102 protein-coding genes and 2 pseudogenes (1 of these 104 running past the window's edge) are annotated in these 113,816 nt (G+C 64.7%); 57 read left to right on the forward strand and 47 right to left on the reverse strand.

The genetic code is table 11. From position 1 onward, the window contains the following. The 3 genes from nadA to nadC form a co-directional block, all read left to right on the forward strand. Positions 1-223: quinolinate synthase NadA (nadA, locus tag IVB50_RS35090; protein WP_247299527.1), on the forward strand; the 223-nt coding region annotated here is incomplete at its 5' end. Positions 224-232: 9 nt separating this feature from the next. Next, a complete protein-coding gene (locus IVB50_RS35095) occupies positions 233-1,834 on the forward strand; it encodes an L-aspartate oxidase (protein WP_247299529.1) in 1,602 nt (533 codons plus the stop codon). Between the two features lie 11 nt (positions 1,835-1,845). Further along, positions 1,846-2,724, forward strand: a complete 879-nt coding sequence (gene nadC, locus IVB50_RS35100) for a carboxylating nicotinate-nucleotide diphosphorylase (RefSeq protein ID WP_247299531.1) — start codon at positions 1,846-1,848, stop codon at positions 2,722-2,724. Between the two features lie 4 nt (positions 2,725-2,728). Here nadC and IVB50_RS35105 read toward each other — a convergent pair whose 3' ends face one another. The 3 genes from IVB50_RS35105 to IVB50_RS35115 form a co-directional block, all read right to left on the reverse strand. Beyond that, positions 2,729-4,183 (reverse strand): cell wall hydrolase, encoded by a 1,455-nt coding sequence (locus IVB50_RS35105; protein ID WP_018454891.1) that lies wholly within the window; start codon positions 4,181-4,183, stop codon positions 2,729-2,731. Between the two features lie 479 nt (positions 4,184-4,662). Continuing rightward, positions 4,663-7,617 (reverse strand): pyruvate, phosphate dikinase, encoded by a 2,955-nt coding sequence (gene ppdK / locus IVB50_RS35110; RefSeq protein WP_247299533.1) that lies wholly within the window; start codon positions 7,615-7,617, stop codon positions 4,663-4,665. 96 nt (positions 7,618-7,713) lie between these two features. Then, positions 7,714-7,869: a DUF3096 domain-containing protein gene (locus IVB50_RS35115; protein ID WP_007594951.1), complete on the reverse strand. Its 156-nt coding sequence runs from the start codon at positions 7,867-7,869 to the stop codon at positions 7,714-7,716. Positions 7,870-8,089: 220 nt separating this feature from the next. Between IVB50_RS35115 and IVB50_RS35120 the strand changes: the two genes are divergently transcribed. Further along, on the forward strand, positions 8,090-8,443 hold the full coding sequence (locus tag IVB50_RS35120; RefSeq protein WP_247299535.1) for a DUF1236 domain-containing protein: 354 nt from the start codon (positions 8,090-8,092) through the stop codon (positions 8,441-8,443). A 268-nt stretch (positions 8,444-8,711) separates the two neighbouring features. Here IVB50_RS35120 and glyS read toward each other — a convergent pair whose 3' ends face one another. The 6 genes from glyS to IVB50_RS35150 form a co-directional block, all read right to left on the reverse strand. Then, positions 8,712-10,823: a glycine--tRNA ligase subunit beta gene (gene glyS, locus IVB50_RS35125; RefSeq protein WP_247299537.1), complete on the reverse strand. Its 2,112-nt coding sequence runs from the start codon at positions 10,821-10,823 to the stop codon at positions 8,712-8,714. After that, on the reverse strand, positions 10,823-11,758 hold the full coding sequence (locus IVB50_RS35130; RefSeq protein ID WP_085352612.1) for a glycine--tRNA ligase subunit alpha: 936 nt from the start codon (positions 11,756-11,758) through the stop codon (positions 10,823-10,825). Before IVB50_RS35130 ends, glyS begins: the two co-directional genes overlap by 1 nt. 195 nt (positions 11,759-11,953) lie before the next feature. Then, entirely contained in the window at positions 11,954-12,145 is a 192-nt protein-coding gene (locus IVB50_RS35135) for a hypothetical protein (RefSeq protein ID WP_085352613.1), read from the reverse strand. Positions 12,146-12,263: 118 nt separating this feature from the next. Next, complete coding sequence (locus IVB50_RS35140) at positions 12,264-13,172, reverse strand: S49 family peptidase (RefSeq protein WP_018454897.1); 909 nt, start codon at positions 13,170-13,172, stop codon at positions 12,264-12,266. Positions 13,173-13,383: 211 nt separating this feature from the next. Beyond that, complete coding sequence (locus IVB50_RS35145; RefSeq protein ID WP_247299538.1) at positions 13,384-14,154, reverse strand: methyltransferase; 771 nt, start codon at positions 14,152-14,154, stop codon at positions 13,384-13,386. Beyond that, positions 14,147-14,374 carry a DUF2007 domain-containing protein gene (locus tag IVB50_RS35150; protein ID WP_007607161.1) on the reverse strand — a complete coding sequence of 76 codons (228 nt, stop codon included), beginning with the start codon at positions 14,372-14,374 and terminating at the stop codon, positions 14,147-14,149. Before IVB50_RS35150 ends, IVB50_RS35145 begins: the two co-directional genes overlap by 8 nt. Before the next feature lie 131 nt (positions 14,375-14,505). On the opposite strand from IVB50_RS35150, the gene IVB50_RS35155 reads away from it, so the two are divergent. The 5 genes from IVB50_RS35155 (at position 14,506) to IVB50_RS35175 (ending at position 19,272) form a co-directional block, all read left to right on the forward strand. Beyond that, complete coding sequence (locus tag IVB50_RS35155) at positions 14,506-15,513, forward strand: polyprenyl synthetase family protein (RefSeq protein ID WP_007594965.1); 1,008 nt, start codon at positions 14,506-14,508, stop codon at positions 15,511-15,513. A gap of 411 nt (positions 15,514-15,924) precedes the next feature. After that, the gene (locus tag IVB50_RS35160; protein WP_018454901.1) at positions 15,925-16,440 is read left to right on the forward strand and encodes a helix-turn-helix domain-containing protein; all 516 of its coding nucleotides are present in this window, start codon (positions 15,925-15,927) and stop codon (positions 16,438-16,440) included. Between the two features lies 1 nt (position 16,441). Next, positions 16,442-17,698 (forward strand): beta-ketoacyl-ACP synthase II, encoded by a 1,257-nt coding sequence (fabF, locus tag IVB50_RS35165; RefSeq protein WP_247299540.1) that lies wholly within the window; start codon positions 16,442-16,444, stop codon positions 17,696-17,698. A gap of 58 nt (positions 17,699-17,756) precedes the next feature. Next, positions 17,757-18,389: a LysE family translocator gene (locus tag IVB50_RS35170; protein ID WP_018454903.1), complete on the forward strand. Its 633-nt coding sequence runs from the start codon at positions 17,757-17,759 to the stop codon at positions 18,387-18,389. 7 nt (positions 18,390-18,396) lie between these two features. Continuing rightward, positions 18,397-19,272 carry an alpha/beta hydrolase gene (locus IVB50_RS35175; RefSeq protein WP_247299542.1) on the forward strand — a complete coding sequence of 292 codons (876 nt, stop codon included), beginning with the start codon at positions 18,397-18,399 and terminating at the stop codon, positions 19,270-19,272. Between the two features lie 27 nt (positions 19,273-19,299). On the opposite strand, the gene IVB50_RS35180 is transcribed toward IVB50_RS35175, so the two are convergent. The 3 genes from IVB50_RS35180 to IVB50_RS35190 all read right to left on the reverse strand — a co-directional run bounded on the left by IVB50_RS35180 (position 19,300) and on the right by IVB50_RS35190 (position 24,008). Then, entirely contained in the window at positions 19,300-20,184 is an 885-nt protein-coding gene (locus IVB50_RS35180) for a 4-(cytidine 5'-diphospho)-2-C-methyl-D-erythritol kinase (RefSeq protein WP_018454905.1), read from the reverse strand. 28 nt (positions 20,185-20,212) lie between these two features. Then, positions 20,213-22,015 carry a tetratricopeptide repeat protein gene (locus tag IVB50_RS35185; protein WP_026232840.1) on the reverse strand — a complete coding sequence of 601 codons (1,803 nt, stop codon included), beginning with the start codon at positions 22,013-22,015 and terminating at the stop codon, positions 20,213-20,215. A gap of 331 nt (positions 22,016-22,346) precedes the next feature. Further along, positions 22,347-24,008 carry an electron transfer flavoprotein-ubiquinone oxidoreductase gene (locus IVB50_RS35190; protein WP_018454907.1) on the reverse strand — a complete coding sequence of 554 codons (1,662 nt, stop codon included), beginning with the start codon at positions 24,006-24,008 and terminating at the stop codon, positions 22,347-22,349. Positions 24,009-24,143: 135 nt separating this feature from the next. Between IVB50_RS35190 and IVB50_RS35195 the strand changes: the two genes are divergently transcribed. After that, the gene (locus tag IVB50_RS35195; protein WP_247299544.1) at positions 24,144-24,953 is read left to right on the forward strand and encodes a uracil-DNA glycosylase; all 810 of its coding nucleotides are present in this window, start codon (positions 24,144-24,146) and stop codon (positions 24,951-24,953) included. A gap of 124 nt (positions 24,954-25,077) precedes the next feature. On the opposite strand, the gene IVB50_RS35200 is transcribed toward IVB50_RS35195, so the two are convergent. The 4 genes from IVB50_RS35200 to IVB50_RS35215 all read right to left on the reverse strand — a co-directional run bounded on the left by IVB50_RS35200 (position 25,078) and on the right by IVB50_RS35215 (position 29,262). Continuing rightward, complete coding sequence (locus tag IVB50_RS35200) at positions 25,078-26,586, reverse strand: glycosyltransferase family 39 protein (protein ID WP_247299546.1); 1,509 nt, start codon at positions 26,584-26,586, stop codon at positions 25,078-25,080. A 98-nt stretch (positions 26,587-26,684) separates the two neighbouring features. Beyond that, a complete protein-coding gene (locus tag IVB50_RS35205) occupies positions 26,685-27,542 on the reverse strand; it encodes a ribonuclease HII (RefSeq protein ID WP_247299547.1) in 858 nt (285 codons plus the stop codon). A 77-nt stretch (positions 27,543-27,619) separates the two neighbouring features. After that, positions 27,620-28,075, reverse strand: coding sequence for a VOC family protein (locus IVB50_RS35210; protein WP_247299548.1), 456 nt, complete (start codon positions 28,073-28,075; stop codon positions 27,620-27,622). A gap of 23 nt (positions 28,076-28,098) precedes the next feature. Beyond that, complete coding sequence (locus tag IVB50_RS35215; RefSeq protein WP_018454912.1) at positions 28,099-29,262, reverse strand: PA0069 family radical SAM protein; 1,164 nt, start codon at positions 29,260-29,262, stop codon at positions 28,099-28,101. A gap of 211 nt (positions 29,263-29,473) precedes the next feature. On the opposite strand from IVB50_RS35215, the gene IVB50_RS35220 reads away from it, so the two are divergent. The 4 genes from IVB50_RS35220 to IVB50_RS35235 all read left to right on the forward strand — a co-directional run bounded on the left by IVB50_RS35220 (position 29,474) and on the right by IVB50_RS35235 (position 34,985). Further along, positions 29,474-31,888, forward strand: coding sequence for a phosphoketolase family protein (locus IVB50_RS35220; RefSeq protein ID WP_247299660.1), 2,415 nt, complete (start codon positions 29,474-29,476; stop codon positions 31,886-31,888). An 8-nt stretch (positions 31,889-31,896) separates the two neighbouring features. After that, positions 31,897-33,081 (forward strand): acetate/propionate family kinase, encoded by a 1,185-nt coding sequence (locus IVB50_RS35225; RefSeq protein ID WP_018454914.1) that lies wholly within the window; start codon positions 31,897-31,899, stop codon positions 33,079-33,081. Positions 33,082-33,419: 338 nt separating this feature from the next. Continuing rightward, positions 33,420-33,995 carry a glycosyl transferase gene (locus tag IVB50_RS35230; RefSeq protein WP_018454915.1) on the forward strand — a complete coding sequence of 192 codons (576 nt, stop codon included), beginning with the start codon at positions 33,420-33,422 and terminating at the stop codon, positions 33,993-33,995. Between the two features lie 63 nt (positions 33,996-34,058). Further along, positions 34,059-34,985 (forward strand): helix-turn-helix domain-containing GNAT family N-acetyltransferase, encoded by a 927-nt coding sequence (locus IVB50_RS35235; RefSeq protein ID WP_018454916.1) that lies wholly within the window; start codon positions 34,059-34,061, stop codon positions 34,983-34,985. A 244-nt stretch (positions 34,986-35,229) separates the two neighbouring features. Here IVB50_RS35235 and moaB read toward each other — a convergent pair whose 3' ends face one another. Both moaB and IVB50_RS35245 read right to left on the reverse strand, forming a co-directional pair. Continuing rightward, positions 35,230-35,793, reverse strand: coding sequence for a molybdenum cofactor biosynthesis protein B (gene moaB / locus IVB50_RS35240; RefSeq protein WP_018454917.1), 564 nt, complete (start codon positions 35,791-35,793; stop codon positions 35,230-35,232). Between the two features lie 134 nt (positions 35,794-35,927). Beyond that, the gene (locus IVB50_RS35245) at positions 35,928-36,863 is read right to left on the reverse strand and encodes a neutral zinc metallopeptidase (RefSeq protein ID WP_018454918.1); all 936 of its coding nucleotides are present in this window, start codon (positions 36,861-36,863) and stop codon (positions 35,928-35,930) included. 392 nt (positions 36,864-37,255) lie between these two features. Here IVB50_RS35245 and IVB50_RS35250 point away from each other — a divergent pair, with 392 nt between their 5' ends. The 3 genes from IVB50_RS35250 (at position 37,256) to IVB50_RS35260 (ending at position 39,653) form a co-directional block, all read left to right on the forward strand. Next, positions 37,256-38,386 (forward strand): site-specific DNA-methyltransferase, encoded by a 1,131-nt coding sequence (locus IVB50_RS35250; RefSeq protein ID WP_085352624.1) that lies wholly within the window; start codon positions 37,256-37,258, stop codon positions 38,384-38,386. 121 nt (positions 38,387-38,507) lie between these two features. Further along, positions 38,508-38,834, forward strand: a complete 327-nt coding sequence (locus tag IVB50_RS35255; RefSeq protein ID WP_018454920.1) for a hypothetical protein — start codon at positions 38,508-38,510, stop codon at positions 38,832-38,834. A 132-nt stretch (positions 38,835-38,966) separates the two neighbouring features. Beyond that, entirely contained in the window at positions 38,967-39,653 is a 687-nt protein-coding gene (locus tag IVB50_RS35260) for a glutathione S-transferase family protein (protein ID WP_247299549.1), read from the forward strand. Positions 39,654-39,712: 59 nt separating this feature from the next. Here the strand turns inward: IVB50_RS35260 and IVB50_RS35265 are convergent, their stop codons facing one another. Both IVB50_RS35265 and IVB50_RS35270 read right to left on the reverse strand, forming a co-directional pair. Then, positions 39,713-41,722: a methyl-accepting chemotaxis protein gene (locus IVB50_RS35265; protein WP_247299550.1), complete on the reverse strand. Its 2,010-nt coding sequence runs from the start codon at positions 41,720-41,722 to the stop codon at positions 39,713-39,715. Positions 41,723-42,062: 340 nt separating this feature from the next. Continuing rightward, positions 42,063-42,506, reverse strand: coding sequence for a nuclear transport factor 2 family protein (locus tag IVB50_RS35270; protein ID WP_018454923.1), 444 nt, complete (start codon positions 42,504-42,506; stop codon positions 42,063-42,065). A 90-nt stretch (positions 42,507-42,596) separates the two neighbouring features. Here IVB50_RS35270 and IVB50_RS35275 point away from each other — a divergent pair, with 90 nt between their 5' ends. Continuing rightward, entirely contained in the window at positions 42,597-43,517 is a 921-nt protein-coding gene (locus tag IVB50_RS35275) for a LysR family transcriptional regulator (protein WP_204513844.1), read from the forward strand. A 199-nt stretch (positions 43,518-43,716) separates the two neighbouring features. Here the strand turns inward: IVB50_RS35275 and IVB50_RS35280 are convergent, their stop codons facing one another. Next, entirely contained in the window at positions 43,717-44,337 is a 621-nt protein-coding gene (locus tag IVB50_RS35280; RefSeq protein WP_085352629.1) for a glutathione S-transferase family protein, read from the reverse strand. A 128-nt stretch (positions 44,338-44,465) separates the two neighbouring features. On the opposite strand from IVB50_RS35280, the gene IVB50_RS35285 reads away from it, so the two are divergent. Next, on the forward strand, positions 44,466-45,743 hold the full coding sequence (locus IVB50_RS35285; protein WP_204513843.1) for a flavin-dependent oxidoreductase: 1,278 nt from the start codon (positions 44,466-44,468) through the stop codon (positions 45,741-45,743). 206 nt (positions 45,744-45,949) lie between these two features. On the opposite strand, the pseudogene IVB50_RS35290 reads toward IVB50_RS35285, so the two are convergent. Together IVB50_RS35290 and mutY are read right to left on the reverse strand one after the other, a co-directional pair. Then, a pseudogene (locus IVB50_RS35290) lies at positions 45,950-46,373 on the reverse strand (PaaI family thioesterase). 52 nt (positions 46,374-46,425) lie between these two features. Then, positions 46,426-47,541, reverse strand: a complete 1,116-nt coding sequence (mutY, locus tag IVB50_RS35295) for an A/G-specific adenine glycosylase (protein WP_018454928.1) — start codon at positions 47,539-47,541, stop codon at positions 46,426-46,428. A 122-nt stretch (positions 47,542-47,663) separates the two neighbouring features. On the opposite strand from mutY, the gene IVB50_RS35300 reads away from it, so the two are divergent. The 9 genes from IVB50_RS35300 (at position 47,664) to IVB50_RS35340 (ending at position 57,767) form a co-directional block, all read left to right on the forward strand. Next, complete coding sequence (locus tag IVB50_RS35300) at positions 47,664-48,158, forward strand: DciA family protein (RefSeq protein WP_018454929.1); 495 nt, start codon at positions 47,664-47,666, stop codon at positions 48,156-48,158. Between the two features lie 126 nt (positions 48,159-48,284). Continuing rightward, positions 48,285-48,959 carry a DsbA family protein gene (locus IVB50_RS35305; protein ID WP_018454930.1) on the forward strand — a complete coding sequence of 225 codons (675 nt, stop codon included), beginning with the start codon at positions 48,285-48,287 and terminating at the stop codon, positions 48,957-48,959. A gap of 217 nt (positions 48,960-49,176) precedes the next feature. Beyond that, positions 49,177-52,641, forward strand: coding sequence for a chromosome segregation protein SMC (gene smc, locus IVB50_RS35310; protein ID WP_247299551.1), 3,465 nt, complete (start codon positions 49,177-49,179; stop codon positions 52,639-52,641). Positions 52,642-52,701: 60 nt separating this feature from the next. After that, complete coding sequence (locus tag IVB50_RS35315) at positions 52,702-53,682, forward strand: small ribosomal subunit Rsm22 family protein (protein ID WP_018454932.1); 981 nt, start codon at positions 52,702-52,704, stop codon at positions 53,680-53,682. A 138-nt stretch (positions 53,683-53,820) separates the two neighbouring features. Continuing rightward, positions 53,821-54,381 (forward strand): LemA family protein, encoded by a 561-nt coding sequence (locus IVB50_RS35320; RefSeq protein WP_085352637.1) that lies wholly within the window; start codon positions 53,821-53,823, stop codon positions 54,379-54,381. A gap of 32 nt (positions 54,382-54,413) precedes the next feature. Beyond that, complete coding sequence (locus tag IVB50_RS35325; RefSeq protein ID WP_247299552.1) at positions 54,414-55,610, forward strand: M48 family metallopeptidase; 1,197 nt, start codon at positions 54,414-54,416, stop codon at positions 55,608-55,610. A 253-nt stretch (positions 55,611-55,863) separates the two neighbouring features. Further along, entirely contained in the window at positions 55,864-56,619 is a 756-nt protein-coding gene (locus IVB50_RS35330; protein WP_018454934.1) for a hypothetical protein, read from the forward strand. Positions 56,620-56,679: 60 nt separating this feature from the next. After that, entirely contained in the window at positions 56,680-57,348 is a 669-nt protein-coding gene (locus tag IVB50_RS35335) for a hypothetical protein (protein ID WP_204513838.1), read from the forward strand. A gap of 86 nt (positions 57,349-57,434) precedes the next feature. After that, the gene (locus IVB50_RS35340) at positions 57,435-57,767 is read left to right on the forward strand and encodes a GIY-YIG nuclease family protein (RefSeq protein WP_018454936.1); all 333 of its coding nucleotides are present in this window, start codon (positions 57,435-57,437) and stop codon (positions 57,765-57,767) included. 23 nt (positions 57,768-57,790) lie between these two features. Here the strand turns inward: IVB50_RS35340 and IVB50_RS35345 are convergent, their stop codons facing one another. From IVB50_RS35345 to petA, 5 genes are all read right to left on the reverse strand, one after another. Further along, positions 57,791-58,330: an adenine phosphoribosyltransferase gene (locus IVB50_RS35345; RefSeq protein WP_007595035.1), complete on the reverse strand. Its 540-nt coding sequence runs from the start codon at positions 58,328-58,330 to the stop codon at positions 57,791-57,793. Positions 58,331-58,342: 12 nt separating this feature from the next. Then, positions 58,343-60,505: an anthranilate synthase component I gene (locus IVB50_RS35350; RefSeq protein ID WP_204513836.1), complete on the reverse strand. Its 2,163-nt coding sequence runs from the start codon at positions 60,503-60,505 to the stop codon at positions 58,343-58,345. 314 nt (positions 60,506-60,819) lie between these two features. Beyond that, positions 60,820-61,494 carry a dienelactone hydrolase family protein gene (locus IVB50_RS35355; RefSeq protein WP_231188791.1) on the reverse strand — a complete coding sequence of 225 codons (675 nt, stop codon included), beginning with the start codon at positions 61,492-61,494 and terminating at the stop codon, positions 60,820-60,822. 144 nt (positions 61,495-61,638) lie between these two features. Further along, a complete protein-coding gene (fbcH, locus tag IVB50_RS35360) occupies positions 61,639-63,711 on the reverse strand; it encodes a cytochrome b/c1 (protein WP_247299554.1) in 2,073 nt (690 codons plus the stop codon). Between the two features lie 62 nt (positions 63,712-63,773). Beyond that, a complete protein-coding gene (gene petA, locus IVB50_RS35365) occupies positions 63,774-64,304 on the reverse strand; it encodes a ubiquinol-cytochrome c reductase iron-sulfur subunit (protein ID WP_026232845.1) in 531 nt (176 codons plus the stop codon). 278 nt (positions 64,305-64,582) lie between these two features. Between petA and IVB50_RS35370 the strand changes: the two genes are divergently transcribed. From IVB50_RS35370 to IVB50_RS35430, 13 genes and pseudogenes are all read left to right on the forward strand, one after another. Then, positions 64,583-65,041, forward strand: coding sequence for a tRNA (cytidine(34)-2'-O)-methyltransferase (locus IVB50_RS35370; RefSeq protein ID WP_018454940.1), 459 nt, complete (start codon positions 64,583-64,585; stop codon positions 65,039-65,041). Positions 65,042-65,059: 18 nt separating this feature from the next. Next, positions 65,060-65,692 carry a 7-carboxy-7-deazaguanine synthase gene (queE, locus tag IVB50_RS35375; protein WP_247299557.1) on the forward strand — a complete coding sequence of 211 codons (633 nt, stop codon included), beginning with the start codon at positions 65,060-65,062 and terminating at the stop codon, positions 65,690-65,692. 17 nt (positions 65,693-65,709) lie between these two features. Beyond that, on the forward strand, positions 65,710-66,075 hold the full coding sequence (locus IVB50_RS35380; protein ID WP_085352700.1) for a 6-carboxytetrahydropterin synthase: 366 nt from the start codon (positions 65,710-65,712) through the stop codon (positions 66,073-66,075). A gap of 4 nt (positions 66,076-66,079) precedes the next feature. Further along, on the forward strand, positions 66,080-66,979 hold the full coding sequence (gene hemF, locus IVB50_RS35385) for an oxygen-dependent coproporphyrinogen oxidase (RefSeq protein WP_247299558.1): 900 nt from the start codon (positions 66,080-66,082) through the stop codon (positions 66,977-66,979). Next, the gene (locus IVB50_RS35390; RefSeq protein ID WP_247299560.1) at positions 66,976-67,722 is read left to right on the forward strand and encodes an HAD family hydrolase; all 747 of its coding nucleotides are present in this window, start codon (positions 66,976-66,978) and stop codon (positions 67,720-67,722) included. The genes hemF and IVB50_RS35390 overlap by 4 nt, the downstream gene beginning before the upstream one ends. A 371-nt stretch (positions 67,723-68,093) precedes the next feature. Beyond that, positions 68,094-68,297: a DUF2158 domain-containing protein gene (locus tag IVB50_RS35395; protein WP_247299562.1), complete on the forward strand. Its 204-nt coding sequence runs from the start codon at positions 68,094-68,096 to the stop codon at positions 68,295-68,297. 601 nt (positions 68,298-68,898) lie between these two features. Beyond that, positions 68,899-69,867, forward strand: coding sequence for a formylglycine-generating enzyme family protein (locus tag IVB50_RS35400; RefSeq protein ID WP_247299564.1), 969 nt, complete (start codon positions 68,899-68,901; stop codon positions 69,865-69,867). A gap of 153 nt (positions 69,868-70,020) precedes the next feature. Further along, entirely contained in the window at positions 70,021-71,625 is a 1,605-nt protein-coding gene (locus tag IVB50_RS35405) for an arylsulfatase (protein WP_247299663.1), read from the forward strand. Between the two features lie 126 nt (positions 71,626-71,751). Further along, positions 71,752-72,710: pseudogene (locus IVB50_RS35410) on the forward strand (HAD family hydrolase). A gap of 60 nt (positions 72,711-72,770) precedes the next feature. Next, positions 72,771-73,088: a hypothetical protein gene (locus IVB50_RS35415; protein WP_247299566.1), complete on the forward strand. Its 318-nt coding sequence runs from the start codon at positions 72,771-72,773 to the stop codon at positions 73,086-73,088. 39 nt (positions 73,089-73,127) lie between these two features. Continuing rightward, entirely contained in the window at positions 73,128-74,000 is an 873-nt protein-coding gene (locus IVB50_RS35420; RefSeq protein WP_247299666.1) for a dienelactone hydrolase, read from the forward strand. Further along, positions 73,997-74,617, forward strand: a complete 621-nt coding sequence (locus IVB50_RS35425) for an invasion associated locus B family protein (protein WP_247299568.1) — start codon at positions 73,997-73,999, stop codon at positions 74,615-74,617. The genes IVB50_RS35420 and IVB50_RS35425 overlap by 4 nt, the downstream gene beginning before the upstream one ends. A gap of 88 nt (positions 74,618-74,705) precedes the next feature. Further along, a complete protein-coding gene (locus IVB50_RS35430) occupies positions 74,706-75,167 on the forward strand; it encodes a biotin/lipoyl-binding protein (RefSeq protein WP_247299570.1) in 462 nt (153 codons plus the stop codon). Positions 75,168-75,349: 182 nt separating this feature from the next. Here the strand turns inward: IVB50_RS35430 and IVB50_RS35435 are convergent, their stop codons facing one another. Further along, positions 75,350-76,423, reverse strand: coding sequence for a TauD/TfdA family dioxygenase (locus IVB50_RS35435; protein ID WP_085352643.1), 1,074 nt, complete (start codon positions 76,421-76,423; stop codon positions 75,350-75,352). Positions 76,424-76,814: 391 nt separating this feature from the next. On the opposite strand from IVB50_RS35435, the gene IVB50_RS35440 reads away from it, so the two are divergent. Continuing rightward, positions 76,815-77,030 (forward strand): hypothetical protein, encoded by a 216-nt coding sequence (locus IVB50_RS35440; protein ID WP_247299572.1) that lies wholly within the window; start codon positions 76,815-76,817, stop codon positions 77,028-77,030. Positions 77,031-77,129: 99 nt separating this feature from the next. Here the strand turns inward: IVB50_RS35440 and IVB50_RS35445 are convergent, their stop codons facing one another. After that, positions 77,130-80,879: a LuxR C-terminal-related transcriptional regulator gene (locus tag IVB50_RS35445; protein ID WP_247299574.1), complete on the reverse strand. Its 3,750-nt coding sequence runs from the start codon at positions 80,877-80,879 to the stop codon at positions 77,130-77,132. A gap of 41 nt (positions 80,880-80,920) precedes the next feature. Here IVB50_RS35445 and IVB50_RS35450 point away from each other — a divergent pair, with 41 nt between their 5' ends. Beyond that, positions 80,921-81,340, forward strand: a complete 420-nt coding sequence (locus tag IVB50_RS35450) for a nuclear transport factor 2 family protein (protein ID WP_240543334.1) — start codon at positions 80,921-80,923, stop codon at positions 81,338-81,340. Between the two features lie 50 nt (positions 81,341-81,390). Here the strand turns inward: IVB50_RS35450 and IVB50_RS35455 are convergent, their stop codons facing one another. Genes IVB50_RS35455 through IVB50_RS35475 form a run of 5 tightly spaced genes read right to left on the reverse strand, consistent with a single transcriptional unit; the run spans position 81,391 to position 84,960 of the window. Next, positions 81,391-82,158, reverse strand: coding sequence for a sulfite exporter TauE/SafE family protein (locus IVB50_RS35455; RefSeq protein ID WP_247299576.1), 768 nt, complete (start codon positions 82,156-82,158; stop codon positions 81,391-81,393). Beyond that, positions 82,155-83,411, reverse strand: coding sequence for a CCA tRNA nucleotidyltransferase (locus IVB50_RS35460; RefSeq protein ID WP_085352647.1), 1,257 nt, complete (start codon positions 83,409-83,411; stop codon positions 82,155-82,157). The genes IVB50_RS35455 and IVB50_RS35460 overlap by 4 nt, the downstream gene beginning before the upstream one ends. 9 nt (positions 83,412-83,420) lie before the next feature. Next, entirely contained in the window at positions 83,421-83,684 is a 264-nt protein-coding gene (locus IVB50_RS35465; RefSeq protein WP_018454951.1) for a DUF6111 family protein, read from the reverse strand. Beyond that, on the reverse strand, positions 83,681-84,352 hold the full coding sequence (locus tag IVB50_RS35470; protein ID WP_027568565.1) for a CoA pyrophosphatase: 672 nt from the start codon (positions 84,350-84,352) through the stop codon (positions 83,681-83,683). Before IVB50_RS35470 ends, IVB50_RS35465 begins: the two co-directional genes overlap by 4 nt. Beyond that, a complete protein-coding gene (locus tag IVB50_RS35475) occupies positions 84,349-84,960 on the reverse strand; it encodes a DUF1285 domain-containing protein (RefSeq protein ID WP_018454953.1) in 612 nt (203 codons plus the stop codon). Before IVB50_RS35475 ends, IVB50_RS35470 begins: the two co-directional genes overlap by 4 nt. A gap of 280 nt (positions 84,961-85,240) precedes the next feature. Between IVB50_RS35475 and IVB50_RS35480 the strand changes: the two genes are divergently transcribed. The 7 genes from IVB50_RS35480 to IVB50_RS35510 all read left to right on the forward strand — a co-directional run bounded on the left by IVB50_RS35480 (position 85,241) and on the right by IVB50_RS35510 (position 96,473). Next, the gene (locus IVB50_RS35480; RefSeq protein WP_018454954.1) at positions 85,241-86,239 is read left to right on the forward strand and encodes a MoxR family ATPase; all 999 of its coding nucleotides are present in this window, start codon (positions 85,241-85,243) and stop codon (positions 86,237-86,239) included. Beyond that, positions 86,239-87,183, forward strand: a complete 945-nt coding sequence (locus IVB50_RS35485) for a DUF58 domain-containing protein (RefSeq protein ID WP_085361320.1) — start codon at positions 86,239-86,241, stop codon at positions 87,181-87,183. Before IVB50_RS35480 ends, IVB50_RS35485 begins: the two co-directional genes overlap by 1 nt. Continuing rightward, positions 87,180-89,993 (forward strand): DUF4159 domain-containing protein, encoded by a 2,814-nt coding sequence (locus IVB50_RS35490; RefSeq protein WP_247299578.1) that lies wholly within the window; start codon positions 87,180-87,182, stop codon positions 89,991-89,993. Before IVB50_RS35485 ends, IVB50_RS35490 begins: the two co-directional genes overlap by 4 nt. Before the next feature lie 7 nt (positions 89,994-90,000). Next, the gene (locus tag IVB50_RS35495; RefSeq protein WP_247299580.1) at positions 90,001-92,064 is read left to right on the forward strand and encodes a hypothetical protein; all 2,064 of its coding nucleotides are present in this window, start codon (positions 90,001-90,003) and stop codon (positions 92,062-92,064) included. Positions 92,065-92,325: 261 nt separating this feature from the next. Continuing rightward, on the forward strand, positions 92,326-93,339 hold the full coding sequence (locus IVB50_RS35500; protein ID WP_026232849.1) for an alpha/beta hydrolase: 1,014 nt from the start codon (positions 92,326-92,328) through the stop codon (positions 93,337-93,339). 221 nt (positions 93,340-93,560) lie between these two features. Continuing rightward, the gene (locus IVB50_RS35505; RefSeq protein ID WP_018454959.1) at positions 93,561-93,965 is read left to right on the forward strand and encodes a DUF2946 family protein; all 405 of its coding nucleotides are present in this window, start codon (positions 93,561-93,563) and stop codon (positions 93,963-93,965) included. Between the two features lie 147 nt (positions 93,966-94,112). Then, positions 94,113-96,473 (forward strand): TonB-dependent receptor, encoded by a 2,361-nt coding sequence (locus IVB50_RS35510; RefSeq protein WP_247299582.1) that lies wholly within the window; start codon positions 94,113-94,115, stop codon positions 96,471-96,473. 22 nt (positions 96,474-96,495) lie between these two features. Here IVB50_RS35510 and IVB50_RS35515 read toward each other — a convergent pair whose 3' ends face one another. The 5 genes from IVB50_RS35515 to IVB50_RS35535 form a co-directional block, all read right to left on the reverse strand. After that, complete coding sequence (locus tag IVB50_RS35515; protein ID WP_240543335.1) at positions 96,496-97,653, reverse strand: hypothetical protein; 1,158 nt, start codon at positions 97,651-97,653, stop codon at positions 96,496-96,498. Positions 97,654-97,684: 31 nt separating this feature from the next. Beyond that, a complete protein-coding gene (locus IVB50_RS35520; RefSeq protein ID WP_247299584.1) occupies positions 97,685-98,386 on the reverse strand; it encodes a methyltransferase domain-containing protein in 702 nt (233 codons plus the stop codon). Between the two features lie 37 nt (positions 98,387-98,423). Next, positions 98,424-98,939, reverse strand: coding sequence for an N-acetyltransferase (locus IVB50_RS35525; protein WP_018454963.1), 516 nt, complete (start codon positions 98,937-98,939; stop codon positions 98,424-98,426). Positions 98,940-99,006: 67 nt separating this feature from the next. Beyond that, the gene (locus IVB50_RS35530; RefSeq protein ID WP_247299586.1) at positions 99,007-99,954 is read right to left on the reverse strand and encodes a glycosyltransferase family 2 protein; all 948 of its coding nucleotides are present in this window, start codon (positions 99,952-99,954) and stop codon (positions 99,007-99,009) included. A 62-nt stretch (positions 99,955-100,016) separates the two neighbouring features. Continuing rightward, the gene (locus IVB50_RS35535; RefSeq protein ID WP_085352656.1) at positions 100,017-100,508 is read right to left on the reverse strand and encodes an NUDIX domain-containing protein; all 492 of its coding nucleotides are present in this window, start codon (positions 100,506-100,508) and stop codon (positions 100,017-100,019) included. Positions 100,509-100,588: 80 nt separating this feature from the next. Here IVB50_RS35535 and IVB50_RS35540 point away from each other — a divergent pair, with 80 nt between their 5' ends. Next, positions 100,589-101,470, forward strand: coding sequence for a metallophosphoesterase (locus tag IVB50_RS35540; protein ID WP_085361315.1), 882 nt, complete (start codon positions 100,589-100,591; stop codon positions 101,468-101,470). Positions 101,471-101,509: 39 nt separating this feature from the next. Here the strand turns inward: IVB50_RS35540 and IVB50_RS35545 are convergent, their stop codons facing one another. From IVB50_RS35545 to IVB50_RS35555, 3 genes are all read right to left on the reverse strand, one after another. Continuing rightward, entirely contained in the window at positions 101,510-102,064 is a 555-nt protein-coding gene (locus tag IVB50_RS35545) for a hypothetical protein (protein ID WP_018454967.1), read from the reverse strand. 199 nt (positions 102,065-102,263) lie between these two features. After that, positions 102,264-102,470, reverse strand: a complete 207-nt coding sequence (locus tag IVB50_RS35550; RefSeq protein ID WP_007595122.1) for a hypothetical protein — start codon at positions 102,468-102,470, stop codon at positions 102,264-102,266. A gap of 29 nt (positions 102,471-102,499) precedes the next feature. Next, a complete protein-coding gene (locus IVB50_RS35555) occupies positions 102,500-104,131 on the reverse strand; it encodes an isocitrate lyase (RefSeq protein ID WP_018454968.1) in 1,632 nt (543 codons plus the stop codon). 221 nt (positions 104,132-104,352) lie between these two features. Between IVB50_RS35555 and IVB50_RS35560 the strand changes: the two genes are divergently transcribed. Further along, positions 104,353-105,798 (forward strand): short-chain fatty acyl-CoA regulator family protein, encoded by a 1,446-nt coding sequence (locus IVB50_RS35560; RefSeq protein WP_018454969.1) that lies wholly within the window; start codon positions 104,353-104,355, stop codon positions 105,796-105,798. 137 nt (positions 105,799-105,935) lie between these two features. On the opposite strand, the gene IVB50_RS35565 is transcribed toward IVB50_RS35560, so the two are convergent. Further along, positions 105,936-106,229: an antibiotic biosynthesis monooxygenase gene (locus IVB50_RS35565; RefSeq protein ID WP_007607017.1), complete on the reverse strand. Its 294-nt coding sequence runs from the start codon at positions 106,227-106,229 to the stop codon at positions 105,936-105,938. Between the two features lie 229 nt (positions 106,230-106,458). Between IVB50_RS35565 and IVB50_RS35570 the strand changes: the two genes are divergently transcribed. Both IVB50_RS35570 and IVB50_RS35575 read left to right on the forward strand, forming a co-directional pair. After that, complete coding sequence (locus tag IVB50_RS35570; RefSeq protein WP_018454970.1) at positions 106,459-107,265, forward strand: hypothetical protein; 807 nt, start codon at positions 106,459-106,461, stop codon at positions 107,263-107,265. Between the two features lie 164 nt (positions 107,266-107,429). Then, positions 107,430-107,771, forward strand: coding sequence for a hypothetical protein (locus IVB50_RS35575; RefSeq protein ID WP_204513821.1), 342 nt, complete (start codon positions 107,430-107,432; stop codon positions 107,769-107,771). A gap of 194 nt (positions 107,772-107,965) precedes the next feature. Here IVB50_RS35575 and IVB50_RS35580 read toward each other — a convergent pair whose 3' ends face one another. Continuing rightward, the gene (locus IVB50_RS35580; RefSeq protein ID WP_247299588.1) at positions 107,966-108,607 is read right to left on the reverse strand and encodes a tetratricopeptide repeat protein; all 642 of its coding nucleotides are present in this window, start codon (positions 108,605-108,607) and stop codon (positions 107,966-107,968) included. A 134-nt stretch (positions 108,608-108,741) separates the two neighbouring features. Then, positions 108,742-109,674, reverse strand: a complete 933-nt coding sequence (htpX, locus tag IVB50_RS35585) for a zinc metalloprotease HtpX (protein WP_204513819.1) — start codon at positions 109,672-109,674, stop codon at positions 108,742-108,744. A gap of 186 nt (positions 109,675-109,860) precedes the next feature. On the opposite strand from htpX, the gene IVB50_RS35590 reads away from it, so the two are divergent. The 3 genes from IVB50_RS35590 to IVB50_RS35600 all read left to right on the forward strand — a co-directional run bounded on the left by IVB50_RS35590 (position 109,861) and on the right by IVB50_RS35600 (position 113,214). Further along, entirely contained in the window at positions 109,861-111,162 is a 1,302-nt protein-coding gene (locus tag IVB50_RS35590) for a lytic murein transglycosylase (protein ID WP_204513818.1), read from the forward strand. A 264-nt stretch (positions 111,163-111,426) separates the two neighbouring features. Further along, entirely contained in the window at positions 111,427-111,930 is a 504-nt protein-coding gene (locus tag IVB50_RS35595) for a DUF1993 domain-containing protein (RefSeq protein ID WP_204513817.1), read from the forward strand. A gap of 183 nt (positions 111,931-112,113) precedes the next feature. Then, positions 112,114-113,214, forward strand: a complete 1,101-nt coding sequence (locus tag IVB50_RS35600; protein WP_085361306.1) for an alkene reductase — start codon at positions 112,114-112,116, stop codon at positions 113,212-113,214. A 202-nt stretch (positions 113,215-113,416) separates the two neighbouring features. On the opposite strand, the gene IVB50_RS35605 is transcribed toward IVB50_RS35600, so the two are convergent. Then, positions 113,417-113,816 carry the end of an ABC transporter substrate-binding protein gene (locus IVB50_RS35605; protein ID WP_039799251.1) on the reverse strand. 1,343 nt of this gene lie beyond the right edge of the window, so only the last 400 of its 1,743 coding nucleotides appear in the window; its start codon lies off the right edge, out of view; it ends in the stop codon at positions 113,417-113,419.

Genomic DNA, 113,816 nt, shown 5'->3' on the forward strand with positions numbered 1-113,816 from the left:
GCTGGTGATGATCACGGAATGCTCGATGGCCGACAATGTCCGCGCCGAGCTGCCCGATGTGGAGATGCTGCGCCCCTGCAACATCTGCCCGCACATGAAACGCATCACGCTCGCCAACATTCTGGAGAGCCTGCTGACGCTTCGCGAGGAAGTGACGATCGATCCCGCGCTCGCGGAACGCGCGAGGCGCTCGGTCGTGCGGATGATCAATTTGAAGAATTGAGATAAAGCCATGACAAACAATATCAACACGCTCCCCCGCTCCGACGACGTCATCATCGTCGGCGGCGGCCTTGCCGGATTGTTCTGCGCGCTAAAACTCGCGCCGCGGCCGGTGACATTGATCTCGGCTGCGCCGCTTGGACAGGGCGCGTCGTCCGCATGGGCGCAAGGCGGCATCGCCGCGGCCGTGGCCGACGGCGATACGCCGGAAGCGCATGCCGCGGATACGATTGCGGTCGGCGGCGGCATAGTCGACGAAGCCATCGCACTCGGGATCGCGCGCGAGGCGGCACCGCGAATTCACGACCTTCTCGCCTATGGCGTGCCGTTCGACCGCGATCTCGAAGGCAGGCTCGCAGTCGGGCGCGAGGCCGCACACTCGGCGCGGCGTATCGTACATGTGCGTGGCGATGGCGCGGGCGCCGCCATCATCGCGGCGCTGAGCGATGCCGTGCGGCGCACGCCGTCGATCCGGCTGATCGAAGGATTCGTCGCCGAAGCGCTGTTGACCGAGGACGGCGCCGTCACCGGCCTTCAGTTGAGCGAAGCCGACAATTTCGCCGCACGGCCGATCCTACTCGCCGCGCGGACGGTGGTGCTGGCCACGGGCGGCATTGGCCATCTCTATGCTGTCACCACCAATCCGCGCGAGGCCAGCGGATCCGGCCTTGCGATCGCCGCACGCGCGGGCGCGGTGATCGCAGATCCCGAGTTCGTGCAATTTCACCCGACCGCCATCATGGTCGGTCGCGATCCCGCGCCGCTCGCCACCGAAGCGCTGCGCGGTGAAGGCGCGACGCTGATCAACGGCCGTGGCGAGCATTTCATGGCGGCGCGACATCCGCTCGCCGAGCTCGCTCCGCGCGACATCGTGGCCCGCGGCGTGTTCGCGGAGATCTCGGCCGGGCGCGGCGCCTTTCTCGATGCGCGGCAAGCGCTGGGCGCACGTTTTGGCGACAGATTCCCGACGGTTCATGCAAGCTGCATGGCCGCTGGCATCGATCCCGCCACGCAGGCCATCCCGATCGCACCGGCGGCGCACTACCACATGGGCGGCATCGCGGTCGACCATCGCGGCCGCAGCTCGATCGACGGGCTGTGGGCCGGCGGCGAGGTGTCGTCCACCGGCGCGCATGGCGCGAACCGGCTTGCGTCGAATTCGCTGCTCGAGGCCGTGGTCTACGCCGCACGCGTCGCCGATGACATCGCCGGCCGCACCAGCCCCTCGCCCGCCCGCCTTGCGGACGCGGCGACGCCGCGCGGCGGCGCACCGGATGCTGCGGCCGTGAAGCGGCTGCGGATGCTGATGAGCGCGCATGTCGGCGTGATCCGCGACGGTTACGGGCTTGCGGACGCGGTTCGCAGCTTCGCCGCGCTCGAACGAGAGGCCACGAGCATCGCGGTCCGCAACATGGCAACGGCAGCCCTGCTCGTGGCGGTGTCGGCCTGGAACCGGCGCGAGAGCCGCGGCGCGCATTTCCGCTCCGACCATGCCGCGGACGTACCCGCCCTCGCGCAGCGCACGATGACGACGCTCGCAGCAGTACGCGAGGTCGCGGACAGCCTGAGCGAACGCCCGACACCGCGCACCGCACAACCCATGATCGCCTGACGGAGTCTGCCATGATCACCCCGACCTCTCTGCTCTATCCCGACGCCTTTCTCTCCCCGCTCGCGATCGACGAGGCCGTGCTCCGCGCGCTCGATGAGGATCTCGGCCGCGTCGGCGACATTACCTCGCTTGCGACGATCCCCGAGGCAACGAAGGCGCAAGCGATCCTGGTCGCACGGCAGTCCGGCGTGATCGCCGGCTTGCCGCTGGCGCTCGCCACCTTGCAAAAGCTTTCGCCCGACATCGAGGTACGCGCACATGTTCGCGACGCCGCGCGCGTCGCCCGCGGGCAGCAGGTGCTGACGATCTCGGGGCCGGCACGCGCCATCCTCACGGCGGAGCGGACCGCGCTGAATTTCGTCGGCCGGCTGTCGGGCGTCGCGACGCTCACGGCGGACTACGTTGCGCGCGCCGAGGGCACCCGGATGAGAATCTGCTGCACGCGAAAGACCACGCCCGGGCTGCGCGCCTTGGAGAAATACGCGGTACGCTGCGGCGGCGGCTTCAATCACCGCTTCGGGCTCGACGACGCGATCCTGATCAAGGACAACCACATCGCGGTCGCCGGCGGCATCCGTCCCGTGCTGGAGCGCGCCCGCGCCCAGGCCGGCCATCTCGTCAAGATCGAGATCGAGGTCGACACGCTTCCGCAGTTGCGCGAGGTGCTCGACACCGGCCTTGCCGACGCCGTGCTGCTCGACAACATGGATATTGCGACGCTGCGCGAAGCCGTCAGGCTCAACGAGGGACGCCTCAAGCTGGAGGCATCCGGCGGTGTCACCCTGGACTCGATCCCAGCCATCGCTGCGACCGGCGTCGACTACGCCTCATCCGGCGCGCTGACGCATTCGGCGCCAAATTTCGACTGCGCGCTGGATATCGAGGCGTGAGGCGCTACCGCCGCTCGGTCGCGCCCATCTCGGCGGAGCTCTTGGCTTGCTGAGTGAGCTCGGCGGAGAGCGCGGCGGTCTGCGCCGGGGTGCCCCAGCTCGGCTCTTCGCTGCCATCGCCCCAGGCGCGTGGGCGATAGAAGGTGTGGACGCCGGTCTTGTACATCTTCTTCATCTCGGCGACCCAGGACGGGCGCACCCAATAGGCGTGGTAGTGCGTGGACTTGCCGACCTCGGGCAGCCAGATCTGGCCGTCGAGCATGGCCTTCGAGATCTTTTTCGCACGGTCCCACATCTCGGGCTCGCGGATCACGTCGGCATTGTTGTCGCAGGCAAAGGTGAACTGGCAAGCGAGATGGCGGTGCTTGTTCTGATAGACGGCGCCGCACACAGTGTCCGGGTATTTGCCGGAGAACACGCGGTTCATCACCACCTGCGCAACCGCCATCTGACCGCGCACGGCCTCGCCGCGGGACTCGAAATAGACGGCCTCCGCGAGGCATTTTTCGGACTTCGCGCGCGACTTGTCGTCGAGCGCGAGCCGTTCCGCCGGCGATCTGGCGCGCTGATTGTCGACGTTGACCTCACCCTTCGGCGCGACGCTCTCGCCGCTTTCGATATCCTTCGCAATATCCTCCGACGGCGGCGATAGCGACGCCGTCACCTTCATGTCGGGGTCGGGCATCACGATCAGCGGCTCCGCACCGGGTTGCCAGCTCTCGATGCTCTCGACGTTGCCTCCGAGCGAGGAGCTGCCGAAGAACAGGCTCGAGGTCTTGACCCGGAACGGATCGCGCGGCGGTGCAGCCGGAATGGTGGCCTGCTTCAGCGCTTCGAGCGGCTGGAGCGCGAGCGAGCGCGCAGCGTCGCTGGCTTGTGGCGCATTGGTGTATTGCGGCAGCGGCGGCGCACGCAGCGCCTCCGCGAGTTCGGGATCCAGCGCGGCCGCGGATTCCGGCGACATCGCCTGCGGCAGCGCGACGGTCTTGGCGCCGAACACCGAGCTGTTCGACGTCGCGGGATCCTCCTGCGTCGGCGCTGCCGTCGGCGCGCCCGCTTCGGGAGCCTGCGTCGGTGTGACCGTTGCGAGGCGGTCACCCTTCATGGAGCGATCGACCTTGGGAAAATCGGCGGCCTGGTAGCGGGGCGGCGCCTGCAGCGCCGGATTGCGGCTGATCGCGCCGGTGACGTCGCGGCCGTCGAGGCTCGCGAGACGAACCATCGCGCTCTGCGGAGCCGAAGTGCCGATCGGCCGGGAAAAACTGTAAGTGGCCAGTTGTATGGAGGACGCAGCAGAGAAAACCTGCTTCTGCCAACGCTCCGCGACGCCGGGTTGGCGCGCCAGCAGCGAGGCAATGTCCTGATAGCCGGTCTCTCTCGGCATCAATGCGAAGATGCAGAGACCGATGCCGAAGGACGCGAACCGCGCGCCCTTCGGATGGGTACGCAACAAAAACATCGATACGCTCACGCTACGCTTACGCTAGAAAAATCGAGCCGCAGTACATCCGTGCAATTCGATCTTTATCGTGAGTATCTAATTTAGGTTGCTGGGGCGTTAATCGGCGTTGAGCATGCGGCACACGCAAGCAATCGCAGGTGTTTTCACGGGGCGATGATGCGCCTTGGTAAATGCGCCCTCACGCGAAGGGGTAAACAACTGGTCAACGCGAATGGTGAAGGAACTCTTGCGCGCACGTGTCATTACGGGACGCGCACGGTTCCATCGCCACTTCGACCACAGCCGCCATGCCCGCGAAGGCGGGCCATCCAGTACGCCGCGGCTCCTTCCCTATCACGTCACCGCCTCTGGAATACTGGATCGCCCGCTTACGCGGGCGATGACACTGAATGTGTGGCAAGAACGTCGCCTCAAAAGAAAGAGGCGGGGTTTTGGCCCCGCCTCTTTCGCTCTCAACATTCAACTCGCCGCTTACCTTACGCTTGGCTCGCGATCGCCTTGCCGAGCGCGGCTTGCGCGGCGGCGAGGCGGGCGATCGGGACGCGGTAGGGCGAGCAGGAGACGTAGTCGAGGCCGATCGCGTGACAGAAGGCGACGGAGGCGGGATCGCCGCCGTGCTCGCCGCAGATGCCGACCTTGAGCGAGGGGCGCGTCTTGCGACCGCGTGCGACGCCGATCTTGACGAGCTCGCCGACGCCTTCCTGGTCGAGCGCGACAAAGGGATCGATCGGCAGGATGCCCTTGGACACGTAGGTGCCGAGGAAGCTTGCGGCATCGTCACGGCTGATGCCGTACGTCGTCTGCGTGAGGTCGTTGGTACCGAATGAGAAGAACTCGGCGCTCTCCGCGATCTCGGCCGCGAGCAGGCAGGCGCGCGGCAGCTCGATCATTGTGCCGACCTGATAGGTCAGCTTGGTGTTGGTGTCGCGCATCACCGCCTTCGCGGTGGAATCGATGCGCGCCTTGACGAGGTCGAGCTCCATCTTGGTGGCGATCAGCGGCACCATCACCTCGAGGCCGACGGCCTTGCCGGTGCGCTTCTCGGCCTCGACCGCCGCTTCGAAGATCGCACGTGCCTGCATCTCGGCGATCTCGGGATAGGCTATCGCGATACGGCAGCCGCGGAAGCCGAGCATCGGATTGAACTCCGACAGCTCCCGCGCGCGGTCGGCCAGGCGCCGCGGGTCGGTGTTCATGGCGCGCGCCACTTCCTCGACCTCGGCATGGGTGTGCGGCAGGAACTCGTGCAGCGGCGGATCAAGCAAGCGGATCGTGACGGGCAGGCCCTTCATGATCTCGAACAACTCGACGAAGTCGGCGCGCTGCATCGGCAGCAGTTTTGCCAGCGCAGCGCGGCGCGACTGCTCGTCCTCGGAGAGGATCATCTCGCGCACCGTGCGGATGCGCGTCTCCTCGAAGAACATGTGCTCGGTACGGCAGAGGCCGATGCCTTCCGCGCCGAACTTGATCGCAGTGTGCGCGTCCTCCGGCGTGTCGGCGTTGACGCGCACGCCGATCTTGCGGACCTGGTCGGCCCATTTCATCAGCGTGCCGAACTCGCCGGACAGCTCGGGCTCGATCATCGGCATGCGGCCGGCGAGCACCTGGCCGAGCGAGCCGTCGATGGTGATGACGTCGCCGGTCTTGAAGGTGCGTGAGCCGATGCTCATGGTGCCGCGGCCGTAATCGACGCGGATGGTGCCGCAGCCGGAGACGCAGGGCTTGCCCATGCCGCGCGCGACCACCGCAGCATGCGAGGTCATGCCACCGCGGGTGGTCAAAATGCCTTCGGCGGCGTGCATGCCGTGGATGTCTTCGGGGCTGGTCTCGATCCGGACCAGAATCACCTTGCGTCCGTCGGCCTGAAGCTTGGCCGCTTCGTCCGAGGAGAACACGATCTCGCCGGAGGCCGCACCCGGCGAGGCCGGCAGGCCGGTCGCGATCACGTCGCGCTTGGCGTTGGGGTCGATGGTCGGATGCAGCAGCTGGTCGAGCGAGGCGGGGTCGATCCGCGTCACCGCTTCCTTCTTGGTGATCAGGCCTTCATTGGCGAGTTCGACCGCGATGCGCAGCGCCGCCTTGGCAGTACGCTTGCCGCCGCGGGTCTGGAGCATCCAGAGCTTGCCCTGCTCGACCGTGAACTCCATGTCCTGCATGTCGCGGTAGTGCTTCTCGAGCAGCGTGTAGATCCGCGTCAGCTCCTTGAACGCCTCCGGCATCGCCGATTCCATCGACGCCTTGTCGGAGCCGGAGTCCTTGCGCGCTTCCTCGGTGATGTCCTGGGGCGTGCGGATGCCCGCGACCACGTCCTCGCCTTGCGCGTTGATCAGGAACTCGCCGTAGAGCTTGCTCTCGCCGGTCGAGGGATTGCGCGTGAAGGCAACGCCGGTCGCCGAGGTCTCGCCCATGTTGCCGAACACCATGGCCTGCACGTTGACCGCGGTGCCCCAGGATTCCGGAATGTCGTGCAGCCTGCGGTAGGTCACCGCGCGGGCGTTCATCCAGGATGAAAACACCGCGCCAATCGCGCCCCAGAGCTGGTCGTGCGGATCCTGCGGAAAATCCTTGCCGGTTTCGCGCGCGACCGCGTCCTTGTACTTGCCGACCAGATCGACCCAGTCGTCGGCGGTGAGATCCGTGTCGAGCGTGTAGCCCTGGCTGTCCTTGAAGGTGTCGAGGATTTCCTCGAAATGATGATGCTCGAACCCGAGCACCACGTCCGAATACATGGTGATGAAGCGGCGATAGCTGTCATAAGCGAAGCGGCGATCGCCTGACAGTTCCGACAGCGCTTCCACGGTCTCGTCATTGAGGCCGAGATTGAGCACGGTATCCATCATGCCCGGCATCGAGGCGCGGCCGCCGGAGCGCACGGAAACGAGCAGCGGATTCCTGGAATCGCCGAAGATCTTGCCGGTCAACTTGCCGACATGGTCGAGCGCCTTCTCAACCTGCGACTTCAATTCCTTCGGGTAGGATTTGTCATGCGCGTAGAAATAGGTGCAGACCGAGGTCGGGATGGTGAAGCCCGGAGGCACCGGCAGGCCGAGATTGGCCATCTCGGCGAGGTTGGCGCCCTTGCCGCCGAGCAAATCGCGCATCTCCGCTTTGCCCTCGGCCTTGCCGTCCCCAAAGGTGAACACCCACTTGCCGGCCTTGGCCGCAACAGGCGCAGCCTTGGTTGAAGCAGTCTTGCTCGGTACCGGCTTCGCGGCGACCTTCGGCGCAACCGGCTTCGTCGCTGCCTTTGCAACAGCCTTGGAAACCGACTTGGCGGCAGGCTTCACAGCCGGCTTGGCAGCGGCCTTGGCCACGGGCTTCGGGGCGCGCTTGGCAAGTGCCTTGCGGGCCGCCGGCGCGGCTTTCGCCTTGGCGGAGGACTTTGATTTCGCTGGAATTTTCGCTGGAGTTTTCGAGGCGGCTTTGGCCATAGCTTGCACACAACCTGCGAGAGGAATGGGTAATTGCGCGCCTTACACCACTTTGGGCAGGTCCGCGCAAGTCGAAGAGTTCCCTAGAATGAAGGCCTAGAGATGGAGCCACTTCAACAATCCGAGCCCGATCGCACCATTTATGATGAGAAAAATCGCGACGATCAGGTTCAGGAGGCGCGGCATGATCAGGATGAGCACACCCGCAAGCAGCGACAGGATCGGCGAGATGTGGGCGACGGTGATGTGCATGAATTTTCTTCCGTGGGTGGGGCGAATCGCGGCGGGATCATAGCGGACTGGGTTCCGCGGGTAGAGACGCACCGGGGGCGCGCGAGTTCCCGGCTTCGCGAAAACTGCCCGAAAATGCCGCGAATGCGGCGGGCGTTTTCCGGAACATCGCGGAGACGCATGCATTGGCAACCGGTCGCGCCAGTGGCGCTTCCCGAAAACCTTCTCGAAGGAGTTGCCCATGCGGAACAGGATTCTTGCTCTTGCAGCGCTCGCGGCCTCGATCGGCTCGCCCCTTGCGGTGCAGGCGCAAAGCAGCGTCACCGTGGGACGCGCGCCCGTCGTCGTCGAGAGCGGCCCGACCATTGCGGTCGAGCAGCGGCCGGCTTTCCGCGACTATGTCCTCGAACAACGTGTGCCGGCTTTCCGCATCCCGGATCGCGTGGTGGTCGGTGCCACCTTACCTGAAAGCGGCGTCACCTATTATGACGTGCCGCAACGTTTCGGCGCCACCACCTATCGCTACACCGTCGTAAACGGCGAGACCGTGCTGGTTGAGCCGCGCTCGCGGCGCATCGTCGAGGTGATGGACTAACGTTTCCGGTATCAACTAGGTGTCCGGCGCGTCACATCAATCAGGCTGACGCGAGCAGTATAGTCGGACATCAGGCCCCGCCCGGTCCTCCCCCCGCCGGGCGGGGCTTTTTGTGTGGGCACTCTTCGCGCACAGCAATTGCGGCCACCAACTCCGTCGTCATGGCCCGGGCTTGTCCCGGCCATCCATGCCTCTCCGCGAGCGAAGAAGGACGTGGATGCCCGGGACAAGCCCGGGCATGACGGTGTCCAGTTGCGCCAAGACGCGCTCAATCCTGGATCTTCGAGAAATCCGCCACCGCACGCGTGGCGCTGCGGATCTCGTTAAGCAGTTTTAGCCGGTTCTCACGCACCTTCGCATCCTCGTCGTTGACGCGAACTTTCTCGAAGAACGCATCGACCGGCGGACGCAGCTTGGCCATCGCACTCATCGCGGCAGCGAAGTCTTCCCCGGCGACGGCGGCACGGGCTTCGGCCGTCACTTCATCGATCGCGCGGGCCAGCGCCTTCTCCTCGCTGAGAGCGTAGAGCGAGGCATCGGGTGCGCTGTCGAATAAGCGCTTATCCTTCTTCTCCTCGATCGAGAGAATGTTGCTGGCGCGCTTGGTGCCTGCCAGCAGATTCTTGCCGTCGTCGGTATCGAGGAATTTTCCGAGTGCTTCGACGCGGCGGACGACCGCCACTATTGGATGCCCTTGCACCAACGAACCAGCGTTGAGAACCGCATCGACGAGATCGTAACGCGCCTTCTGATCTCGCAATTGGACCTTAAGCCGGTCTTCGAAAAAGACCATCAGATCATCAAGCTTTTCTGCAACTTCCAAGTATTGTTTGTCGTACGAGCGCTCTAAGTGCCCCCAAGCGAGTTCTCGCAAACTAATCTTAGTCTGATTTTCGAGCACAATCCTGATCACGCCCAGCGCCGCGCGGCGCAGCGCATACGGATCCTTCGATCCCGTCGGCTTTTCGTCGATCGCCCAGAAGCCGACAAGCGTGTCGAGCTTGTCCGCGAGCGCGACTGCGACGCTGACCGGATCGGTCGGCACGCGATCGGCAGGCCCTTGCGGCTTATAGTGCTCCTCGCAGGCGGCAGCGACGGAGGCGTCCTCGCCCTGGGCCAGCGCGTAGTACTTGCCCATCAGGCCCTGCACCTCGGGGAATTCGCCGACGACTTCGGTCAGCAAATCCGCCTTCGCCAGATGCGCGGCGCGCGTCGCCTTGGCGACATCGGCGCCGACGAGCGGCGCGATCTCTGCGGCGAGACGCTCGATGCGCTTGATGCGCGCAGCCTGGGTGCCGAGCTTCTCGTGGAACACGATCTGCTCGAACTTCGGCAGCCGGTCTTCCAGCTTCGTCTTCAGGTCCGTCTCGTAGAAGAATTTCGCATCCGACAAGCGCGGACGGATCACACGCTCGTTGCCGGCGACGATGGTCTTGCCGCCGTCAGGCGCCTCGATGTTGGCGGTGAGCACGAACTTGTTGGTCAGCTTGCCCGTCTCGGGATCTTTGACGACGAAGCACTTCTGGTTGTTGCGGATGGTGGCGCGGATCACCTCGTCGGGGATCGCGAGATACTCCGCTTCGAACGATCCCATCATGACGACGGGCCATTCGACGAGACCCGAAACCTCATCGAGCAGCACCTGGTCCTCGACCAGTTCGAACCCTTGCGCAAAGGTCAGCTCCTTGGCGTCGGCAAAGATGATGTCCTTGCGCGCCTGCGGATCGAGGATGACTTTTGCGGCCTTCAGCTTCGCTTCGTAGTCCTCGAAGCGGCGGACGGAAATCGCGCTAGGAGCCATGAAGCGGTGACCGTAAGTGGTCTGGCCGGCCTCGATGCCGTCCACCGAGAATTTGACGACATCGGGCTCTTCGGTCTCGAGCCCGAACGTCGCGGTGATCGCGTGCAGCGGACGCACCCAGCTCAGCGAGCCCGGCTTGCCGGAGCGCGCGCCCCAGCGCATCGATTTCGGCCAAGGGAAAGTGCGGATGATCACGGGGAGGATTTCCGCGAGCACGTCGATGGCGTCGCGGCCGGGCTTCTCGATCAGCGCGATGTAGAAGTCGCCCTTCGGATCGCGCTGGATCTTGGCCTCGTCCAGCGACGTCAAACCCGTCGCTTTCAGAAAACCCTGCACGGCCGCGTCGGCCGCACCGATCTTCGGTCCGCGGCGTTCGGTCTTCAGGTCAGGCTGGCGCGCAGGGATGCCGTGCACGGTAAGCGCAAGGCGGCGCGGCGTCGCGAACGCCTTCGCGCCTTCGTAGACGAGACCCTCGGCGACGAGCTTGTCGGTGACCATGCGGCGCAGATCGTCCGCCGCCTTGGCCTGCATGCGCGCGGGGATTTCTTCCGAGAAAAGTTCAAGCAAAAGATCGGGCATCAGGTCGCTCCGCCCGCTTCAGTATGTATCCAGGCCTCGCCGCAAGCTTTTGCCAGTTCGCGCACGCGAAGAATGTAGCTCTGCCGCTCCGTCACGGAGATCACGCCGCGCGCGTCGAGCAGGTTGAACACATGGCTTGCCTTGATGCACTGGTCATAGGCCGGAAGCGACATCAGATGCGCCTCGCGCTTGCCATCTTTCCAACCCGCATCGAGGTATTTCCGGCAGACGGCTTCCGCCATCTTGAACTGCTCGAACAGCATCGCGGTGTCGGCCACTTCGAAATTGTGCTTCGAATATTCCCGCTCGGCCTGCAGGAAGACGTCGCCATAGGTGACCTTGGCGTCGCCGTCGCGGCCGTTGAAGTTGAGGTCGTAGACCCGGTCGACGCCCTGCACGTACATCGCGAGGCGCTCGAGCCCGTAGGTGAGCTCGCCGGCGACCGGCGCGCATTCGACACCCGCGACCTGCTGGAAATAGGTGAACTGGCTGACTTCCATGCCGTCGCACCAGCACTCCCAGCCGAGGCCCCAGGCGCCTAGCGTCGGGCTCTCCCAATCGTCCTCGACGAAGCGAATGTCGTGCACGGCGGAATCGATGCCGATCGCGGCGAGCGACTGCAGGTACAGCTCCTGAAGGTTCGGCGGCGACGGCTTCATGATCACCTGGAACTGGTAGTAGTGCTGCAGCCGGTTCGGATTCTCGCCGTAGCGGCCGTCCTTGGGCCGCCGCGAGGGCTGCACATAGGCCGCATTCCAGGGCTTTGGCCCGAGCGCGCGCAGCGTGGTCGCCGGATGGAAGGTGCCCGCACCCATCTCCATGTCGTAGGGCTGCAGGATCACGCAGCCCTGCTCGGCCCAGAACCGCTGGAGCGCGAGGATAAAGCCCTGGAACGAGCGTTCCGGGCGCATATGGGCGGGCAAGGAGGCGTCCATCGTCAGATCGGGCTCTCGCGGGGGGTTGAATCGCGCGGGACCGTATCGACGGCAAGGGTGGGAATCAAGGTGAAGGGGGTGGATTCGGGCCTAGTTCTCCGTCATGCCCGGGCTTGTCCCGGGCATCCACGTTCTTCGTGCGGTGAGACAAGGCGTGGATGGCCGGGACAAGTCCGGCCATGACGACTGCAGCAGCTAACCCGGCCGATAGGCTCCGGTGACGGGATCCTGCTTCAGCGTCTGGACGGCCCCCATATGGGCGGCCTCGGCGACGCGCGAGAGGCGCATCTCCTCCAGCTCCTGGTTGATCCTGACGGCGGTCTTGTAGGCCCAGCGGACCACGGCAAGCCCGCCCAGGACGCCCGCGAATGCGACGAACGGCGGCATCGGTCATTCCTTGTTCACAATGCTCAGCCCCCACGCGCATTCTTGCGCAGACCGGGCCGCGCGGCAATTGGCACGGCTTCAAGTCACCTTGGGGCCAAATGGCGCGGAGGGGCGCCGTCTAGAACCCGAATTTCGCCCAGATCGCGCGGGTCTCGACCGCCGAGATCAGGTCGTCCGGCAGGCTGGCCATTGATTCCATGGCCGAAAGCTGCCCCGCGCCGGGCGATTTCCGGCCCAAAAGGCCGGAGAGCAGACCGGTCGGCTGGGCTATCACGGGGGTGAGAACCTTCTCGCCATAGCGGGCACGAAGAGTTGAGCGGAGATCGCCGATGCTGTCGGCGAGCCCCAGCGTGATCGAACTCTCGCCGGCCCAGTATTCGCCCGTGAACAGGGTGTCGTCGGAGCCCTTCAACCGCGCGCCGCGGCTCTCCTTCACCAGCGCGATGAAGATCTGGTGGATCTCGCGCTGGAGCGCCTTGAGCTTGGCGACGTCGTCGGGGTTTTCAGGGAGAAACGGATCGAGCATCGCCTTGTGCGCGCCGGCGGTGTAGAGGCGCCGCTCGATGCCGAGCCGCTTGATCGCCTCCTGGAAACCAAAACTGCCGCCGACGACGCCGATCGAGCCGAGGATCGAGGACGGATCGCAGATGATCTCGTCGCCGGCGCACGCGATCATGTAGCCGCCGGAGGCCGCGACGTCCTCGACGAACACCAGCACCGGCAGCTTCTTCTCCGCCGCGAGCTGCTTGATGCGCAGGTAGATCTGGCGCGACTGCACCGGCGAGCCGCCGGGCGAATTGATCACCAGCGCCACCGCCTTGGCGTTGCGCGTCGAAAACGCCCGCTCCAGAACCCGCGAAACCGTCGCGAGCGTCATGCCGGGGCGCAGCGGCGTCACTGCGCCGATCACACCGGACAGCCGGACCACCGGCACCACGGCCGTGCCGGGACGGAAGCGCGCCGGCAGATATTGCATGAGCTTGTCGGCCAGGCCGGAACTCTCACGATCGTTCAATTTTTCGGCCATGCCATTACCTCTGATTAACCGTTTCTTATCACGCGACTGTCATTGGAAGGGCCCGGAACGTGTTTTGCAGAAAACCCGTTGAGAGGCTGCAATGGGCCAGCGGAGAACACCGTGAAAATCTATCTGCTGATGCTGCTGATCGGTGCGCTGTTCATGGCGATCCGCCTGACGACTCCGCAAGAGCAGCAGTCGGAATCGCTTCCGCAATAGCTCAGCACGGTTCCACCAGGGGTAGAACCGCCCTTCCCTCCAGAATATCCATCATCTCTTTTTTCGACACGCGTGACTCCTCGTTGAGCATGAGGCCCGGCAACAATCGCGCCGGGGCCCTGCCGCCCTTGACCGCGCGCACCAGCACGCGGATCGCGGGCCGCCCGGCTTCACCGTGAACCGGCAGAATCGCGAGACTGCCGAAGCCGCGCGACAGCGCCGCCAAAACCTCAGCGATCCCATCTGCGCGCCAAATCAATGTCAGCGCGCCATGCGATCGGAGGATGCGCCGCGCCGCATGCACCCAGGCATTCAGCGTCTGATCCGTCGCCACATGCGCGATCTGGCGCGCCTGATCGGGCGAACCGCGATGGCGAGCGGGATCGTTGAAGGGCGGGTTCATCAGCACGACGTCGACGCTGTCGGGCGCGAGCCCGCTCGCTGCGAAGGCCTGCGCGTCCGCGGTGACGTCGAGCACGATCGTCTCGGCGGCAATCGCATTCGCGGCCGCATTGGCGCGCGCAAGCTCCGCCAGCTCCGGATCGATCTCGAGCAGGCCGAGCCTGATCCCGGCGACGCGCCGAGCCAACGCAAGGCCCGCCGTGCCGATGCCGGCGCCGAGATCGACGACACGGTCGCCCGCCCTCGCCTCCGTCGCCGCCGCGAGCAGAATGGCGTCGTGCCCGGCGCGATGGCCAGACCGCTTCTGCTTCAGCCGCAATTGCCCGCCGAGAAAGGCGTCCTCGGTGAGGTCTGTCAGGGCTTCACTCATCGCCGCGCAGTTCGTGGCTGAGGCCGGCCTCGGTCAGAAGCTGCCGGGCCTCGATGGCGTCGTCCTCGTGGACCAGGATCCGCCGCGGCAAAATGCCGAGCGAGCCCTCAATGATGCTCATGTTCTGGTCCAGCACCAGATGATGGATGTTGGCGCCGTCGAGCAGCGCGCCGATCGCCGACACCAGCACCATATCGTTGGTCCGAACCAGTTCTCGCAAAACACAGCCTCCTGCCTGACGGGGATTAAGCGCCAAATGTCAATGGTTCCACGGCCCTTGCCGCATCCCCGTCCAGTTTCTATTGTCTTTCCATCAGAATAGCCCTTCCGGGGCAAATATTGGAGACCGGCGTGGCCGTCATCGTACCTTTCGAAACCCCCGGCGCGTCGATCGAAGAGCTGGTTGCCCTTGTCGCCGGTGACATGGAGCGCGTCAACGCCACGATCCTGTCGCGGACCGGTTCGGACGTGACCATGATCCCGGAGGTCGCCAACCATTTGATCTCCTCCGGGGGCAAGCGCCTGCGTCCGATGCTGACGTTGGCCATGGCCAACCTCGCCGGCTACACCGGCGACGGCCATATCAAACTCGCCGCCAGCGTCGAGTTCATGCATACCGCCACGCTGCTCCATGACGACGTCGTCGACGAGAGCGAGATGCGCCGCGGCAAGCTGTCGGCGCGCATGCTCTGGGGCAATGAGGCGAGCGTGCTGGTCGGCGACTTCCTGCTCGGCCAGGCCTTCCGCATGATGGTCGAGGTCGGCTCGCTCCGCGCGCTCGACATTCTCTCCGCGGCCGCCGCCACCATCGCCGAGGGCGAGGTGATGCAGCTTGCCGCCGCCAAGAACACCGCGACCACCGAAGACGAATATCTCGCCGTAATCCGCGGCAAGACCGCGGAGCTGTTCGCGGCCGCCTGCGAGGTCGGGCCCGTGATCGCCAACCGCCCGAAGGCGGAGCAGACCGCCTGCCGCTCGGTCGGCATGAATCTCGGCATCGCCTTCCAGCTCGTCGACGACGTGCTCGACTATGGCGGCAAGAGCGCCAAGCTCGGCAAGAACACCGGCGACGATTTCCGCGAGGGCAAGATCACGCTGCCCGTCGTGCTCGCCTTCCGCCGCGGCAACGACACCGAGCGCGCCTTCTGGATCCGCGCGCTGGAGCGCGGTGAGATCGGCGACACCGACCTCGACCACGCCATCGGGTTGATGAACAAGCATCGCGCGCTCGAAGACACGCGCAGCCGCGCCCAGCACTACGGCGCCATGGCCGTGGACGCGCTGGCGCTGTTCCCGTCCTCGCCGATGAAGAGCGCGCTGGAGCAGGTCGTGGCGTTCTGCCTGGCTCGGTCGCATTAGCTACCTGCATCCTTAGCGCTTGCTGGTAGCCACACCCTCAGTGTCGTCCCGGCGAAGGCCGGGACCCATTACCTCGGTCAGCGTTGTCTTAGCGCCTGTAGCAACCATCGTGCACCACAACAACAGTCGTGGCTATTGGGTCCCGGCCTTCGCCGGGACGACATCGTTGAGATACGCGCCACCACCGCATTAACAGCGTCATTGCGAGCGCAGCGAAGCAATCCAGAATCTTCCCGCAAAGGGACTCTAGATTGTTTCGCTTCGCTCGCAATGACGAGCTAGGTGTGCGAGGGCCGCCTTCCAACTTGCATTCAAATCCTGTGCGCCCTCTTGCGGCACACCTCCGTCGGAGTGTTCTAACGGTTCGCCTACTAACTTGCATTTTGCAAGCTACTCACCTACCTTCCCCTCATGCAGCCCAAATCCCCCTCCATTCAGGAATGTCCGGTCGGCCGCGCCGTGGAGACGGTCGGCGAATGGTGGAGCATTTTGATCCTGCGGGATGCATTCCAGGGCGCAACGAGGTTCGACGAATTTTCGCAAAGCCTTGGGATCGCGCCGAACATCCTGTCGCGGCGGTTGGCCCATCTCACCGAAAGCGGCATGTTCGTCCGCCGCCGCTACAATGAACGGCCGCCGCGCTACGAATATGTGCTGACGGACAAGGCCCGGGACTTCTTCCCCGTGGTCGCAACCCTGCTCGCTTGGGGCAACAAGCATCTCGCACCGATGGGCGAAGCGATCCTGCTCGCGAACCGGCACGATTGTCGTCCGTTCAATCCAGTCGTGGTCGATGCCGCCGACATGCAGCCGATCACGCTCACCAATGCGGTCGTCGTCGCAGGCCCCCGCGCCAGCCGTGTCATGCGTAAACGGCTGACCTCGCTCAAAGCCATGAACCCGGCCGTCGCGCCGGCTGGAGACTGACATGCGTCGTATCGTCGTGACGGGAATGGGCGCGGTGTCGCCGCTTGGCTGCGGTGTCGAACTTTCGTGGCGCCGGCTGCTGGCCGGCCAAAGCGGGCTGCGCCCGCTGCCGGAATGGTCGCAGGCGCTGCCCGCACGTATTGCCGGCCTCGTGCCCGACAAGGCCGATGACGCGGAGGGCGGCTTCGATCCCGCGCAGGCCGCCGCGCCGAAAGACCAGCGCAAGATGGACCGCTTCATCCTGTTCGCGCTGCTCGCCACCGCGGAAGCGGTTGCGCAGGCCGGTTGGACGCCGCAGGACGCGGCGGCGCAGGAACGAACTGCGACGATCATCGCCTCCGGCGTCGGCGGTTTTCCGGCAATGGCGGAGGCGGTGCGCATCACCGAACAGCGCGGCCCGCGCCGGCTGTCGCCGTTCACGATCCCCTCCTTCCTCGCCAATCTCGCCGCCGGCCACGTCTCGATCAAATACGGCTACAAGGGAGCGCTGGGCACACCGGTCACGGCCTGCGCTGCCGGCGTTCAGGCGATCGGCGATGCCGCGCGCATGATCCGCGCGGGCGAGACTGATGTGGCGATCTGCGGCGGCGCGGAAGCCTGCATCGACATCGTCAGCCTCGGCGGCTTTGCCGCGGCCCGCGCACTGTCGAGCGGATTCAATGACGCCCGCGCCTCGCGCCCGTTCGATCGCGACCGCGACGGTTTTGTCATGGGCGAAGGCGCCGGCATCCTGGTGATCGAGGAGCTGGAGCATGCGTTGGCGCGCGGCGCGACGCCGATCGCCGAGATCGTCGGATACGGTACGACCGCGGACGCCTATCACATGACATCGGGTCCGCCTGACGGCGACGGCGCCCGGCGCGCGATGGAGATCGCGCTCCGGCAGGCCGAGCTTGCGCCTGCGGATTTGCAGCATCTGAACGCGCATGCGACGTCGACGCCGGCCGGCGACGAGAGTGAGCTTGGCGCGATCGCGGCGCTGTTCGGCCGCCACCGCGGCATCGCGGTGAGCGCGACCAAATCGGCCACCGGGCATCTGCTCGGCGCCGCCGGTGGCCTCGAAGCGGTCTTCACCGTGCTCGCCCTGCGCGACCAGATCGCGCCGCCGACGCTCAATCTCGAAAACCCTGATCCCGCCGCTGGCGGCATCGACATCGTCGCCGGTGTGGCGCGACCGATGCCGATGCAGCACGCGATCTCGAACGGGTTCGGCTTCGGCGGGGTGAATGCCAGCGTGATCTTCCGCCGGATGGGCTGAACGACGGGCCTTAGTCGACGGGCCTTGCAATCGCGGCAAGCATCGCTACCAAAGCAGGATGATCAACACGAATTTCTGGCTGTTCCTGGCCGCCGCTTGTCTCATCGCCGCCGTTCCCGGCCCCGGCATTTTCTACGTCGCGGCACGGACCCTATCGGAAGGGCGCGGCAGCGGTTTTGCATCGACCGCGGGCACCGCGCTCGGCGGGCTGGTTCATGTGGTCGCGGGCAGCTTCGGCATCTCCGCGATCATTCTTGCCAGCGCCGAGCTGTTTGCCGCCGTGAAATTCGTCGGCGCACTTTATCTCGTCTGGCTCGGCATCAGGACTTTTCGCAGCGCCAGCCGCGCGCCGTCATTCGACAGCAAGCCCGTCGGCGACAAGCGCGCTTTTCGCGACGGCGTGCTGGTCGAGGCGCTGAACCCGAAGACCGCCGCCTTCTTCCTCGCCTTCATTCCGCAGTTCCTTGACCCGGCGGGATCGAACCCGACACTGCAATTCATCACGTTGGGCGCGCTCTCGGTGACGCTGAACACGCTCGCCGATATCGTGGTGGTGCTGATGGCCTCCGCGACACGTACGCAGTTGATCGGACGCCCGCATTTGATGCGACGTCTCACCCAGGGCTCCGGCGTCTTCATCGCAGGGCTCGGCCTGTCGCTCGCACTGGCGCGGCGGCCCGTGAATGGATAGCGCCACCATGCCCGCCCCGCAAAGCCGCATTTACGAGTCTCACGGCCTGCGGCTGCACTATGCCGACTGGGGCAACGACGGCGCGCCGGTCGCCATCCTGGTTCACGGCGGCCGCGATCACTGCCGGAGCTGGGACGTCATCGCCCGGTCGCTGCAGCCGCATTTTCACGTGCTCGCACCGGACCTGCGCGGTCACGGCGATTCCGACTGGACCAGGGGCGGCAGCTACGCGCTGACGGAGTATGTGTACGATCTGGCCCAGCTCGTCCGTGCCATCGCGGCGCCTCAAGTCACTCTCATCGGCCATTCTATGGGCGGCATGGTCAGCCTGATCTTTACAGGGGCATTCCCCGAACAGGTCTCGAAGCTGGTCGTGCTCGACGGCGTGACGATGTTGCCGGATACACCAAAACCGCCGGTGCATGAGCGGATCGGCAAGTGGATCGGTCAGCTCGACAAGTTGCACGACCGCGCACCGCGCCGCTATTCGACCCTCGAAGACGCGGCGGCGCAGATGGTCCTTCACAACAAGCGGCTGTCTCGCGAGCTCGCGCTGCACCTCGCCACCCACGGCGCGCGGCAGAACGAGGACGGCACCTATAGCTGGAAGTTCGATCCCTACCAGCGCGCCTCTGCGCCGCACCGGCTCTGGCCGGACGATCACATCGCGCTGTGGTCGCGCATCACCTGTCCGACGCTGCTCTTGAATGCCGGCGAAAGCTTTCTGGCTGGCGCGAGGGCCGCGGGGCTGGAGCGCTACTTTCCGCAGGCGCGCGTCGAGACCATTGCAGGGGCCGGACACTGGCTGCAGCATGACAAGCCGCAGGAGGTGTTGGGTGAGATCCGGCGGTTTCTCGGGCTTGGCGAGGACGCTGCGGGCTAGCTCCGCAACATCCGCGTCATTGCAGATCTAGCTCAGCGTTCCCGAGTGCACCCACCAGCCGGAATGATCCCTGCGGATATTCTCGGCGGCGGCATGCGCCTCGGCAGATGCGCCATAGATCGCAAAGCACGTCGCCCCCGAGCCGGACATGCGGGCGAGCTTGACGCCGGCGGAGCCACGCAAGGCTTCCAGCACGTCGCCAATCACCGGCTTGATGCGCATCGCAGGCGCTTCGAGATCATTGGCGACGGTCTCGAGAGTATCGATCCAGTCGGCGATGGAGGCGCCCTCGCCTGGCCAGGCCGGGCCGTCGAAGACGGACGTGGCGCCGACCAGGAGTTCGCCGTTGCGCAGGCCCAGCTCCTGGAACACGTCCTTTGTCGCGACCGGCACGCGTGGATTGACCATCACGCAGGGCATGCTCGGCAGCATCAAGGGCAGCAGCTGCTCGCCGACACCGGTCATGTCGCAGGCGCGCGAGAACAGACACACCGGCACGTCGGCGCCGGTCGCAAGCGCAACCTTCTGGAGGCGGGCGTCGTCGAGCGACAGATCGTTGAGGCGCGCCAGCAACCGCAGCGCCGCCGCGGCGTCGGCCGAGCCGCCGCCGATGCCGGCGGCGACCGGGAGCACCTTGTCGAGCGCGAAGGCGCCCAGCTTCAGGTTCGGGACGGCTTCGGCCAGGAGCTTGGCCGCCTTGAACACGAGGTTGTCGGCCATATTGCCGCAGGCCGCGGCGAGCGGCCCCGTCGTGGTGAGCTTCAGCTCGCCGCCGGGCTCCAGCGTGAGCCGGTCGGCGCAGTCGGCAAAGGCGACCACGCTTTCGAGATCATGATAGCCGTCGGCACGACGGCCCACCACGCGAAGGCTCAGATTGACCTTCGCGCGCCCTTCTTCAATCAACGCCGGCATTGACGACACGCCCCCAACTTCAACTCACTCAGCCGCCCTTGCCGTCGTCCTTCTTCTTCTCCTTCTCCGCCTGCGCAGCCGAGGAGTTCGAATTGTCGTCGGTCATACCGTTTGCAATCTTGGCCTCGATCTTCGGAAGCTCATCCGCTTCGGGCTTGAGATCGCGGGCGTGGGCCCACTGGAACTTGGCTTCCAGCGTGCGGCCGACGCGCCAATAGGCGTCGCCAAGGTGATCGTTGATAGTGGGATCCTCGGGCTTGAGATCAATGGCGCGCTCGAGGTTCTTCACCGCGTCCTCGTAATTGCCGATGCGGTAATAGGCCCAGCCAAGGGAGTCGACGATGTAGCCGTCATCCGGGCGCTGCTCGACTGCCCGCTTGATCATCTTCATGCCTTCGTCGAGATTGATGCCCTGGTCGATCCAGGAATAGCCGAGATAGTTGAGGACGTGCGGCTGGTCGGGTTGCAGCTCGAGCGCCTTCTTCATGTCGGCTTCGGCCTTGCCCCACTGCTTGGAGCGCTCCTCGCAGATGCCGCGATAATAATACCAGACGCTGTTGGCCTTATCGTTGCCGGCCGGCAGCACGTCGACGCCTTGCGAATAGGTCGCGCCGCATTCGCCGAACTTCTTGCGGCCGCGCTCGATGTTGCCGAGCGCCATGATGGCTTCGAGATCCTTGGGATCCTCAGTGGTGACGCCCTTGAGGATCTTGATCGCCTCGTCGGTGCGGTCGGCGGAATCCAGATCGATGGCGAGCTGGATTTGGGCGTTGCGCTTGAGTGGAGAGGACGACGGCACCCGCTCGTAGACCTTGATCGCCATCTGCGGCCGCTTCACCGATTCATAGAGATCGGCGAGCGAGAGCAGCGCCAGGGGATGGGTGGGCTGCAGGTAGAGCGAGAGCTGGAGGTAGACCAGCGCCAGATCCTCGCCGCCGCGGCGGGTCAGTGTGGCGCCGATGCCGTAGAGTGCTTCTGCGGCGCCGGCTTGCGCGCTATCGACCAGCGGCGGCATCTTCTTGCCGGCCTTGGTGTCGCGCAACCCTTCCACGATCAGCGGATGGCGGGCGAGCTTCTTGTCGAAAGCCTGGTAGACCGTGGTCGCGGCGGCCGAGTCCTTGTTGCGAGATAGCCAGCGCGCATAGGCCTCGGTGACACGCAACATGGAATCGTCGAGCTTGTAGGCACGCTCGAACCGGGTGCCAGCGTCTTTCTCCTTGCCGGCGAGTTCGAGGATCATGCCGGCATGGAGATCCTTGAACAGCGGATACCATTCAGGACCGGCCAGCTTGTCGATGGTGGCGACGCCGCCCTTGGCATCCCCCGCACCATAGGCGGCCCAGCCCGACAGCAGCGTGGCGACGAGATCGGTGATCGGACCGCGGATCGACTGGTTGATGTTGGTCTGCGCGGTCGCGTACTTCTTGAACTTGAGATCGTGCACGCCAACGACGAGCCGTGCAACGCGGTTGGTCTTGTCGATGGTCAGGATGCGCTCGGCGAGCTTGACAGCCTCGTCGATGTCACCGTCGGCGACCGAGGAGATGAAGGCGCGGTCGAGCAGCTCGTTGTTCTTGGGGTCGGTGCGCAGGGCCGAGCGATAGAATGCGGCGGCGGAGGCCGCGTCGCGCTCGACGCTGGCGTGGCGGGCGGCGAGATAGCTGCCGGAGGTGGTCAGCGCCTTCAGATCGTTTCGGGTCGGAAACTGCGCCGCCGTGTCGGACGGATGGTCCGGCGTCTGCGCCCGGACCGCGCCGGGGACCGTCGCCATCGCTGAGCCCATGAGGGCAATGGCGGCAACAGTCCAACGGTTGAAACGATTTGAAAGCATCGGGGCTCGCCTTGAGTTGGTAGTGCCTGGGTTTGCAGAAGGCCGTATCGCAAGCGAACGCGGCCGGTGGCATGGGGACCCGGAACCGTCAGGCCGACAATGCCGCTTTTGGCGCTTCACCGCAAGGATTCGGGCCGGGCGATCCCCTCCGCACGGCACAAATCGGCCAAGTGACCCGTCAAGAGCGCCCCAAGACGCCGCCAGTATGGCCTTATCGTGACCACGGGGACCGCGGCCGGGTTCTCACGCGAACGTGCGTCACAGGGCGAAGATCACGCAACTCTGGTCACATTGGCCTCGGTCACATGGATCGTGACTTGCTGACCCCAGCCTACATGGCCTCGTAGTTCGGACCGCCGCCGCCCTCCGGGGGAACCCAGGTGATGTTGCCGTTGGGGTCCTTCACGTCGCAGGTTTTGCAGTGAACGCAGTTCTGGGCATTGATCTGGAAGCGCGGGCCCGAACCTTCCTCGATCCACTCATAGACGCCGGCCGGGCAATAGCGATTCGAGGGACCGGCAAACACGTCGTGCTCGGAGGTCTTCTGGAGGTTCATGTCCGTGACCTTGAGATGGACCGGCTGGTCCTCCTCATGATTGGTATTGGACAGGAACACCGACGAGAGCTTGTCGAAGGAAATCTTGCCGTCCGGCTTCGGGTAGGTTCTCGGCGCGTGGGTCTTGGCCGGATCGAGCGTCGCGCGATCGGGCTTCGCGTGCGACTGGGTGCCAAATAGCGAGCCGCCGAACAGCGTGTTGCACCACATGTCGAAGATGCCGAGCCCGGCGCCGATGAAGGTGCCGAACTTCGACAACAACGGCTTGGCATTGCGGACAGGATAGAGGTCCTTACCGACGACGGAATCGCGCCAACCGTTCTCGTATTCGACCAGCTCATCATTGGCGCGGCCCGCAGCGAGAGCCACGTTAACATGTTCGGCCGCGAGCATGCCGGTGCCCATGGCATTGTGCACGCCCTTGATCCGGGGCACGTTGACGAAGCCGGCCGCGCAGCCGATTAGCGCACCGCCCGGGAAGCTCAGCCGCGGCACCGACTGGTACCCGCCTTCGGTGATGGCGCGCGCGCCGTAAGCCAGCCGCTTGCCGCCTTCAAGCGTCGCGCGGACGGCCGGATGGTTCTTGACGCGCTGGAATTCGTCGAATGGCGACAAATAGGGGTCGTTGTAGTTGAGATGAACGACGAAACCGATCGACACCAGGTTCTCGTCATAATGGTAGAAGAACAGGCCGCCGCCGGTGTTGTTGTTCAAGGGCCAGCCAACCGCGTGCTGCACGAGGCCCTTCTGATGCTTGGCCGGATCGATCTGCCAGACTTCCTTGAGCCCGATGCCAAATTTCGGCGGCTCACTTTTGGTGTCGAGCGCGTATTTCGAGATCAGCTGCTTGGTCAGGCTGCCGCGCGCACCTTCGGCGAACAGCGTGTACTTGCCGAGCAATTCCATGCCACGGGTAAAGGAGTCCTTCGGCTTGCCGTCCCGGCCGATCCCCATGTCGCCGGTGGCGATGCCGCGCACCGCGCCATTGTCGTCATAGAGCACTTCGGCCGCGGCAAAACCGGGATAGATCTCGACGCCTAGCGCTTCCGCTTTGCGCGCCAGCCAGCGGCAGACATTGCCGAGCGAGCCGATATAGCAGTGATGATTGTCCATCAGCGGCGGCATGATGAAGTTCGGCAGCTTGATCGCGCTGGTCTCGGTGAACCAGAAGAAGCGGTCGTCCTTGACCTGCGTCTTGAGCGGACAATCGGAATCCTCGCGCCAGTCCGGGATCAGCTTGTCGAGCCCGGCCGGATCGATCACGGCGCCGGAGAGAATATGCGCACCGACCTCGGAGCCCTTCTCCACCACCACGACATTGAGATCGGCATTGATCTGCTTCAGCCGGATCGCCGCAGCCAGGCCCGAGGGACCGGCGCCGACGATGACGACGTCGAATTCCATGGATTCGCGCGGGGGAAGTTCTTCGGTGCTCATCTGATCTCAGCCCTTGAGACGGTCCTTGGTCGATTGCGCCCTCTTGTTTCCGATTTTTCCGGGTAGGACAACCTCGGAAATGCGTTTCGCCGGGGTGCAAGGCGCCCCAAACTGGACTAATAGTCAGACTTTCCGATGATCCCAGAACCCGCACCCACGGTCCGAGAGCTGCTCGCCTTCTATCTGGAGGCCGGAGTCGATTGCACGCTCGCGGAGGAACCGATCGACCGCCTGGCGGAATTGGATGTTCCACCTCCGGCCCCGCGCGCGCCACCTCCAGTCGAGGCCCCACGGCCGGTCGCCGCGCCCGCGGTGATGCGCGGCGAGGCGGCACCTGCGCCCGACATCGCGATCGCCTCGGCGCGCGAGGCCGCACGCACCGCGCCAAGCTTGGAGGCGCTGCGCGAGCTGATGCAGAGCTTTGACGGCTGCGCGCTGAAGCACACGGCGACACGTTTGGTTTTCGCCGACGGCAATCCGCAGGCACGCATCATGTTCGTCGGCGAGGCACCGGGCCGCGACGAGGACATCGACGGGCTGCCCTTCGTCGGGCGCAGCGGCAAGCTGCTCGATTTGATGATAGGAGCCATAGGCCTCAACCGCACCACGGCCTACATCGCCAACGTGATTCCCTGGCGGCCGCCCGGCAACCGCACGCCGACGCCGCAGGAGACGCAAATCTGCCTGCCGTTCATCCAGCGCCAGATCGAGCTGGTGAATCCGGAGGTGCTGGTGACACTCGGCAATCCCTCGACGCAGACGCTGCTGTCGACCCGCGAAGGCATCATGCGTACCCGCGGCCGCTGGTTCGACTACGAGACGGGCGGGCGCACCATTCGCGCGCTGCCGACCTTCCATCCCGCCTATCTGTTGCGCTCGCCGTCGTACAAGCGGCTGGCCTGGCAGGATCTGCGCGCGATCGCGAAGGTGCTGGCGGAGGCGTGAGGGGCCGTACAGCCTTTCGCCGTCATTGCAGGCGCAGCGAAGCAATCCAGAATCTTTCCGCGGAGGGGCTGTGGATTGCTTCGTCGCAAGGGCTCCTCGCAATGACCACCGAAAGAGCGAGCAACTAAGTCCCCTTCGGCCGCACGATGGCCCAGCCGATGCGCAGGAGTTGCTGGCGTCCGGTCACCAGCCATTCGAAGGCGCGCGGGACTTCCGGCACGATGCCGGGAAAGCGCGCGAGGATGTCCGGCGGCGGCGTGCCGGCGGTATCGGAAGCGCGCCAGACCACGACGCCGCCGGTCTCGCTGAATTTGGCCTGATTGATCCAGGGTGTACGCGCGGGCTCGGCATCGATGAAGAGATGCGGCCGGCCGGAATGCAGCGTGATCAAGCTCGCAAGCTGGGTCTCGCCGGCGACCGCGCGCAGGCGATGATTGGTGCGGCGGGCAAAGCTCTCGTCGAAGAAGTCCGAAATCGCGCGGGCCGGCATCGAGGTCGCGATCTCGTTGGCACCGGTCCACGGCAGCAGCAGGACGGCGACCACGACGCCGATTGCGGGCGCCACGACGGCAGCCGCCCAGACCATCCGCAGCATCCTCGCGCGGCGCATCGCGATGAGATCGCCGGCCCCCACGACCACGGCAAGCCCCGACAACACCAGCACGACGCCGGCGCCGCCGACGACGGCGTCGAGGCCCAGCAGGCCGGAGATCAGCACCGCGCCGAGCGCCGGCGCCAGCGCGAAGAAATAGACGAAATTACGTGCGAGCGGCTCGACCGGCGGGCGGTAGATGATCGGCGCCTCCTCGCTCTTGGGCACGAACAGGCCGGTGTTGAGGACGGTCAGCGCCGGGATCGCCGCCGCACCGAGCAGGAGCCCCCCGAGCAGCCAGGCCGCGTGCAGCGCACGGGCATTGAGCTGGGCGACCTCAGGCAGGGCCGGCAGGACGAGCGCCTCGGCGCGCGTCAGCCAGACGGCATAGGGCAATGCCAGCACGGCGACGACCACCAGCGCAAACAGCGGGTCGAAGGCACGCAACGTGCGGCGGCCGTCCGCGGTTGCGAGCGCGAAGACGACGATCAGCAGCAGCAGGAAGATCGCAGCCGGCGTCGTCAACAGCAAGAGGCCGGCCTCGATCGACCAGGCAAACCAGGCGTTGCCGCGGCGCTGTCCGATGATCTGCCAGGAATGCAGCAGCAGCAGCGCCCAGAGCGGTCGCGCCAGCACCAGAGGGCCGAAGTCGAGTGTGGGCGAGGAGAAGGCCAGCAGCGTCATGGTCAGCAGCACGGCCAGCACTGCCTGCTGGGGGCCGACCACCGCGCGGGACAGATGATAGAGCGTGATCAACGTCGCGATCCCGCAGAGCTCGGCCAGCACGTAGACACCGAACAGGTGGCCGCCGGCAGCGCGATAGGCGATGTCGGCGAGCCAGACCGGCAAGGGCGGCCCGAGATCGGTGCCGACCTGGTATTCGCGGCCGAAGGCCAGCAGGGTCGCGAGACTGCCGGGCGGGCTGCGATAAAACACGAGCGCCACGAACAGCCACATCGCGGCCTGGAGCAGCACGGCGATCCAGACGATCAGCCGCGGCCGCGCGCGAATGAGCTCGATGACCAGGGAGGTAAACCGCATGTAACGTCCGAAAGATGCAGCCAACCCGTGAAGCCGGCCCTATTCGCTCACGACTGTTTTGATAAAGGGCGTGACGCGTCGTGGCAACTGAGTCTCGTCTAGAGATTTGCCGACGCGTCGACTTCCAGGCTCGCGTCCACCTGCAGCTGGATCTCGGTCACCGCAAACAGATCCTGCGCCGGCTCGACCGTCCAGGGCATGTGCTTGGCGCGTGCGGCGGCGACGGGGGCGAAGAAGCTGCGGTGGTGGACGGTGGGACCGAGGCGGTTAAGCGCGTCGAGGTGCTCGGGCACGGCGTAGCCCTTATGCTGCTCGAAACCGTAGCCGGGACAGTCCTGCGCCAACGCGCACATCAGGCGGTCCCGCGTTACCTTGGCGATGATCGAGGCCGCTGCGATCGACAGGACGATGCCGTCGCCGCCGATCACGGCCTCGCAATCGCATTCCGTGTCGAGCCGGTCGCGGCCGTCGACGAAGACGTGCCGCGGCTGCTGGGGCAGCGCCACCACGGCGCGCTTCAGCGCCCACAGCGAGGCGCGCAGGATGTTGTCGCGGTCGATGCGGGAGCGCGAGGCGACGGCCACCGAGACCTGGGCGGTCGCGCAGATCTTGCCGAACAGCCTTTCGCGCTCCTCGGCCGTCAGGCGCTTGGAATCGTCGATGCCGCGCGGGATGCGGTCGGGATCGAGAATCACCGCCGCCGCCACCACCGGACCGGCCAGTGGCCCCCGGCCCGCCTCATCGCAGCCCGCTACCGGCCAAACGCCGCGCTTGATCAGCGCGCGCTCACGGCGGAAGCTTGGGGCAACGATGATGGCGCTCTTTGTGCCGGCCAGCGCCTTGGCGATTTTTTTGGGCGCAGCTTTCTTGTTCTCAGGCGCAGCCTTCTCGTTCTTAGGCGCAGCCTTTTTGGGCGCGCCTTTGGCCGGCTTCTTGGCGGATTGATCCCGAATCATGGCCGGGATCGTGCGCAAGCGGCATGGCCTGCGCAATCGGGAACCTCGAACAATTCCCGTTATTCAAGCCAGCCGCCCTATTCCGCCAGATGCACCCGCCGGTCCTCGCCGACGTCGATGCCGGGCGCGACCACGACCTCCCAGGGATGGCCGTCAGGATCGGCGAAATAGCCGGAATAGCCGCCGTAGTCGGTCTCATGTGCTGCCTTCAGCAACGCGGCTCCCTTGCTGACGGCGAAGACCAGCACCGCATCCACCTCCTCACGCGCGCGGCAATTCCAGGCGAGCGTCATGCCGCGGAACGTCGATGGCCTCGGATGATCAGGCATTTTGGCGTCGACCGCGAGTTGATCCCAGGGAAACAACGCGAGCACCGGACCGCCGGTGTCATAGAACGCAACGGTCTCGCCGGTTACATTGAGCCGGCGCGAGAAACCGAGCGCGTCGTAAAAGGCAATGCTGGCGCGGATGTCGTTCACGCCCAGCGTGATGACGGTCAGCCGCGGGATAGGAGCTGGCGGTTCCTTACTCATAGACGCCTCTCTCACTTCGTCCCTCAGAACAGGCTGAGCTGATCGCCGTTCCGCTTCGGCTTGGCAAAATGATCCGTCGTCAGCTTGGCGCGCCGTTTGTTCAGCCCGAGCCTGTCGCAAGCGATCTCGAAGCGGCGGCCGATGGTCCAGGCCATCGGGCCGGTGCCCTTCATGCGCTCGCCCCATTTCGCATCGTAGTCACGGCCGCCGCGCATGTCGCGGATCAGCGTGAAGACGTGGCGATACCGGTCCGGATAGTTCGCCATCAGCCATTCCCGAAAGAGATCGCGCACCTCGAGCGGCAACCGCAGCAACACGTAGGAGGCCTCCTTGACGCCGGCATGGGCGGCGGCATCCAGGATGCGCTCGATCTCGGAATCGTTCAGCGCGGGGATCACGGGCGCGACCATGACGGTGGTCGGAATGCCAGCCTCGGAAAGCTGCTTCAGTGCCTCCAGCCGCTTCGGCGGCGTGGACGCCCGCGGCTCCATGGTGCGCGCTAGTTTCGGATCGAGCGAGGTCACGGAGATCCCGACCTTGGCGAGGTTGCGTTTGGCCATTCGCGCGAGAATGTCGATGTCGCGCACGACCAGCGCCGACTTGGTGACGATCCCGACGGGATGGCCGGCGCGCTCCAGCACCTCCAGAATGCCGCGCATGATTTTGCGCTCGCGCTCGATCGGCTGATAGGGATCGGTGTTGGTGCCGATCGCGATCATCCGCGGCTCGTAGCCCGGCGCCGCAAGCTCCTTCTCGAGCAACGCCGGCGCCTCGGGCTTCACGAACAGCTTCGACTCGAAGTCGAGCCCCGGCGACAGGCCGAGATAAGCATGCGTCGGCCGCGCGAAGCAATAGACGCAGCCGTGCTCGCAACCGCGGTAGGGATTGATCGAACGATCGAAGCCGATGTCGGGAGATTCGTTGCGGGTGATCACCTTGCGCGAGGTGTCGATCCCGACCGTGGTCTTGAACGGGGGCAGTTCTTCAAGGCTCTGCCAGCCATCGTCGAATGCGACGCGCGCCTCGGCCTCAAACCGGCCGCTGGCGTTGGACTGCGCGCCCCGGCCTCGCCTGCGCTGGCGGTCGATGGCGACCGCCAGCTCAGGGAAGTCAGAAGGCGCACCCGCCGGCTCGGAGGGCGCCGTGACCGGCGGGTGCTTGAGAGCATGAGAGGATGCTGGGCTCATGAAGCCAAGATAGCATGTCAAAGGAACAAATCAAGAACACAAACAAAAAACGTGAAAACAACCCCATGCACAGTAGAGCTGCCCAAATTTCGGGCGGGGGTTTTTGACTTCACGCAACACCAGCGTGACCACGATTCCGTTTGATCACGGGAGGGATCGATCGTCGCGGAACATGGTTGATGACGATCGTTGGGTGAAGGTCGGCAAGAACATGACAAATCAACAACAATTGGCCGCAGCGAGCAGCAACCTCGATCTGCTCGACCGCTATTGGCGCGCCGCGAACTATCTCTCCGTCGGGCAAATCTATCTCCTCGACAATCCGCTGTTGCGCGAGCCCTTACGGCCCGAGCACATCAAGCCGCGTTTGCTCGGCCATTGGGGCACGACGCCCGGTTTGAACTTCATTTATGCCCATCTCAACCGCGTCATCCGCGCGCTGGACCTGAACGTGATCTATGTCTGCGGTCCCGGGCACGGCGGCCCCGGCATGGTCGCCAACACCTATCTCGAAGGCAGCTACAGCGAGCTCTATCCCGACATCGCGCGCGATACCGCCGGGCTGCGCAAGCTGTTCAGGCAGTTCTCCTTCCCCGGCGGCATCCCGAGCCACGCGGCGCCGGAAACGCCGGGCTCGATCCACGAAGGCGGTGAGCTCGGTTACGCGCTGGTGCATGCCTATGGCGCGGCCTTCGACAATCCCGACCTGATCGTCGCCTGTGTCGTCGGTGACGGCGAGGCCGAGACCGGCCCGCTCGCCGCGTCCTGGCACTCCAACAAATTCCTCAATCCTGCGCATGACGGCGCGGTGCTGCCGATCCTGCATCTCAACGGCTACAAGATTGCCAATCCGACCGTGCTCGGCCGGATGCGCGACGACGAGATCCGCGATCTCTTCCGCGGGCTCGGCCACGAGCCGCTGTTCGTCGAGGGCGACGATCCCAGATTGATGCACCGGGCCATGGCAGACGCGCTCGACGTCGCGCTCGTCAGCATCCGGTCGATCCAGCAGCACGCCCGCGACGGCCGCAAGAGCGTCGAACGCCCGCGCTGGCCGATGATCGTGCTGCGCAGCCCGAAGGGCTGGACCGGCCCCAAGGAAGTCGACGGCAAGAAGGTGGAGGGCTTTTGGCGGGCGCATCAGGTGCCCGTCGCGAACTGTCGCGAGAACCCGGCGCATCTGAAGATTCTCGAAGACTGGATGCGCAGCTACGAGCCGGAAAAGCTGTTCGACGCGAACGGCGCGCTCATTGCCGAGCTCCAGGCGCTCGCGCCCGAAGGCAATCGCCGCATGGGCGCCAATCCGCACGCCAATGGCGGCCTTCTGAAGAAGGAGCTGAAGCTGCCGGACTTCCGCAGTTTCGCCGTCGAAGTAGCGCAGCCGGGCGGCGTCGTGGCGGAGGCAACCCGCGAGCTCGGGAAATTCCTGCGCGACGTCATCCGCCTCAACGCCGAGGCCCGCAACTTCCGCATCATGGGCCCGGACGAGACTGCGTCGAACCGGCTCGATGCGGTGTTCGAGGCCACCGAACGCGTCTGGATGGAGCCGACAAAACCTTACGACGTGCATCTCGCCCAGGACGGACGCGTGATGGAAGTCCTGAGCGAGCATCTCTGCCAGGGCTGGTTAGAGGGTTACCTGCTCACGGGCCGGCACGGCTTCTTCTCCTGCTACGAGGCGTTCATCCACATCGTGGATTCCATGTTCAACCAGCACGCCAAATGGCTGAAGGTGACCCGGCATCTGCCGTGGCGGCGACCGATCGCCTCGCTCAACTATCTGCTCACCTCGCATGTCTGGCGTCAGGACCACAACGGCTTCAGCCATCAGGATCCCGGTTTCGTCGATCTCGTCGCCAACAAGAAGGCCGACATCGTCCGCATCTACTTCCCGCCGGATGCCAACACGCTGCTGTGGATCGCCGATCACTGCCTGCGCACCTATGACCGCATCAACGTCATCGTCGCCGGCAAGCAGCCGGCGCCGCAATGGCTGTCGATGCAGGAGGCAGCCACGCATTGCGCCGCCGGCATCGGCATCTGGAGCTGGGCCGGCACGGAAGATGCGAATGGCGAGCCCGATGTCGTGATGGCCTGCGCCGGCGACGTGCCGACACTGGAAACGCTCGCTGCCGTCGACCTGCTGCGCAAGGCGCTGCCCGAGCTGAAGATCCGCGTCGTCAACGTCGTCGACCTCATGACGCTGCAACCCAGGGAGCAGCACCCGCACGGCTTGTCCGACCGCGACTTCGACGGCCTGTTCACGCGCGACAAGCCGGTGATCTTCGCCTATCACGGCTATCCTTATCTGATCCACCGGTTGACCTATAACCGCACCAACCACGCCGGCATGCACGTCCGCGGCTTTGCCGAGGAAGGCACCACGACGACGCCGTTCGACATGGTCGTGCTCAACGAGCTCGACCGCTATCACCTCGCGATCGAGGCGATCGAGCGCGTGCCGGGGCTCGCGACCAGGGCGGCGCAGGTGAAGCAGCAATTCCGCGACAAGCTGATCGAGCATTCGCGCTATGTGCGCGAACACGGCGAGGACATGCCGGAAATCCAGGAATGGGTCTGGCAGAACAGCGCCGGCGGCAACACGCCGGCAGAGGCAGGCGACTGAGGAGAGCCATGTCGAACACGGTTCTCGTTCTCAACTCGGGATCGTCGAGCATCAAATTCGGCCTGTTCGATATCTCGGCGGCCGAGCCCGCCCTGCTCTGCAAGGGCCTGCTTGACGAGCACGAGACGAAGCCGCGGCTCGTCGTGAAGAGTCCCGCGGGCGAAGACCTGTTCGAGAAACGGAGGGAAGCATCGGATGCGGCCAGCGATCATCTGTTCGCCGACGTGCTCGGCTTCATCGAGGATCGTTTCGGCGACCATCGCTTGCGCGCCGTCGGCCATCGCGTCGTCCATGGCGGTCCGGACTATTCCGCTCCGGTCGAGCTGACGGAGGATGTCACCGCAAAGCTGCAAGCGCTGACGCCGCTGGCGCCCCTGCACCAGCCGCGCTGCCTGGCTCCGGTCCGCACTATCACGGCGATCAGGCCCGACCTGACGCAGATCGCCTGCTTCGATACCGCTTTCCACCACGGCATTGCGCCGCCCGCCAGCCGCTTCGCCATTCCGCGACGTTATGAAGAGCGCGGCATCCGGCGCTACGGATTTCATGGCCTCTCGTTCGAATATGTCGCGGGACGGCTCGCCCGAATCGCGCCGCAGCTCGTGGCGAAGCGCACTGTGATCGCGCATCTCGGCAACGGCGCGAGCCTGTGCGGCTTGCGCGACGGCCGCAGCATCGACACCACGATGGGACTGACGCCGCTCGACGGGCTGGTGATGGGCACGCGCTGCGGCAGGCTCGACCCGGGCGTGCTGCTCTATCTGCAACAGCACGAGAAGATGTCGGTCGAAGATGTCCAGCACCTGCTCTACCACGAATCGGGCCTGCTCGGCGTCTCCGGCATCGCGTCGGATATGCGCATGCTGCTTGCGAGCCGCGAAGCTGCGGCGCGGGAGGCGGTCGAGCTCTTCACCTTCCGCGCCGCGCAGGAGGTGGCGGCGATGGCGACAACGCTTGCAGGGCTAGACTGCCTGGTCTTCACCGGCGGCATCGGCGAGCATGCCAGCGAAATCCGCAGCGCGATCGGTGAGCGTCTCGACTGGCTCGGCGTGCGCATCGATGCCGCTGCGAATGATGCGGCGCGCGAGCGCATCAACGATGGCGATAGCGCAGTCGATGTCTTCGTCATTCCAACGAATGAGGAACTGATGATTGCACGACATTGTGCGGCGGTGCTGCGAACAGCGAGTTGACCGGCGTTCATTCGAAGCCCTCGTCAGCAGCGTGGTTGCACGTTTTCCCGTCCTCGCGCTCGTCCGCTATCGCATCCTCCTCTTGCATGATTGCGAACGGCCGGCGCGCCGCGCAATATTGCGGCTCACCTCCGGATTAATACGGACAGGACAGGCTGGGGCGACACATTCGGCAATATCGCCGCCCCGTACGGGACATATTTGGATGCGAGGGCTGCAGCGGTTTACCATCGTCTGCCGAGGCGCGGCCGGAAAGTTGCACTCGGCAGCGCCATGTTTTATGACGCCCTCATAATGAGCTACGCTTCTCCCGAAGTGTGGACAGTGAAGCTTCCATCATGCTGAGCGTCATCATTCCGACCGAAGGCGTCGAGCAGACGGCCGTCGCAACTCTGGCCGCGCTGGTACCCGGTGCCGCCGCAGGCGTCATCCGGGAAGTGCTCCTGGTCGACGGCACCCGCAATGGCGTCATCGAGCGCGTTGCCGACGTCGCGGGCTGCCGTTTCATCGGCTTCGAAGGATCCACTCAAGGCGCCGCGCTCGCCGCCGGCGCACTCCAGGCCCGTTCGTCCTGGCTGATGTTCCTGCCCGCGGGCGCCGTGCTGGAAACCGGCTGGATCGAGGAAACCACCCAGTTCATCCAGTCCGTCTCGACCAGCGGCCGGGATCGTGCGGCCGTCTTCCGCTATGCGCGCTCGCCCTACGCCGATGCCGGCTTCCGCCACATCCTCCGGGCCCTGATGCGCAAGCTCGTCGGTCCCTTCGGCGATCAGGGACTTTTGATCGCGCGTGATCACTACGACCGCATTGGCGGCTACCCGCCCCAAGCCCGCCACTCCGAGGCACGGCTGCTCCGGCGGCTCGGCCGCTCGTCGCGGATCTTGCTGCGCAGCCGGATCGTCATGGTCGGCTGAGGCACGTCGATACTTGCCAAGGTCAAATAATTATTTGACAATGGCAAATATCGGAGGTGACCCATGTCGTTCAATCCTACCGACGACCACATCGCAGCGGTCCGCGCCTTCAACCGCTTCTACACCCGCAAGCTTGGCGTGCTCGACCAGCACCTTGGCAAGAGCCCGTTCTCGCTCAGCGAGGCCCGCGTGCTCTACGAGCTCGCGCAACGGGACGACCTTGCCGCCAAGGAGATCGGCAACGAGCTTGGCCTCGACCCCGGCTATCTCAGCCGGATCGTGCAAAGCTTCGACGAAAAGGGCCTGATCACCCGCAGGGCCCTGCCCGCGGATCGCAGGCAATACCAGCTCAGCCTCACCGCCAAGGGGCGCCAGGCCTTTGCCAAGCTGAACCTGGGCTCGCAAAATGAGGTCGCCGCAATGCTGGCTCAGCTTTCGACCAGCGATGCAACGCGGCTCACGCAGGCTATGGCGACCATCGAGGCCGTGCTGGAGCATCGAAGCCACCCCGCGGCTTTCATGCTGCGGAGCCATCGCGTCGGCGACATGGGCTGGGTCATCTCCCGGCAGGCCGCCGCCTATGCGGCCGACTACAACTGGGATATCAGCTACGAGGCCCTGGTCGCCGAGATCTGCGCACAGTTCATCAAGAACTATGACGCCGCCCGCGAGCACTGCTGGATTGCGGAAGTGGGCGGAGAGCCGGTCGGCTCTATCTTTCTGGTCAAGGCCACGGACCAGATCGCCAAGCTGCGCCTGTTGCAGGTGGAAAAGAAAGCGCGGGGACTCGGTGTCGGCCGCGCGCTGGTCGACCAATGCATCCAGGGTGCGCGCGAGAGGGGCTACAGCAAGATGACGCTGTGGACGCAAAGCATCCTGGTCGCCGCGCGTGGCATCTATCAAAGCGCAGGCTTCAAGCTCGTGAAGAGCGAGCCGCATCACAGCTTCGGGCAGGATCTGCTTGGGGAAACGTGGGAGCGGGATCTGTAGAACTCTCGCAACGAGCGAGAGGCGCATGTATGCGCCCTCGCCCCTTGTGGGAGAGGGCAGCGATGCTGCCAGACGCACACTCACTAGGGCGAGGGGTATGTCTCCGAGCACTCCGTGCCGATAGATACCCAAGCTTCGCTTCGGCATTCTTTAAGGACGGGCGGCCGAAGGCGGCCTATGCCACCTTCCCCGCATCCGCCTTCGCTAAAGCTTCGGCCGACATGAGCGGAGAAGAAATGTCCAACTACACCGTCGCGCCCTGGGCCTTCGGCCGGCGCAGATGCTCGTCCAGCCGTGGCATGATCTCGACGAAATTGCAGGGGCGGGTGCGGTAGTCGAGCTGGGCTTTGAGAATGCCGTCCCAGCCGTCGCGGCAGGCACCGGGCGAACCTGGGAGGCAGAAGATGTAGGTTGCGCCCGCGACGCCGGCCGTGGCGCGGCTCTGGATCGTCGACGTTCCGATCTTGGCGTGGCTCAGCATGTGGAATGAGATCGAGAAACCGTCCATGCGCTTCTCGAACAAGGGCTCGATCGCCTCCGGCGTGACGTCGCGCCCGGTGAAACCGGTGCCGCCGGTGGTGATGACGACGTCGACACCTGCGTCCGCAATCCAGCGGCGGATGACGGTGCGGATCGCCTCGACGTCATCGGTGACGATCTCGCGCGCGGCGAGATGATGGCCGGCAGCGGTGAGACGGTCGGCCAGGGTCTGGCCGGATTTATCATCCGCCAGCGCGCGCGTGTCCGACACGGTGAGCACCGCGATGTTGAGCGGGACGAACTGTTTTGTTTCGTCGATGGAGGTCATTGCAACGCACCTTCTTCACAGACCACTGACGTCATCCTGAGGTGCGCGCTCTTGCGCCCTCGAAGGATGGGCCACGGGCTCGCCATCCTTCGAGGCTCGCCAATTGGCGAGCACCTCAGGATGACGGATAACCCCTACTGTCCGCCCCCAAACGTGTTGCAGGCCTGGACGGTGCCCTGCTGGTAGCCGGTCATGAACCATTGTTTGCGTTGCGCCGCCGAGCCGTGGGTGAAGGAATCGGGCACGACGCGGCCTGTGGACTGGCGCTGCAGCGTGTCGTCGCCGATCGCGCTCGCCGTGGTGAGTGCGGCGTCGATGTCGCCCGGCTCCAGGAAGTTCGGCCGCTTCTTCGCCTCGCGATTGACCCAGACACCGGACAGGCAGTCGGCCTGCAATTCGACCTTCACCTGCAGCGCATTGGCCTCCGCCTTGCTGCCGGCCTGCTGCTGCAGCCGCGTCACGCGCGGAATGATGCCGAGCAGGTTCTGGATGTGATGGCCGGCCTCATGGGCGATGATGTAGGCGGTGGTGAAGTTACAGGCCGACTTGCCGGAGCAGCCGCGAAAACGCGTCTCGACCTCTCGGAAGAAACCGGTGTCGAGGAAGATGGTCCTGTCGGGCGGACAATAGAACGGTCCCATCGCCGACTCCGCCCGGCCGCAGCGCCCGCCATTGGTGACGTTGCGGAACAGCACGACCTTTGGACCGGTAAAGGACTGGCCGGAGGCCTGGAAGATCTCGCTCCAGCGATCGTCGATCTCGCCGAGGATGCCGGAGATCATGCTGCCCATCTCGTCTGTCGGCGCGCCGCGCTTGCCGTTGGACGACGATTGGCGATCGGTCTGGTAGGACGGCGCCTGGCCGCCGCCGGTGAGTATCTCGGCGCCGCCGATCAGGATGCGCGGATCGATGCCGAAGGCGTAGCCGACCAGGCCGAGCACGATGATGGTACCGATCCCAAGCCCGCCGCCGCCCATGGGGAGGCCGAACCCGCCTCCTCCACCGCCGCCGCCACCATCGTCGCGACGATCCTCGATGTCGTCGCTGCGGCGGAAATCATCGTAGCGCATGGCGGCTTCCCTCGGTCCTAGCTCAATTCGGCGCGAAAGCTCAACGCGCCACATACGTTTCCGTTGCGTTAATCAATATCCCGCTCGGCAATTATTGCCTAGTGCGACAGCATGGCAATGCCAGCAATTTTTTCCGGGCATCGAGCAATTTTTTCCGAGAGGAATTTTGAGTCTTTTTGCGCTCCGATCACAGCCGCAACGCGAAGAAACGCGAAATACACTGCAAAACATGGAGAATGCGCGGAGCGAGCCGCGTGCAAGGCGCGATGTGAGGGCTGTTCACGAAAGCCACGGGTTAAGTCGATTTTTACTTTGCCGCTTCAATGTAACGGTCAGTCGGTTGTTTGGTCCCGCGTCGCCGACAGCGTCGCCTGAGTCAGAGTTCTTGAGTCATGGTAGAGTCGCGTCGCGGGGCGTCTGCAAGGGCGCCCCGCACAAATTTTGAGTCTCCTTCGCACAGCATCGTCCTCGGCGATTGCGTCGCCGAGATGTCGAAGCTTCAGGCTGGTTCGGTCGACCTGGTGTTCGCCGATCCACCCTACAATCTCCAGCTTAAGGGCGATCTCAAGCGCCCCGACGAATCTCATGTCGATGCGGTCGACGACGACTGGGACAAGTTCGATTCGTTCTCCGCCTATGACGATTTCACCCGCGCCTGGCTGCTCGCCGCCCGCCGCGCGATGAAGCCGTCGGCGACGATCTGGGTGATCGGCTCCTATCACAACATCTTCCGCGTCGGCGCGATCATGCAGGACCTCGGCTTCTGGCTGCTGAACGACATCGTCTGGCGCAAGACCAACCCGATGCCGAATTTCCGCGGCCGCCGCTTCACCAATGCGCACGAGACCATGATCTGGGCCGCGCGGGACGAGAAGGCCAAGGGCTACACGTTCAACTACGAGGCGCTGAAGGCCGCCAACGAGGACGTGCAGGCACGGTCCGACTGGCTGATCCCGCTTTGCACCGGCGAGGAGCGCCTCAAGGGCGCCGACGGCAAGAAAGTGCACCCGACGCAGAAACCGGAAGGCCTGCTGGCGCGCGTGCTGCTGTCGTCCTCCAAACCCGGCGATCTCGTGATCGATCCCTTCAATGGCACCGGCACCACCGGCGCGGTCGCAAAGCGCCTCGGCCGCTCCTATATCGGCTTCGAGCGCGACAAGACCTATGCGAAAGCGGCCGAAGCGCGCATCGCCGCGATCGAGCCGCTTCCGGAGGCAAGCCTCGCCCCGTTCATGACGGCGCGCGAAGCGCCGCGTGTGGCGTTCTCCGAGCTGATCGAGCGTGGCATGATCATGCCCGGCACCAAGCTGTTCGACGCGAAGAAGAAACTCGGCGCGCTGGTGCGTGCCGACGGCGCCATCATGTTCGGCGACAAGGTCGGCTCCATCCACCGCATGGGCGCAGTGGCGCAGGGCGCGCAAGCCTGCAACGGCTGGACCTTCTGGCACATCGAGACCAAGAAGGGTCTTAAGCTGATCGACGAGCTGCGCGCCGAGATCCGCGCCGGCATGGCGGCGGGGTAGCCTTCCTTTCGTCGTCCCGGAGCGCGCCTCCTGGCGCGGCCCCGGAATGACGAGACTGGTTGAATACAGCGGCCGGCGGGACTAGATTGACCGCCTACGCCCCGTCTTGACCGGTCGAGCCATGCGACGACAGTCCGAGACATTGCTGCTGGTGCCGCTGCTGCCGATCTTTCTGGTCGGCATGTTTCCGATGTTCCTGATCGCGCTGCTGGGATTTTTCGGCCTCGCCTTGTTCGGCGTGCTCGTGGTCTGTGTCGGGCTCGCCAGCAGCAACGAGGCCCACGACAGCTTCAATCACGACGTCATCGTTCACGGCTACGCGCGCGGATCGGAGCGCGCGGCGCGGGCCTCCGACATGCATATCGCTACCCGGCTCGGGTTGCGCCTGGAGGTCGTGGGCGCGGCCATGGTCATTACGGCGGCGATCGGCCTTTGTTACGCCGGCTGATCTGCGTGACGCGCAGACGCCGCCCGGCAAACTCGCCGGTTGCCCTCCCCGATAAGGTTCAGGCAAGACAAGGCCGCTTGCGGACATGTTGCTGACTCCACTCTCAGCCAACAAACACAGGGGAGATGCCCGATGCTCAAATTCTATTTCAACGGTTCGCCGAACCCGACCAAGGTCGCGCTTTATCTCGAAGAGGCCGGCCTGCCCTTCGAGCCGGTGAAGATCGACACCCGCACGGGCGAGCAGTTCACGCCGGACTACCTGAAGATCAATCCGAACGGCAAGGTGCCGGCGATCGACGACAACGGCACCATCGTGTTCGATTCCAACGCCATCCTGCTGTATCTCGCCGAGAAGACCGGCAAATTCCTGCCGGCCGCCAATGTTCGCGGCGAGATGCTGTCATGGCTGATGTTCGTCGCCACCGGCGTCGGGCCGTATTCGGGCCAGGCCGTGCACTTCAAGCATTTTGCGCCGAAAGACCAGAACCACGACTACGCGCATAACCGCTATCAGTTCGAGACCGATCGCCATTACAAGATTCTCGACGGCCACCTCAAACGCCGCCGCTACATGGTCGGCGACAGCTATTCGATCGTCGACATGGCGCTGTGGGGTTGGGCGCGGATGGTGCCGTTCAAGCTCGGCGACGATGCCTTCGCGCGATACCCGAACGTCAAGCGGCTGGTGGACGAGGTCACGGCGCGGCCTGCGGCGACGCGCGCGATCGCGCTGAAGGACAAGTTCACCTTCAAGGCGGAAATGGACGACGAGGCGCGCAGCAACATGTTCAAGCACATGACGACGAAAGTCGCCTGATCGTCTCAGGTCACAATGCGAGGCCACGCGCATGCGCGTGGCCTTTTGCTTCTTGAGGCTCAGGCGGCGTGGACCGAGCTCAGGAAGTTGGCGACTTCCTGCTTCAAGCGATTGCTGTCGGCCGACAGCGAGCGTGCCGCCGAGAGCACCTGCGAAGACGCCGAGCCGGTCTCGGACGCCCCGCGCTGCACGTCGCCGATGTTGGACGACACGAGTTGCGTGCCTTGGGCCGCCTGCTGGACGTTGCGGGAGATCTCCTGCGTCGCCGCACCCTGCTCCTCCACGGCGGCGGCGACCGTCGACGAGATCTCCGACAGCCGCTCGATGGTGCCGCTGATTTCCCTGATCGAGCCGACCGACTCCTCCGTCGCAGCCTGGATGCCCGAGACCTGCTGGGCGATCTCACCGGTGGCCCTCGCGGTCTGCTCGGCGAGCGCCTTGACCTCCGAGGCGACCACGGCGAAGCCGCGGCCGGCTTCACCCGCGCGCGCCGCCTCGATGGTGGCGTTCAGCGCCAGGAGGTTGGTCTGGCCGGCGATGGTGCTGATCAGCTCGACCACGTCGCCGATGCGGGCTGCAGCCTTGGAGAGCTCGCTGACGCGCGCGTTGGTCTTGCTCACCTGACCGACGGCTTCGCCCGCTATGCGCGCCGATTCCTGCACCTGGCGCGCGATCTCCGTCACCGAGGAGGACAACTCCTCGGTCGCGGAGGCGACCGCCTGCACATTGGCCGAGGCTTCCTGGGAGGCGGATTGCACTTCGGTGGAGAGATCCTGAGCGCGCCTCGCGGTCGCGGTCAGGGTGCCGGCCGAGCCCTCGAGCTCGTGCGATGCCGAGGATACGGTATCGACGATCTCGCCCACCGCCTGCTCGAACCGGCTGGCGAGCCGGGCCATGTCGGCCTTGCGGCTCTCGGCCTGCCGGGCCTCGGTTGCGGTCTGCTCTTGGCGCAGCCGTTCGGTCTCGATCATGTTTGTCTTGAAGACGTCGATCGCCTTGGCCATGTCGCCGATCTCGTCGACCTTGCCGCGCGAGGGGATCTCGACGGCGAGATTGCCGCCGGCAAGCAGCCCCATTGCGCGCGTCATCGAGGTCAGCGGCCGCACGATGCTGCGGGCGGTCAGGAAGGCGACGATCAGTCCGAACAGGACGGCGAGGCCGCCCGCGATCTCCTGCAGCGAGGTCGTGCCGTCGATCACAGCATCGGCCGCGGTGCGCGAAGCCTTGTAATCCGTCTTCAAGGCGGTTTCCGCGACCTTGAGCTTGGCTATGCTCGCGGAGATGAGCGGTGCGAGATCCTTGTGGTAGATCTCGTCGGACCGCAGCATCGCCGCAGAGGTGGTTTCGAACGCGGATTTGTAGATACCGAGAGCGGTCTTCACTGGCGTCAAAGACGAGCGAAGGTCCGCCGCCTGCGGGCTCCTTTCGACGGCCGCCAGCCGCTGCACCGCCCTGTCGACATTGGTTCTGAAGGCGGTGGGCCCGTTGGCGTCGCGCAGGGCGAGGAAGCGCCAGTTCGCGATTCGAACCAGCAGGACCCGGGACTCGAGGTCCGCGACGAGCGACACCGTGTCGTCGTCGGCGGCGGCACGGGCCACATCGACCAGCTTGGCCATCTTGACGGTCAGCTCTTCGCCACTCGGCAACAGCGTCGCCTTGCCGGTCCGCGCCTCGTTGACGGCGTCGCCGAGACTGTCACGCAGGCTTTTCATTTTGGCGATGTCGGCGATCAGATCGTCGTAGAGCTTCCGCCGCTCCTCCGAGAGGGGGCCCTTTGCTCCCAGCTGCAACAGCCCGGTCGCCGCGGCCTCTCGCTCGGCAGCCTCCCGCATCGCAGGCTCGTTGGCGTCGTAAATGTAGCGCAGATTGGCCCGCTGGATGGCCTGAAGATGGGTCGATATCTCCAGGACGCGCGCCGTGCTGTCCGACAACGCGGAGAGTTTTGCGACCTGATCCTGGACGGATCGCAAATTCCAGATGGCGACCACCGCCATCACAAGACCAACCGCCACCAAGGCCATGAAACCTGCGTACAGGCGTCCCCTGATCCGCAAACGAAAACTCGGCATTCCCACTGTCCACCCAGATGCATGTCAATTCGAGCGGCCGGCCTAATCCGGCGATCGTCACCGGCCACTCTGGCAGCCGCGCGTCGCGTTGTTCGCGACCCACGCTGCACCGCGACACAATGGGGGACACTCGTTAATTGAACCTTCAAATTTTTCGCGCGCGCATCCGTCGGATGGTACAACATCTGCTGATTTTATCGGCAGGTGAGCAAGGTTTTAGCGAGAAGCCCGCAGCGGCATGCAGGCCGCTGCAGCTGGTCCGGCCTGCGCCAGACCAACACGCCCCTCGCCGACCGCGGCGGACGGCACCGGTCGACGGAGGCGACGCTGCTCGATCCGCTCAGCTCGCGGCCCTCACGGCCGTTTGTGGAAACGGACCAAGGGCCTTCTCGGTCAGCACCGAGTCGCAATATTCCCGGATCTCCTTGATCTTGCCGTCCTCGAGACGAAACACGAGACAATAGTCGTTGTCGTAGCGCACGCCTTCTGGCGTGACATTGTCGCCCTTTGCTTCGATGACGACGATATCGCCGTCGGCGATGAAGCGATGAGCGACCGTCCGCGTCCGGTCGACAAGGCGGGTCCGCACATAGCCGTGCAGATCGTTGAGGATCGCCTGTTTGCCCGAAAAGGTGCGCGACCAGGAATACTGGCCGGTCACGATCCATTTGGCGTCGTCGGCAAGACTTTCGGTGAACAAGCCACGGTCGCGCGCAGCCGGATCGGGGCTGGCGGCGGCTGCAAAGATATCCTGCATCAGTTTCTTGTTGGCGCTCGCGCTCATGGCGGCATCTCCTTTGGTGAGAACACGGAAATCATCGCCGCCGGTGCTAAATTCTTCAAATCGATAGTGGATATGATATCTATTCGCCTCATGAATTTGAATTCGCTCGACCTCAATCTCCTGACCGCGCTTGACGCGCTGCTGCGCGAGGCCAGCGTCAGCCGCGCCGCATTGCGGATCGGGCTGTCGCAGCCGGCGGCGAGTCATGCGCTCCAGCGTCTGCGCGACATCCTTGGCGATCCGCTCTTGGTACGCACAGGCGCGCGGATGGAGTTGACGCCGCGGGCGCAAGCCTTGCGCGCGCCGCTGGCGCAGGCGCTCGACCAGGTGCGCGGGCTGTTCGTATCGGATGAATTCGATGCGGCGCGCAGCGAGCGGCAATTCCGACTGATGATGCCGGACCTCGCGGTCGAGCTGTTGATGCCGCCCTTGATGGAAAAGGTGACGCAGGCCGCCCCCAACGTCCGCATCGACGTGGTGCCGTGGCGAGGACCGGCTATTTTCCACGCCGAGTTCGCCCGCACCATCGATCTCGTGATCTCGATCGGCAACGCCTTCAAGGGATTTCACCGCCAGTTGCTTTACACCGACAGCGACGCGCTGGCGGTGCGGCGCGGCCACCCCGTGGCTGCGAAGCTGAAGCGGCGCGAGACGTTCCTGGCTGCACGCCATGTCGGCGTAATCATCCGCGGCCAGCCGGAGGACCTCATCGACACTTGGCTGGGCACCAAGGGCATAGACCGGCATATCGCTCTCGTCGTCCCGGGTTATCTCGAAGCGCTGCACGTCGCCGCCCGTACCGACCTCGTCGCCTTCGTGCCGCGCCGGTTGATCGCGGCGCTGTCCAAGCAGCTCGGCCTCGTCACGGTGACGCCGCCGCTCGACCCCGGCATCGATGAGCAGTTCATGTTCTACCCGACCCGCGCGCAGATGGATCCAGGCTCGATCTGGCTCAGGCGGCTGATGCTGGAGACGGGACGGGATTTGGAGAAGAAAGGGCGCGCTGGATAGGACGCAACTTCAAAGCAAATGGTGTCGTCCCGGACAAGCGCAGCGAAGCGGAGCGCCGATCCGGGACCCATAACCACAGGACGTGGTTTGGCGAAGACTCGTGATTGTCAGCTTGCGTCACAACTTCTCCCTGTGGTTATGGGTCCCGGGTCTGCGCTGACGCTTGCCCGGCACGACAGGGGAATATATTGCCGCGCTCCTACGCCTTCTGCGCGTCCATCACCTTGCGCACGGCGGGGCGGTCGGACATGCGCTTGAAATGATCGGCGATCTTCGGCGTCGCGTTGATGTCGACGCTGTCGCCTTCGAGCCAGGTCGACAGGGTGTAGAGATAAGGATCGCAGATCGTGAACTGCTCGCCCATCACCCAGGGCCCCTTGTACATCTTCTGCTCGATCAGGGCGAAGCAGGCCCCCATGGTCTTCGGGATCATCGCCTTCATGTCGGCGAACGAGCTTTCTTCGCTCGCCCAGCGTGCGCCGCGCATTTTGTGGGCATGATTGATGTGCACGGTCGAGCAGAGGTAGGAGTTGAACGACTGCACTTGGGCGAAGTCGAAGGGATCGTCGAGCGGCGCGAGCTTGGCCTTGGGGAAGGTCTGCGCGAGATAAGCCAGCATCGCCGGGGTCTCGGTCAGGACGCCGCGATCGGTCACCAGCGCGGGGACGCGGCCTTTCGGGTTGATCGCGAGGTACTCCACGCTGTTCTGCTGGTTGTCCTTGAAGCTCAGCCGCTCCGCCGCGTAGTCGGCGCCGGCTTCTTCCAGGGTGATGTAGGTGGCGAGCGCGCAGGTGCCGGTGGCGTAGTAGAGCTTGAGCATGTCGGACCTCATGGGAAAGCCGGAAGGTAACGGCTGCGGGCCCCGAGGTCCATAGCACGAACCTCTCTTCGCAGTTGCCCACCGGCGCCCGGCTGTGCCAAGACGCCCCGAGTTGGAGGGGCTTTCCCATGACCGTACTCATCGCCGGTGGCGGCATCGGCGGGCTGACGCTTGCACTCAGCCTGCACGGAATCGGCATTCCCGTAAAAGTGTTCGAGAGCGTCGCCGAACTGCGGCCGCTCGGCGTCGGCATCAACGTGCTGCCGCATGCGGTGCGCGAGCTGATCGAGCTCGGGTTGATGGACAAGCTCGATGCCAGCGGCGTGCGCACCCGCGAGCTTGCCTATTTCTCCAAGCACGGCAAGCCGATCTGGAGCGAGCCGCGCGGGCTGGAGGCCGGCTATAAATGGCCGCAGTTTTCGATCCATCGCGGCACGCTCCAGCAATTGCTGCTCGACACCGCCATCGAGCGCCTCGGCCGCGACAACATCCTCACCAGCCATCATCTTACCGGCTGGAGCGAAACCGCCGACGGCGTGCGCGCCGATTTCGTCGACAAGGCCACCGGCAAGGCCGCGGGGACTTACGACGGCACGATCCTGATCGCCGCGGACGGCATCCATTCCGCCGCGCGAGAAAAACTCTATCCCGACGAAGGCCCGCCGATCTGGAACGGCCGCATCCTCTGGCGCGGCGTCACGCCCGCAAAAGCCTTCCTCAGCGGCCGCACCATGATCATGGCCGGTCACGAGATCCTGAAATTCGTCTGCTATCCGATCTCGAAGGAACCGGACGCCGCGGGCAACCATCTGATCAACTGGGTTGCCGAGCGCCACATGCCGCCGACCTATCAATGGCGGCGCGAGGACTATAACCGCACCGCGCGGCTGGAGGAGTTCTTACCCTGGTTCGAGAGCTGGCAGTTCGACTGGCTCGACGTGCCCGGCCTGATCAAGAACTGCCCGCACGCCTATGAATATCCGCTGGTCGATCGCGATCCGGTGTCGCAATGGACTTTCGGCCGCGTCACGCTGATGGGCGACGCCGCACATCCAATGTATCCGATCGGATCCAACGGCGCCTCGCAGGCGATCCTCGATGCGCGCACCATCACGCGCGAGATCCTGGCGCACGGCCCGACGCAAGCGGCCCTGCTCGCCTATGAGGCCGAGCGGCGGCCTGCAACCACCAGTCTCGTCCTGCTCAACCGCAAGAACGGCCCCGAGCAGGTGATGCAGCTGGTCGAGGAGCGCGCGCCCGACGGCTACAAGGTCGTCACTGACGTGCTGTCGCAACAGGAGCTCGAGGATGTTGCCGCCAACTACAAGCGCGTCGCCGGCTTCCAGGTGGAAGCGCTGAATGCGAAGCCGCCGATCGTGAGCAAGGACGCGCGCGCGACGAAATGAGTATTCGCACGAAGCGAGACGCACGTTGATGCGCCCTCGCCCCTTGCGGGAGAGGGCAGCGACGCCGGTAGACGCAAGCTCACTCGGGTGAGGGGTCTGTCTCCGCGAGTCTAACTCTCATTTGAACTCGCCGAGACAAACCCCTCATCCGGCGCTTCGCGCCACCTTCTCCCGCAAGGGGAGAAGGAAAAAAGACTGCGCGGCAGCTATTTGCCCACCACCCTCGCCGCCTCCAGCAGCCGCTCGCTCGCCGTCGCCGTCGCCAGCAGCGTTCCGTCCTCTGCCATCAGCTTTGCCTCGACGAACGCAATCGTCCTGCCGAGCTGCGTCACCTTGGCCTCGCCGATGATCGGTCCGGGCTTTGCGGGCGCCAGGAAATTCACGGTCATGCTGATGGTGGTGGTGTAGAGCCTGCCCTCGCTCATCACCAGCACGGCGGGGCCCATCGTGTCGTCGAGCATGGCCGAGAGCATGCCGCCCTGGATGAAGCCGGCCGGATTGCAGAACTCCGGCTTGCCGTCGAAGGCGAGCTTGATCCAGCCTTCCCCGGGGTCGGGCATCGAGCAGGCGCCACCCCAATAGCTCGGCACAGGGCGGCCTGGGAAAGTTGTCGAGCGCGGTCTTGATCATGCGAGCCTCCGTTGCCTACCACAGCTAACGCAGGCCTGCTGCCAGCATCTTGTCAGCAGGATGGGCTGCTAGGGTCCAATCCATGCGCAATCACCTTACGCATGACGTTGGGCAATGCTTCATCGGCGAGCGTGGCGATCGGCACCCAGCGCATGCTGGCGGGTGCCCGCGTCCGCGCTTCCACCCTCGCCGTGTAGACCACCAGTTCCAGCGGAAAATGCGTGAAGACGTGGGTGACCACGCCGACCTTGCGCTGCCAGCGCGACAGCCCCTTCAACTCGGGCGCCTGCCGTTTTGCCTTGGCGTCGTCCTGCCCGGCCAGCCAGTCCGACCCCGGTACTTCGGTCATGCCGCCGAGCAACCCCTTTTCGGGACGGGTGCGGACGAGAAGCTCGTCGCCGCGCGTGACAACGAAAGCGGCGCCGCGCCGTAGCGCGCCGCTCTTCTTCGCGGCCTTGCGCGGAAACGTGTCCTGCGTTCCCAGCGCGCGCGCCGTGCAGCCCTCGTTCAGCGGGCATAGCGAGCAGGCCGGCTTTTTCGGCGTGCAGATCGAGGCGCCCAGATCCATCAGCGCCTGCGCGCTATCACCGGCGCGAGAATCGGCAAGCAGCGTCGCAGCCAACTCCTGAATCAGCGGCTTGGCCTGCGGGAGCTCTTCCTCAACTGCAAAGAGCCGCGAGACCACGCGCTCGATATTGCCGTCGACCGGCATGGTGCGTCGATCGAACGCTATCGCCGCGATCGCTGCCGCCGTATAGGGCCCGACGCCCGGCAGCGCGCGCAGACGCACTTCGGTGTCGGGAAAGGTGCCGCCATGCTCGCGCGTCACCGCGACCGCGCAGGCATGGAGATTACGGGCGCGAGAATAATAGCCCAGCCCGGCCCACATCCGCAGCACGTCCTCCTGCGAGGCCCGTCCGAGCGCGGTGACATCAGGCCAGCGCGAGACGAATTTTTCGAAATAGGGCCCGACCGCCTTCACTGTGGTCTGCTGCAGCATGATCTCGGACAGCCAGACGCGGTAAGGGTCGGATGCTTCGCCGGGCGGAGCCCGCCAGGGTAATCGGCGGCGGTGGCGGTCATACCATTGGAGCAGCGCGAGCGGACGCGATGGGGTCTCCGGCGGAACTGGTTCCGATTTCGCCTTGAGGGCGGATTTGGGGCTCATGTCCGCACTGTAACGGCAATGCGTCGATCTCTCCACGTCGTGCCCACGCTTGTCGCGGGCATCCACGTTTTTCTTCGCGGTGAAGAGCCTGCGGCCGACGCCCCGGAGTGCTATAAGGTCCCATGTCCAAGCTTCGACCCATCAAACCCGGTCCCATCAGCGCCAAGCCGCTATCGCTCCTGCTCAACGACGTCTTTGCCGAGGCCTATGCCAAGCAGGGATTTGCCGCGCGCGAGCTGGTGACGCGATGGGCGCAGATTGCCGGGCCGGAGATCGCGGCGCACGCCGAGCCGCTCAAGATGCAATGGCCGCGGCCGGTCGAGGGTCAGCCGCAGGAGCCGGCGACGCTGGTGCTGCGGGTCGAGGGGCCGATGGCGCTCGAGATCCAGCACTCCGCCGATGTGATCCTGCAGCGGGTCAACCGCTTCTTCGGCTGGAGCGCGGTCGGCAAGCTGGCCTTTCGCCAGGCTCCGCTATCACGCGCCCGCCGGCCGACCCGGCCCGGCCCGCCGGACGCCAAATCGGTGGCCGAGGTGGCTGAGCGCCTGGGCGATATCGAAGATGAACAATTGAAGTCGGCGCTGGCGCGCCTCGGGGCCGCCATCAAGCGAAATTGAGCCTTATTCTGCGGCCAAACTGGACCTGTCCTTGCCGCTCGCCATTGCCTCAAACGACGTTTCAAGCTAGCGACAGGCCGTCTGAATGGGAATTCGGGCGAGACCACGCCAATCCGGGAGCCGACCTTGATCATCACCCGCCGCGCCTTCACCTCGATGCTGTCGCTGACCGGGCTTGCCGCGCTCGCCGGGTTCTCTCCGCTGCGATTCATCTCCGATGCCATGATCCCTGAAGCCATGGCGCAGGCAGCGGCTGGTGACGTGGCCAAACCGGTGTCGCTGCCCGACATGGCGCTGGGCCCGAAGGACGCCGCCGTCACCATCACCGAATACGCCTCGATGACCTGCCCGCATTGCGCGGCCTTCAATGAGCAAGTGTTTCCCAAGATCAAGTCGGAATACATCGACACCGGCAAGGTGCGTTACGTCTTCCGCGAGTTCCCGCTCGACATCAAAGCCGCCGCCGGTTCGATGCTGTCGCGCTGCATCGCCAATGGCGACGCGCCGAAATACTTTGCCGTCACCGACATGCTGTTCCGCCAGCAGAACGATTGGGTGGTGAAGAACACCACGGAGACCCTGACCCGGATCGGCAAGCAGGCCGGTCTCACGCAGCAGCAGGTCGAGGCCTGCCTGAAGGACCAGGCCCTGCTCGACAAGATCGCCGCCGACCAGAAATATGCCAGCGACGTTCTGAAGGTCGATTCGACGCCGACGTTCTTCGTCAACGGCGAGAAGATCAAGGGCGAGACCTCGTTCGAGGAATTCGCCAAGAAGATCAATCCGCTGCTGAAGAGCTGATTCGCACGGCACAATCCTGATTCGCATCTCGATAGCCGTATCTTTCCCGGCACAAATCCCTTGGGAAAAGAGGCTTTCGCCGGTTGCCCTCGCAGCGCACCGCGGCCATTGTCCAGCCGCATGAGGCGCTTCGCGCGACTCGCCCGGATACCGACATTGCCTTCCATGGTATTGTCCCGGCAGGGGGATTCGCGCCTGCCAACAGAGATGCGTGCTTATGAAAATCACCCGCCTGCGCCTTCACGGCTTCAAGTCCTTCGTTGAGGCCACCGACTTCGTCATCGAGCCCGGCCTGACCGGCGTGGTCGGGCCCAACGGCTGCGGCAAGTCGAATCTGGTCGAGGCGCTGCGCTGGGCGATGGGCGAGACCTCCTACAAGTCGCTGCGCGCCGCCGACATGGACGCGGTGATCTTCGCCGGCTCCGGCAATCGCCCCGCGCGCAACCACGCCGAAGTGACGATGACGATCGACAATTCCGATCGCACAGCGCCGGCGGCGATGAACGACAGCCAGCTTCTGGAAATTTCCCGCCGCATCGAGCGCGAAGCCGGTTCGGTCTACCGCATCAACGGCCGCGACGTGCGCGCCCGCGACGTGCAGATTCTGTTCGCCGACGCCGCCACCGGCGCGCGCTCGCCGGCCCTGGTCCACCAGGGCAAGATCGGCGAGATCATTCAGGCCAAGCCCGAGCAGCGCCGCCGCGTGCTGGAAGACGCCGCCGGCGTCGCCGGCCTGCACGCCCGCCGCCACGAAGCCGAGCTGCGGCTCAAGGCGGCCGAAACCAATCTCACCCGCGTCGAGGACGTGATCGGCCAGCTCGCGGGGCAAATGGAAGGCCTCAAGAAGCAGGCCCGCCAGGCCGTGCGCTATCGCGAAGTTGCGGCCAAGGTCCGCAAGGCCGAAGCAACCCTGTTCCATCTGCGCTGGATCGGCGCCCATGCCGACGTCGACGAATCCGGCCAGACCCACGATCTCGCGGTCCGCGAGATGGCCGAGCGGACCCAGCACCAGGCCGAGGCCGCCCGCATCCAGGCGATTCGCGCCGCCGAAATGCCGGCGCTGCGCGATGCCGAAGCGCGCGCCGCAGCGGGGCTGCAGCGCCTGACCAACGCCCGCGAGCTGCTCGATCGCGAGGAAGAGCGCGCCAAGGAGCGCGTCGCGGAACTCGAGCGGCGCCTCGCGCAGTTCGAAGGCGACATCTCGCGCGCCCAGCAGCAGACCATGGACGCCGATATCGCGCTGCAGCGCCTCGACGCCGAAGATGCCGAGCTGAAGGAAGAGATCAAGTCGCGCGTTGAGAAGCGCTCCGGCGTCGACGAGCGTGTCGCCGAAGCCGAGGCGGTGCTGACCGAAACCGAGCAGCAGTTCGCCGAGCTCACCACCGCGCTCGCAGACCTCACCGCCAAGCGCAACCAACTCGAAGCCAACGTTCGCACCCACCGCGACAAGCTCGCCCGGCTCGACCAGGAGATTTCGAACGTCGCGGCGGAAGAGCAGAAGCTCACCGAGGAGACCGGCGGCTTCGGCGATCTCGACGAGCTGACCGCGACGGTCGAGAGCGCCGAGCAGACGCTGGCGGCCTCGGAAGCCGCCGCTCAGGCCAGCGAAGCCGCGCACGTCGCCGCGCGGCAGACGCTGGAATCCTCGCGCTCGCCGCTGGTCGAAGCCGACAAGCGCGTGCAGCGGCTCGATACCGAGGCGCGCACGATCTCCAAGATCCTCAACGGCGAGACCAAGAATTTGTGGCCGCCGATCATCGACGGCATCACCGTCGACAAGGGATTTGAAAAGGCGATCGGCGCAGCCCTTGGGGACGATCTGGACGCCCCGGTCGATCCGTCCGCGCCGATGCGCTGGACCAATGCCGGCGTCACCGACGGCGATCCGGAACTGCCCGAAGGCGTCGTGCCTCTCGCCAGCCACGTGCAGGCCCCGGCCGAGCTGACCCGCCGCCTGGCGCAGATCGGCGTGGTGCCGCGCGAGCGCGGCGCCGAGCTGGTCTCGCAGCTCAAGACCGGCCAGCGGCTGGTCTCGCCCGAAGGCGACGTCTGGCGCTGGGACGGTTTTGTCGCAGCCGCCCACGCGCCGACCGGCGCAGCAAGGCGGCTTGCCGAGCGCGCCCGCCTCATCGACATCGAGAACGAGCTGGAGCAGGCCCGCATCGACGCGCAGATCAAGCGTCAGGCGCTGGAGAACGCCGAGGCCGAGCTGCAGATGGCCGCCAGCACCGAAGGTGCGAGCCGCGGAGCCTGGCGCGCTGCGCAGCGCGAACTCAACGTCGCGCGCGAGCGCCATGCCACGGTCGAGCGCGAGATCAGCCGCCACGCTGCACGCAAGGCGACGCTGTCGGAAGCGCACAGCCGTCTGGCCGCCGACCGCGCCGAGGCCGAAGCCGCCTACGAATACGCCGAAGCCGGGATCTTCGAGCTGCCGTCGAGCGAGGACACCGAAACCCGTCTCGCCGCTGTCCGCAGCGACATCGAAGGTCATCGTCGCATGGCCGCCCAGGTCCGGGCCGAGGCACAGGCGCTGGCGCGCGAAGCCGAGCTGGCCGACCGCCGCGTGCAGGCGATCCTCGCCGAACGCACCGAGTGGCAGAACCGCAAGGAGAGCGCGGCCTCCCACATCGACACCATCCAGGCGCGCATCGCCGAAGTCTCAATCGAGCGCAGCGATCTCGAGAACGCGCCGGCCGTGTTCGCGGAGAAGCGCAGCGCGCTGATCACCGAGATCGAATATGCCGAAAACGACCGCCGCATGGCCGCCGACGCGCTCGCCAGCGCGGAAACCGCGATGGCCGAAACCGATCGCGTCGCCAAGCTGACGCTCGAGGCGCTGTCGAGCTCGCGCGAGGCCACCGCCCGCGCCGAGGAGCGCATGGAAAGCGCGCGGCGCAGGCTCGATGACATCGAGCGCGAGATCCGCGACATGCTCGAAGTCGAGCCGCAGGCCGTTGCCGGGCTCGCCGAGATCGAGCCCGGCGCCGAGCTGCCGCCGCTGCACGACATCGAGGAAGACCTCGAAAAGATGCGCCGCGATCGCGAGCGCCTGGGCGCGGTCAATTTGCGCGCCGAGGAAGAGCTGCGCGAGGTCGAGACCCAGCATAATGGTCTGGTCACCGAGCGCGACGACCTCGTCGAGGCCATCAAGCGGTTGCGCCAGGGTATCCAGAGCCTCAACAAGGAAGCTCGCGAGCGGCTCCTGACCTCGTTCGAGGTCGTCAACAACCACTTCAAGCGCCTGTTCGTCGAGCTGTTCGGTGGCGGCGAAGCCGCGTTGCATTTGATCGAGAGCGATGACCCTCTTGAAGCCGGCCTCGAAATCATCGCCAAGCCGCCGGGCAAGAAGCCGCAGACGCTATCGCTGCTCTCCGGCGGTGAGCAGGCGCTGACCGCGATGGCGCTGATCTTCGCGGTGTTCCTCACCAATCCCTCGCCGATCTGCGTGCTGGACGAAGTCGACGCGCCGCTCGACGACCACAACGTCGAGCGCTATTGCAACCTGTTGCACGAGATGACCGCCTCGACCGACACGCGCTTCATCATCATCACCCACAACCCGATCACGATGGCGAGGATGAACCGCCTGTTCGGCGTCACCATGGCCGAACGCGGGGTCTCGCAACTGGTGTCGGTGAACCTGCAAGAGGCGGTGGACATTCTCGACCAGAACGTGGCGTGAGTCCGCTCCCGTCACGCACCCATTGACGTCGTCATCCGCGCAAGCGGATGATGACCACGAATGATGATCTCACCCACCCTCCCCGCCGAACTGAAAGCGGCCCTCGACGGCAAGCTCCAGGGGTTCTCGCGCACCGACGCTGCGCAGCGATCGCAGAAAATCTCGACCACCTATCGTGCAGGGGGCGGCTCCGGCACGATCAAGTCCGAGGCCGATGCGCTCGCCTATGCGCTCGCGAGGATGCCGGCGACCTACGCTGCGGTGGCGGCAAGTCTGAATGCGCTGACCGAGGTCGCACCGGACCTCGGTCCGGAAACGCTGCTCGACGTCGGCGCAGGTCCGGGCACCGCGAGCTGGGCCGCTGCGGAAGCTTTTCCGTCGCTGCAATCCTTCACCCTGCTCGATGCCAACGCCACGCTGAGCCGTCTCGCGCTCGAACTGGCGCGCGACAGCACGCGTCTGGCGAATTGCCGCTATCTGCCGGGCGATGCCGGCGCGAACCTCGCTGAGGTTTCGCAAGCCGATCTCGTCGTCGCGAGCTATGTCATCGGCGAGCTCAGCGAGGGCGATCAACGCAAGCTCGCGGAAGCGATGTGGGCGAAAGCGCGCCACGTGCTGGTCGTGATCGAGCCCGGCACGCCCGCCGGCTACGCCCGCATCCTCACCTTGCGCCAGCAACTGATCGCGGCGGGCGCCTATGTCGCCGCACCCTGCCCGCACGAAAAGCCGTGTCCGCTGACGGCGCCCGACTGGTGCCATTTCTCCCAGCGCTTGCCGCGCTCGCAGGCTCACCGCCAAATCAAGGGCGCCGAGGTGCCGTTCGAGGACGAGCGATTCATCTACGTGGCGCTAACCCGTAGGCCTCCCGCCACCCGCGCCGCGCGCGTGTTGGCGCCGCCGGATCTCGGCAAGGCCGAGATCACGGCAAAGCTCTGCACCGAGCAAGGCGTCGAACTCGCCAAGGTCCCACGGCGGGACAAGGTCGCCTATGCAAGCGCCCGCCGCTGGCGCTGGGGTGATGCCATCCTGTCCGAAAGTTAACCTGCTCCGGCGCTTTCGCCTTGAACTCGGATAGTCCCTCATCCGACCAAGGCTTACCTCTCTTCTGTACCGGGCTCTCGCTCGGCGCCAATTTGGTCTACCCTAGCGCCCGCCTTCTTCCCCCTTCAGGAGTTCTCCATGTCGACCGGCTGGATCGTTCTCGGCGTTATCGTCGTCCTCGTGTTCTTTGCCTTCGCCGCCTACAATCGGCTGGTGGCGCTGGGCCAGCGCGTCGGCCAGGCCTTTGCCGACGTCGACGTGCAGCTCAAGCAGCGCCACGATCTGATCCCGAACCTGGTCGAGACGGTGAAGGGCTATGCCTCGCATGAGCGCGGCACGCTCGACGACGTCATCAAGGCGCGCAATTCGGCGATGTCGGCGCAGGGACCGGCGCAGGTGTCCGCGGCCGAGACCCAGCTCTCCGGCGCGCTCGGCCGACTGATCGCGCTGTCGGAGGCCTATCCCGACCTCAAGGCCAACGCCAATTTCCAGCAGCTCGCCAGCGAGCTGTCCGATCTCGAGAACAAGATCGCGGCCAGCCGACGCTTCTTCAACAGCGCGGTCCAGGAATACAACACCGGCATCCAGCAGATGCCGGCAGCCTTGTTCGCCGGCATGTTCGGCTTCACCAAAAAGGACTTCTTCGATCTCGGCGCCAGCCGCACCGAGGTCGAGGCCACGCCGCAGGTGAAATTCTGAGTTGAGCCGATAGGCCGGCAGGGCATCGCGTCATGGCCGCGTATGGTCTCTACACGCACATCGCCTCGAACAAGTTTCGTTCGATGCTCCTGCTCGCCGGTCTGTTCGCGCTGGTCTACGTGCTGGTCTATGCCGGCGCGCTGATCGCCGAAGTCGTCATCAATGGCGACGAGACCGTCCTCCATTATCTGAGACGCGCCTTCTATGATCTGAAAGTCGCCGCACCGGTTGCGACCGTCGTGGCAGCGACCTGGATCGTGATCGCCTATTTCTTCCACCAGTCGATGATCGATGCGGTGACCGGCGGCCACGACGTCACCCGGCAGGAGCAGCCGCGGCTCTATAATCTGCTTGAAAATCTCTGCATCTCGCGCGGCATCACGATGCCGAAGCTGAAGATCATGGAAAGCCCGGCGCTGAACGCGTTCGCGACCGGCCTCAACCCGCGGCAATATTCGGTCACCGTCACCACCGGTCTCCTCAATGCGCTGGACGACCAGGAAATCGAGGCGGTGCTGGGTCACGAGCTGACCCATATCAAGAACGGCGACGTGCAGCTCATGGTGGTCGCCGTCATCATCGCGGGCGTGGTCGGATTCTTCGGCGAACTGTTCTTCCGCCTGTTCACGAATTTCAGCTGGAGCTCCGGCTCCGGCGGCTCGTGGTCGTCGGGCTCCTCCTCGTCACGATCGTCCTCGTCGTCGAGCGACAGCAAGAGTTCGGGCGGCGGCGCGGTGATCGTCATCATCATCGCGGTCGTGCTGATCGTGGTGGCCTGGCTGTTGTCTCAGGTGGTGAAGCTCGCGCTGTCACGCTCGCGCGAATATCTCGCGGACGCAGGCTCCGTCGAGCTGACGAAAAACCCGGACGCCATGATCTCGGCATTGCGCAAGATCGAGAACCGCGGCGAGCTGCCGGGCGCAACCTCGGCAGTGATGGAGCTCTGCGTCGACAATCCGCGCGAGGGTTTTGCCGATTTGTTCGCGACCCACCCCTCGGTGCAGTCGCGAGTCGACGCGTTGGTCAAGTTCGCCGGCGGCCATGATCCCGGCCCGCAGCCGCTTTCCGCCGACGAGGCCGAGGAGCCAGACACGCAAGCCGACCAGCAGGGCGTCCGACCGCCACCGCGCCGGGGGCCCTGGAACGACGTAGGCGGCGCGGCCAGTCCGCCGCCCCTGCCCGCACCCAGCTCCGCCGGAACCGCCAGCAGCAACCCGATAGGCAATTGAGTAAGCAATCCCTTGGGCAATTCCTTGGGTCCTTGGGGCCGCCATTGAGCGTGATTTGACGCCATGCCCGGAAGGATTCGTCGTGCTTGGGAAAAACCTCGGGAATTGCCGTAACTGGGCCCTGCGGAATTGAATTCTCCCTTGTTTCTGCCATGTTCGCGCCCAACAGCAGACTTGGGACATGTCTGCGACATCGATTTGGGGCCCGTCCGATTGCAACCTCGCGATCGGGGGCGCGCGTTAGGGGACAGCAATGGCAAAGCCGGCAGTGGTTGTGGTGGGCGCGGACAAGGGTGGGGTCGGCAAGACCACGGTGTCGCGCACCCTGCTCGATTATTTTTCCGCCAACAACGTGCCGACGCGCGCCTTCGACACCGAATCGCCGCGCGGAACCCTGAAGCGCTTCCATCCTGACATCACCGAGATCGTCGACATGACGACGACGTCGGATCAGATGAAGATATTCGATACGCTCAACGCGACGAGCCCGTCGGTCACCGTGATCGATGTCCGGGCCGGCCTGCTCTCGCCGGCGCTCGCCTCCTTGCGCGACATCGGATTCCTCGACGCCGCCAAGGCCGGCCAGATCACCTTTGCCGTGTTCCACATCCTCGGACCCTCGATCGCCTCGCTGGACGAGATCGCCGAGACCGCGGGCTTCATGGGCGGCGCGAAATATTTCCTGGTGAAGAACTTCATCAACGATACCCAGTTCTTCCAGTGGGATCAGTCGACTTACCAATCGTATTTCAACCGCATCAAGGACGCGACCGAGCTGACCATCCCCAAGCTCAACGAAATGGCCTATGAGCAGGTCGAGGTGTCCTCCGTCCCATTCCTGAAATTCGTCGCCAACAAGGGCGTCAACGACGAGGCCGCCAACTACTCCTTCGTGCTGCGTGGTTATGTCCGACACTGGCTGGCGAACGTCTGGAGTGAGTTCGATCGGATCCGGCTGACCGATATCGTCGGCTCGACGAAATCCGGGGCCCGCAACAGCGAAAAATAGTTGCGCAAGCCGGGCGGATACGGCTGGATTGGTCGCCAAGTTCGACTGATATAGCTATCGATGCCCGCAACGCCCCTCTACATCATTTGCTCGCCCCGCCCGCAGGTCGGCAAGACCCTGCTGGCGCGGCTTTTGAGCGAATTTTTGCTGCTCAAGAACGGCAACGTCGTGGCCTTCGACGTCAACCTGAAGGAGCCGTCGCTGCTCGACTATCTGCCAACGATCACCGAGACCGCCGACGTGATCGACACCTACGGCAAGATGCAGCTGATGGATCGTGTCATCGTCGATGACGGGCTTGCCAAGGTGATCGACCTCGGCTTCCACGCCTTTGACGAGTTCTTCAAGATGACGGAGGAGATCGGCCTGTTGAAAGAGGCTGCGCGCCGCCACGTCGCGCCGATGATCCTGTTCGTCGCCGACACCGACCGCGTCTCGGCCCGCGCCCACGAGATGCTGCGCGAACAGATCCCGCGGATCAACCTGATCACGGTGGACAACGAGCACATCGTGCGCGGCGAGCTGCCGGAAGCGATGGCCGGCGGCCGGCTGCTGCGCCTGCCGGCGCTGCCCGGATTCCTGAAGACCTATATCAGCCGCCTGAATTTCTCCTTCACCGGCTATCTTCGCCAGGAGAAGGATGCCTCGACCGAGCTGCACCAATGGACCCGGCGCAATTACCTCGCCTTCCGCGAACTCGAGCTCAGCCTGATCCTGCAACGGTCCTGAATATTTTACCCGGATAATATTGACGCCGAGCAACGTTGCGGTTACTGAGTGTACGCACCATCGTTCCTCAGCAAGGCCTCTTCACCGTGAGCATCGACCGTAAAGCAGCAATCGCCGCCTATAAGGAGCGGAAGACCGTTGCCGGCATCTACGTCGTCCGCTGCGCGGCCTCGGGCGAGGCCTGGGTCGGCCAAGCCTCGAACCTCGAGACAATCCAGAATCGCATCTGGTTCTCGCTGCGCCAGGGTAGCCACACCTGCCGTAGACTCCAGACTGCGTGGAACATGCACGGTGAGGCAGGCCTGACACTCGGCGAATGCGAGCGGCTGAAAGATGAGGCGAGCGACTATGTCAGGAATGCGCTCCTCAAAGAGCGCATGCTGCATTGGCTGTCGGAGCTAAAGGCCGAGCCGATCTGAACGTCGCCAGCCGTGCCGTGCCCTCAGTGCCCCTCGAACGTCATCAGCGTGCGCACCGGCACGTCCATCGCGCGCAGCTTGGCGGCGCCGCCGAGATCGGGCAGATCAATGATGAAGCAGGCGGCGACCACATTGGCGCCGATCTGGCGCAGCAGCTTCACCGCACCTTCCGCGGTGCCGCCGGTGGCGATGAGGTCGTCGACCAGGATCACACGCTCACCCGGCTGGATGGCGTCGACGTGCATCTCCATCTCGTCGATGCCGTATTCGAGAGAGTAAGCGATCCGCACGGTGGTGTGCGGCAGCTTGCCTTTTTTCCGGATCGGCACGAAGCCGGCCGAAACCTGGTGCGCCACCGCGCCACCGATGATGAAGCCGCGCGCTTCCATGCCAGCGACCTTGTCGATCTTGTTGCCGGCCCAGGGATTGACGAGTTCGTCGACCGCACGGCGGAACGCACGCGCATCTGCGAGCAACGTGGTGATGTCGCGGAACAAGATCCCGGGTTTCGGATAGTCCGGGATGGTGCGGACGCTCGCCTTCAGATCATGGTCAAAAGTCATGGTGCCTCTCAATCAGCGCGACGCATCCAGGCGGAACGCGTTCTCGACAATTCGTAAGCCCACCTCGCCGCTCAGCGACATCAGCGATTCCGGATGGAATTGCACGCCGGCGACCGGCAGGGTCTTGTGCTCGAGCGCCATGGCGACGCCGTCCTCGGTGCTGGCGGTGACGGATAGCACCTCCGGCATGCTGTCGCGCTCGACATACAGCGAGTGATAGCGGCCGATGACGATCTCGTTCGGCAGATTGCGCATCAGCCGCCCGCCACGTACCTGAACCCGCGAGGGCCGGCCATGGGCGGGATGCGTGAGCTGCCCGAGCTCGCCGCCGAAATACTCGCCGATCGCCTGGACGCCGAGGCAGACGCCGAACACCGGCAGCTTGTCCTCCAGCGCCGCGTCGATGGTCTTCTTGATCCCAAAATCCTCGGGCCTGCCCGGCCCTGGCGACAGCACCAGCAAATCCCACCGCTTCTGCTTGAGCATGTCGAGCGCATGCACATGGCGGACCACGGTGACGTCGGCGCCGACCTGGCGGAAGTAATCGGCCAGCATATGGACGAAGCTGTCGTCATGGTCGATCAGCAGTACCCGCTTGCCGCTTCCGGTGGCGTCGGGCGCAAAGGCCGACAGCGGCTTCGGCGGATCGCCGCGCAGCGCCTGGAACAGGGCCGCGGCCTTGACCTGGCATTCGCGGTCCTCGGCGGCGGGATCGGAGTCGAACAAACAGGTGGCGCCGACGCGCACTTCCGCGAGGCCCTCCTTCATCCGGATGGTGCGAATGGTGAGGCCGGTGTTGATGCTGCCGTCGAAATTCACCGCTCCGATCGCGCCGGCATACCAGCGGCGCGGCGAGCGCTCGTGATCCTCGACGAACTGCATCGCCCAGAGTTTTGGTGCGCCGGTGACGGTGACGGCCCAGGCATGCGTGAGGAACGCATCGAGCGCATCGAAGCCGGGACGCAGCATGCCTTCGACATGGTCGACGGTGTGGAAGAGCTTTGAATAGGTCTCGATCTGCCGGCGCGCCAGCACCTTGATCGTGCCCGGGACGCAGACGCGCGCCTTGTCGTTACGGTCGACGTCGGTGCACATGTTGAGCTCGAACTCGTCCTTCTCGGAGTTCAGGAGCTGGCGGATCTGCTCGGCATCGCCGATCGCATCGGTACCGCGCGCGATCGTCCCCGAGATCGGGCAGGTCTCGACCCGGCGTCCGTCCGAGCGCACGAACATTTCCGGAGAGGCCGAGACGAGAAATTCGCCCTCGCCGAGATTCATCAGCGCGCCGTAGGGCGACGGATTGATGACACAGAGCCGCTGGAACACTTCCGCCGGCGAGCGGTCGCAGGGCTCGGCGAAGAGCTGCCCCGGCACCGCCTCGAACAGATCGCCACGCGCAAAGGCAGCGCGCGCGGTCTCGACAGTGGCCTGATATTCGCCGGGGGCGTGATCGGCAAAACCCTGGCGCGGTGTCTTGAGGTAGGGGCTCTCGGCGGTCTCGTGCGGCAGGCCCGCGGTGGACTTGCCCTTCCACGCGAAATCGTAAGTGAGCACGACGCCGCGGCCGGTGGCGCGGTCATAGGCGAGCAGGCGATCGGGGACGTAGAGCACGATGTCGCGCTGGTCGCTCTCGCGCGCGCGCTTCTGCACGAGGTCCTCGATCTGGAACACGAGATCGTAGGCGAAGGCGCCGAACAGGCCGAGCACGCCGTCGTCATTGGCGGAGAAAGCGGCGACGAGATCGCGCACCAGCGACATCACGCTGGCGCGCCGCGTGCGCTGGTCTTCGTCGATCGGGGCTTCGCCGCGGATGATATGACCGGCAAGGCGCGTCGGCGTCGTCTCGGAGATCACGACGCAGGGTTCGCGCAAGACGTCGGCGAGGAAGGCGATCAGCACCTCCCCGCGCGCGTTCAGCGCTTCCAGCTTGAAATTGACGCCGGTGGTCTCGAGCTTGAGCGGCGGATCGGAGAAGCCGAGGTCAAAACTCTCGTAGCGGCCGGGCACGGTCGTGCCCGACGACAGCACCACGCCGCGGCGGCGGTCGAGCAGGCTGACGAGATCGTCGAGCCGGTTGGCGCCGCCGGAAAACTGTTCCGCCACGCGCGTGATCGCAAGCCCCGCGCGGGTCACGTAGTCGCTTCGAGCCGGAAGGGCAAAGACGGTCCTGTTCATGGGGTCCTCTTACGAAACTTGTCGAGGGAACGCCACACAGGACAAACGATCAGGCCGCCGCACTGCGTGGGCGACCTCAGACGATTTTGGGAGAATAAATCGCACCGGCCACCTCTCAGGAGGTGCGCCACCAAAGACGGGATGGGCGGACGGCGGTGCTCATGGGCGGATACTCACCATGGCGCGGGGACGACGTCAAGGCTGGCTGGGCTGGCTGCTCAACGCCGATCACCACAGTCGTCCCGGCGAAGGCCGGGCAATTGCGCACCAGGCCGGGGCGACACTGAAATGGTAGCGCGACTGGCGCAGCACACCTACCCCAGATGCTTCCTGAAAAACTCCGTCGCCCTGCCCCAGGCGAGCTCGGCGGCTTCCCGGTCGTGCACGGCCTGGCGCTGCTCGTTGACGAAAGCGTGCTCGGCGTCATAGCGGAACAGCTCCAGCGACTTGCCGGCGGCCTTCATGGCCTTTTCGAAACCGTTGACCAGCTCCGGCGTGCACCAATCGTCCTTGTTGGCGAAATGGGCCTGAAGCGGGATCTTGACGTCGGCGGGCTTGGCCGCCTGCTCTGGCGGGATGCCGTAGAACACCACGCCGGCGGCGAGCTCCGGCACATGCACCGCGCCGATGATGGTGACGGCGCCGCCGAGGCAGAAGCCGGTCAGGCCCACCTTGGCGCCGTTGCGCGACAGATATTGCGTGGCGCCGCGCACCGTCTGCGTGGTGGCGTCCATGAAGTCGAGCGAGTTCATCTCTTTGCCGGCGGCGTCGGTGTCGTGATACGGCACCACCTTGCCCTTGTAGAGATCTGGCGCCAGCGCATCGAACCCGGCCAGCGCGAAGCGGTCGCAGAGGCCCTTGATCTGGTCCGAAAGGCCCCACCATTCTTGGATCACCACCACGCCCGGCGCGTTGCCGCGCGCGGCATTGGCGAGATAGCCCGATGCGTCCTTGCCGTCCGGGCGCTTGAAGGTGATGGTGGTTCCCATGGTGTCCTCCGACGAGTTTTTGGGGAGCGGTTGGCGGCATTTTGGCGTTTGAGCGGGCGATAGGCAATCGCGCCTGACAACACACTCTCGTGCCCAACAAAAAAGCCCCCTTGCGGGGGCCTCTTCATTCTCGCCTCGGGCCCCTCAGTGCGAGTCTGCCCAGACCTTCTTCTTGGTGAAGTACATCAGGCCGGCGAAGATGATCAGGAAGATGAACACCTGGAAACCGAGGCGCTTGCGCGCTTCCATATGCGGTTCGGCGGTCCACATCAGGAACGTGGTGACGTCCTTGGAATACTGCGCGACCGTGGTCGGCGAGCCGTCGTCATAGGTGACCTGGCCGTCGCTGAGCGGCTTCGGCATCTTGATGGCGTGGCCCGGGAAGTACTTGTTGTAGTAGGAGCCCTCCGGGATGGTCACACCTTCGGGCGCCTTGTCCTCAAAGCCCTGGAGCAGCGCCGAGACGTAGTCCGGACCCTGCTCCTGATACTGGGTGAAGAAGTCGACGATGAACATCGGGAAGCCGCGGCCGTAGGAACGCGCCTTGGTGATCAGCGACAGATCCGGCGGCGCCGCGCCGCCGTTCGCCGCACGCGCCGCCTGCTCGTTCGGGAATGGCGAGGGGAAATAATCCGCCGGCCGGCCCGCGCGTTCGAACATGTCGCCGGCGTCGTTCGGACCATCCTTGACCTTGTAGTCGGAGGCGAAGGCTGCAGCCTGCGCGACCGAATAGCCGGGACCGCCGGCTTCCGCGAGATTGCGGAAGGCGACGTAGGACAGGCCGTGACAGTTGGCGCAGACTTCCTTGTAGACCTTCAGGCCGCGTTGCAATGCGCCGCGATCGTACTTGCCGAACGGACCGGCGAACGACCATTTGTTGCCCGGCGGCTTGTCGCTGCCTTCGGAGGCGCGCGCGCTGTCGGCTGAGCCCGCAAACAACGCGCCCGCCAGTGCAAGCACGATCGCGCTCGACACCATCGGCGTCGACCTGCTCCCGGTTTTGGCCAGGACGGCATCCGAGATCGAGTTCGGCACCGGACGCGGCTTCTCGGTCCGCGAGAGCAGCGGCAGCACGATCAGGAAGTAGGCGAAATAGCAGAACGTCAGGACCCGGCCGGCGATCACATAGATGCCTTCCGGCGGCTGCGCGCCGAGATAGCCGAGCAGGATGCAGACCGCGACGAAGATCCAGAAGAACTGCTTGGCCAGCGGACGGTACTTCGACGACTTCGTCCTGGCGGCGTCGAGCCAGGGCAGGAAGCACAGGATGATGATCGCCGAGAACATCCCGATCACGCCCGCGAGCTTGTTCGGGATCGAGCGCAGGATCGCGTAGAAAGGCAGGTAATACCATTCCGGCACGATGTGCGGCGGCGTCACGCCCGGGTTCGCCGGAATGTAATTGTCGGCGTCGCCGAGATAATTCGGCATGTAGAAGATGAACCAGGCGTAGAGCAGCATGAAGCAGGAGACGCCGAACATATCCTTGATGGTTGCATGCGGCGTGAACGGAACAGTGTCCTTTTCCGTCTTGGGCTCGACGCCATCAGGGTTGTTCTGGCCGGAGACATGCAGCGCCCAGACGTGGAGCACGACGACGCCCGCGATCAGGAACGGCAGTAGATAGTGCAGCGAGAAGAAGCGGTTCAGCGTCGGGTTGCCGACCGAATAGCCGCCCCACAAGAGCGTCACGATGCTCTCGCCGACATAGGGGATGGCGGAGAACAGATTGGTGATGACGGTGGCGCCCCAGAAGCTCATCTGGCCCCACGGCAGCACGTAGCCCATGAAGCCCGTCGCCATCATCAGGAGGTAGATGATGACGCCAAGGATCCACAGCACCTCGCGCGGCTCCTTGTAGGAGCCGTAATAGAGGCCGCGCAGCATGTGGACGTAGACAGCGACGAAGAACATCGAGGCGCCGACGGCATGCATGTTGCGCAGCAGCCAGCCGTAATTGACGTCACGGACGAGCAGCTCGACCGACTTGAAGGCGAGGTCGGCATGCGGCGTGTAGTGCATCGCCAGGATCACGCCGGTCAGGATCTGGATCCCCAGCATGAAGGAGAGGATGGCGCCGAAGGTCCACCAATAGTTCAGGTTGCGCGGGGTGGGATAGACCACGAAGGAGGAGTGCATGAGGCCGAGGATCGGCAGACGTCGCTCGATCCATTGCAGGGCCGGATTGCTCGGCTGGTAGTCGGATGGTCCGCTCATGATGCGATCCTGAGGAAATAATACGACGAGACGGCGCGAAGCTTCGGACGAGGGCCCGAAGCTCAGCCGATCTGGATTTTGGTGTCGGAAACGAACTGGTACGGCGGCACCGGCAGGTTCGCGGGCGCGGGCCCCTGGCGGATGCGGCCGGACGAATCGTACTGCGAACCATGGCAGGGGCAGAAGAACCCGTCGTAATTGCCTTCATGGGCGATCGGGATGCAGCCGAGATGGGTGCAGATGCCGATCACGACCAGCCACTGCTCATGGCCGGACTTGACCCGGGCCTCGTCGGACTGCGGATCGGGCAGGCTCGCCACGTTGACGGCGCGCGCCTCGTCGATCTGCTTCTTGGTGCGGTGGCTGATATAGATCGGCTTGCCGCGCCAGAACACCTTGATGTCCTGCCCCTCGGCAACCGGGCTGAGATCGACCTCGATCGGCGCACCAGCGGCGATGGTCGACGCATCAGGATTCATTTGGGAGATAAAGGGCCAGAGCGCGGCTGCGCCCCCTACTGCTGCAGCTGCCCCCGTTGCAACGAATAAGAAATCACGGCGTGTCGGATGGTCCGCCGAAGACGCTGTCGTCACGATTCCAACCCTTTCTTCTTATGCAGCCGGCGGAACCGCTCCGGGAGCCCCCAAGGTCCCCGGAACAGCCTGCCGGCGCCCGCGGCCCCCCGCGGCGGCAGAACTTCGCGTGCCCCCACCAAAACAAGGCGAAAACAGCAGTCCAGAATCGTTCTATTGGCACCCTTGCCGGGCGAGCGCAAGCCCGCTATCGGCGCGGGAGCGTGCAATGCACGAATTCCGCGGCCAGCGATGTTTTATTGAGACATTTCCGGCCCGCACCGAACCCGGCACCGCCCATGCAGATAGCGCTTTTCCAACCCGACATCCCCCAGAACACCGGCACGATTCTCAGGCTCTGCGCCTGTCTGGGCATGGCCGCCCATATCATCGAACCGGCGGGCTTCCCGGTCTCCGACCGGCATTTCCGCAGGGCGGGAATGGACTACCTCGATCAGGTCAGCATCGTCAGGCATGACTCCTGGTCAAAGTTCGAGCAATGGCGGGCGGCGCAAGGCGCTCGCCTGCTGCTGTTCACCACCAAGGGGGCGACCGACTACCGCGATTTCCGTTACCAGACGGCGGACATCCTGCTATTCGGGCGCGAGAGCGCCGGCGTCACCGAGGCGGTGGTCGAGGCGGCGGACGCGCGGCTGGTGATCCCGATCGCTCCGGGGCTGAGGTCGCTCAATGTCGCCATGACCGCGGCGATGGCCGCAGGCGAAGCGCTAAGGCAGCTCCGGAACCCGCAAGTTTGAGATGTTGAGGAGAGACGGTTGAGTTACGCGGTCAAGGAAATCTTCCTGACCTTGCAAGGCGAAGGCGCCCATGCCGGGCGCGCGTCCGTGTTTTGCCGTTTTGCCGGCTGCAACCTCTGGAGCGGGCGCGAGGCCGACCGTCAGGAGGCCACTTGCAAATTCTGCGACACCGATTTCGTCGGCACCAACGGCACCCTCGGCGGTCGCTATGGCTCGGCCGCGGAACTCGCAGACACCATCGCCGCGCAATGGACAGCCTCCACCGCCAACCGCTATGTGGTGCTCACCGGCGGCGAGCCACTGCTCCAGGTCGATACCGCGCTGGTCGACGCGCTCCATGCCCGCGGCTTCGAGATCGGCGTCGAGACCAACGGCACCATCGCCCCGCCCGAGGGGCTCGACTGGATCTGCGTCAGCCCAAAGGGCGGCAGCGATCTGGTGGTCCGGCGTGGCCACGAACTGAAGCTGGTCTATCCGCAGCCGCTCGCCATGCCGGACGCCTTCGCGGATCTCGCCTTCGAGCGCTTCTCGTTGCAGCCGATGGACGGGCCCGAGGTCGCCCAAAACACCGCGGGCGCCATCGACTATTGCCTCAATCATCCGCAATGGCGGCTCAGCGTGCAGACGCATAAGTCGCTTGGTATCAGATAGGATTGGTTTTCGAACAGATGTGGGAATTGACGAAATCGTTTCGCTTCGAGGCGGCGCACTCATTGTCGGGAACGACATTCGGCGCGGCCAGCGAAGAGATCCACGGCCACTCCTTCCGCGCCGAGGTGACGCTGCGCGGCACGCCCGATCCCAAAACCGGCATGGTGGTCGATCTCGGCCTGGTCCAGCGCGCCATCGACGACGTGCGGATGACGCTTGATCACAAGTACCTCAACAAGATCGAGGCGCTGGGCACACCGACGCTGGAAAACCTCTCGCGCTTCGTCTGGGAGCGGCTGGCCCCTATCGGCAAGCTCACCCGCGTCAGCATCCATCGCGACAGTTGCAACGAGAGCTGCACCTATTACGGTCCGCAGGGCTGACGGAATGACATCCACATTGGACCCGAGCTTGATCGAAGACCGCAAGACGCGCGCACGCGCCTGGTTCGAAGCCTTGCGCGACGAGATCTGCGCGAGCTTCGAGCGGCTGGAGGACGATGCCCCCGAGAGCCTTTATCCCGGTGAGGCCGGCCGCTTCAAACGCACACCCTGGCAGCGCACCGATCATACCGGCGCGGCCGGCGGCGGCGGCGTGATGTCGATGATGTCCGGCCGCCTGTTCGAGAAGGTCGGCGTGCATTGCTCCACCGTGCACGGCGAATTCGCACCAGAGTTTCGCGCGCAAATTCCGGGCGCGGCGGACGACCCGAAGTTCTGGGCCTCCGGCATCTCGCTGATTGCGCATCTGCGCAATCCGCACGTGCCGGCGGTGCACATGAACACGCGCTTCGTCGTCACCACCAAAGCCTGGTTCGGCGGCGGCGCCGATCTTACGCCGGTGCTCGACCGCCGGCGCACGCAGGACGATGCCGATAGCATCGCCTTCCACGCCGCAATGAAACAGGCCTGCACGCAGCCGAACGGCATCGCCGATTACGACAAGTACAAGAAGTGGTGCGACGAGTATTTCCACCTGCCGCACCGCAAAGAGGCGCGCGGCATCGGCGGCATCTTCTACGACTGGCACGACAGCGGCGACTGGGACGCCGACCTCGCCTTCACCCGGGACGTCGGTCGCGCTTTCCTGAAGGTCTATCCCGACATCGTGCGGCGCAATTTCGCGACAAGCTGGACCGCGGAGGATCGCGAGGAGCAATTGATCCGGCGCGGCCGCTATGTCGAGTTCAACCTGCTCTACGACCGCGGCACCATCTTCGGTCTCAAGACCGGCGGCAATGTGGATTCGATCCTGTCGTCGCTACCACCGGTGGTGAAGTGGCCATGACGACGATGAAGCCCGCGATGAGACCGCTCCCGCGCGCCATGCTAATCGACATGGACGACACCATCCTGTCGGCCTATGCGCGGCCCGAGATCGCCTGGAACACGATCACAGCGGAGTTCGCCGAGGAACTCGCGCCGCTGCCGCCGCAACTGGTCGCGAGCACCGTCCTGGCCTTCGCGAAGAATTTCTGGGCCAATGCGGACGCTTCGTGGCGGCTCAAGCTCGCCGAAGCCCGGCACCTCACCGTCAAGGGCGGTTTCACCGCGCTCGCGGCCGCCGGTCATCGCGCCCTGCCCGACGACCTCGCCATTCGCCTGGCCGACCGCTTCACCGCCTATCGCGAGGAGGAGATGTTCGTCTTCCCCGGCGCGCATGACGCTATCGACAGGCTCAAGGCGCTCGGCATCAAGCTCGCATTGGTGACCAACGGCGCCGCGGACACCCAGCGCGCCAAGGTGGAGCGCTTCGAGCTGGCGCATCGCTTCCACCACATCCAGATCGAGGGCGAGCACGGTTTCGGCAAGCCTGAGGAGCGTGCCTATCTGCACGCGATGGACGCGCTCGGCGTCACCGCTGAGGATACCTGGATGATCGGCGACAATCTGGAATGGGAAGTCGTGACGCCGCAGCGGCTCGGCATCTATTCGATCTGGATCGACGTGCATGGCGACGGCCTGCCCGAAGGCTCGATCGTCAAGCCCGACCGCATCATCCGCTCGCTGACAGAACTGGTGCCGGGCTGACCGCAATCAGGGTGCGCAAACAAAAACATCGAAAACAACCCCATGCACAGTAGACGGCCGCAGCAAAATCAATGACTTGCGGCAAGCGCAAATTGCGGATCCGACAAAATCGGTTGCTCCGTCGGGCAAAACAGGCGCATGGTGTCATGGTCGCGACGCACGGGACGGAAGAGCCCCTGCGCCATCCATCGAGCAGGCGCCATTGCCTCTCGTGATGGGATCGCTCCGGCCTAAAGCTCTCTGATCGACATTTCAGCAGCCCGGCCGGCGGATGCGCGCACCCGCAACACATCCACTGACCGAGTAGCCCGTGATCGGCACGTCATGCCGGTTTGCTAGCTTCTCCGTCAATCAACCCGAAAGGACCATCCATGGAACTAAAAGCCGGCGATATCGTCATGCTGAAATCCGGCGGGCAGCCGCTCACCGTCGCGGACGTGAAAGGCGACGACGTGACCTGTGTTTGGATGGGCGCGGAAGGCGATCTGTTTCGCGAGACGCTTCCGTTCGCGGTGCTCGAGCATCTGGAAGAGCTCGACGACGAAGACGAGGATGATGACGAAGACGAGGAGTAAGCGCGGCTCAGGCCGCGCCATGCGCGGGCGGGCACCGCACCAGCGCCTGCGCCTGCGCCTGGAAGCCCATGATCGCCATTCTATCGGAGTTCATGGGCGGCTGGGCTAGCACAGGGGTCTCCTGGTGACCGAATTTGATTTTTTCGGTTCTGCAACCGGAAGACGTGCGTCTTCTGAGACTATTGCCAACATATGTTAATCGTCCTAGCCTACCGCCTCGCAGACATTGCAACGTCGGCGTGTTCCTTCGCAAGCGGCTTGCCGTAGAGAGAAGGTGATGATGCAGAATATGCCGATAGGTGCGCTCGAACGGCGACCAATCCGAATGCGCTGATCAACGAGCGGCTAGACTGACCTTCGCTCCGAAAACCGACTAGAAATCTGTCGCCACCTCATGGGTGGCGCGATGACGACGGCGCGGAAGCGTCGGCGGACGGATTCGGTCGACCAAAGAAAAAAACATACGTCGCTCACGACGGGAGGACCGAATGCCGAAGATCGCAACGCATCAAGTTTCCACGATTTCTGCCCCCTCCATTCCTCTCGCAGGCCGGGCCGAGGGCTTCTGGGATTACTGTCAGTAGCGGCTAGGGACGGTGCGATGACGATCCGGTTGACCGATCATCCTCCGATAGTATCCGCGGGCATGCTCTGGCTCGCCGGCGGCACCTACCGCATGGGCTCGGACCATCATTATCCCGAAGAGGCGCCCAGCCATCGGGTGACCGTCGACGGTTTCTGGATCGACCGCACGCCTGTCACCAATCGCCAGTTCAAGGAGTTCGTCAACGCGACTGGGCATGTCACCATCGCGCAGATCGTGCCGGACCCCAGGAATTACCCAGGCGCGCTACCCGGCATGATCTTCGCCGGATCGCTGGTGTTCTCGCCACCTAAGCGCGTCACGAATTTGCACGACTGGAGCCAGTGGTGGAGCTTCCTGAAGGGTGCCAACTGGCGCCGTCCGTACGGACCGAACAGCAACATCAAGGACCTCGACGATCATCCCGTCGTACACGTGTCGTACGCCGACGCGCTGGCCTACGCGCGATGGGCCGGCAAGGATCTGCCGACCGAAGCGGAATGGGAGTTCGCTGCGCGGGGCGGCCTCGATGGGGCCGAGTTCGCTTGGGGCGACGAGCTTGCCCCGGGCGGCGTGCACATGGCCAACACCTGGCAGGGCGAATTTCCGCGGCAGAACCTCAACGCCGATGGGTTCGAACGCACCTCGCCGGTGACGGCATTTCCCCCGAACGGGTACGGCGTGCAAGACATGATCGGGAACGTCTGGGAGTGGACATCGGACTGGTATTCGCAAAAACACGAAGCCGATGCGCCGAAGGCCTGCTGCATTCCGGAGAATCCGCGCGGCGGTCGTGAGGAAGCGAGCCTCGACCCGAACCAGCCGACAATCCGGATCCCGCGCAAGGTCATCAAGGGCGGCTCGCATCTGTGCGCGCCCAACTACTGCCGGCGCTACCGGCCGGCGGCGCGTCACGCGGAGCCCATCGACACCTCGACAAGCCACCTCGGATTCCGCTGCGTGAAGAGGACGGCAGCCGCGGAATAATCGTCAGTCCTCACAGTGGAGAAGGAGCCCAAGATGCCCGACGACACCACGGAGCAGGACAAGAACGAAGCGCAGTTGCAGGCGAGGGAAGATCGCGCCCATACACGTCGCAACATCTTGCTGGGCTCGTCGGCTCTGGTCGCGGCGGCGACAATGACTTCCGGCGCGTTGGCGCAGGCGCAGAAGGCGGCGCCGAGTCCCACGCCATCACCTGCTTCCAGCAACCGCAAGCCGAATATCGTCATGATCATGGCCGACGATGTCGGCATCTGGAACATCAGCGCCTACCACCGCGGCATGATGGGCGGCAGCACGCCGAACATCGACCGACTCGCACGCGACGGCGCGCTGTTCACCGACTACTACGGACAACAATCCTGCACCGCGGGACGCGCCGCCTTCATCACCGGGCAGACGCCGTTCCGCACGGGCCTGCTGAAAGTCGGCCTTCCCGCCGCGAAACAGGGCTTGCAGGATTCCGATGCGACGATCGCGGATTTCCTCAAGCCGCTCGGGTATGCGACGGCGCAGATCGGCAAGAACCATCTCGGGGATCGCAACGAATACCTGCCCACGGTTCATGGCTTCGATGAATTCCACGGGATCCTCTACCACCTCAACGCGCTGGAGGAACCCTACGACCCGCAATATCCGAGGGACGCGAAATTCCGCCAAAGGTTCGGCCCGCGCAACATCATCAGCAGCGTCGCTACCGATGTCGATGATCCGGCGGAGGATCCGCGCTGGGGCCCCGTCGGCAAGCAGAAGATCACGGACGCGGGTCCGCTGCCGCCGCACCCGGGCATGGATCCCGCCGCCAAGGTGAGCATGGAGGACATCGAGCCGGACCTGGTGAGGCGTTCCTGCGACTTCATGGACCGCTCGGTGAAGGCCAACAAGCCGTTCTTCCTCTGGCACAACGCCACACGCTGTCACTCCTTTACGCACCTCTCCAAGCAGTGGGACGGCAAGACGGGCTTCGGCCTGTTCGCCGATGCGATGGCCGAACTGGACTGGGTCGTGGGCGAGCTGCTCGCCAAGCTGGACGCACTTGGGGTGGCCGACAACACGATCGTCATGTTCACCAGCGACAATGGTGCCGAAATCTTCAGTTGGCCCGATGGCGGCAATCATCCGTTCCGTGGCGAAAAAGGCACCGTGTACGAAGGAGGCTTTCGGGTACCGATGCTGGCCACGTGGCCCGGCGTCATCAAGCCGGGCACCATCATCAACAACGTCATGTCGGCCGAAGACTGGATGCCGACCCTCGTTGCGGCGGCCGGCGGCGATCCGGATCTGAAGCAGAAGCTGCTCACCGGCTACCAGGCGGGCGAGAAGACCTTCAAAAACCATCTCGACGGCTACAACTTCATGCCGTTCTTCGAAGGCAAGGTCACCGAAAGTCCGCGCCGGGAGTTCTTCTATTTCAGCGACAACGCCGATCTGATGGCGGTGCGCTACGACGAATGGAAGATCACCTTCAAGACCATCGTCGGAAACCTGTTCTCCGGCAAGGAGGATTCCACCAACGTCCCGATCGTGACCAACCTGCGCGTCGACCCGTGGGAGCGCTATCAGACCGAGTCAACCTCCTACGGCGAATGGTGGGGAAAGAAGCTCTGGGTAATGATGCCCGCAACGACGGTGATGGGGCAGTTCCTCGCAACCTTCAAGGACTACCCACCGAGCCAGGTCTCCGGGTCGCTGAGCGTCGAGAAGGCGTTGCAGGCGCTGCAGCAGGGAGCCACAAAAAACTGACGTCCGACGCGACTTGTCGTGATCAATCAAGTGATGGAGGTGGTGCTTTAGGCCCACCTCCTGATCTGGGGCAGCGAAGGTGGCACAATGAGTTGGAAGAGCGTCTCAAGCTTTCTGTTAGGGGGGATGCTCTGCTTCGTTGCGGGCGTTGCGTGGGCGCAGACCGATCCGCTGCCGTCCTGGAACGACGGCCAGGTCAAGAACTCGATCAACGATTTCGTCGCGCGCGTCACGGCCGAGGGCGGGTCGGACTTCGTGCCGGCGCCCGAGCGCGTGGCCGTGTTCGACAACGACGGCACGCTCTGGACCGAGCAGCCGTTCTATTCCAGGGCTTCTTCGCTCTCGACCGCGTCAAGGCGATGGCCCCGCAGCATCCGGAATGGAAGACGACGCAACCCTTCAAGGCGGTGCTCGACGGCGACATGAAGGCACTGGCCGGCGCGGGCGAGAAGGGCCTGATGCAGATCGTCGGCGTCGCGCACAGCGGCATGACCACCGACGAGTTCTCGAAGTCGGTGGTCGACTGGCTCGCGACGGCGCGGCATCCACGTTTCAAGCGCCCCTACACCGAACTGACCTACCAGCCGATGCTGGAGCTGCTGAGGCTTCTCCGGAGCAAAGGCTTCCAGACCTTCATCGTGTCGGCCGGCGGCGCCGAATTCATGCGGCCTTGGGCGGAAAGGGTCTACGGCATTCCGCCCGAACAGGTGGTCGGCTCGTCCGGCGTCGTGACGTTCCGGACGGACCCTGGTGGCAAGCCATTCCTGCTCAAGATGTCCAAGATCGAGTTCGTGGATGAGGGGCCCGGCAAGCCCGTCGGCATCAACCGTTTCATCGGACGGCGGCCGATCTTCGCCTTCGGCAACTCCGACGGCGACCTGCAGATGCTACAGTGGACGACGGCCGGCGCGGGTGCGCGCTTTGCCGGCATCGTCCATCATACCGATGCCGAACGGGAATACGCCTACGACCGGGGATCGAAGGTCGGCAAGCTGGATAAGGCGCTGGATGAAGGCCGGGCAAGAGGGTGGACAGTCGTCGACATGAAGCGGGACTGGAGAGCGGTTTTTAAGCCCGGGAAGTAAATGCGACCAATACAGCGAGTGACACTGCAATTGATGCTCTGCCAACCTGAGGAGTAACCGATGTACAGACTGATGCTGGCTGCTGCCGTGTGTTTTGTCTCCTTTGCCGCGACGGCTGAAGAAGATTCCAAAACCGCCATCAAAAAATGGCGGGCCTGTGCCGACGCTGCGGCGACCCGATTCGCCAAAACCAATGAAGCTGCTCAAGTGGTCTCTCGCCTGGCGATATTGTCGTGCCGCGCCGAGAAGCAAGCCGCCTGGCAGGCGATGTCCCAGGAAAGCGGCCCGCACTTTGCCGACGACTACGTCGAAACGATGGAGCGTCGCTACACCGATCTGCTTGCGATCGACGTCATAGAGATGCGGTTGAAAAAGTAGACTGTATGGGACGGACGTCCTCTGGGGATGCATCCCGTGATGAAAATCATGAACAGCATTGCGGCTCTATTCGCCTGCCTGGCGATGCTCTCTGCGGACGCCTGCCATGCCCAGGAACCGCGGCTGGATGAGCGCCTTCTTGTTCTGCCGCTTCCGATCCCGGTCCTCGCCTATGTGGTGAGACCGCTCGTCGATGCGCCGCTCCCTCTGGTCGTCATGAACCACGGCGAAACGTTGGACCCGAGGGAGCGCAGCTTTTATCCGATGGTTGAATTCCGCGACGCCGCCTTCTGGTTCGCCAGGCGCGGACATCTCGTCGTCGTGCCGATCCGGCCGGGCTTCGGCAGTTCGGCTATCGATCTGCCGGACCAGGGCGTATTCAGCACCTATTTCGGCACCGTCGGTAAATGCACCGACGCAAGCTTTCGAACGGCCGGTATCGCAATTGCCAGGCTCAATCAGTGGGTGATCGATTATGTCGTCGGTCAAAAGCTTGCCAGTGGGTCCGGAACGATCGTCGTCGGCCAGTCCGGCGGCGGCTGGGGCGCTTTGGCATTCTCGTCTTTGAATCCGTCCGGTGTGCGAGCCGTCATCACCTTCGAGGCCGGCCGGGGCGGCCGGGTGGAAGGCAAGCCCAACAACAACTGCAATCCCGAAAAGCTGATCGAAGCAGCGCGTGAATTCGGCAGTTCTGCACGCGTGCCCACCCTGTCGATATACACGGAGAACGATACTTATTTTGGTCCGGCGCTCTCGGGAAAATTGCTCGAAGCTTACAATGCCGCAGGCGGACAAGGCGAATATCACTTGGTTCCGCCGTTCGGGAATGAGGGCCACTTCCTGATAGATGACCCGAAGGCCATTCCGATCTGGTCACCCATCGTGAGCCGGTTTCTGGAGGCCCATCCATGAGAGGGATCAAGAAATTTACGCTGCGTTCATTGACGGTTGTTGCGACGTGGCTGTGCACGATCTTGGTCGCCGGCATGCAATTTACCGGGTCCTCGGCCCAACAGGCATCCGACACCAAACCCGACATGTCCATCAACTCGGGCGTCAAGCCGCTGGGAAAGCGGGATATCCGGGACATTCGATTGAGTGGCTGGCGTAAACTGTGCTTCGAAGTGTCCCCTGCGGAAAAAGTGTGCCGGACAACAAACGTCGGCGTGATGAATACCGGGCAGGAAATGATCCGGTTCGATCTCATCGACGCGGGGGCGGCCGAGGGCCGCATTCAGATGCTGCTGCCGCCCGGAATGTATCTGCGATCCGGTATCACCTTGACGGTGGACCAGAACGAGCCGCTCCACCTTTCATACAGCTGGTGTCTTGCAAACGCGTGCGTGGCCGCGGGCCCCGCCACCCCTCGCTTTGTCAGCGATCTTCGGTCCGGTCGCGTCTTGACGATAGAAGTCGTCGACCCAAGCCTGCTGACGGTTTCGGTGGCCGTTCCGCTCGATCAGTTCGTGTCAGTCCATAGCGGGCCGCCAGCTCAGCTATTCGACGAATCGTTGAGCCTCAGGAAGTAGAACCAGACGTGGGTGCTCAACGATCGAGGAGACGAATTAGCAGATTGCGCAACGGCGAGCCGAGCAACGCCTAGAATCCGGGACTTCAATGGTCATCATCGCACTGCTGTACTTGTTCCTCGTCTGGCTGGTCTTCGCCAAGCTGAGATGGCTTTCATGGGGATGGGGCGCCGGCACAGCAACCGTCCTGGTCGGCCTCTTCATCGCAGCGCTGTTTGCAGGGGCCCTGAACTACCTGGCGCCCACCGGTCGCGTCGTCGTGATCAGCCGCGTGGTCGAAGTGACGCCGAACGTCTCCGGCCAGATCAACGAGATATCGGTGAAGGCGAACGCGCCGGTCAAGGCGGGTACGGTGCTTTTCACGATCGACCCCGCTCCCTACGACGCCCAGGTCCGCATCATCGAGGCGCAACTAGGCTTTCAGGAGCTCCGGCTTTCGCAGATGAAGGAGCTCCAGGCCAGCAGTTCGGGCCGGGCCTTTGATGTGCAGGAGCGCCAGTCCGAGGTCGACCAACTCAAGGCCCGGAGGGCGCTCGCGCTCTACCTCTAGGGACTGCAGCGCCGAGTTGCGGCCTCGACGTGGAGGGTTGCCCAGAGGTAAAGCCCTACGGACAATTGGCTAGGCCAATCGGTCCGTGGGCAGGCTGACGGGGGTGCTCGGCTCCGCCCAACTTGGTGTCCGCTCCTCTGTCCATATCGGCACGAGAGCGGACATCGCTGGATGCTCGAACGTCAATCCAACGGAACGTTCAAACTGGTCCCTTTGGTGATGATGCCGCCACGGTTACCGATCTCGATCGAGCCATAGCGCTGCTTGAAGCAATCGGGCAACGGCCGGTCGCCTTCCATGCTGAGCCAAAGGCGCAATAAATGACGCTTCTGGCCTGCATCGGGCCAATCGCGGAATCCGGTCCGGTCATGCAGCAAGGCATGATTGTAAACGAACTGCATGTCGCCCGGCTGAAGCCGCATGCCGAAATGCAGCGCGGGATCATTTGCGAGCGCGTCAAAAAGATCGAGCGCCTCGACGTGAGCCGGCGTCAGTCTCGGCGCATCGGGAAAGCGCTGCGCACTATCGATATATTGGCGCTGATAAAACCCGGTCAGGAACCCCGCATGCCAATTCAGCACCGGGATTTCAAGATATGGCTTTTCGTTCTCCGGCACCTCGCCTCGTCGGTCCGTCGCGATCGGATCAAACAAGAGAGCGGCAAGGTCGGGACGTCTGTCAAACATCTCGTTGTAGATTGTCGTCGTACTGACAAGGAGAGAATCCCCTCCCTCCCTCGCCTCGCGAATGCATAACAATCCAACCACGTCGGACGAATCCGTGTGGAATGTTTGCCGTTCCGAGGTTTGATAAATTCGGGTGTTCGGATCCTTAGCATCGGCGCCGGTGTCACGGACGTGACCGAGAATGTGGCCCGCTGCATTCTGAGACCGCGCCGATCCAAGATGGGCGCCCACTCCGCAAAAGATCGTAGCGGCAAACTCCTGACTGTATTTTGCCACCGGGAGGCCGCGGATCACTTCGAAGCCAATGCCTACCAGGAGCTTCTTCTTGAGATCTTCCAGGTGCGCGCCGAGATGGGGAAGCGGAAAGCTTTCCTTCGTGATCTCGGCGATTTTTTTGTTTCCACCAAGATATGTTTCAGCCGCGCCCTCGAGTTCGGCGATTTCGCCGGCAGCAAGCGATATCAACCATCGATCGGGATTGGCTTTCATCTCAGCCCCCTCCCAGGCGGACGGGATATCGACCTTCCCTGAAGGGCGATGGATCCCGCTGGGCACTGAGACCACATTCATAGGGTTGGTTCCTGAGGGAGATTGAACGTCAGACATCGGCGCGGACGATCGACGATATTGTGCCGACCGCTTGTTTGCAACTTGGCTGAGGCGCAGCCCTGAGACCGAGTGCATCGCCGCCGACAACGGGTGCGCTCGCTTGACGAGATCCGTTCCGGGCAGTTGGCGATCCGCTTCCGCCAAGGGGATCGGTTAACAACATGGCCTCTCGTGCGATCGATCAAAGCCCGGGAAAAAATGGCATCAGCCGGAACGTTCGCGAAGCTGGCTGAGTTAAAAGCCATACGCGTCGCGCTGTGGTCATAGCCGCACCGCGCGCCCGATAAAGGCCCTGCACGAAGCGAAACCTACTCTGCGGCGTGCTTCGCAGCACGGCCGCGCGAGGATCGCGATGTACACGACGGCGATATACGATGAGCTGAGGCAGATCGAGCGCGACGTCGTCGAAGGAGAACGCCGGCTCGCCGAGCAGGAGGCGCTGATCATCGAAATGAAGCGCCAGAACGAGGACACAACCAATGCTGAAGGCGAACTTGAACGGATGCGCATGGAGCAGCGAGGTCGCGATCAGGATCGGCAACGTCTGCTCTCACGGCTGCAACCCTGAACAACTGCTCCCCATCAGGCTGATCCGCCAAAGGCGTCGCGTTCCTGAGCCGTGGCTACGGTGACAGTTGCCATTTTCGGTCAATGACGATGCAGCGGTTCAGATCAGCAAATCATGATGCGCAGGTAGAATCGCTTGGTGCGGGCTGTTGGTGCCGTGATCGTCCGCGTGTCCGTTCAGTGCATGAGGGACGAGCTTGACGTTGAACCCGAGGCCTTCTTCCTGACCGGGCGGAACGTGCGCATCCAGCGGATGATTGAACTCTTTCAGTCCGACTATCTCGACGAAAGCAGAAGGAGCTACGCCGCTATCGAACCGGAATACCGGTCCCTGGTCTGCGCCGCCGGTTTCGAACGCAGCCTTGGCCGTGTGTGCGTCGTCTGCGATTGCTGCAGATTGCGCAGCGTGCTGCGAGTTACCGTGGTCCACGGTGGCTGGTTCTGCTGTCTTCACGGTCCCCGCAGCCTGCGAAGCCGAAGAGGGATGCTCGGCGCCATCGCCGGCGCCGTTGCCCGGTTTGCCTCCATGTTCCGTCGATTCCGTGCTTGCCGCCTTTGCAGATCCTGGCTCCGAAGCGCGTTGCGAGTTGCCGTGGCCCGCGCTGGCGGGCGTTGCGGCGGCCGGATCGATCGCTGCTCCGTCCGGCGGGCTTGCAGCGGCTGAGTGCCCGGATTTTCCGTGTTCCGCGCCGTCTGGTTCTGCCTTCTGCGCTGACCCTCCCGGAGCTTCCGAAGCCGAAGCGTGATGCTCGGCGCCATCGCCGGCGCCGTTGCCCGGTTTGCCCCCATCTTCCGTCGATCCCGTGCTTGCCGCCTTTGCGGATCCTGGCTCCGATGCGTGCTGCGGGTTGTCGTGGCCCGCGCCGGCGACCGTTGCGGCGCCCTGATCGATCTCGGCTGCGGCCGGTGCGTTTGGAGCGGCTGAGTGTCCGGATTTGCCGTGTTCCGCGCCGCCTGGTTCTGCCGTCTTCGCTGGTCCGTGCGCAGCGTCAGAAGCCGAAGCGTGATGCTCGGCGTCATTGCCGACGCCGTGGCCTGGTTTGGAGCCAGCTTCAGTCGATTCGGTGGCTGCGGCCTTTGCGGACCCTGGCTCCGATGCGTGCTGCGGGTTGCCGTGGCCTGCACCGGCGGCTATCGCGGCGCCCGGATCGATCTCGCCTGCGTCTGGTGCGTTTGGGGCGGCGGAGTGCCCGGATTTGCCGTGTTCGGCGCCGACTGGGTCGGCCTTCTTCGCTGGCCCTCCCGGAGCTTCCGAAGCCGAAGCGTGATGCTCGGCGCCATTGCCGACGCCGTGGCCCGCTTTGGAGCCAGCTTCAGTCGATTCGTCGGCTGCCGCCTTTGCAGACCCCGGCTCCGAAGCGTGCTTCGAGTTGCCGTGACCCGCGTCGGCGGCCGTTGCGACGTCCGGATCGGTCTCGGCTGCGTCCGGTGCTTTTGCAGCATTTGAGTGCCCGGCTTTGCCGTGTTCCGCGCCGTCTGGTTCTGCGTTCTTCGCTGACCCTCCTGGAGCGTCCGCAGCCTTATCGTGATGCTCGGCGTCATGGCCGACGCCGTTGTCCGGTTTGGAGCCAGCTTCAGTCGATGGGTCCGAAGCGTGCTGCGAGTTGCCGTGCCCCGCGCTGTCGGCGGTTACGACGCTGGGTTGGCCGATCTCGTTGGGCCCCGTCGGCGAAACGCCGTTGCCCGCATTGATCGGACCACTGTTCGATGCGACATTTGCGACTGTCGGCGCCGTCGCGCTATGAGCAAGCTCGATGGATGATGCGTGAGCCGACGCGGCAGATGCAGCATCGCTCTCTTCCGTTGCATCCGCCGACGCGTCGCTGGAGCTTCTGAGCCTCGTCGGCGCTCCCAAGCCGGTCCGGGTCTGCCCGAAATGGAAACCCGAGCCGTTGTTGGCCAGAAGGGCCCAGGCTCCGGCCGTCCCGAGCGAGCTCTCGCTCCCCTCGATACTGGTTTGGACATGATCCTTCGTCAGAGCGGCCTCATCGGTTGCGATCGCCGGTATCAGCGCGGCTTCGAGCTGCTCCAAGGTGGTCGCAACAGCCGCGCCATCTGGCTCGGAGCCGACATCCGCCTCCGCAACGGCCACGATCCCCTCGAGATGGATTTCCAGCAGGCCGCGATCGCCGATATCAAGGATATGATCGGTCGCATTCACATAGACGATCGTCTCGTTGCTTGCGGAGTCGTAGACCCAGGCCAGTGTATGTGGCGGTATAGACTTGGTTGCCGCCGTCATGTGCAGCCAGGCAAGCGCTCCGAAAGCCGCAAGATTGATCCTGCCCGGCCCAGATGCGAAATCGAACACGGCGTCGGAAGAGGTCGACTTGAACTGGTTAGACTCGGAGTCAATCGGGGAGCGATAAACAATTTTTTCAACGTCGCCGCCCCCGCCGACACCGGCATCGTGACCAGGGTCCGCGCCAACAAATTTATGGAGATTGTCACCCGCATCGCCCGGGCCCTTTTCGCCCAGAGCGCCTTCAGCGAGGTTGCCGTTTCCAGTGGTCACAGCGGCGAAAGACAGGCGGACATCGTGCGAAAGGGAACCCGGGGCTGAATTGTCGGCATGATTGGCGGCAGCATGGGTGATCGCGGCCAGTTTTGTGGTCGCACTCTCTTCAGTGACGGCCAGGATGCTGTCGATCGACGCTTGACGAAGGTCATGCGCGTGGGCGGCGAGATGGGGATCCTCCAGTGCGTAGATCAACGCACCGGTGAGAATAGCAAAGTTGCCATACCCTCCATGCATCGACATCGCATTGGAAAGAAGCCGCGGGAATTGATGTTCCGGGGCCGGGTCAACTCCGACCTGTATGTCGTTTGCTCCTCGCAGTAAGGGCACGGGAAGATCGGGCGCGCCCGATCCAGCAGGAGCGTGGTGCGTCCACGCTTTCGCGCCCCCGGATTGCTCGGCCGCGCGTAGCGCTTCCATTGCCGCCGCCGGGTTGGTGATTTGGGCGGCCTTGGCGAACAAGTCTCTCTGGGCCTGCGTGGGCGGCTCGCCGGATTCCCAGACAACGAGGTGCCGGAGAATCCCTTTTTTCCAGGGCTCGTACCCCGCGTGCTCGTCCACGTGGCCGACGCCGTTCTCATCCGGGAAGATGTCGTTCGCTTCCGACGCCTTGAGTTCGTCCGCAATTGCGAGCGCCAGAAATGCCAGGGAGAGCGCGGCCAGGCCGGAGGGCCGTTGCAGCAATGCGATGGTCGCGAGCACAGTTCTGTTGGTGATCTCAAGCTTCTGGAAAATATTGTACAGGTGGACCTTGACCGTCCCGTCGGAAACGTTGAGCTGACGCGCGATCTCCTTGTTCGACATTCCTTCCGCCACGAGTCGTGCGATTTGACGTTCCCGTTGCGTCAACAGCTCCAGCATCCCTTCGACTTTGCTATCGCCGTCCGCCTCCTTGCCGGGTGCGGAGAGATCGGACTTCTCCAGTGCCACGCCGCTCTTCGTCATCAGCCGCAGCGATCGCAGCATCGTGGCGGGAGAGGCATACTTCGAAATTGCGCTGCAGGCGCCGGCTGCGATGGCTGAAGTCAGATCGTGGTCGGTATCGGACTCGGTGAAGAACACCAGGCGCGTGGAGAGCTTCTCCGCCTTCACAATCGCGAGGATCTCGCAGACCGTCAGATCCGGCACCTTGTCGGCAAGAAGCGCGACGTCAGGTGTCAGCTTCCGAATTGCTTCGAGGCAGCTTGTCCGATCGCTGGACGATGCGACAACGTCGAAGTCCGGCTGCGTCCCGAGGACCGACCTCAGTCCCTGCAGAACGATCGGCTGTGGATCGACGATCACGAGCCGGATGGGCTTGAGTATCCCCTGCCTGGCGGACGTGTCCAACATCGACTTTGGCCCTCGGCCCGGTCCCCTATGTCGTTCGCCATATGGCCGTGCCCGGGTGGGATATTAAAATCAAAAAAGGCCTGGCGGTTCCAGAGCCTGACCCAGATTTGGACGCGATGCGAGTGAAAAATATGTCCTTTGACCCGATGGCCGTTGCGGTCGACTGGCTTGATGCCTATCGCGCGGGCGATATCGAAGCGATTTTGGAACTTCATGCCGAGGACGCCGTGGTCCACTGCGGCTGCGCCGGCAGCCAAACCATCACCGGCCGCGAAGCACTTCGTGCCTATTGGGTCGATCACCTCCGGAAATATCCGGCAGGCACGTTGGATGATCTCAATCCCTGGCGCAACGACGGCACCATTATCTCGTACCTCACCAGTGCTGGCGTCATGAGTGCACTTTTGGCATTTGACGCCGCCGGCAGGATCAAGGAACTGGACTGCAGTCCCTCACACTAGACCCGCGGCGTGAACCAAACTGGCAGCGGGACAGCGCCACATCCGATTGATTAGATGAGCTGCCTCGCCGCAGCCGAGATCATCACTACGCCGCCGGTGATCACCGCGACGTCGAGGATCGCGGTGTGGATGTGCACCGGCATCCGCTCGACGAAGGCTTTTGCCAGGAACGCGCCGGGGATTGCGATTGCTCCGATCAGCAGCGCAAAGGCGAGCACCTGTGCGGTCACGGCGCCGGCGAGGCCGAACACCGAGATCTTGATGAGGCCGGTGCCGAGCGAGATCATGGCATCGGTCGCGATCACGGCCGCGCCTTCCAGGCCCGCGGCCATCAGCAGCGACAGCAGGATCACGCCGGAGCCGGAGGTGCCGCCGACCAGCACGCCATAGCCGACGGAGCCGGCCGCAAGCCCAGTGTCGCCGATCTTGACCTGGCGGCGGCGGAGCACACGGCGCGGCGGCACGCTCAGGATCAGCATGGAGCCGATCACCAGCGCCGCGCCCGCATTGGTCAGCCGTGTGTAGCCGTAGGCACCAAGCGCTGTCGTCAGTGCCGCACAGGCCAGCACGATCAGCGCGCGGCGGCGATCGGCATAGCGGAGATAGGCGAGCGCGCGGCTGGAATTGGTGAAGATCGCGGAGATCGCGATGATCGGCACCACCGGTTCGGCGCCGACGAGAGGCACCAGCACCAGCGGCATCAAGGCGCCGGTGCCGTAGCCGGCGAGACCACCGATAATCGAAGCAAACAACGCCATCAACGCGACCAGCAGGAGCTGAAAGATCGAGATGTCGGCGAAGCCTGAGACGATGGTCACGTTCTCTCATCGCGGCTGACGCGTGCCGCAGCTTGATCGGCGATGGAAGCGAGTGCGGCTTCCTCTAGGGGAAAATCCGCCGCAAGCCAAGCGTCCTCCGCGAGCGTCAACACATGTCCGAGCGAGGGTCCTTCCGCCATGCCGCGCGCGATGAAGTCGGCGGCGCGAAGCGGAAATTTCGGCGCAGTCCAGCGCTGCGGCAGCTCGGCGAGCGCACGCCATCGCGACGAGCCGACGTCACCGCCGGCTCTCGCCCAGCCCAGCAACACGCGATCGTGATAGCGATCCGCACCGAGCCGGTAGAGCAGCCGCCGCGCATCGGCTTCGTCCTTGGTGGCCAAGCGCCACCAGCGGTGCCCCATCGAATCCAGCGCCTTGGTTTCCGCATTGGAGAGCCTCAGGCGCGTGGCGACGCGCTTGGCGTCTTCAGTCACCGCGATCGCCAGCGCGGCGAGGCGCCGCGTGCTGCTTGCGGTGAGGCCGAGCTCGCGCTCGATCACGATCATCGCCGCGAGCGGTCCGGTGTAGACCACGCCGCCGGTCAGCGCCTGCAGCAATCCGCCATCGGCCATCGCAAGCGCGGCGGCGGACGCGCCGGGAGCGACCAGAAGCTTCAGCGTCTCCATGCGCAGCCGCTCGGCCGAGAGGCTCGCGAGGCCGGCGCGTCCCCGGATGCAGGCGAGATAGCCGTCGCGGTCGGGATCGCCGGCGCCGAAGGCGGCGTGGATGCGGAAGAAGCGCAGGATGCGCAGGAAATCCTCGGCGATGCGCTGGTCGGGATCACCGATGAAGCGCACGCGCCGCGCGGCCGCATCCGCGATGCCTCCGACGTAATCGTGGACGACGCCGTCGGCATCGACCGAGAGCCCGTTCATCGTGAAGTCGCGGCGCTCGGCGTCCTTCACCCAGTCGCGGCCGAACGCGACCTTGGCCTTGCGGCCGAAGGTCTCGGTATCCTCGCGCAACGTCGTGACTTCGTAAGGTTGCCCGTCGATGACGAGGGTGACGGTGCCGTGGTCGATGCCGGTCGGCACAGCCTTGATGCCGGCAGCTTTGGCGCGCCGCATCACCTCGTGCGGGAGCGCCGTGGTCGCGATGTCGATGTCGCCGGGGACGAGGCCGAGCAGCGCGTTGCGCACGGCGCCGCCGACAACCCGCGCCTCCTCGCCATCCGCATTGAGCAATTGCAGGACGCGCGCGGTGCCACCCGAAATCAGCCAGGGCGCATCGGCGAGCATGGGCACCGCGCTCATCGGCCGGCCCTATCTTTCCACGCCCGGCACGAGCTTGCCGTTCTCGACATGGGCGGGGACATAGGTCGAATCCGGTGCGGCGCCGGAGAAATGCGCAAAGCCGATCAGCCCGGCGATCACCAGCACGAGCGCCGCCAGCATGAGACGCGCGACGATGGTGATCGGCCAGGACGATTGCACGAACAGGCCGGAACGCGTGGCGGCCAGGAACAGCGCATAGACGGCAAAGGGAACGAGGAAGATTCCGATCTCGGTCAGGATCGGCCGAATCATGACGAATAGATCCGCTCATAGAGCACACGGAGCATGCCGGCCGTCGCGCCCCAGATGTAGCGTTCGGCAAACGGCATCGCGTAGTAGGACCGCTCCATGCCGCGGAATTCCTTGCTGTGCACCTGGTGGTTGGCCGGGTTCATCAGGAAGGATAGCGGCACTTCGAACGCATCATCAACCTCGGAATGGTTGATCGTCAGCTCAAAGCCCGGGCGCACCCTGGCCACCGTCGGCAGGATGCGGAAGCCGAAGCCGGTGCCGTAGAGATCGAGATAGCCGATCGGCTCGACGAAGTCGCGCGACAGCCCGACCTCCTCCTCGGCCTCGCGCAGCGCCGCATCGAGCGGCGAGCGGTCGGTTGCGTCGATCTTGCCGCCGGGGAATGCGATCTGGCCGGCATGGTCGTTCAGATGCGCCGAACGCTGCGTCAGCAGAATTGTCGGCTCGGGATGATCGACCACCGCGATCAAGACCGCCGCCGGCCGCACCGGCTGCTCGCGCGCGATGATCTCGAGCATCTTGTCGGTGCCGGGATCGCCCGAGGCCGGAATGATGTTGGGATCGTAGAGGCCGGGCGGAACGTCGAAGCCGAGCCGCGCGGCGGAGCGGGCGAAGAAATCCGCCGCACCGATCACGGCGGGATCGTTCCTGGAGATAGGCTTGTTCAAAGCGCGGCCCTCACCTGCTCCGCATCGGCCATGGCGAAGAACTCGCCGGCCGACTCGACACCGAACATCGGCTGGCCATCGACCATCCGCTCCTCACCCATGTCAACCAGATCGTAATAGAGCGCGCGGGTGACCTTGGCCCAGAGCTCGGCGCGGATATGCAGATAGGGCGTCAGCCCGCCGTCCTTGGCCTGCTCGAAGCGCAGCCGGTGCGCCGCATCGCAGGTGACCCAGTCGTCGACATTGGTGCGGAAGCGGAGCACGCGATGGTTGGCATCGCCGTCCTTCTGCATCTCGACCGCCATGAACGGCGCGTCGTCGACGCGAATGCCGACCTTCTCCACCGGCGTGACGAGGAAATGCTTGTCGCCTTCGCGCTTGAGGATGGTCGAGAACAGGCGAACCAAGGCATGACGGCCGATTGGCGTCCCCAAATAGAACCAAGTACCATCTGACGCGATTCGAATGTCGAGATCGCCGCAAAACGGCGGATTCCACAAATGCACCGGAGGCAGGCCCTTTTTGGCGCCTTCGGCATCGGCAGCAGTTTTGGCAGCGGCAGTCAGCCCCTCAAGACCGCGATCGGCGCTCTGCCCTTGGTTCGCCATGGTTTGCCCTGACTTTGTCATTTGGCACGATCGGTCATTTGGCACGATTGGTGCAGGTTTACGTTGTATCCGGGTACTCGGTTCCACCCCGCATTCGTCCGGTGTGGAGGTCGCCACTTCGTGATGCCCTACATATCCCTAAGCCGATAAGGTGGGGATAGGTTAATTCAACGAATACATGGCCTTCCTGCAAGTCTAGCATAGGGCCCACGTCTTGAGTTGAGGACGTGATGACATGACGACGCAAGCGAGCTGCATGGCAGGCTGAAGGAGCTAACGGATGGCGGAGAGTGTCGAGAAGCTCGAAGACGGAATCGTCCGTTCGGCCGAGCAGGTGTCGAGCCAGATTCGCGCGGCAAAGGATGCGATCGCGTCCGTCATCTTCGGCCAGGATCGCGTGATCGAGAACACGCTGGTCACCATCCTCTCCGGCGGCCATGCGCTGTTGATCGGTGTCCCCGGTCTGGCCAAGACCAAGCTGGTCGAGACGCTCGGCATCACGCTCGGCCTCGATGCCAAGCGCATCCAGTTCACGCCCGATCTGATGCCGTCGGACATTCTCGGCGCCGAAGTGCTGGACGAGAGCACCTCCGGCAAGCGTGCCTTCCGCTTCATCTCCGGCCCCGTGTTCGCGCAACTGCTGATGGCCGACGAGATCAACCGCGCCAGCCCGCGCACGCAGTCGGCGCTGCTGCAGGCGATGCAGGAGCAGCACATCACCGTTGCCGGCGCGCGTCACGATCTGCCGAAGCCGTTCCACGTGCTCGCCACGCAAAACCCGCTGGAGCAGGAAGGCACCTATCCGCTGCCTGAAGCCCAGCTCGACCGTTTCCTGATGGAGATCGACGTCGACTATCCCGACCGCGACGCCGAGCGCCGCATCCTGTTCGAGACCACCGGCGCCGACGAGACGCTGGCGAAGGGCTCGATGACACCTGATGCACTCATCACCGCGCAGCGACTGATCCGGCGCCTGCCGGTCGGCGATTCCGTGGTCGAGGCGATCCTGTCGCTGGTGCGCTCGGCCCGTCCGGGTCCGGACGGCGGCGACACCAGCAAGTTCATCGCCTGGGGACCGGGCCCGCGCGCCAGCCAATCGCTGATGCTCGCGGTGCGCGCTCGCGCGCTGATCGACGGCCGCCTCGCGCCCTCAATCGACGACGTGCTCGACCTCGCCGAGCCCGTGCTGAAGCACCGCATGGCGCTGACGTTCCAGGCGCGCGCCGAAGGCCGCACGATTCCGGACGTGATCCGGCAATTGAAGACACGGATCGGTTGATGGCGACGGAGAACGGGCACACAGCAAAGGAGGTCATCGCGATCCGACGTGCCGATGGCGAAAGCCGTACGCTCGCCGCTTCGCTGCCGCGCCTGGTGCTCGAGGCCCGCCGTATCGCCGCCAACGTCATCCACGGCCTGCACGGCCGCCGCCGCGCCGGGTCTGGCGAAAATTTCTGGCAATACCGCCGCTTCGTCTCCGGCGAACCGTCGCAGAATGTCGACTGGCGGCGCTCGGCGCGCGACGATCTCCTCTATGTCCGCGAGCTCGAATGGGAAGCCTCGCATACGGTCTGGATCTGGCCCGATCGTTCGCCCTCGATGGCGTTCGCGTCAAAGCAGGCGCGTGAATCCAAGCTCGAGCGGACGCTGATCGTCGCCTTCGCGCTGGCCGAGCTGCTGGTCTCCGGCGGTGAACGCGTCGGCATTCCCGGGCTGATGGCACCGACCGCGAGCCGCAGCGTCATCGACAAGATGGCGCAGGCGATGCTGCATGACGATGCCGACCGCTTGAGCCTGCCGCCCTCCTTCGTGCCCGCGGCGCTGGCCGAGACGATCGTGCTGTCGGACTTCTGGTCGCCGCTCTCCGAGATCAGGACCACGCTCGCCGGCCTGTCCGGCTCCGGCGCGCATGGCACGCTGGTGCAGGTCGTCGATCCCGCCGAGGAATCATTTCCCTATTCCGGCCGCGTCGAGTTCGTCGAGCCCGAGGGGTTCGGCGTGATCACCGCCGGCCGCGCCGAGAGCTGGGCGCAGGATTACACCGCGCGGCTCGCGCTGCACCGCGACCAGATCCGCGCCGAGACCAACAAGCTCGACTGGCTGTTCACGACGCATGCGACCGACCGCTCGGCCGCCGAGCTCTTGCTGTTCCTGCATGCCGGCATGCAGGTGAGCAAATCGGGCGCGCGCACCACAACGATCAAGGCGGGGCCGGCAGCATGATGGGACTGCCGCTCGCCTTCACCGAACCGCTGCTCCTGATCGGCCTCGTCAGCCTGCCGGTGCTGTGGTGGCTGTTGCGCGTGATGCCGCCGCGGCCGCGCCGGATCGAGTTTCCGCCGACGCGCCTGCTGTTCGACATCGCACCGCGCGAAGAGACCCCGTCGCGAACGCCGTGGTGGTTGACCGCATTGCGGCTGCTGGCTGCGGCACTGGTCATTTTCGCCGCCGCCGGTCCGATCTGGAATCCGCAAACAGGCGCGGCCGCCAGCAAGGCGCCGCTGATGATCATGTTCGACGACGGCTGGAGCGCGGCCTCGAACTGGGACATCCGGATCAGGGCCGCCGACGAATTGATCGCCAGTGCCGAGAACGACCGCCGTGCGATCGCGCTGGTGCCGCTGTCCGAGCCGAACCGCGATATCACCCTGATGCCGGCGGGCGCCGCGCGCGTCGCGCTGCGGCAGCTGACGCCAAAGCCGTATTCGATCGAGCGCGTCGAGACCCTGACCGCAATCGATCGCTTCCTGAAAGCAACCGGCGACTGCGAGATCGTCTGGCTCTCCGACAGCGTCGATACCGGTCGCGGCGAGGAATTCGTGGCGGGCCTCGGCAAGACCGTCGGCGATCGCAGCCTGACCGTGTTCGAAGGCGGCACCTCCGCGGCTCTGGCGCTGGTCGCGGCCGAGAACGCCGCCGCCAGGATGACGGTGAAGGTGCTGCGCACCGACGGCGGCATCGCCATCGGCACCGTGCGCGCGCTGGACCAGAAGGCCTCGCCGATCGGCGAAGCGCGTTATTCGTTCGGCCCGCAGGACAAGGAAACCGAAGCGTCGTTCGACCTGCCGGTCGAGCTGCGCAACGACATCACGCGGCTGGAAATTGCCGGTGAGCGCTCCGCCGGCGCAGTGCAGCTGCTCGACAAGCGCTGGCGCCGCCGCGCCATCGGCATCGTCTCGGGCTCGACCAGCGAGACCGCGCAGCCGCTGCTGGCGCCGACCTTCTATCTCACCCGTGCGCTGGCGCCGTTCGCCGACGTGCGGCTTGCCGACAAGGGCTCGCCGCAGCAGGGCATCACGCAGTTCCTCGATCAGAAGCTGCCGATGATCATCCTTGCCGATGTCGGCACCATCGCCCCTGAAATCCGCGAGCGTCTCAATGCCTGGATCGACCAGGGCGGCGTGCTGGTGCGGTTCGCCGGTCCGCGGCTGGCGCAGGCCGAGGACGATCTCGTCCCGGTCAAGCTGCGCAAGGGCGGCCGGACGCTCGGCGGCAGCCTGACCTGGGAAAAGCCGCAACATCTGGCCTCCTTTGCCGCCGACGGTCCGTTTGCCGGCGTCGTGGTCCCCAAGGACGTCACCATAAGCCGCCAGGTGCTGGCCGAGCCCGACGCCGTGCTCGCCACCAAAAGCTGGGCGTCGCTGGAAGACGGCACGCCGCTGGTAACAGGCGAGCATCGCGGCAAGGGCGTCGTCAGCCTGTTCCACGTCAGCGCCGACATGCGCTGGTCGGATCTGCCGATGTCGGGCACCTTCGTCGAAATCCTGCGGCGTGTCGTCGACCTGTCCGGCTATACCGCGAAGCCGGGTCCAGGCGTTGCCACCGAGGCGACCGCCGAAACGGTGGCGCCGTTGCACATCCTCGATGGCTTTGGCGCGTTCGGTCCGCCGCCGGCTGCCGCAAAGCCGCTGCCCGCGGATTATCGCGACCGCGCCACACCCGATCATCCGCCGGGCTTCTATGGTCCGGCAGAAGGACCGCTCGCCGTGAACACGCTTGCCAGCGCCGACCGTATCGCAGCCCTGAACACCACCAGCCTGCGCGCCCGGCATGCCACCTACACCAACGCCGAGCCGCAGGACTTGCGCGGTTGGCTGCTATCGACGGCGCTCGCGCTGTTCCTGATCGACGCCATCATCGTCGCGGTACTCGGCGGCGGCCTTGCCGCGCTGGTGCGCCGCCGCGCCGCGCCCGCGATGATCGTCTTTGGGCTGGTGCTCGCAGGTCTCGCCTCGTTCGTGCCGACGCCGTCGCATGCGGACAGCGCGTCCGACGAGTTCGCGATGAAGGCGGTGTCGCAGACCCGCCTCGCCTATGTCGTGACCGGCAATGCCGACGTCGATTCCATCGTCAGGGCCGGGCTATCCGGACTGACGCTGTTCCTGGCGCAGCGCACCGCGCTCGAGGCCGGCGATCCCGTCGGCATCGACCCGGCGCGCGACGAACTCGCTTTCTTCCCGCTGATCTACTGGCCGATCGTGCCGGGCGCGCCCAAGCCGTCGCGGGACGCCATCAACAAGATCGACGCCTATATGAAGCAGGGCGGCACCGTGCTGTTCGACACCCGCGACGCGGTCGAAGCCCCGCCCGGCGCGAACGGCGCCGCGCAGACCCCGGCCATGCAGACGCTCCGCGAGATCCTGTCCTCGCTCGACGTGCCCGAGCTGGAGCCGGTGCCGCGGGAGCACGTGCTGACCAAGACCTTCTATCTGTTGCGCGACTTCCCCGGCCGCTTCAGCACCGGCCAGACCTGGGTCGAGACCTTGCCGCGCGAAGACGACGAGGACAGCGCGCAGCGGCCGGCACGCGGCGGCGACGGCGTCTCGCCGATCATCATCACCTCGAACGACCTGGCCGGCGCCTGGGCCGTGCGGCCCGACGGCCAGTCCATGCTGCCGGTGATCGGCGGCGACCCCCGCCAGCGCGAATTCGCCTACCGCGCCGGCGCCAACATCGTGATGTACACGCTGACCGGCAACTACAAGGCCGACCAGGTGCACGCACCGGCCCTGATCGAACGGCTGGGGCAGTAGGATCGATATGAATTACGGCATCGCATTCACGCCGCTTGTTCCCACGATCGTGCTGTGGCTCGCGCTGGCCGCGATCGCCGTCATCGCGCTGGTGCTGCTGCTGGCGCGGGCGCGCGGCGCTGCCGTGCGCGTGGCCGCGCTGGCGCTGTTCCTGCTGGCGCTCGCCAATCCCTCCTTTACCCGCGAGGACCGCGATCCCCTCACCTCGGTCGCCGCAATCGTCGTCGACAAGAGCCCGAGCCAGAATTTCGGCAACCGCAATCGCGAGGCAGCGACGGCGCAGGAAGCGCTGGTCGACAGCCTGAAGAAGATCAAGGGACTCGAGGTCCGCGTCGTCGATGCCGGACAGGCCGACGGCGAGACCGACGGCACCAAGCTTTTCGGGGCGCTGGCTTCGGCCTTGTCGGACGTGCCGGTCGACCGCGTCGCCGGTGCGTTCCTGATCACCGACGGCCGCGTTCACGACATTCCGGCCAACGCCGCCGGGCTCGGCTTCCAGGCGCCGGTGCACGCGCTGATCACGGGGCAGAAGGACGAGCGCGACCGCCGTATTGCGGTCATCGCCGCGCCGCGCTTCGGCATCGTCGGGCAGCCCCAGACCATCACCTACCGCCTCGACGACCAGGGCGTCAGCGGCGAGCGCGCCAAGGTCACCGTCCGCAGGGACGGCGAGGTCATCAACGAGCGCACGCTTTCGAGCGGCCAGGCCGCAAGCGTCGACGTCGACATCAAGCATTCCGGGCCGAACATCGTCGAGATCGAGGCCTCGCCGCTCGAGCGGGAATTGACGCCGGTGAACAACCGCGCCGTCGTCGCCATCGACGGTGTGCGCGACAAGCTGCGCGTGCTGCTGGTCTCAGGCGAGCCGCATTCCGGCGAGCGCACCTGGCGCAATCTGCTCAAGTCCGATGCCAGCGTCGATCTCGTCCACTTCACCATTCTGCGGCCGCCGGAGAAGCAGGACGGCACACCGATCAATGAATTGTCGCTGATCGCGTTTCCGACCCGCGAGCTGTTCCAGCAGAAGATCAACGAATTCCAGCTGATCATCTTTGACCGCTATGCCCGCCAAGGCGTGCTGCCGATCGCTTATTTCGACAACATCGCACGCTACGTGCGTTCCGGCGGCGCGGTGCTGGTCTCGGCCGGCCCCGACTACGCCTCCAACACCAGCATCTGGCGCACGCCGCTGGATTCGGTGCTGCCCGCCGAACCGGTCGGGGTGACGGAAAAGCCGTTCTACGCGCATCTGTCCGACGTCGGCAAACGCCATCCCGTCACGCGTGGCCTCGAGGGCTCCGCCTCCGAGCCGCCGCGCTGGAGCAGGTTCTTCCGCACCGTCGATACCCGCAATGCGGTCAACCCGCCCGTCATGACGGGCGTCGACGGCAAGCCGCTGCTGTTCCTGTCGCGTTTCGGCGAGGGCCGCGTCGCGCTGCTGCTCTCCGACCACATCTGGCTGTGGGCGCGCGGCTATGAAGGCGGCGGTCCGCATCTCGACCTCTTGCGGCGGATGTCGCACTGGCTGATGAAGCAGCCTGATCTGGACGAGGAAGCGTTGCGCCTGCAGGTGCAGGGCAAGAATCTCGTGGTGGTGCGCCAGACCATGGCGGACAGCGTCCAGCCGGTGAGTGTGACCTCGCCGTCGGGCGTGTCGCGCGACCTGACGCTTGCAGCCGGAGATCCCGGCGAATGGCGCGCCAGCCTGCCGGCGAGCGAGCTCGGGCTGTGGCAGGCCACCGACGGCACGCTGAAGGCGCTGATCAATGTCGGCCCGACCAATCCGAAGGAGTTTTCGGAAGTCACCTCCACCACCGAAACGTTGAAGCCGCTGACCCAGGCGACCGGCGGTGACGCCGTGCGCGTGGTCGACGGCGCCAGCGTCGAGCTGCCGCGCATCCTGCCGGTCCGCTCGGCGAGCGTCTTCCATGGCGACGGCTGGATGGGCGTGCGGATGCGCGACGCCAGCGTGGTGAAGGGCGTCGGCGTGCTGCCGATCTTCGCCGGCCTGATCGGGCTGTTGCTGCTGCTCGGCGCGTTTGCTGCGACGTGGATGCGCGAGGGGCGCTAGGCGGCTTACGCGCGTCCCTTCGCTTCCCGTTAGTCGGATAAATCCCATCGTCACTTCTTCGCCGGAAGCTCCATAACGCCTTCGACCCCGAACTCGGTCGCATGTAGCACGTTGTGAAATCTGGAGGCGGTTCTTCCTCGACCCTGGGCAGGCGTGTCCCTGTCCAGGCATCGCCCGCAGCGGACAAGAGCAGTTCTGAACGCAGCCCTTCGCAGCACTTAAACAGTGCGAGCGTTCGATGAGAAGCGGAGTTACTCGACCATGACAGACCCACTTCACCAGCGCACGTTCAGCTCGCCTCGTCAGACAACGCGCTATATCGAGTGCGGGCCGGTCGACAGACCGTTGATGATTTTCGTCCATGGCTGGCCGAGCATCAGTTTGATGTGGCGCGCGCAGATGGAAGCGTTTGCCGCCGACGGTTGGCACTGCGTCGCTCCCGATCTGCGCGGCTACGGCGGCTCTTCCACGCCTGCAGCCAACGACGCCTATACCATCGAGGAAATCGTGACGGACATGGCCGAACTCCATGATCACCTGGGCGGCAAGCCTGCGATCTGGGTTGGCCACGACTGGGGCTGTGTTGTGGTCGGTGAGTTGGTCGCGCATCAGCCAAAGCGCAGCCGCGGAGTCGTGCTGACCTCGCTGGCATATCAACCCGACGGGCACGCCCTGCGCACAGTCGTCCCGCTGGTCGACCGGACGATTTATCCGGTCGACCAATATCCGGATGGCCAATGGGATTACTACCGTTACTACAACACGCACTTCGAGGCGGCAGTCGCCGACCTCGATGCAGACTTGGCAGCATCGCTGGCGTCGATCTTTCGGCCAGGCGACCCCGCCGGCATCGGCAAGGTTTCGCCGAATGCGATGGTCACGCGCAATGGAGGGCGCTTTGGCGCCGCGCACCGCGCTCCGCCGACTGAGCCCGATTCGGCTCTCTGGCCGCCGGCGGACTTCGACGTGCTGGTGCAGACGTTCAAGGCTCATGGCTTCCGCCCATCCTGCGCGTGGTACATGAACGACGACGCCAACATCGCCTATGCGCGCAAGGCACTCAATGGCGGCCGCCTGTCGCAGCCGGTGCTGTTCGTTAACGGCGACTTTGATCAGATCTGCAGCATCACCGGGAATCGCCAAGGTGACCCGATGCGCGCCACCTGCCCGGACCTGACCGTAACGAGCATGCCCGCAGGGCATTGGCTGCCGCTGGAGCGCAAGGCAGAACACATCGAGGCCATCCGCACCTGGCTCCGGAGCAAAAAGCTCTGATGCCACCTGCTCGCGCTGACACTGAGTCCAATCGCCGTCCGCGTAAGCCGTTTGACAGGTCCTCAGCCTAGGCTTTCAGTTGCCTGCACGACACGGCAAGGAGCCGGCCCGCTCGGGTCGGCTCGACAGCGGTTGACATCCGCTGACGGATTGCGCGATGTTACATTATAACATCGCGGGATCAGGGGATGATACCTCGCGATGTGGGGTGGCGTTTCCAGATGAAGTGGTTCCGGTCGAATATCAGGCACGGCGCCCGGCTCGCGATCTTCGCGATGCTGGTGCAGTTCGCGCTGACGTTCGGCCACAGCCATTGGTTCGCCCAGGCGGCTCCCCTCGCCCAGTCCTCGCTGCAGCAGACCGACGGCGCCCAAGCTCCCGCTTCGATCGACCGTTCCGCGGTCGAGAGGCAATCGCCATTGGCTCCCGACAGGGAGCAACCGGGCGAGGACAATTGCGCGATCTGCGCATTGGTCGCGATGGCGGGCACCGTCTTGTTCGCGGCGCCGCCTGTGTTGCTGCTGCCGCAGGCGATCGACCTGCTCTACCGCACCACCGACGCCGAATTCGTCCACCTGAAATCGGCCGGTACGGCATTCCAGCCCCGCGCCCCTCCCGCGTCCTGACTTCCACAACGCTTGATCACGCCCGGGCTCGCCGCTTTCAGGCGCATTCCCGGGAGCAGCTGAAGTCGAATTCCGTCGCGCAGCGACGGCAGGCCGCCTCCGATCAGCAGACGAACATGCGGACGGCGCCTGACTGGAATCAGGACCATGTCATTCAAATTGCGGCGCGCGCGGCGCCTTGGCGGAGCAAGCCTGCTCCTGCTCGGCGCCGCCACCTCGGCGCTGGCCGAGGATAAGTCATCGACCGAGATCCCCGCCGTCACCGTGACGGCTCCGAGCCCCATCGTGCGCAGGGCGGTGGTGCCGACCCGCAACCCCGGTCGTCCCACCCGAACCGCGCGGGCACGCAGCCACCAACGCGCTGCGGACGCCACGCCGGCAACCTCCACGCCGGCCGCACCTCAGCAGGGCGTGCTGCCCATCGTGACCAACCAGTTCGCGACGGTCACGGTGGTGCCGAACGAAGAGATCCGCCGCGAGGGCGGCGGCCAGCTCGGCGACCTCCTGTTCTCGAAACCCGGCATCACCGGATCGAGCTTCGCGCCCGGCGCCTCCAGCCGGCCGATCATCCGGGGACTTGACGTCAACCGCGTCGGCATCGTCGAGAACGGCACCAATGCCGGCGGCGCCTCCGATCTCGGCGAGGATCACTTCGTTCCAATCGATCCGCTCGCGACCAACCAGGTCGAGGTGGTACGCGGGCCGGCTGCGCTGCGCTATGGCTCGACCTCGATCGGCGGCGTCGTCAGCGCCACCAACAACCGGATTCCGGATGCGCTGCCGAACTGCGGTGCCCAGCCGTTCCAGAGCTTCGGCCTGCCGGTCAAGGCGCCGCTCGCAGCGGCCGCGACTTCGCCTTGCGTCAGCGCCGAGACGCGCAGCGCGTTCAGTTCGGTCGACCGCGGCGTCGAAAGCGGCGTGCTGCTCGACACCGGCGGCGGCAATTTTGCCTTCCATGCCGACGTCTACGGCCGCAACACCACCGACTATAGCATCCCGAGCTACCCGTACCTGAATGACCAGACCCGGTCCGTCGCCAACGGACGCCAGCCCAACTCGGCGACGCGCTCGGACGGCGCCTCGATCGGCGGCTCCTACTTCTTCCAGGGCGGCTATATCGGTGCGGCGATCACGCAGAACGACGCGCTCTACCACATCCCCGGCGTCGACGGCGCCGACCACAACACGCGGATCGACGGCCATCAGACCAAGATCAACGTCAAGGGCGAGTACCATCCCGACGCTACGGCCATCGATGTCGTTCGCTTCTGGGCCGGCGCGACCGATTACCGGCACAACGAGATCGGGCTTGCCGATCCCGCCGATCCCAACACCGACGGCGTGCGGCAAACCTTCACCAACAAGGAGCAGGAGATCCGCACCGAGGTGCAGCTGATGCCGTTCAACGCGCGCTTCGCCGAGGTAACGACGGCGCTGGGCTTCCAGGTCGGCCATCAGGAATTGAGCGCGCCGAGCCCGGACAATCCGGGCACGCTGTTTAACGGCCTGTGGGACCCGAACAACAGCACGCGCGTTGCGGGCTATGCTTTCAACGAGTTCAAGTTCACGGAAGCGACGCGGGCGCAGATCGCCGGCCGCATCGAGCATGTCGAGCTGCACGGCACGACGCCGGATTTTCCCGCGGACTTCCTGCCCGACGGCACGCCGCAGGCGGGTATCGGTCGCAATCCGTCCTTCACGCCGAAGAGCGGCAGCATCGGCTTGTTGCAGGACCTGCCGGGCGGCCTGGTCGGCAGCATCACCGCGCAATATGTCGAGCGCGCGCCGAAGGCGGCGGAGCTGTTCTCGCGCGGTGCGCATGATGCGACCGCGACCTTCGACATCGGCAATCCCAACCTCGGCATCGAGACCGCGAAGTCCGTCGAGGTCGGCCTGCGCAAGGCAACGGGGCCGTTCCGCTTCGAGGCGACCGTCTACTACACGCACTTCAACAACTTCATCTATCGCCGTCTCACTGGCGTGATGTGCGACGACGACTTTGCCTCGTGCGGCACGCCCGGCGCCGAGGTGAACCAGGCGGTCTATTCGCAGCGGGACGCGAACTTCCGCGGTGGCGAATTTCAGTCGCAGCTCGATGTCGGCGCGTTCCAGGGCGGCATCTGGGGCATCGAGAACCAGTTCGACGTGGTCCGTGCCACCTTCACCGACGGCACCAACGTGCCACGCATTCCGCCGGTGAGACTGGGCGGCGGCGTGTTCTGGCGCGACGACAACTGGCTGATGCGCGTTAATCTGTTGCACGCCTTCGCTCAGAACAACGTCGCGGTGATCGCGGAGACGCCGACACCGGGCTACAATCTCTTGAAGGCCGAGGTGAGCTACAAGACCAAGCTCAACCCGAATGCATTCGGCGCGCGCGAGATGCTGCTCGGCCTCGTCGGCAACAATCTGTTGAACGAAAACATCCGCAACTCGGTGTCCTACACCAACGACGAGGTGTTGATGCCCGGCATCGGGGTACGGGCGTTCGCGAACTTCAAGTTCTGAAAGCGCGATTGCTAGCCGGACTTCATCGTGCTGTGGCTGAGGCGGCCGCTTCGGGGGCCCCCTCTGATGCCTCCTGAAACAGCACGGCAAACAGCAGGGTCCATAATGTCAGGAGAGAAATAGGGATCGTGTAGTACGGTGTCGCGATCGGATAGGTGAAGAAGAAGGCGAGGTTGAGCGCCAGATTGGCGATCGTGAGCAGCGCGACGCGGCGAATGCCGTTCGCCTGCCGCAACAGCCAGATCGAGCCTGCGATTCCGATGACGATCAGCAAGGTCTGGAGCGGATCGGCCAGATAGTCCCGGACCACCGCGAACGAAAAATCCAGTGGCCTGACATCGGGATTGTTGCCGTAGGTCGATGCGAACGGACTGCCGGCGTTGACGGCGTAAGAGACGATGGTCGGGATCACGCCGGCCAGCAACGCGACGCCGAACACAAGCCCCTGCAAGAACCGGGACATCGTCCGCTTCGCAAGAAACGCGACGAGGAGAAAGAGACCATAGCCCGACGCCAGGAAAAGGTTGGCCAATCGAAAGTCGACGGTCAATCCGAGCAGGAAACCGATTGGCGCCAGCAGCCAGATATTCGGTTGAGATCGCGGGCCCGCCAGCCATCGCGCCGTGAGACATCCTACGAGCGCGCACACGACGACCGTCGGGGCCATCGAATAGCTCGCCTTGACCGGATTGACCATCAGGTAGATCGCAAGACAGCCGAACGTCCCGGCCATCAGGACCAACCTCATGCTGCGCGCGAGAGAAAGCGCAAACAGCGCAAAGCCCAGGACGACAATGGTCGCCAGCATGTACATGGGCGCGACCTGGTGCCCTGGCGGAAACAACGCCAACACGAGGCCGACGCCCGGCGGGTATTGAATGACGACCTTCCCCGTGGCCGGCATCAGATTGTGACATGGCGCCGCGGTCGTATCGTTCCAGTCGGGGTAGCCGATCTCCTTCAGCTTTGCTTTCTGATAGCCATCGTCGTCGCGGGTGAGGCTGGTGTCGAATCCCTCCACCAGCCCGAATCTCTGGAACAGATGCGCCTGCCGCAGGTAGCAGATGTCGTCATAGACGCCGCGCGCCTCGTTCCATCGCATCATGGTCCAGAAATGGCCGACCAGCACCGCGAGAAACAACACGACGAAGAAGGCTTTGCTGGTGTGGATCTTCTTCATCGGGATCATGCTGGGGCGGGAGGCGGCTGCTTCAGCGGAATGCGAGATAGAGATTGGACGATAGCAGGCCGAGCGACAAACCGGTGTAGCCCACGGCCGCGGACTTGGGGTTGGAGGACTTAGCACTCGCAGACTTGGCAACCAGCGCGGCGAGCCCCAGCAGCCGTTTTCGCGTCATCAGGATCAGATTCTGCTCGTCGGTCCATTCCGACTTGCCGGCGATCATGCAGGCGATCCTGAAGGTGCCGTCCAGATAGTGCGCCAGCGGGATGGCCGTGTGGTGCTCAACCGGAAAGAACCTGTTGGGCACCGTGATGAAGACCCGTCGCGCGACGCGGCCAAGCTCCTCGACCAGGAACACCTGGTTTTCATGGCTGCCGGCATGCTCGAGCACGGCATTGGACGTCGCGACGTCGAACGCATTGTCGTCAAACGGCAGCCGTGTATTCGGTTCGATCTGCACGTAACGGCAAAGCGGAAAAGCCGCCTTGAACCCGATACCTTCGCCGAGCCCGCAAGCCGTGATCTTGTGCTGATCCGGGTAGCTTCGCTCGAGCACGTTGGCGCCGTCGTTGATCACGTCGGACACGCCGACATCCAGGATCTCGTCCGCCGAGGACGGCTGCATCTGGGCGATGAAATCCTGGTAGATGCGGTCGCGCGCCGCGATCAGCAGCTTTTCCGCCGTGCTCCCGGACGCCACTTCCCGGTAATATTGCTGATCGACCGGCACTGCCCTACCTTCATGTGAGCTTCGAAGCGAGGGCGCGTCAGGTTCGCGTCTTGCTCCAGTCGGGACCGACCGGCCCCGATACGCCTTCGAACGCGCCCTCGACCAACTCGATGACGAGGAGCCGGCTGTAATCGACCGGGCCCGGCATGGTGACGCGTCCCTTGGGGACTTGCTTGAAGCCGACGCGGCTGTAATAGGGTTCGTCGCCGACCAGCAGCACCAGGCGATGGCCCTGCGCCTTGGCATCCTTCAGCGCGCGCTCGAGCAGCAGCCGGCCGACGCCGCGGCTGCGGAACGGAGGCTCGACCGTCAGGGGCCCGAGCAGCAACGCCGGCGTGTCGCCGACGCAAATCGGCAATTGCCGGACGGATCCGACCAGCAACGTACCGACGCGGGCGGTGAAGGATAGATCGAGCACATGGTCCACGTGCTCGCGGATGCGGTACGCGCTGAGCACGAAGCGGCCCGGTCCGAAGGTGCGTTCGTGCAGCCGCTCGATCGCCTGAGCATCGCCGACGGCTTCCGACCGGATGGTGAGGGAAAGATCGTTCATCGCGTCGGCGGGATATCACCTTGGAGGGCAGCGGTCCATACGATTGCGCCCGGCCCCCGGGGCAATTTCAGCTCCGCCCGAGCGGTGGTTGGGACAGGTAGGCGAGCATCTTCATTTCCCGCCGCCCGCGCGTCACGGTGTCGAGCACGAGCCCCGACGAAGCCGAAAGCAGCGCCATGATCATCAGACCCATGGAAAGCACGGCGGTCGGCAGGCGCGGTACCAGGCCGGTTTCGAGGAAGGTGATCACCACGGGCAATCCGAAAGCGATCGACAGCAGCGCGAAGACGATGCCGATCGCCGAAAAGAAGCGCAGCGGCCGCTCCAACCGGTTGAGCTTCAGCATCGTGTTGAAGATGCGCAACCCATCCTGCCAACTATTGAGCTTGGAGAAGGAGCCTTCCGGGCGCGCATAATAGGGCGTCCCGACCTCGGCGACCGGCAGCGACAATTCCAGCGCATAGACCGAGAACTCGGTCTCGATCTCGAAACCGCCGGACAGGACGGGAAAGGATTTGACGAAGCGGCGGGAGAACACGCGGTAACCGGACAAGATGTCCTTGAAGGTGTGGCCGAAAGTCGATGCCAGGAAACCGGTGAACAGCCGATTGCCGATGCGATGACCGCGCCGGTAGGCCGCTTGCGATTGATCGACACGCAGGCCGACAACCATATCCAGATGCTCGTCGAGGAGCTGGTCGATCATGCGCGACGCGCTCGGCGCGTCGTAGGTCGCATCGCCATCGACGAGCACGTAGATGTCGGCTTCGATGTCTGCGAACATGCGGCGAACGACGTGGCCTTTGCCCTGGCGCCGTTCGCTGCGCACGATCGCTCCCGCCTCGCGCGCGACCGCCGCGGTACGGTCGGTCGAATTGTTGTCGTACACGTAGACCTCGGCCGCAGGCAGGGCCTTGCGGAAATCGGCGACGACCGTCGCGACGGCGGCTTCCTCATTGTAACAGGGCACCAGCACGGCGACCCGAAATGGCCATGACGTCGTCGATTCAGACAATCTTCATCCCTCGTCCATGCGCCGACACCGCAGGCGCGGCGATCTACTAGCACGGGCAGCCATCATCGCCACGTCGCAATCCGCGGCCTGTCGTGCAGGACTTCGGCGATCCGCAACCGCGTGCCCGGCGTGGTCCCCTCGGGCAGCGCAGTGACCGCGAAGAATCCGCACTCCGCGATCTCGCGGTTGGGCGCGGGCAGGCGATCCTGCTTGAACTGCCTGACGACGTAGACCGCGACATGGTCGCGGCGGGAGACGTGGCTGTTGAGGAAGATGCCGTGCAGCACGGCGTCGCCGGTGAGATCGATATCCCCCTCCTCCTTGAGCTCGCGGCGCATCGCGTGCTCCATGGTCTCGCCGAGATCGACGCCGCCGCCGGGCAGATACCAGCCCGTGACGTAGCTGTGCCTGACCAGGAACACCCTGGTGTCGGCATCCACCACCACGGCGCGGACGCCGAGCGTCATCCCGCGGACCAGCAGGAAATAGGCGTGGAAGATTCGCCGCAGCAGCGGCTCGAATTTCCGTCGGACGCTGTTCAGACGTTCCCCCATCGGGCTCCCTTGATGCCCCGCTTGCACCTAGCCTGCGACCTTGCCATTACAGCGGACGAATAGCGAGGCAATCGCCCCCCATGGCTCCCTTCACGCTCGCCCATCTGTCCGACCCGCATCTGCCGCCGCCGCCGAAGCCGCGGCTGATCGAGCTCGCCGGCAAGCGCGCGTTCGGCTATGTCAACTGGACGCGCAACCGTCACAAATACCAGCGCCGCGAGGTGCTCGACGCCCTTGTCGCCGACGTGAAGGCGCAAGGTCCCGACCACATCGCGGTCACAGGCGATCTCGTCAATCTGGCGCTGGAGGCGGAGTTCGCGCCGGCGCGCGCCTGGCTCGACGGCGTCGGTCCGCCCGACCGCGTCACCACGATTCCCGGCAATCACGACGCTTATGTCCGCGCTACGTTTCATCGCTTCGGCGAAACCTTCGCGCCCTATCTTGCGGGCGACGATGGCCGTATCGGCTTTCCGAGCCTGCGCCGGCGCGGGCCGCTCGCACTGATCAGCCTGTCCACGGCGGTGCCCACCTTGCCGTTGATGGCGACAGGCGCGCTCGGACGCGAACAGCTCGCGGCGCTCGAAGAGGTGCTCGAGCGGCTCGCAACCGAGGACGTCTTTCGCGTGCTGCTGGTGCATCATCCCCTGAAGTCCGGCGCGCGCCACAAGCGCATGACTGACTCCGCCGGGCTGCTGACGCTTTTGAAACGCCACGGCGTCGAGTTGATCCTGCATGGACACGACCACATTCATTCGACGATGTGGTTCGAGGGACCCAACGGCAATATTCCGGCCCTCGGCGTGCCGTCGGCCTCCGCGCTCGCGCACGGCCGCACCCCGGCTGCGGCCTACAATCTGTTCACGATCGAGAAGGACAACGCCGGCTGGCGTTGCGAGCAGACGGTGCGGAGCCTGGGGGCTGGACTTCAGATCGGACAGATCAAGCATGTGAGATTGATTTGAGGCCGCCCGTCATTGCTCGCAATGACGACGGCGAACGTCTCACCAGCTCCGCAGGGCCGCGAGCACGGCAACACCGAACAGCGCGGCGGCGCCGAGCACAAATCCGAACACGAACGGCCAGACGCGCGAGCGGCGCCGCGGCGGCGCTAGCTCGGGCTTCGGCTCGGGCGGGACCACCATCGCATGCTCGCGTTCGATCATGCGGCGGGCGACATAATCAGTCACGGCCTCGACGATGACAGCGGTGTCGTGCGATTCGGCGAGCACGATGCGGCCGAAGCGGGTGTCCTGCACGAAGCGGTACATTCGCTTGTCACGCCCCATCAAGATATGCGCGACGACGTCGATCCAGAGCCTGGGCGTGTCGCCCTGGCTGATGCCACGGTCGAACAGGTCGATCTGATCGGGCACCTGCGCGAACAGGGGATCGAGCGAATCGTTGAGGATCTCGAGCCGCGCCACCTCGGCATCGCGCAAATCGACGACGACGCCGGTCCGGTCGGCGGCCTCGATCCGCGCGCGCAACAGCGCATCGCGCAGCCGCACCGGGCGCGGCTGGCTGGGATGGATCCCGCTGGTCTCGGGCTCTGACATTGGCGGCCTCGTCCTCACTTGGCGGGATTAACCTATCAGCAACCAAAGTGTCCGCAAAGGGCCTACAATTCCAGTGACTTACGACGCCCACAAATCTTTCACCTGTGCCAAAAACAGACGGTCCCACCCGGCTTGCGCCGGATGGGACCCTCCGTCCTTGGACGTCTTCTTATTCAGATTGGCATGCAAGTTCAGATTGTCACGCCGAGACCCGCGACGGCTCTTCCACGATCGAGAAGCGGACGCCCGCCTTGTGGCGGTTCTCTTCCGAGACCGAGCGCCAGGCGTCCTCGGCCTCCTTGCGGGTCTTGAACGGACCCTGCACCTGGGCCGAACCTTCCACGAGCTTGTGGAAGTTCATCGAACCGAACTCGCCGCCGATCACCCAGAAATTGCTGTTGGTCATTGTCGTCTCCTGTCGATTAGCGTGATGCGTTAGCCGAACTGGTTCATCGTGTTGTGGGCACCGCCCGCCTTCAGGGCAGCCTCGCCGGCGAAGTATTCCTTGTGGTCGTCGCCGATGTCGGAGCCGGCCATGTTCTGATGCTTGGCGCAGGCGATACCCTGACGGATCTCGGCGCGCTGGACGTTCTTGACATAGCCGAGCATTCCCTGGTCGCCGAAATATTCCTTCGCCAGATTGTCCGTCGATAGCGCCGCCGTGTGATAGGTCGGCAACGTGATCAGGTGGTGGAAGATGCCGGCACGCTTGGCCGAATCCGCCTGGAAGGTACGGATGCGCTCGTCGGCTTCCTTCCCCAGCGGCGTATCGTCGTATTCCGGCTTCATCAGCTCGGCACGATTGTACTTGCTGACGTCCTTCCCGGCTTCCTTCATGGCGTCGTAGACCTGCCAACGGAAGTTGAGGGTCCAGTTGAACGAGGGCGAGTTGTTGTAGGCCAGCTTCGCGTTCGGAACCACCTTGCGGATCCGGTCGACCATCTTGGCGATCTGCTCGATATGCGGCTTCTCGGTTTCGATCCAGAGCAGGTCGGCGCCGTTCTGCAGCGAGGTGATGCAATCCAGCACGCAGCGGTCTTCGCCGGTGCCCGGGCGGAACTGATAGAGATTGGAGGGCAGGCGCTTCGGACGCATCATCTTGCCGTTACGGTTGATGATGACGTCGCCGTTGCGGGCGTTCTCCGCGGTCACTTCCTCGCAATCCAGGAAGCTGTTGTACTGGTCGCCGAGGTCGCCGGGCTTGTGGCTGACCGCGATCTGCTGGGTCAGGCCGGCACCGAGCGAGTCGGTGCGGGTCACGACGATGCCGTCTTCAACGCCGAGTTCGAGGAAGGCGTGGCGGCAGGCCCGGATCTTGGCCAGGAACACCTCGTGCGGCACGGTGACCTTGCCGTCCTGGTGGCCGCACTGCTTTTCGTCCGAGACCTGGTTCTCGATCTGGAGCGCGCAGGCACCCGCCTCGATCATCTTCTTGGCGAGCAGATAGGTGGCCTCCGCATTGCCGAAGCCGGCGTCGATGTCGGCGATGACGGGCACGACATGGGTCTGGAAGTTATCGATCTTCTCGATCAGCTCCTTCTCTCTGGTCTTGTCGCCTTCCTTGCGGGCCTTATCGAGGTTGCGGAAGATATCGTTCAGCTCGCGCGAATCGGCCTGACGCAGGAAGGTGTAGAGCTCTTCGATCAGCGCCGGCACCGAGGTCTTCTCGTGCATCGACTGGTCCGGCAGCGGGCCGAACTCGGAGCGCAGCGCCGCGATCATCCAGCCGGACAGGTACAGATAGGTGCGATCGGTCTTGCCAAAGTGCTTCTTGACCGAGATCAGCTTCTGCTGGGCGATGAAGCCGTGCCAGCAGCCCAACGACTGCGTGTACTTGGTGGGGTCGCCGTCGTAGGCGGCCATGTCGGCCCGCATCAGCGCCGCGGTGTAGCGAGCGACGTCGAGGCCGGTCTTGAAGCGATTCTGCAGGCGCATGCGGGCGACGGCCTCGGCCGACACCCCGTTCCAGGTCGGCTGGGTCTCCAGGAGCGACCGGGCCGCCTCGACCTCACTCTGATACGAGGCAGGGGCCTGGAAGGTGCTGATGCCGCGGGGCTGGTAATTCATGTGCCTGATCCTTTCACGACGATGGCACCGCCATCGACATTCTTGACAATGCATTGCGAGATGCGTGTCAGAAGCTAAACGCGAGAAAGACTAGCTCGTATAGTAGTCTTGTATTTGAATGGTGATGTCATGTAACATAGGTGATTGTAATAAATGTCACTTTGTAAAACTTGTGAAGAATATAGGTCAGTAAGACTGCCTTACGACTTTGGAGACCTAGAATGCCCGCCGGATCCGGTAAGAAGCTCTTCGTCGGCCCGCGCTTCCGGCGGATCCGGCAGCAATTGGGGCTGTCGCAGACTCAGATCGCCGAGGGGCTCGGGATCTCGCCGAGCTATGTCAACTTGATCGAGCGCAACCAGCGTCCGGTGACTGCGCAGATCCTGCTACGGCTGGCCGAAACCTACGACCTCGACCTGCGCGACCTCGCGACCGCCGACGAGGACCGCTTCTTCGCCGAACTCAACGAGATCTTCTCCGACCCGCTGTTCCGCCAGATCGACGTTCCCAAGCAGGAACTGCGCGATCTGGCCGAGCTTTGCCCCGGCGTCACCCATGCGCTGCAACGGCTCTATGCCGCCTATACCGAGGCCCGCCAGGGCGAGACGCTGGCCGCGGCGCAAATGGCCGACCGCGACGTCGGCACCCGCTATGAGGCCAATCCGGTCGAGCGCGTCCGCGAGCTGATCGAGGCCAACCGCAACTACTTTCCGGAACTCGAGCAGGCCGCGGAGACTCTGCGCGACGGACTGAACGTGCCGGCCGAAGAGCTTTATGCGGCACTGGCGGCACGGCTGCGCGAAAAGCATTCGATCCAGACTCGCATCATGCCGGTGGACGTGATGCGCGAGACGCTGAGGCGCTTCGACCGCCATCGGCGCCAGCTCCTGATCTCCGAACTGGTCGACCCGCCCGGCCGCGCGTTCCAGCTCGCCTTTCAGCTCGGCCTCGTTGAATGCGCGCAGCATCTGGAGACCATCATCGGCCGCGCCGGCGCGCTCGACGACACACCGCGCCGCCTATTCCGGATCACGCTCGGCAACTACTTTGCGGCCGCGGTGATGATGCCCTACCCGGCCTTCCTGGCCGCGGCAGAAGCGTTGAACTACGACATCCATCTGCTGGCGCAGCGCTTCAATTCCGGCTTCGAGCAGGTCTGCCATCGGCTCACCACCCTGCAGCGGCCGAACGCGCGCGGCATCCCGTTCTTCCTCTTGCGCGTCGACAATGCAGGCAATGTCTCGAAGCGATTTTCGTCGGGCACGTTCCCGTTCTCGAAATTCGGCGGCACGTGTCCGTTGTGGAACGTGCACTCGACCTTCGACACGCCTGACCGCCTGCTGAAGCAGGTGATCGAGCTGCCGGACGGTACGCGCTATTTCTCGATCGCGCAGATGGTGCGCCGCCCCGTCGCGCCGCACCCGCTGCCACAGCCGCGCTTCGCCATTGGCCTCGGCTGCGAGATCCGTCACGCCGCGCGCCTCGTCTACGCTGCCGGCATCGATCTGGAGAAAACGGAGGGCACGCCGATCGGCGTCAACTGCCGTCTCTGCGAGCGCGAAAACTGCGCCCAGCGCGCCGAGCCGCCGATCACGCGCACCCTGATCCTGGACGAGACGACGCGGCGGGTGTCGAGCTTTGCATTCTCGAATGCGAGGGAGCTGTAAAGCACACCGCTGTCATGCCCCGCGAAGGCGGGCATCCAGTACGCCGCGGCCTATCGGTTCAATCCCTGCCGTCTCGGAGTACTGGACGCCCGGTCAAGCCGGGCGATGACAATTGAATGTGCGGCTGCACCCAATCCCTACGCCAGCGTATGCACGATCACCGGCCCGGCGGCGGCGCGGGCGTCGCCTGCAAGCAGCGCGCCCAGATCCTTCTCGATCCAGGCGATCGCACGCCTGTTCGCCTCCTCCGCCTGCTCGAATTTGTCGAAGATCGAAATCGCCGTGACCGTGTCGTCACCGGCATAGACGACGTAATAGGCGCGGAAGCCGTCGACGTCGCTGATGATCGGAACGGCGCCTTCCTTGATACGGCGCGCCAGCTCTTCGGCGCTCCCGCTTTTTGCCTTGGCCTGACGGATGGCGGCATACATGGCATCCTCGCTTCGGGCTATCTGGTTTGAGGGCTTGGTGCCCGGACCGCATGCTACGCCGAAGCGCGCGGGCAATCCACGCTTGGTTAACTCGGCGCTAATTCAGTTCCGCGATCCGCAACGATCGATTAAGCACGCCTCAACATCGCTGCCTTAGTCTCGCCCCACTCACTTTTCGCAAACAACGGCGGCTTATTCTGCCGCGTGAAGTGACATCAGGGGGTTCATCATGCGCATTGCGTTGCTGCTGACCGCGACCATTGTCGGCGCGCTCTTTGCCAATCCATCCCATGCCGGACCGCTGGATCCGTCCTCCGGCGCAGCGCAGGCGTTACCGCCGGGCTTCCAGAGCTACCGCGGCTACATGTTCGACCTGTCGGAGAATTCCGACCGCAAGGATGTCGACAAGCTCACCGACAATGTGAAGAGCCAGATCGACGTGGTCGAGGCTGCCGGCCTCTCGCCGCGCGTGCTGCGCTTCTTCCGCACCGTCCCGATCATCGCCAGCGAGCTGGCCTGCCTCGACGAAGGCGCCGCGACCGCGTGCTACGGCCGGGTCACGCCTGACATCCAGCGCACCGCTCCCCGCACGCTGACGGTCTGGGACCCCAACAAGCAGCGCTGGAGCAATCCGAACGCCGTCGACCTCGCGGTCGATTCCGGCCTCGGCGTGATCATGCTGCGGCCGGACATGATGCGTTACGAAAAGGAAGCGGTGCTGCTGCACGAACTGCTGCACGCCTACCATGCGCGGCTGTTGCCGGACGGCTACGCCAACAAGGGCGTGATCGGCTATTACGCCTACGCCAAGTCCAAGGATCTCCTGCCCAAGGAATCCTATGCGCTGAAGAATCACATGGAATTCTTTGCGGTGACCGCCAGCATCTTCCTGGCCGGGAAGAGCGAATTCCACGACCCGAAGTCGCGCGAGGCGCTCAAGGAGAAGTTGCCGGACTATTACAAGTATCTGGTGGGGGTGTTCGGCTTCGACCCCGATCCGGCAGCTGCGAGCGGCCCGGTCGCCTCGCTGAAGTAAGACAGACAGCGCAAAACCAAGGCAGAGAGCCGCGCGCACAGCGCGGCTTTTTTGTTTTGGTCACCGGAAGCTGCGGATGACGCGCGGCCGGGAATTGCCAAGGTGGGGCCCGATCTGCATAGTCCCGCCCGCATCGATACCGTTTTCGAAGAGGATAGAACAACATGGCGGACGCCGACCTGGATGTCGTGATCCGGCAACTGGCCAGACAGCTGCATACGGGCCTGATGACCCGCGCCAAGGAGCGCCGGGATCGATTCAACGGCCTTGCGGCCAAGGCCAAGGGCAAGGAGACCGGCGACCGCTTCAAGATGATGGCCAAGGCCACCATGGAGCAGGCCGTTGCCGCCGCCAAGCGCCTGCAGATGTCCGCCGACAACGTCGCCGACAGCTACGCGCGGTCGATGCGGATCGCCGCCAGCACACCGGTCGCGGTGAAGGTGGAGAAGAAGGCGCCCACGGAAAAGCCGGTGAAGAAGGCGAAGAAGGCCAAAACCAAGAAGTAGGAGCGCACTTTCTTCCTTCTCCCCTTGTGGGAGAAGGTGGCGTGAAGCGCCGGATGAGGGGTTGTTTCCGCGAATTCAACTGCAGCAGACTCACGCGCGGAGAGATACCCCTCACCCGTCTCGCCGCTTCGCGGCGAGCCACCCTCTCCCACAAGGGGAGAGGGTTGCAGCGGCGCACGCAGCTCTAGATATCTCTACCGCCCTGGCGCGGCGAGCCGGGTCGGCTCGGCACTCGCGAGGTCAGCGAGTTTTGCGCGTGCCGCATCGCGGGTGCGGGCATCCTTGCCGGCGGGCAGCGCCAGCGCGGCTTCGAAATCGGCGCGCGCTTCATTCGCCTGGCCACGCGCCAGGAAGGCGAGGCCGCGATCGAGCCGAGGCTGCGCATCGGAGGGGTCGAGGCGGACCGCGGTGTTGTAGCTCAGGATCGCGCGATCGAGATCGCCGGCGGCCGCGAGCGCGAGACCGCGCTGGTGGTAGGGCGCGGCGTGCCTGGGATCATGCGCGATCGCCTCGTCGTAATCCTCGATGGCAAGTTCGAGGTCACCGTTCTGCCGGCGCGCCAACGCCCGATCGCGATAGAGCGAGGCACGGTTGGGATTGAGATGGATGGCCTCGTCGAAATCCGCGATCGCCCGCCGCCAGTCGCCGTGGCGCAGCGCGATCCGTCCGCGCCCCTCATAGGCGAACGCGATCAGCGAGCCGCGCAGCGGCGAGAAGCCGATCACCGCCGAACAGATGTCGGGCTCGTCCTCGTCTCCGCAATTGACGACGGTGTGCGTGGACAGGCCAATCAGCACGCCCACGACGACCAACAATGGTACTGCAGCTTTGGTCATCTTCGACGGTGGCAGGCAGAGGGCCGGCCACGCATCCCCTTTCGCAGGAACTGTCACGGCAGGGTGTTAACACCGGCCGGGACCGTCCTGTGTGCGACAGGTCACAAAGCGCGCAAATTAGAGCCGCTGCTGCGTCAGCCCCAAGGCCCGCGCGAGGAGGAGCGGCCCCACGGGCTCCGCGGCGGATAGTTCTCATTGGCGCCGACCGACGGCGACGCCTGCGCACCGAGCTCGGCTGCGAGCTCCTGAAGCGCCGCGATGCGATTCTGCGTCGAGGGATGGGTGGCAAACAGATTGTCCACGCCGTGGCCCGACAGCGGATTGATGATGAACATGTGCGCGGTGGCTGGATTTCGTTCCGCCTCGAAATTCGGGACCTGATGCGCCGCGCCTTCGATCTTCACCAGCGCCGATGCCAGCCACATCGGCTGACCGGCGATGCGTGCGCCGAGATTGTCCGCGGCGTATTCACGGGTGCGGCTGATCGCCATCTGCACCAGCATGGCGCCGATCGGGGCGAGGATCATCATCAGGATCGAGCCGACGATGCCCGGGCCGTTGTTGTCGCGGTTGCCGCCGAAGAACATGCCGAACTGCGCCAGCATCGAGATCGCACCGGCAATGGTCGCGGTCACAGTCATCAGCAGCGTGTCGTGGTGCTTGATATGAGCGAGCTCGTGCGCGATCACGCCCGCAAGCTCCTCGCGGCTGAGCTGGTGCATCAACCCGGTGGTGACCGCAACCGCGGCATTCTCGGGATTGCGCCCGGTGGCAAACGCGTTGGGCTGCGGCTCCTCCATCAGGAACACGCGCGGCATCGGCAAGCCGGCGCGGGCCGCTAGCTCGGCCACGAGCCCGACCAGCTCCGGTGCGCTGCTGCGGTCGACCTCATGGGCGCCATACATGGACAGCACCATCCGGTCGGAGTTCCAGTAGGTGAAGAGATTGGTCGCCGCGGCAATGACGAGCGCAATCATGGCGCCGCCGGCACCGCCGATCAGATAGCCGACGCCCATGAACAGGGCGGTGAGGCCTGCGAGCAGCATTGCGGTACGAAGATAATTCATGGCCGTCTCCCGAGGCCGGCCGTAGCCGCTGGAGGCGTTGCGGGCCGGCGAGCATGAGGTAGGGATGACCCCGGCCCGCCCGCAAGGTTTCAAGGTGCGTCGCGGAGCCGCGGCACTGGTTTGAGGTCAATCGTTCCATTAAGCTTGGCCGAGAATCCAAGCGTCTCCTCCCCTTGCGGAAACCTCATGCTCCAGACCCGATTTGCGATCGCGGCCGCCGCCCTGCTCACGCTCGCCCTTCCCGCCTCTGCCCAGTTCGCGCCGCCGCCGGCAAAGCCCGCGGCTCCCAGGGCCACTGGGCCCTCGCCGCGCGCGGCGTCGTGCCATAACGGGGCGAACTTCGATCGCTTCCTGGTCGACGTGAAACAGCAGGCCGTTGCCGCCGGCGTGTCGCAGCGGACGATCGCGGCGGCCTCGCCTTACCTCGTCTACGACCAGGGCATCGTCAATCGCGACCGCGGCCAGCGCGTGTTCGGCCAGCTCTTCACCGAATTTGCCGGCCGCATGGCCGCGCCCTATCGCATGCAGAACGGCCAGCAGCATATCAAGCAACATGCGGCCGCGTTCGCGCGCGCGGAAAAGGAATACGGTGTGCCGCCGGCAGTGATCGCCGCGTTCTGGGGACTGGAGAGCGATTTCGGCGTCAACATGGGTAATCTGCCGACACTGAAATCGCTGGTGTCGCTGGCCTATGATTGCCGCCGCTCGGAGATGTTCGTGAACGAGACCATCGCCGCGCTGAAGATCATCGAGCGGGGCGACCTGCATCCGGACGAGATGGTCGGCTCCTGGGCCGGCGAGCTCGGTCAGACCCAGTTCCTGCCCGTGCATTACGTCAACTATGCCGTCGACTATGACGGCGACGGCCGACGCGATCTCCTCCGCAGCGAGGACGACGTGATCGGCTCGACCGCGAACTACATCGCCAACGGCTTGAAGTGGCGGCGCGGCGAGCCGTGGCTGGAGGAGATCAAGGTGCCGCAGAACCTGCCGTGGGATCAGACCGACCTCACGGTGCAGCTGCCGCGCTCAAAATGGGCGCAGCTCGGGGTTACCTATCCCGACGGCCGGCCGCTGCCGAACGACAATCTCGCGGCCTCCGTGCTGCTGCCGATGGGACGCTTCGGTCCGGCCTTCATGGCGTACCCGAATTTCGCGGCCTACACCGAGTGGAATAACTCGCTGATCTATTCGACTACCGCGGGCTATCTCGCCACCCGCATCGCGGGCGCGGCTCCGATGCGAAAGCCGTCCACGCCGGTCGCGCAGCTGCCGTTCAACGAGCTCAAGCAATTGCAGCAGCTTCTGGTCCAGGCCGGCTTCAATGTCGGCAAGGTCGACGGCGTGCTGGGCCAGCAAAGCCGCGCCGCGGTGAAGGCGATGCAGATCAAATACGGTCTGCCGGCCGATTCCTGGCCTACGGCCGAACTGCTCGCTCGCATGCGCGGGGGCACGGCACAGGCGCAGCCAGTGGGGACGATCCGGTAAGCACCAGGATCGCTGTCATGCCCCGCGAAAGCGGGGCATCCAGTACGCTGCGGCCTATCGATTCAATCACAGCTGCCTCGGAGTACTGGATCGCCCGGTCAACCGGGCGATGACACGAGGGTATGACGCCGATAGCACCACAAGCCCGCTCGGTAGAATTTTCGCACTGCACAAGCCCCTCCGGCGATTGTATTTTTCCATGACGTTCCCATGTGAGTAGCTCAGGTTTCTCCTGAGATTTCCCACCACAAGAGCGAGCATCACATGTCTTTCCACGACGCCGTCGTTCCCGCCTATTTGCAAATGCTGAACAGCCTGACTGGCCTGCTCACGAAAGCCGAGGCGCATTGTGCGGCCAAGAAGGTCGATCCCGCCGTCCTGCTCGGCTCCCGCCTGTTTCCGGACATGCTGCCGCTCTCGAAGCAGATCCAGCTGGTCAGCGATTTCGCAGCCAAAGGTTGCGCCCGGCTGACCCATAGCGACGTGCCCTCCACACCGGACACCGAGACCAGCTTTGCGGAGTTGAAGCAGCGCCTGGCGAAGACCATCGACTACGTGAAATCGTTCAAGCCCGAGCAGTTCGAGGGCGCCGACACCAAGGACGTCACCTTCCCGGCCGGCCCCGACAAGTCCATCACCATGAAGGGCCAGCAATTCCTGAGCGCGTTCTCGCTGCCGAACTTCTATTTCCACGCCGCAACCGCCCACGGCCTTCTGCGCCACGCCGGCGTCGAGATCGGCAAGCGCGATTTCCTCGGCGCGAACTGAAAGGCGATTATTCAGACGGCCGCGGCGGGAGATCGAATCTGCTGCTGCGGCTGAAATTGCACATGCTCTATGCTGCGCGGCTCGGCTGCGCATCTCGCCTGCAGTTTCTGTATGGCTCCTCCCTTGCGCTGATTGCCGCAATGCACAAGTGTTCCGGATCTCTCACCGCCTGGAAGCATTCTCATGAGCCGTTCGACCAAATTGTTTGAGACCTACAAGCTCGGCCCGATCACGCTGGCGAACCGTTTCGTGATGGCGCCGCTGACGCGCAACCGCGCCGTTCCCGGCACCTTCGTACCGGGCGCGCTCGCCGCTGACTATTACGCCCAGCGTGCCTCGGCGGGGCTTCTGATTACCGAAGCGAGCCAGGTCTCACAGCAGGGCCAAGGCTACCAGGACACCCCCGGCATCTACTCAAAGGACCAGGTCGCCGGCTGGCGCAAGGTCACCGATCAGGTGCATCAGCGCGGCGGCAAGGTCTTCATCCAGCTCTGGCATGTCGGCCGCATCTCGCATGTGGACCTTCAGGCCAATGGCGCAGCGCCGGTGGCGCCGAGCGCGATCCGCGCCAAGGGCAAGACCTTCGTCAACGGCACTTTCGCCGACGTCTCCGAGCCCCGTGCGCTCGAACTCTCCGAAATTCCAGGGATCATCGACGATTTCAGGCGCGCCACGAAGAATGCGCTCGAAGCCGGCTTCGATGGCGTCGAGATCCACGGCGCCAACGGCTATCTGCTCGAACAATTCGCCAAGGACGGCACCAACAAGCGTACCGACGCCTATGGCGGCTCCATTGAAAACCGCGCGCGGCTGATGCTGGAAATCTCCAGGGCCGTCGTAGCGGAGGCTGGCGCCGATCGCACCGGCATCCGCATCTCGCCGGTGACGCCGGCCAACGACATCTCGGATTCGAACCCGCAGGCCCTCTACGACCATATCGTCGACGGCCTCGCCGCGCTGAAGCTCGTCTATCTCCACGTCGTCGAAGGCGCCACCGGCGGTCCGCGCGACATCGCGCCGTTCGACTATGCGGGCCTGCGCAAGCGCTTCCCCGGCGCCTACATCGCCAACAACGGCTATGATTTCGAGCTCGCTGCCAAGGTGCTCGAGGCGAACGCGGCCGATCTCATCGCCTTCGGCAAGCCGTTCATCTCCAATCCCGATCTGGTCGAGCGGCTGAAGCAGGGCGCGGCGCTGAACGACTGGGACAAGAACACGTTCTACGGCGGCGGCGCGAAGGGATACACGGATTACCCGACGCTGGCCGCTGAACCCGCGGAATAGCCTCTTCTCCACGCATGCGCTGTCATGCCCCGCGAAGGCGGGGCATCCAGTAATCTGTGGCTTCCGGGTTCGACCACGCCCGTCTCTGGAATACTGGATCGTCCGCCTTCGCGGACGATGACACCGAGAATGTTGAAAGTGTGTGCCACAAAGAAAAAAGGCCGGGATTGCTCCCGGCCTTTCGTCGTTATGCTGATGTGCCTTACTGCAGCGAAGCGCGCTTCGGGGGCTGTGCCGGCCACGACTTGATCAGAGTGTCGTAGTCGACCGTCTCACCCTTCGGCTTCTCGTTGGCGAGCTTGCGCTGCGGGGCAATCGTGCCGTCCTTCTGGGCCTTGGCGAACCAGAACTCGGCCGACTCCTTCTTGTGCAGCTTCGGACCGCAGGCGCCCTGCACGCCCGACTTCTCCAGACGCTCCATGACGGAGTCCTGGGCCGCGGCAAGCGAGTCCATCGCGGCCTGCGGCGTCTTGGCACCGGACGACGCATCGCCGATGTTCTGCCACCACAGCTGCGCCAGCTTCGGATAGTCGGGCACGTTGTTGCCGGTCGGGGTCCACTGCACGCGCGCGGGCGAGCGGTAGAACTCGATCAGGCCGCCG

The sequence above is a fragment of the Bradyrhizobium sp. 87 genome (assembly GCF_023073015.1).
Lineage (GTDB): Bacteria > Pseudomonadota > Alphaproteobacteria > Rhizobiales > Xanthobacteraceae > Bradyrhizobium > Bradyrhizobium canariense_D.

What these genes read in the sequence shown, in the direction of transcription:
- IVB50_RS35095 (WP_247299529.1), top strand. Translation starts at nt 233, where the DNA reads ATGACAAACAATATCAACACGCTCCCCCGCTCCGACGACGTCATCATC.
- nadC (WP_247299531.1), top strand. Translation starts at nt 1,846, where the DNA reads ATGATCACCCCGACCTCTCTGCTCTATCCCGACGCCTTTCTCTCCCCG.
- IVB50_RS35105 (WP_018454891.1), bottom strand. Translation starts at nt 4,183, where the DNA reads ATGTTTTTGTTGCGTACCCATCCGAAGGGCGCGCGGTTCGCGTCCTTC.
- ppdK (WP_247299533.1), bottom strand. Translation starts at nt 7,617, where the DNA reads ATGGCCAAAGCCGCCTCGAAAACTCCAGCGAAAATTCCAGCGAAATCA.
- IVB50_RS35115 (WP_007594951.1), bottom strand. Translation starts at nt 7,869, where the DNA reads ATGCACATCACCGTCGCCCACATCTCGCCGATCCTGTCGCTGCTTGCG.
- IVB50_RS35120 (WP_247299535.1), top strand. Translation starts at nt 8,090, where the DNA reads ATGCGGAACAGGATTCTTGCTCTTGCAGCGCTCGCGGCCTCGATCGGC.
- glyS (WP_247299537.1), bottom strand. Translation starts at nt 10,823, where the DNA reads ATGCCCGATCTTTTGCTTGAACTTTTCTCGGAAGAAATCCCCGCGCGC.
- IVB50_RS35130 (WP_085352612.1), bottom strand. Translation starts at nt 11,758, where the DNA reads ATGGACGCCTCCTTGCCCGCCCATATGCGCCCGGAACGCTCGTTCCAG.
- IVB50_RS35135 (WP_085352613.1), bottom strand. Translation starts at nt 12,145, where the DNA reads ATGCCGCCGTTCGTCGCATTCGCGGGCGTCCTGGGCGGGCTTGCCGTG.
- IVB50_RS35140 (WP_018454897.1), bottom strand. Translation starts at nt 13,172, where the DNA reads ATGGCCGAAAAATTGAACGATCGTGAGAGTTCCGGCCTGGCCGACAAG.
- IVB50_RS35145 (WP_247299538.1), bottom strand. Translation starts at nt 14,154, where the DNA reads ATGAGTGAAGCCCTGACAGACCTCACCGAGGACGCCTTTCTCGGCGGG.
- IVB50_RS35160 (WP_018454901.1), top strand. Translation starts at nt 15,925, where the DNA reads ATGCAGCCCAAATCCCCCTCCATTCAGGAATGTCCGGTCGGCCGCGCC.
- fabF (WP_247299540.1), top strand. Translation starts at nt 16,442, where the DNA reads ATGCGTCGTATCGTCGTGACGGGAATGGGCGCGGTGTCGCCGCTTGGC.
- IVB50_RS35170 (WP_018454903.1), top strand. Translation starts at nt 17,757, where the DNA reads ATGATCAACACGAATTTCTGGCTGTTCCTGGCCGCCGCTTGTCTCATC.
- IVB50_RS35175 (WP_247299542.1), top strand. Translation starts at nt 18,397, where the DNA reads ATGCCCGCCCCGCAAAGCCGCATTTACGAGTCTCACGGCCTGCGGCTG.
- IVB50_RS35180 (WP_018454905.1), bottom strand. Translation starts at nt 20,184, where the DNA reads ATGCCGGCGTTGATTGAAGAAGGGCGCGCGAAGGTCAATCTGAGCCTT.
- IVB50_RS35185 (WP_026232840.1), bottom strand. Translation starts at nt 22,015, where the DNA reads ATGCTTTCAAATCGTTTCAACCGTTGGACTGTTGCCGCCATTGCCCTC.
- IVB50_RS35190 (WP_018454907.1), bottom strand. Translation starts at nt 24,008, where the DNA reads ATGAGCACCGAAGAACTTCCCCCGCGCGAATCCATGGAATTCGACGTC.
- IVB50_RS35195 (WP_247299544.1), top strand. Translation starts at nt 24,144, where the DNA reads ATGATCCCAGAACCCGCACCCACGGTCCGAGAGCTGCTCGCCTTCTAT.
- IVB50_RS35200 (WP_247299546.1), bottom strand. Translation starts at nt 26,586, where the DNA reads ATGCGGTTTACCTCCCTGGTCATCGAGCTCATTCGCGCGCGGCCGCGG.
- IVB50_RS35205 (WP_247299547.1), bottom strand. Translation starts at nt 27,542, where the DNA reads ATGATTCGGGATCAATCCGCCAAGAAGCCGGCCAAAGGCGCGCCCAAA.
- IVB50_RS35210 (WP_247299548.1), bottom strand. Translation starts at nt 28,075, where the DNA reads ATGAGTAAGGAACCGCCAGCTCCTATCCCGCGGCTGACCGTCATCACG.
- IVB50_RS35215 (WP_018454912.1), bottom strand. Translation starts at nt 29,262, where the DNA reads ATGAGCCCAGCATCCTCTCATGCTCTCAAGCACCCGCCGGTCACGGCG.
- IVB50_RS35220 (WP_247299660.1), top strand. Translation starts at nt 29,474, where the DNA reads ATGACAAATCAACAACAATTGGCCGCAGCGAGCAGCAACCTCGATCTG.
- IVB50_RS35225 (WP_018454914.1), top strand. Translation starts at nt 31,897, where the DNA reads ATGTCGAACACGGTTCTCGTTCTCAACTCGGGATCGTCGAGCATCAAA.
- IVB50_RS35230 (WP_018454915.1), top strand. Translation starts at nt 33,420, where the DNA reads ATGCTGAGCGTCATCATTCCGACCGAAGGCGTCGAGCAGACGGCCGTC.
- IVB50_RS35235 (WP_018454916.1), top strand. Translation starts at nt 34,059, where the DNA reads ATGTCGTTCAATCCTACCGACGACCACATCGCAGCGGTCCGCGCCTTC.
- moaB (WP_018454917.1), bottom strand. Translation starts at nt 35,793, where the DNA reads ATGACCTCCATCGACGAAACAAAACAGTTCGTCCCGCTCAACATCGCG.
- IVB50_RS35245 (WP_018454918.1), bottom strand. Translation starts at nt 36,863, where the DNA reads ATGCGCTACGATGATTTCCGCCGCAGCGACGACATCGAGGATCGTCGC.
- IVB50_RS35250 (WP_085352624.1), top strand. Translation starts at nt 37,256, where the DNA reads ATGGTAGAGTCGCGTCGCGGGGCGTCTGCAAGGGCGCCCCGCACAAAT.
- IVB50_RS35255 (WP_018454920.1), top strand. Translation starts at nt 38,508, where the DNA reads ATGCGACGACAGTCCGAGACATTGCTGCTGGTGCCGCTGCTGCCGATC.
- IVB50_RS35260 (WP_247299549.1), top strand. Translation starts at nt 38,967, where the DNA reads ATGCTCAAATTCTATTTCAACGGTTCGCCGAACCCGACCAAGGTCGCG.
- IVB50_RS35265 (WP_247299550.1), bottom strand. Translation starts at nt 41,722, where the DNA reads ATGCCGAGTTTTCGTTTGCGGATCAGGGGACGCCTGTACGCAGGTTTC.
- IVB50_RS35270 (WP_018454923.1), bottom strand. Translation starts at nt 42,506, where the DNA reads ATGAGCGCGAGCGCCAACAAGAAACTGATGCAGGATATCTTTGCAGCC.
- IVB50_RS35275 (WP_204513844.1), top strand. Translation starts at nt 42,597, where the DNA reads ATGAATTTGAATTCGCTCGACCTCAATCTCCTGACCGCGCTTGACGCG.
- IVB50_RS35280 (WP_085352629.1), bottom strand. Translation starts at nt 44,337, where the DNA reads ATGCTCAAGCTCTACTACGCCACCGGCACCTGCGCGCTCGCCACCTAC.
- IVB50_RS35285 (WP_204513843.1), top strand. Translation starts at nt 44,466, where the DNA reads ATGACCGTACTCATCGCCGGTGGCGGCATCGGCGGGCTGACGCTTGCA.
- mutY (WP_018454928.1), bottom strand. Translation starts at nt 47,541, where the DNA reads ATGAGCCCCAAATCCGCCCTCAAGGCGAAATCGGAACCAGTTCCGCCG.
- IVB50_RS35300 (WP_018454929.1), top strand. Translation starts at nt 47,664, where the DNA reads ATGTCCAAGCTTCGACCCATCAAACCCGGTCCCATCAGCGCCAAGCCG.
- smc (WP_247299551.1), top strand. Translation starts at nt 49,177, where the DNA reads ATGAAAATCACCCGCCTGCGCCTTCACGGCTTCAAGTCCTTCGTTGAG.
- IVB50_RS35315 (WP_018454932.1), top strand. Translation starts at nt 52,702, where the DNA reads ATGATGATCTCACCCACCCTCCCCGCCGAACTGAAAGCGGCCCTCGAC.
- IVB50_RS35320 (WP_085352637.1), top strand. Translation starts at nt 53,821, where the DNA reads ATGTCGACCGGCTGGATCGTTCTCGGCGTTATCGTCGTCCTCGTGTTC.
- IVB50_RS35325 (WP_247299552.1), top strand. Translation starts at nt 54,414, where the DNA reads ATGGCCGCGTATGGTCTCTACACGCACATCGCCTCGAACAAGTTTCGT.
- IVB50_RS35330 (WP_018454934.1), top strand. Translation starts at nt 55,864, where the DNA reads ATGGCAAAGCCGGCAGTGGTTGTGGTGGGCGCGGACAAGGGTGGGGTC.
- IVB50_RS35335 (WP_204513838.1), top strand. Translation starts at nt 56,680, where the DNA reads ATGCCCGCAACGCCCCTCTACATCATTTGCTCGCCCCGCCCGCAGGTC.
- IVB50_RS35345 (WP_007595035.1), bottom strand. Translation starts at nt 58,330, where the DNA reads ATGACTTTTGACCATGATCTGAAGGCGAGCGTCCGCACCATCCCGGAC.
- IVB50_RS35350 (WP_204513836.1), bottom strand. Translation starts at nt 60,505, where the DNA reads ATGAACAGGACCGTCTTTGCCCTTCCGGCTCGAAGCGACTACGTGACC.
- IVB50_RS35355 (WP_231188791.1), bottom strand. Translation starts at nt 61,494, where the DNA reads ATGGGAACCACCATCACCTTCAAGCGCCCGGACGGCAAGGACGCATCG.
- fbcH (WP_247299554.1), bottom strand. Translation starts at nt 63,711, where the DNA reads ATGAGCGGACCATCCGACTACCAGCCGAGCAATCCGGCCCTGCAATGG.
- IVB50_RS35370 (WP_018454940.1), top strand. Translation starts at nt 64,583, where the DNA reads ATGCAGATAGCGCTTTTCCAACCCGACATCCCCCAGAACACCGGCACG.
- IVB50_RS35380 (WP_085352700.1), top strand. Translation starts at nt 65,710, where the DNA reads ATGTGGGAATTGACGAAATCGTTTCGCTTCGAGGCGGCGCACTCATTG.
- hemF (WP_247299558.1), top strand. Translation starts at nt 66,080, where the DNA reads ATGACATCCACATTGGACCCGAGCTTGATCGAAGACCGCAAGACGCGC.
- IVB50_RS35390 (WP_247299560.1), top strand. Translation starts at nt 66,976, where the DNA reads ATGACGACGATGAAGCCCGCGATGAGACCGCTCCCGCGCGCCATGCTA.
- IVB50_RS35395 (WP_247299562.1), top strand. Translation starts at nt 68,094, where the DNA reads ATGGAACTAAAAGCCGGCGATATCGTCATGCTGAAATCCGGCGGGCAG.
- IVB50_RS35400 (WP_247299564.1), top strand. Translation starts at nt 68,899, where the DNA reads ATGACGATCCGGTTGACCGATCATCCTCCGATAGTATCCGCGGGCATG.
- IVB50_RS35405 (WP_247299663.1), top strand. Translation starts at nt 70,021, where the DNA reads ATGACTTCCGGCGCGTTGGCGCAGGCGCAGAAGGCGGCGCCGAGTCCC.
- IVB50_RS35415 (WP_247299566.1), top strand. Translation starts at nt 72,771, where the DNA reads ATGTACAGACTGATGCTGGCTGCTGCCGTGTGTTTTGTCTCCTTTGCC.
- IVB50_RS35420 (WP_247299666.1), top strand. Translation starts at nt 73,128, where the DNA reads ATGAAAATCATGAACAGCATTGCGGCTCTATTCGCCTGCCTGGCGATG.
- IVB50_RS35425 (WP_247299568.1), top strand. Translation starts at nt 73,997, where the DNA reads ATGAGAGGGATCAAGAAATTTACGCTGCGTTCATTGACGGTTGTTGCG.
- IVB50_RS35430 (WP_247299570.1), top strand. Translation starts at nt 74,706, where the DNA reads ATGGTCATCATCGCACTGCTGTACTTGTTCCTCGTCTGGCTGGTCTTC.
- IVB50_RS35435 (WP_085352643.1), bottom strand. Translation starts at nt 76,423, where the DNA reads ATGAATGTGGTCTCAGTGCCCAGCGGGATCCATCGCCCTTCAGGGAAG.
- IVB50_RS35440 (WP_247299572.1), top strand. Translation starts at nt 76,815, where the DNA reads ATGTACACGACGGCGATATACGATGAGCTGAGGCAGATCGAGCGCGAC.
- IVB50_RS35445 (WP_247299574.1), bottom strand. Translation starts at nt 80,879, where the DNA reads ATGTTGGACACGTCCGCCAGGCAGGGGATACTCAAGCCCATCCGGCTC.
- IVB50_RS35450 (WP_240543334.1), top strand. Translation starts at nt 80,921, where the DNA reads ATGGCCGTGCCCGGGTGGGATATTAAAATCAAAAAAGGCCTGGCGGTT.
- IVB50_RS35460 (WP_085352647.1), bottom strand. Translation starts at nt 83,411, where the DNA reads ATGAGCGCGGTGCCCATGCTCGCCGATGCGCCCTGGCTGATTTCGGGT.
- IVB50_RS35465 (WP_018454951.1), bottom strand. Translation starts at nt 83,684, where the DNA reads ATGATTCGGCCGATCCTGACCGAGATCGGAATCTTCCTCGTTCCCTTT.
- IVB50_RS35475 (WP_018454953.1), bottom strand. Translation starts at nt 84,960, where the DNA reads ATGGCGAACCAAGGGCAGAGCGCCGATCGCGGTCTTGAGGGGCTGACT.
- IVB50_RS35480 (WP_018454954.1), top strand. Translation starts at nt 85,241, where the DNA reads ATGGCGGAGAGTGTCGAGAAGCTCGAAGACGGAATCGTCCGTTCGGCC.
- IVB50_RS35485 (WP_085361320.1), top strand. Translation starts at nt 86,239, where the DNA reads ATGGCGACGGAGAACGGGCACACAGCAAAGGAGGTCATCGCGATCCGA.
- IVB50_RS35490 (WP_247299578.1), top strand. Translation starts at nt 87,180, where the DNA reads ATGATGGGACTGCCGCTCGCCTTCACCGAACCGCTGCTCCTGATCGGC.
- IVB50_RS35495 (WP_247299580.1), top strand. Translation starts at nt 90,001, where the DNA reads ATGAATTACGGCATCGCATTCACGCCGCTTGTTCCCACGATCGTGCTG.
- IVB50_RS35500 (WP_026232849.1), top strand. Translation starts at nt 92,326, where the DNA reads ATGACAGACCCACTTCACCAGCGCACGTTCAGCTCGCCTCGTCAGACA.
- IVB50_RS35505 (WP_018454959.1), top strand. Translation starts at nt 93,561, where the DNA reads ATGAAGTGGTTCCGGTCGAATATCAGGCACGGCGCCCGGCTCGCGATC.
- IVB50_RS35510 (WP_247299582.1), top strand. Translation starts at nt 94,113, where the DNA reads ATGTCATTCAAATTGCGGCGCGCGCGGCGCCTTGGCGGAGCAAGCCTG.
- IVB50_RS35515 (WP_240543335.1), bottom strand. Translation starts at nt 97,653, where the DNA reads ATGAAGAAGATCCACACCAGCAAAGCCTTCTTCGTCGTGTTGTTTCTC.
- IVB50_RS35525 (WP_018454963.1), bottom strand. Translation starts at nt 98,939, where the DNA reads ATGAACGATCTTTCCCTCACCATCCGGTCGGAAGCCGTCGGCGATGCT.
- IVB50_RS35535 (WP_085352656.1), bottom strand. Translation starts at nt 100,508, where the DNA reads ATGGGGGAACGTCTGAACAGCGTCCGACGGAAATTCGAGCCGCTGCTG.
- IVB50_RS35540 (WP_085361315.1), top strand. Translation starts at nt 100,589, where the DNA reads ATGGCTCCCTTCACGCTCGCCCATCTGTCCGACCCGCATCTGCCGCCG.
- IVB50_RS35545 (WP_018454967.1), bottom strand. Translation starts at nt 102,064, where the DNA reads ATGTCAGAGCCCGAGACCAGCGGGATCCATCCCAGCCAGCCGCGCCCG.
- IVB50_RS35550 (WP_007595122.1), bottom strand. Translation starts at nt 102,470, where the DNA reads ATGACCAACAGCAATTTCTGGGTGATCGGCGGCGAGTTCGGTTCGATG.
- IVB50_RS35555 (WP_018454968.1), bottom strand. Translation starts at nt 104,131, where the DNA reads ATGAATTACCAGCCCCGCGGCATCAGCACCTTCCAGGCCCCTGCCTCG.
- IVB50_RS35560 (WP_018454969.1), top strand. Translation starts at nt 104,353, where the DNA reads ATGCCCGCCGGATCCGGTAAGAAGCTCTTCGTCGGCCCGCGCTTCCGG.
- IVB50_RS35565 (WP_007607017.1), bottom strand. Translation starts at nt 106,229, where the DNA reads ATGTATGCCGCCATCCGTCAGGCCAAGGCAAAAAGCGGGAGCGCCGAA.
- IVB50_RS35570 (WP_018454970.1), top strand. Translation starts at nt 106,459, where the DNA reads ATGCGCATTGCGTTGCTGCTGACCGCGACCATTGTCGGCGCGCTCTTT.
- IVB50_RS35575 (WP_204513821.1), top strand. Translation starts at nt 107,430, where the DNA reads ATGGCGGACGCCGACCTGGATGTCGTGATCCGGCAACTGGCCAGACAG.
- IVB50_RS35580 (WP_247299588.1), bottom strand. Translation starts at nt 108,607, where the DNA reads ATGACCAAAGCTGCAGTACCATTGTTGGTCGTCGTGGGCGTGCTGATT.
- htpX (WP_204513819.1), bottom strand. Translation starts at nt 109,674, where the DNA reads ATGAATTATCTTCGTACCGCAATGCTGCTCGCAGGCCTCACCGCCCTG.
- IVB50_RS35590 (WP_204513818.1), top strand. Translation starts at nt 109,861, where the DNA reads ATGCTCCAGACCCGATTTGCGATCGCGGCCGCCGCCCTGCTCACGCTC.
- IVB50_RS35595 (WP_204513817.1), top strand. Translation starts at nt 111,427, where the DNA reads ATGTCTTTCCACGACGCCGTCGTTCCCGCCTATTTGCAAATGCTGAAC.
- IVB50_RS35600 (WP_085361306.1), top strand. Translation starts at nt 112,114, where the DNA reads ATGAGCCGTTCGACCAAATTGTTTGAGACCTACAAGCTCGGCCCGATC.